The following is a 92,745-nucleotide window of genomic DNA, read 5'->3' on the forward strand; positions in this document are numbered from 1 at the left end:
GAGCGGGAAAAGGGATTTGAACCCTCGACCCTCGCCTTGGCAAGGCGATGCTCTACCGCTGAGCTATTCCCGCATCACGAACCGCGACGACGTCTCAACCTTCGGCGCCCGCACCTTCTCAGGTGAAAACAAAAGGCCCCCTGGTTTCCCAAGGGGCCTTCTTTTGGAGCGGGAAAAGGGATTTGAACCCTCGACCCTCGCCTTGGCAAGGCGATGCTCTACCGCTGAGCTATTCCCGCATCAGGCACCGCTTCAGCCGCGTCGCGTCAGCGCCGCGCCCGAAGTGAGGTGGGGTATACAGAGGCCTCCCAACGGCGTCAAACACTTTTCGCGATCGGCGCCTCGTCTCCCCGCTTCGCGAGCATGGCGAGGAAGGCCCGGAAGTAGACGACCGCGCTCCAGACGGAGAACGCGCCGGACAGGTAGACGAGCACCTTGCCCACGAGGTTGTAGTCCACGGGCGTGCTGAACGAACCGAGCGTCAGCGGGTGCACGTAGTGGACGCACAGGGAGATGATGCCCACGAGCTGGAGGGAGGTCTTCCACTTCCCCTCCTGGCCGGCGGCGATGACCATGCCCTCGCTGGCCGCGATGGTGCGCAGGCCGCTGACGATGAGCTCGCGGGCGAGCAGGACGATGACGACCCACGCCGCGATGCGTCCGAGCCGCACCATCATCACCAGGGCCGCCATGGCGATGAGCTTGTCGGCCAGGGGGTCCATGAACTTGCCGACCACGGTGATGAGGTTCCACTTGCGCGCCAGGTAGCCGTCGATGACGTCGGTGATGGCGGCGACGGCGAAGACGAGCCCCGCGAACAGGGAGCTGAGCGGGTCCCCGTCGTACATGAGCCAGACGAACGGGGGGATGAGGAAGATGCGCCCCAGCGTCAGCATGTTGGGCAGGTTCCAGAACTCCTGAACCAGCACGCTCGGCTTGCGCTCGGCGCGCCGGCGCGCCCGCTCCTCCCGCTTGCGCTGTTTGCGAATCGCTCGGTCGGTGGCCATGGCGCGCCTTCTAGCGGACCCCAAGGGCGATGAGGGCAAAACCTTCGCCCCCCAGTTCCACCGCCGTGCGCAGCGACTCGCCGGAGGCGGACTTGAGCAGCGGCACCACGCGAGGCGTCAGGTTGCCCTGCCACCCGACCAGGTGTGTCAGCGGCACCGTCACCGGCGCATCCAGGCGCACCGCCACCGAGCGCAGGGGCCCGGGCAGGCTCAGCAGCACCTGCCCCTGACCGCGCAGGTGGACCAGGTCCAGGTCCGGCGCGATGTCGGAGGGCACCCGGCCATTCTCGAACATCACCGGCTCCTCGAAGGCGAAGACGTTCTCGTCCCGGAAGTAGGCGGAGTCCTCGCCCAGGTCCACCGCCAGGAACGTGCGGCGCTCGGAGGGCTCCAGGTGGAGCACGCCCCGGCCCCGGGCGCGCACCATGCGCGAGGCGCCCTCACCGAAGGGCTTGTCCGTCGCCCGGCCCCGGAAGCGCTTCATCTCCGGCTGGAACGCGAGCTGCCCCTCGAGGGCCACCAGGCCGTCCAGCCGGGTGAGCAGCTCCGTCTCCACGGCGATGCGGAAGCGGCCCTCGCCGAGGGCGAAGGGACCACTCCCCCGCTCCGATTCGAGGGCCAGCGAGGGCGCCAGCACCGACAGGAGCGGCGCGGAGGAGGTCGCCTCACGCGTCGGAGCGGGCCGCGCGGCGACCTTGGTGAGCTGCAGCCGGGACAGCGGCACCGAGGAGGTCGCGGCGGAGGTCTCGTCCGAGGTGGGGCCCGTGCCCGCCGTGGCGGAGGAACCCGACGCGAAGGACGTGCTCGAGCCCGTCTGGAGGGACGCGCCCGCCGAGGCCGACGCCCCGTGGATGGGCGGCGAACCCACCGCGGCACCCTGGCTCGCCACGTTCGACGCGCCCGAAGCGGTGACGGCTCCGACCGAGGCGGACGCGCCCAAAGAACCGACCGCGCCAGTCGCACCCGGCACACCACCCGCCGAGGACGCTCCCAGCGAGCTACCGACCCCGGACGGGCCTGAACTCCCCGGTGAGCCACCCGCTGCGAACGCTCCCGAGGCGCCACCCGCTCCGGACGCTCCCGAGGAGGAGAGCGCGCCACCGGCCACCGAGGTTCCCGGCGCGCCAGTCGCTCCGGACGACCCCGACGCGGAGAGCGCCCCCCCCGACGTGCCGACAGGGCCAGCGGTCGTGAACGGACTCCCCGCCTCCTCGGGGGACTGCGACGCGGAGGACTCCGACTCACCACCACCGAGCGCGCTCGGCCCCTCGTCCTCGGCGAAGCGGATCTCCTCTTCCTCGGGCTCCGGGGACCGAGCCCGCACGGGGGCAGGACTCTCCACCCGCGCCGCGGGCGGCGGCACGGGCGCGGGCGTGGCGCGGGCGAAGTTCTCCCCGGCGATGGCGCGGGACATCTTCTCCGCCATCGCGTCGCTGCCCGCGAGCAGGAAGTGCTCACGCGCGCGGCCGTACTCTCCCATCTGCGCGAGCGCCAGGCCCAGGTAGTTCTGCGCCTTCTGGTGCTCGGGCGACAGGTCCGTGGCCGTCTCGAACTCGCGCACCGCGCGCTGCAGCGCGTTCGTCTTCAGGTACACCAGGCCCAGGTTGACCCGCAGCGTCGGGTCCACCGGGTTGTCGCGCACGAGCATCTCGTAGAGCTCGGCCGCCCTGTCGAACATGCCGAGCTTGAAGAAGCACAGCCCGAGCAGGTTCTGCGCCTTCTCGTTGCGAGGCTGGAGCTGGTGGGCACGCTCCAGGAAGCTCCTGGCCTCGATGACCTTGTTGGCCGCCAGCAGCTCTCCACCACGCTGGAGCTGTTGGAGGAACTCGTCGTCAGCGGGGCTCGTCTCCGGCCGCCCCTTCACGCGCGTCGTCATTCTGGGATGTGAGCTCGCGGGGTCCGCTCTCGGCGGGTCGCTCGCGCTCCTTGTAGTGGTAGTAGAGCTGGAGCACCTTGCGCACGTACCCCTGCGTCTCTTCGTACGGGGGCACCTTGCCGCCGTAGCGCTTCACCGCGTCCGGGCCCGCGTTGTACGCGGCAATCATCTTCACCATGTCGCCGTCGAACATGTTGGCGAGCACGCGCAGATAGCGCACCCCGCCCTCGATGTTGTCGCGCTCGTCGAAGATGTCCTTCACGTACATGTCCGACGCCGTGGCCGGCATCAACTGCATCAGTCCGCTCGCGCCCTTGTGGCTCAGCGCGTTCTTATTGAAGTTGCTCTCCGCGTGCATGATGGCGCGCACGAGCGCCGTCGGGATGCGGTAGCGCACCGCCGCCGCCGCGATGTGCGGGTCCAGGTCCGGCGGCGTGCGGGAGCGCCCCACCACCGGCCGGCTCTTCGCCGGCGCCTGGGTGAACGCCCCCTTCATCTTCTTCGCGCCCTTGGAGCCCGTCGGCGGCACGTTCGTGTAGACGATGGTCCCGTCCTTCTCCACGTACCGGTAGATGGACTCGGACGCGCCCGCCCAGGACGGGAGGCCCAGCACGGCACAGAGCATGAGCGCGGGAATGGCTCGCATATCGGCCCTCGAACCTTAGACACACGCCGGAAAGTCCTCAAGAAAACGCCTTGTTTCCAGCACTTACAGTCGTTAAGGCTGTTGGCCATGCCCCATCGGTTCGACTTTCTCGTCCTGGGAGGCGGCGTGGCGGGCCTCTCCTTCGCCCTCCAGGCGGCCCGGCATGGCACCGTGGCGGTGCTGACCAAGCGCGAGCGAGGCGAGAGCAACACGGCCTACGCCCAGGGTGGCATCGCCAGCGTGCTGGCCCCCACCGACTCCTTCGACGCCCACATCGAGGACACCCTCGTCGCGGGCGCGGGCCTGTGCCACCGGGACGCGGTGGAGGTCACCGTGCGCGAGGGCCCCGAGCGCGTGCGGGAGCTCGTCACGCTGGGCGCGGAGTTCAATCGGCAGACCTCCGGCGAGTTCGACCTGACGCGCGAGGGCGGCCACTCCGCACGGCGCATCATCCACTCGGGTGACATCACCGGGCGCGAGGTGCAGCGCGCGCTGCTCGCCAGGTGCGACGAGACGCCCAACATCACCTTCTTCGCCAACACGGCCGCCATCGACCTCATCCTGGACCGGCGCCAGCCCAGGCCCGGCGGCAGCCGCTGTCTGGGCGCGTACGCGCTCCTGGAGAACGGCGGCATCGAGCGGTTCCTCGCGAAGGTGACGGTGCTGGCCACCGGCGGCGCGGGCAAGGTGTACCTGTACACGTCCAACCCGGACGTGGCCACGGGGGACGGTGTCGCCATGGCGTACCGCGCGGGCGCGCAGGTGGCGAACATGGAGTTCTACCAGTTCCACCCCACCTGCCTCTTCCACCCGGAGGCCAAGAGCTTCCTCATCAGCGAGGCCCTGCGCGGCGAGGGCGGCAAGCTGCGACTCAAGGGCGGGCAGACGTTCATGGAGCGCTACCACCCACTGGGCGCGCTCGCCCCGCGCGACGTGGTGGCGCGCGCCATCGACGCGGAGATGAAGCGCACCGGCGACGAGTGTGTCTACCTGGACATGACGCACATGGGCCGGGCGTTCCTCACCGAGCGCTTCCCCAACATCTACGCCACCTGCAAGGCGTTCAACATCGACATGGCCGTGCAGCCCATCCCCGTCGTCCCCGCGGCCCACTACCAGTGCGGCGGCGTGGTGACGGACCTGCATGGGCGCACGTCGGTGCCGGGCCTGTACGCCATCGGTGAGGTGTCCTGCACGGGACTGCACGGCGCCAACCGGCTCGCGTCCAACTCGCTGCTGGAGGGGCTCGTGTTCGGGCAGCGCGCCGTGATGGTCGCGGCGGAGGAGCTGGCGTCGCTGCCCACCCCGCGCGAGGACCCGCCGGAGTGGGACCCGGGCAGCGCGGTGGAGTCCGACGAGAGCGTCGTCGTCAGCCACAACTGGGATGAGATCCGCCGGCTCATGTGGAACTACGTAGGCATCGTCCGGACGGACAAGCGGCTGATGCGCGCGCGACGCCGGCTGGAGCTGTTGCGCGAGGAGATTCGTGATTACTACTGGCGCTTCGAGGTGACCCGGGACGTCATCGAGCTGCGCAACATCGCCGATGTGGCCCTGCTCATCGTCGACTGCGCCAGCCGTCGCAAGGAGAGTCGGGGACTGCACTTCACCCTCGACTATCCGCATCCCGATGACCACCACTGGCTGCGAGACACCACCCTTTCCCGGGAGCTGTGAGGGACATGTCCTCAGGACCGCGACACATCCTCGACGCGCCAGGTGGCGGGACTGAGCCTCGCGGCGGAGGCCATCCGTTCGGCACGCCTCCCCCGCCCCAGGCCCCGCAGCCGCGCCCGTGGGTCTGCTACGCCATCATCGGGCTGTGCGTGGCGGTCTTCCTCCTGGAGGAAGCCGGACAGCTGCCGTCCTTCACCGCGCGGCAGCTCCCGCTGGGCGCGCTGTACGGCCCCGCGGTGCAGGAGGGCCAGTACTGGCGGCTGCTCGCGTGCGCGCTGGAGCACGGCGGCATCCTCCACCTCGTCTTCAACATGTCCGTCGTCGTGACGCTGGGCTTCACGCTGGAGCGCGGCATCGGCTCGCTGCGCTTCCTCGGCCTGTCGCTCGTGACGGCACTGGGCTCGTCCGTGTTCTCGCTGCTGTTCAACTTCGACACGCCCATGGTGGGCGCGTCCGGGATGATTCTGGGCTGGGCGGGCGCCATGCTGCCCATCGCCACGCGGCAGGGGCGCCGGGAGCTGGGCATCTGGCTGGTGCAGGTGGCGGTGCTCAGCCTGTTGCCCTTCGTGAGCTGGTCGGGCCACCTGGGCGGCTTCCTCTTCGGCCTGCCGTGCGGCATCGCCCTCCGGCAGGGCCGGCAGGTGTACGCGCTCGCGCTGCCCATCATCCTGTTCCTCTCGGCCCTGGTGGCGCTCTACGCGGCGCACCCCGAGCGGCGCGGAGCCTTCTGACATGTCCGTGCGCAGCGTCTGCGTCTTCTGCGGCTCCAGGCCGGGCACCCGCCCCGAGTACACCGAGGCCGCGCGAGAGATGGGCACGGAGCTGGGCCGCCGAGGGATGACGCTCGTCTACGGCGGCGCGAGCGTGGGCCTCATGGGCACCGTCGCCGCCGCCACGCTCGCCGCGGGCGGCCAGGTGGTGGGCGTGCTGCCCCACTTCATGGGCGCGCGGGAGATTGCCCACCTGGGCCTCACCGAGCTCATCCGCGTGGACTCCATGCACGAGCGCAAGGCCCTCATGGCCACGCGCGCGGACGCCTTCGTCGCCCTGCCCGGCGGCTTCGGCACCCTGGACGAGCTCTTCGAAATCGTGACGTGGGCGCAGCTGGGCCTGCACCAGAAGCCCATGGGCCTGCTCGACACGCGCGGCTTCTTCCAGCCGCTGGTGGCGCTGTCCAGGCACCTGGCCACCGAGGGCTTCGTCCCCGAATCCCAGGCCCTGCCCTTCGCGGTGGAGGCCTCACCGGCCGGGCTGCTGGAGCGGCTGCAGGCCGGCCCCACGCTCACCGTCACCGAGAAGTGGCTCAAGCGCCCCGAGCAGACCTGATGAGGCGCGAGCTGTCCTGCTACTGCGCGGAGACCTTCATCTCCGCCTGCCCCAGCGACGAGGCCAGTCGGAAGGTGACGTGCTCGGTGCCCGGCGGAATCACCGGCTGACCGCTGGCCATCACCGTGGGGAACTGCACCTCGTATCCCACCCAGAAGACGTTGGTGTACGGGTAGTAGGCGCGCATCTCCAAATCGGCGCGGCCCAGGCGGCGGATGCGCACGGGCGTCACCTCACCCGCGGGCGTCACCAGCGCCAGGCGCCAGATGGAGCGACGGAAGTCGAAGTCGAGGTAGCGGTAGTCGTTGACGTGCACGCCCAGGAAGAACTCGTGCACCTGGGACGACTCGGCGCGCTCCTCGGCGAGCAGCTCCGCCACCTTCGCCTCGGGCAGCACCTGGAAGGCCGCCTGCCGCTTCACGCGCGCCTCGCGGAAGGTCCACGTCTGCAGCGTCGCCCCCGCGAACAGGCGCGTGTCGAAGCCGTCGTAGATCTCCTGGTGGCCCGTGTACTTCGCGAGCAACGCCCGGTAACGCGACTCCGCGTTCTCGTCCTTCAGCGTGGGGGCCTGCTCGCCCACGGCGATGGGAGGCAGGGAGGAACAGCCGACCAGCGCTCCCAGCAGCGCTCCCGTCGCGAGCAGCTTCTTCAAGGGATGAAGTCCTTGCGGGTGAACAGCGTGGTGAGTCGGTGGCCCGCGGCCTCCACCGCCTCGCGCCCTCCCTCCAACCGGTCGACCAGGGCGAACGCCCCGAGCACCGTGAGCCCCTCGGCCTGGGCCCGCTCGATGGCCTTCAGCGTGGAGCCACCCGTCGTCACCACGTCCTCGACGATGGCCACCTTCGCGCCCGTGCCCAGCCCGCTCAGGCCTTCGATCCACTGGCCGGTGCCGTGGCCCTTGGGCTCCTTGCGGACGATGAACGCGGACAGCGGGTAGCTGGAGAGGTAGCCGGTGAGGCTCACCGCCGAGGCGAGCGGATCCGCGCCGAGCGTCAGCCCGCCCACGCCCACCGCCTCCGGGGCCTCGCGGCGGATGGCGTCCAGGAACAGCCGACCGATGAGGAAGTGCCCCTCGGCCAGCAGCGCCGTGCGCTTGCAGTCGATGTAGAAGTCCGACTCCTTGCCGGACGAGAGCACGACGCGGCGACGCTCGAAGGAGCGCTGCGTGAGCAGCTCCAGCAGCCGGGCCCGGTCTCGGGCGAGAGCATCCACCATCACGACAGGCCCTCCAGGTACGCCACCAGCTCCGACGAGTACCGCAACTGCATCAACAGCTCCGCCCGGCGTGACTCGTCCAGCGACGCGAACACGTCCGCCAGCAGCGAGAGGTCCTGGTTGATGGCGCCCAGCCGCTGCGACACGTCCGAGGCCAGCTCGTCGGCGTCGATCTCCTCCTCGACCCCTTCGGGCGCCAGCGACTCGTCCGTGGCGAGCGCCTTGGCGAGCATGTCCGCCACGGCCGCGCTCAACCGGCCCTCGGACTCCAGCTGGTCGCGCTTGGCCTCGAGGACCTCCGGCTCCACCGGCGTGGCGTGGATGGCCTCCGCCAGCGACATGAGGAGCGCGTCCTCGTCCGACAGGTCGGTGTGCACGCGCGCCTGCACCGCGTCGCGCTTGAGGAAGCGCAGCGCCGCCACGCGACGGAACCCGCACACCAGCTGGTAGCGGTCGTTGCCCCGGGGACGCACGTCCACCGGGAACAGCTGCCCCAGCCGCGCGATGTCCGTGGCCAGCCCGGACACGTCCCCCTCGGGCCGCAGCCGGTACGCCGACTCGTCCTCCAGGCGCTCCAGCGGCATCAACACCGTCACCACCCGCCCCGCGAGGCGCTCCTCGGGCGCGGCGAGCAGCTCGGACTCCTCGTCCTCCTCCGCTCCGGACGCCTCGGCCCCGCCCGGGGCCCCCTCAGAGGACGCTGCCTCGGACTCCTCGCCTGGCGCTCCGGTGAAGGACGACGCCGCGGACTCCTGGCCGGGCGCCCCATCGGTGGACGACGCCTCCGCGGACTCCTGGCGGGGAGCGCCCTCGGAGGTCGCGGGCTCCGACGACGCCGCGGACTCGCTGCTCGAGGCCTCCGACGGGGACTTCTCCTGGGACTCTTCCGACGAACCCACCGACGACTCCATGCTCCGCTCGGGCTCGCCCGTGCTGGGCGCGCCTTCGGCGGCGATTGCCTGGGACTCCGGTGAACCGCCTTCCGGCGCCGACGCACCCGCTTCGGGCGCGGGGGAATCGACCGGGGCGGACTCCCCGACGGCTCCCTCTATACGCGACGACTCTGACGGCGCGCCGTCCTGGCTCGCGCCATCGCTCCGCGCCGACATCGCCTCGGGCGCGGACGACGAGCCACCCTCCGGAGAACCCGGCATCCCTTCCTCTCCGTCAACCCTGTGCTCGGCGTCCATGGTGGCACCCCTGGTCTGCCCACTCCCGCGCCACCGACTCCGGCGGCGCGGGCTGTGTGCTCTAGCGGGTCTTCTTCTTCACCACGACCTTCTTCTTGGCGCCAGCACCCACCGAGAAGGGCGTTGGCGGCTCGGCAGAAGTCGTCTGCTCCACGGGCGGCGGCGTCGGACGCGTCTCGGCCCGGGGGGGCGGAGGCGGCGGCAGAGGCTTGCTCGAGGGGCGGGCCACCGTCGTGGGCGCCGCGGCGGGCGTCGTGGGACGGGCCGGGGGCGCCGGCGGACGCGCGGGAGGCGTCGGCGGGCGGGCGGGCGTCGTCGTGGTGCGCACGGGGGTCGCCGTCGTCGGCCGCGTCACGGCCGTGGGACGGGCCACCACGGGGCGCTCCGAAGGCAGACGGCCGGGCTCCACGTCACCCATGTCCACGCGGCCGCGGAAGCTGGCGCCGTCCACGATGATGACGCGCGGGGCGTGGATGTCGCCCACCATGCGGCCCTCGCGGGTCAGCTCCACGCTCTCCGTGGCGTTGATGTTGCCCACCACCACGCCGCTGACGATGGCGTTCTTCACCGCCACGTTCGCCTTCACCACACCCGAAGGCTCCACGATGAGGGTGCGGCTGAGCGTCAGCTCTCCCTCCACGCGGCCCCGGACGGTGAGGTCCTCGTCGCCCGTCAACCGGCCGCTGATGAGGATGGAAGGCCCCACCACGGTGTTGTTGACGGCGGTGCTACCGCTCAACTCCTTCGGGGTGGCCACGAATCAGCGCTCCTTCATGTCCATGTCGACGTTGCCCTTGAAGGAGGCACCATCGGCGATGAGGATGCGCGGCGCCTTGATGTCGCCCACCACGCGGCAGTCCGTCTTCAGCTCGACCTTGTCGCTGGCGACGATGTTGCCCGTCACCCGGCCGGCGATCTCCACGTTCTGCGTCTCGATGTCCGCCTCGACGACGCCGCTGCCCTCCACGTAGAGGCTCTCCTTGAGGGAGATCTTCCCCTTCACGGTGCCCTGGATGACCAGGTCCTCGTCTCCGGAAATCTCTCCGTCGATGACGATGCTCGAACCAATGACCGTATTCGCCATGAGTGTTGTCCGCCCTCTCGAAAGGTGTGTGCCGCGTCCGCCCGCGGCGTGAGCTTCAGATGTCGTCCGGCAGCCGGACGTCCATCTCGATGGAGCCGTTGAACACGGCGCCATCCTCGATGACGACGCGCGGCGCCTTGATGTCGCCAGCCACCTTCGCCGAGGCGTTGATGGCCACGCGGGTCGAGGCGTCGATGTTGCCGCTCGCCTCGCCGTTGATGGTCAACTCCTCGGCCCGGATGTCCGCCTGCACCTTCCCGGTGCTCTCGATGGTGAGGTGGTTCTTCAGGGCAATCTGCCCCTCCACCCGCCCCTCGATGACAAGGTCCCCACCACCCGTGAGGTTCCCCTTGATGACGATGCCCTTGCCGATGATGCCCGTTTCACCCGTTGCCATGCGGTGACCTCACCCAGAGCCCGCTCCTCCCGAGGAGCCGAGCGCCTTGATTATGTCAGAGATGCGCGGAGATCCAGCCGGAGATATCCCGGAACACCTCGGCGCGCCCCACCTCGTTGAGCGGCTCGTGCTTCATGCCGGGGTACTCCTTGAACTTCTTGTCCGCCGAGCCCGCCGTCTCGAAGAACACCCGCGCCGCCGCGGGCGCCGCCACCCCGTCCTCCGCGCCGCACAGCACGAACAGCGGGACTTGAATCTTCGGGGCGAGCAACATCGCCTCCGCCTGCGCCTTGGTGGATTCGATGAACCAGCGCGGCGTGGCGATGGACAGGTAGAGCGGATCCTCCCGGGTGGCGCGCTGGACCTCCGTGTCCCGGGTCAGGTCCTCCACCTTGAGCCCGGAGGCGATGCCCAGCCAGGGCACCAGCGCTCCCGCCGCCTTCGCGGCCAGCACCTTCACGGCGGGCGGGGTGATCGCCAGCTTGAAGTACGGGCCCGACAGCACCAGCCCGGAGAGGCCCTCCACCTTGCGGGCGCCCACCCAGTGCGCGGCCATCAGCCCGCCGTGGCTGTGGGCCAGGGCGAACGTCTTCGCGCCGCCGGCCGCCGCGCGCACGCGGTCCCAGAACACCTCCAGGTCGTCCACGTAGTGCGGCCACTTCTCCGCGTAGGCGCGGCGTCCCTCCGCGCGCCCGTGGCCGCGGTAGTCGAAGCCGTGCACCGCGAAGCCGTCCGCCACCAGCGCGTCCGTCACGTACTGGTAGCGGCCGAAGTGGTCTCCGTAGCCGTGCACCACCGCGACGTGCGCTCGCGGCTCCGCGTCCGGCAGGTGCGTCTTCCAGAAGAGCCGCGTCCCGTCCCGGCCGGTGAAGTAGCCCTCGTCATGGCGAGCCATAGGCCCAGCAACTTAGCGGCCCGCCGCACCCGTGGATAGCGCCTTGAGCTTGCGCTCCAGGGCCTCGCGCTGGCCCGGGGGCTCGGCGGACTCGGGGTCCAGCGACAACACCTCCAGCGCCCGGCGCCACGCCCCCGCCGCCTCCGGTCCCCGGGCGGCGCGCTGATAGGCGTCCCCCAGGTGCTCGAGGATGACGGGCTCGTCCGGCGCCAGCGTGGAGGCCCGCTCCAGCACCTCCACCGCGCGAGGGTAGTCCCCGCGGCGGAAGTAGACCCACCCCAGCGAGTCCAGGAACGCGCCGTTGTCGGGGCGCAGCTCCAGCGCGCGCAGCACCAGCCGCTCGGCCTCGTCCAGGTGACGTCCGCTCTGCGCCAGCAGGTAGCCCAGGAAGTTGAGCGCGGGCGCGTGGTCCGGCTCCACCTCCAGCACCGCGCGCATGCGCGCCTGCGCGCCCGCCATGTCCCCCTGCCGCTCGAAGGCCGCGCCCATCACGTACTGGAGGGCCGGGTCCTTCGGCATCCGAGCCAGGGCCTCGCGCAGCAGCACCAGCGCCTCCGCCCCCCTTCCCTGCCGCTGCAGCGTGGCGGCCAGCGCGTCGTAGAGCGCCGCGGACTGCTGGCGGGACAGCCCTTCCTTCAGCACGGACTCGGCGCGCGCGGGCGTGCCGCCCCGCTCCAGCGCCCGGGCGTACTGCGCGCGGACCTCCAGGTCATCGGGCGAGTCCTGGAGCGCGGCCCGCAGGAGCGCCAGGGCACGCGGGTGCTGGCCCGACAGCGACAGGCACTTCGCCAGGCGCACCCGCGCGTCGGGGTAGATGTCCGAGCCCTCCGGCACGGAGGCGAAGGCCTTGGCCGCCTCGGGGAAGCGCCGCAGGCGCTCGTGCACCAGGCCCACGTAGTAGGCCAGCCGGGGCTCGCCATCGCTGGCGCTCCGAGCGGTCTCCAGCACCTGCACGGCGGCGTCCGGCTCGCGCTCGGACAGGTAGCTGAAGGCCACCCGCACCGCCGTCTCCGGCTCCCCCGACAGCGACAGGAGCCGGTCGAAGTACGCCCGCGCCCGCACCGGAGAGCCCGCCTTGAGCGCCGAGCGTCCCGCGGCCAGGAGCACCTCCTGGCTGTCCGGCTCGCGCTCCAGCGCCTTCGCCAGCGTCTCCTCGGCCTTGCCTGGACGCCCCGTCTCCTCGTACAGCTTCGCCAGCGTGCCCAGCACCTCCACGTCCCCGGGGTCCCTCGTGGCCGCCTCGGAGAGCAGCCGCTCGGCGCGGGCCGTGTCGCCGCGCTCGGCCAGGGCCAGCCCCAGCCGCCGGTAACCGGAGGCCTCTCCCGGCAGCGCGCGGGACAGGGACTCCACCACCTTCACGGCCTCCCCCGGGGAGCCGGACTCCAGGTAGAGCTGGGCGAGGACCAGGTACGCCTCGGGCTCGCGCGGCTTGAGGGCCACGGCGCGGCGCAGGTGCAGGCGCGCGCGGGTGAAGCGGCCTGACTCCATGAGCACGCGGCCCAGGAGCACGTGCGCCGGGTAGTACGCCGAGGAGCGCTCCACCGCGCGGCGCAGCTCCCGCTCCGCCTTGTCCAGGTCTCCCAGCCGGGCGTACTCCTCCGCCAGCCGGGTGAGCAGCAGCGGGTGGCCGTCATCCGTGGCCAGCGCCAGCCGCAGCGCATCCACCGCCCCCCGGTGGTCTCCTGCGTGGTGGAGCAACCGGGCCCGCAGGTACTGGGTGTAGCTGGCGGACGAGGAGAAGGCCCCGTCGTCCGTGGCCGCCGCGTCCATCGCCTCCCGCATGGCCTCCCGGTCGACGCGGGGACGCCGCGACGCGGGCGCCGTCGCCAGGGCCTGGGGCCCGGACAAGGCGACGAGCAGGACGGCGACGAGGAGGCGGGAGGGGCTCACGCGAGGTGGAAGTCTAGCGCGGCCCCAGCCGCCTTGCAGGGTCTCAGGCCTCCTCGGGAGGCGGCGCGCCCAGCTTCTCGAGCAGCTTCTCCACCGGGTCGCTGTCCTGGCTCACGTCCGCCACCGCCGAGCGGTACTCGGTGTCCGTCGCCTTCTCCACGTCGGGCATCAGGCGGCTGATGACGGCGCGAGCGGCCTCCGCGTTGCACTCGGGCAGGACGACGACGAAGACCCCCGCGCCCAGGTGGGAGATGGCATCCGGGTGGCGCACCCGCTTGCGCATCACGTCCGCGATGTTGTTCGGGACGGGCTCCACGGGCCGGTCGGGCCGCAGCACCGCCAGGCTCAGGGCCCGGTGGTAGCGCCGGCTGCGGGCCAGCTCCTGCTCCAGCCGGAGCAGCAGCCCGCGCCGGTCATGCAGCCCCGTAGCCGGGTCGCTCCCGGTGCGGCGCTGGAGCGAGGGCTGGGAGCGCTCCCTCTCCTGCTGCTCGCGCTCACCCTGGCGCAGCTTGAGCGCGCGGTCCGTGCGGTTGAGCAGCTCCACCGCGTTGAACGGCTTGCTCATGTAGTCCACCGCGCCCAGGTTGAGCGAGCGGACCTTCTCCGCGACGCCCTGGTGCGCGGACAGCAGGATGACGGGGATGTGCGCCGTGTCGGAAGACGACTTGAGCGCCATGGCCGCGTCCAGGCCGTCCAGCTTGGGCAGGAACACGTCCATGACCACCAGGTCCGGCCGCTGCGCGCGCGCCCGGGCCAGGCCCTCCGCGCCGTCGCGCGCCACCTCCACGCGGTACTTCGAGCGCAGCACCTCCGACAGCACCGCGGCGATCTCGGGCTCGTCCTCCACCACCAGCACGCGCGGCTGCTCCGTCACCGACGACGTGGCGACCACGGGCCGGGGGTTGCGCGGCGCCTCCTGCGCGAGCGGCAGCGTGAAGACGAAGAGGCACCCGTGCTCGGGCGGGCTCTCCGCCCAGATTTCGCCGCCGTGCAGCTCCACGAACTCCTTGCAGATGGCGAGCCCCAGCCCCGTCCCCTTGCCGCCGTGACGGTACCGGTCGAACACCAGGTGCAGCTCGTCCTGGGGGATGCCCACGCCGTCGTCCTGCACGCACACCTTCGCCGCGTCACCGTCCGGACGGCCCAGCCGCCGCGTGGACACGACGACCTCGCCCGCGTCGCGCGCGTGGTGGATGGCGTTGGTGATGAGGTTCTGCAGCACCTCGTGCAGCTTCACCTCGTCGCCGATGAGCATCAGGCTGTCGGGGCAGTCCGCGCGCAGGGACACGCCCCGCTCGGCCGCCAATATCTCCAGCTCGTTGACCGCGTCACGGCACAGCTGCGCGACGTCCAGCACACGGGGCTCGATGGACAGCCGCGCCGCCTCGCCCTTGCCCTTCTCCAGCAGCGACTCGACCAGGCCGAGGATCTTCTTGCCCTGGCGGATCATCGCCTCCGCGGACTGCTTCTGCTGCGACTCCAGCGGCCCTTCCAGCAGCAGGCGGCCATGGCCCAGCAGCACCTGGAGCGGCGCGCGCAGGTCGTGGCTCACCACCGCGATGATCTCATCCTTCAGGCGGTTGAGCTCCTTGAGCCGGCGGTTCGCCTCGAGCAGCTCGTGGTAGCGCTCGACGTACGCCAGCTCCAGGTCCTCGCGCTTCTTCTTCACCGCGGTGTGCAGCCGCGCGTTGCGGATGGAGTTGGCCAGCACGCCGGCCACGGCCTGGGTGAACTCCTGCTCGTCGCGGCCGAAGGACGCGTCCATGCGCGACACGCGCAGGAACAGCGCGCCCAGCAGGTCGTCCTGGCAGATGAGCGGCTGCACCAGGATGGACTTCACGCCCAGGGGCACGATGGACGTGCGCACCTCCGCCATGAGCGGATCCCGCTGCGCCTCCTCGATGAGCACCGGCTCGCGCGTCTCCAGCGCGCGGCGCAGCTCCGGATAGCGCGCCACCTCGATGTCGAGCTGCACGAGGCTGGGGTCCTCCTGCGTCGCCACCACCTTGCCCGTGCGCGCGTGGCTGCCCTCCACCAGCACCACCGAGCAGCGGTCCGTCCCGGTGACGCGCCCCACCTTGTCCACCGCGATGCGGAGGATCTCCTCCAGCTCCAGCGAGCTGGTCGCCGCCTGGGTGATCTCCAGCAGCATCCCCATGCGCAGCCGGACGCGCTCCTCGCGGTCCTTCAGCCGCCCTGCCCTGAGCGCGGCCTCCAGCCGGGGCACCACCTCGTCCGCGCCGCGAATCCAGTCATCCACCGCCAGGCGCTTGAAGGCCTCCGCCGACCGGGACTTGCCCAGGTCCACCACCACGGGCAACCGCTGCAGCCGCTCCACCCGACGCAGGGACTCGAGCAGCTCCGCGGCGCGCTTGGCCGTCACCGACAGCAGCACGACCTCGGGTTGCAGCGAGTCCGCCAGCTCCGCCAGCCCGGTGTCCTTCTCGGCCGCCGCGCAGTGGTAGCCGCTGGCGGTCAGCCGCTCCATCAAGGCGTCGCCGGACTCCTTCCCGGCCACCACCAGCACGCGTCCCCGCTGATCCGCCTGCATCTCGACTCTCACAGTGAACCTCGCGCCGCGGCGGCCCTGTGCGGGCGCCACTGGGGAGGCTGCAAAAACCCGTTGAATGCGGAAGGGTTCATGGTTCGGTTTCCGAATCTTGCCGCCGTTCACGTCCGTGGGCCAGAGCGGCGCACGGCTGGTGGCGACCGGGACTGTGAGTGGAGATGCCCGGGCGCCACGCCCATCGTGGCTTCCCACACCCACGCCCCTGGAGCACTTCCACCCCATGTCCCCCACTCCGGGGGCAGAACGGGCGCGCGCCAACACCGCGCGGTGGGAATCCTTCCCACGCCCGCCATGACCTGGCGCCGCTCGTCCGGCCGGACTCCGTCCCTTCGAGCAGCCAACCACCCGTCATCGCAAGCTCCCACCCGTTCCCGTGTGCCCTGGAGTGGTGGAGGACCCGAGGTCCCCACCCACGGGAATCGCCGGGCTATCACGTCATGGGGCCCTGGAGGGCCGCAATCTTCGGGGGCGCGGGGGCCGGGCCGTTTTGCGGATGGGGGAGGATGCCGGGAATGGTGCGAGCGAGGTAGAGTGCGGTGCCATGCTCCACCCTCCCGTGACTCGGCGTGCATGGCGCACCGCCCTCGTACTCGTCTCCAGTCTGGCCATCGCCTGTGGCGACGACCCGCCACCGCCCACGCCGGATCCGCCGCAGGTGGCCCTGACGGTTCCCCAGGGCAACGTCGCGGGCACCAGCCTCAAGCTCATCGCGACCATCGCCGGCTGCGAGAAGGTCAACACGCTCAACCTCTACGACCGGACCACCTTCCTCAAGGCGTTCCCCTCGGGCGGTGGCACCACCAACTTCGAGCTCCTGGCGTCGGACATCCCGTACTCCAACCCGCTGGTGGGGCTCGCCGCGAGCCTGTCGCTCACGGCCGAGGTGGTGTGCGACGACGGCCGCAAGAACACGTCCCTGCCCCAGCCGGCCACCTTCTTCCCGGTGTCCCGCGCCAATGACGACCCGCAGGGCCTGCAGGTCTACGCCATGCCGCTGGCCATCGACGGCTCGGGCTCCACGGCGACGTTCCTGAGCTGCGCCAAGACGACCACGGGCGGCATCGAGACCATGTACCGGCACAACGCCTCGGGTGGCGCCGCCGGGACGCTGCAGGCCCCGACGCTCTGCAACGCGTCCACCGTCATCACGCCCCGCAACGCGCAGAGCGGCAAGCGCTGGGTCTACACGCCCGGGTACGGCGCGTTCGCCATCGACCGCGACTTCAAGATGACGGCGCGCACGCCGGTGGACCTGGAGGTCAACGACCTGGTCGTCTTCCCCAACGGCGACGCGTTGATCCGCTCCGTCCAGGGCCTCATCTACCGCATCACCCACGACACCCAGGACGGCCTGAAGATCGGCGTCACGCGCTGGGAGTACCAGCGGGAGATCTCCGTGGGAACCCCCGTCGGCCAGTTGTTGATCCGCGGGGATGGCCGCGTGCTCTTCGCCAGCCACATCGAGTACAGCGAGAACCGCGCGGACATCATCGTCGAGGAGTTGGACGGCGGCACGGACTCGGCGGGCGGGACGCTGCAAGCCACGCACATCATCCGGCAGCTCTTCACGTCGAACACCGCCACGCCGCGCCCGGTGGGGCAGTTCAGCAGCGACGGCAGCATCCTCTACCTGGGCTTCGCGCTGCCCGAGGACAAGTCGCAGGTCCTCGCCTGTGTCGCGAACCTGGAGGGCTGCGAGGGCAACGCGTCGAAGTGGGCCACGGGCGTGCTCACCGGAAAGGTGCAGCAGATCGCCACCTACGCCAACGGCAGCCGGGTGGCCGCGGCGACCACGCAGCGCGTGTGGCTGCTGGATTCGAACACCGGCACCATCCGCAACCGGGAGCTGCGCTCGGTGGACGCCAACGGCGCGCTCCACGTGAAGTACCTGCTGCCGGCGAACCCGACCTCGGACCTGTTCTTCCTGAACGCCCCCGCGGCCCAGGGTTCGACGGCGACGCTGCCGGTGGAGCTGGTGGGCGTGGACCAGACGCTGGGGAGCTCGGCCGAGGGCCGTGAGCTCTTCCGCTACCAGGTCTCCGTCTCCATGGGCGCGGCCTTCGACGACAGCGGCCGGCTCTGGATGCGCACCAACCAGAAGCTGCTCGAGCTGCAGACGTCGTCGCAGTACCGCAGCGCCCGGCCGTAGCCGAAGGCCACCGGGAAGGGCGAGCCCTCCGGCCGCCCTTCCCTCCGTGCCGCGTCAGGGCCGCTCGGCGACGAGCAGCGCCTCCACGTTGCCCGCCGGCCCTGGCACGGGCGAGTCCATGACGCCGCGAACGGTCAGCCCCTGCTCGCGCACGAAGGCCGTCACGGTGTCGATGGCGTCCTGCCGCGCGGCGGGGTCTCGCACCACGCCTCCCTTGCCGACGCGGTCCGGGCCCACCTCGAACTGGGGCTTCACCAGCGCGGCCAGGACACCGCCCGGCTCCAGGAAGGGCAGCACCGAGGGAAGCACCTGGGTGAGCGAGATGAAGCTGACGTCGATGACGACGACGCCCACCTTCTCCGGCAGGTCCTCCTCCGTCAGGTAGCGCGCGTTGACGCGCTCACGGGAGCGCACGCGCGGGTCCTTGCGGAGCTTCTCGTGGAGCTGGCCGTAGCCCACGTCGATGGCGTGCACCCGCACCGCGCCATGCTGGAGCAGGCAGTCGGTGAAGCCGCCCGTGCTCGCGCCGATGTCCGCGCCCACCTTGCCGCGGACATCCAGGCCGAAGTGGTCGATGGCGCCCTTGAGCTTGAGCCCACCGCGCGAGACGTACGGCAGCACCTCGCCCTTCAGGCGCAGCTCCGCCTCCACGGGGATGAGGGAGCCGGGCTTGTCCACGCGCTGGTCATCCACGACAACCTGGCCCGCGAGGATGAGCGCCTGGGCCTTGGTGCGCGACTCCGCCAGCCCCCGCTCCACCACCAGCACGTCCACCCGCTCCTTGCGAGGCTTCATCGTCATGTGCCCTCCAGGAGCGCCCGGCCCGCGCGTCGCAAGCCCTCCGCGTCCAGCCCCATCTCCGCGCGCTGCACCCGCGCATCGCCATGGGGGACGAATTCGTCCGGCATGCCCACGAGCCGCACGCGCTGGGACACGCCCTTGTCGGCGAGCAGCTCCAACACCGCGCTCCCCAGCCCTCCGCGCACCGTGCCCTCCTCCGCCACCACCAGCGGCCCCTGACGCGCGGCCTCCAGGAGCGCGCCCTCGTCCAGCGGCGACAGCTCCCGCGCGTCGAGCACGTTCCATCGCGGCTCGTGTCGCGCCGCCTCGAGCGCGGAGAGCGCCAACGGCCCGAGCGTCACCAACGTCAGCTCCGGCTGCGTCGCTCGCACGAGCCACCGGGCGCCCTGGACCGGCGCCTCGCCCACGTGCACCTCGGCAGGCAGCGCAGGCAGCGTGCCGCGAGGGAAGCGGAGCACGGAGGGCAGCGGCGAGGCGAGCGCGGTCTGCAGCATGGGCGCGAAGTCCTCGCCCACCACGGGGGACCATAGCTGGAGCCCGGGCAGCGGGCGCAGCGAGGACACGTCGTACGTGCCCTGGTGCGTGGCCCCATCCGCGCCGACGAGCCCCGCGCGGTCCACCGCGAAGACGACGGGCAGGCCCGGAAGACACACGTCGTGGATGATCTGGTCGTACGCGCGCTGGAGGAACGTGGAGTAGATGCAGCACACGGGGCGAGCCCCCGCGGCGGCGAGCCCCGCGCAGAACGTCACCGCGTGCTGCTCGGCGATGCCCACGTCGTGCACGCGGTCCGGGAAGCGGGCCTTGAGCGCATTGAGCGCCGAGCCCTCCAGCATCGCGGGCGTCACCGCGACGACGCGGGAGTCACGCGCCATCGCGTCCTCCAGCGCCGAGGCCAAGGCCTCGCTGTACGTGCGATGCCCTCCGCGCGAGCGCACCAGCTTGCCGTCGCGCCACTCGTAGGGCCCCATCGCGTGCCCACGCGTCTGGGCATCCGCCTCGGCCGGAGGGAACCCCTTCCCCTTGAGCGTCAGCGCGTGCACCACCACGGGGCGCATGGACGCACGCGCCTCGCGCAGCGCGTGTGTCAGCGCGCCCAGGTCGTGCCCATCCACGGGGCCCAGGTACGTGAAGCCCAGTCCCTGGAAGAAGTCCCGCGCGCCGCGCGTGCGCAGGAGCGAGGGAATGGCGCCCACGTTCGCGCTGATGGACATCTGGTTGTCGTTGAGCACCACCACGAGCGGCAGGTGGCTGCCTCCCGCGTTGTTGAGCCCCTCGAACGTCAAGCCGCCGGTGAGCCCTCCATCCCCGAGCACCGCCACCACGTGGCCCCGGTGCCCCAGCATCCTCCGCCCCTCGAGCACCCCCAGCGCCGCCGACACCGCGGTGCAGGAGTGTCCCGCGAGCAGCGCGTCATGCGGGCTCTCGCGCGGGTCCAGGAAGGGCGCCACGCCGCCGGCCTGCCGCAGCGTGTGCATCTGCGCCCGGCGCCCGGTGAGCAGCTTGTGCGCGTACGTCTGGTGCCCCACGTCGAAGAGAATCGCGTCCGTGGGCGAGTGGAAGACCCGGTGCAGCGCGACGATGAGCTCCACCGCGCCCAGCGAGGCGCCCAGGTGGCCACCCACGCGGCCGCAGATGGAGATGATCTCCTCCCGGAGCTCCGTGCACAGCTGCGGCAGCTCCGCTTCGGGAAGCGCCCGCAGGTCCGTCGGCGAGGCGATGCGGCTCAGGACCTCCGCCGTCAAAGCTTCCGCTCCACCACGTACCGCGCGAGCGCCGCCAGGGGCCCATCCTCACCCTCGAGCGGCCGCACCGCCTCCACCGCCAGCCGCACCTGCTCGTCGGCCAGACGGCGCGACTCCTCCAGGCCCACCACGGCCGGGAAGGTGAAGCGTCCCGCGTCGGCGTCCGCGCCCACGGGCTTGCCCAGCTGCTCCCGCGTCGACGTCACGTCCAGCACGTCGTCGGCGATCTGGAACGCCAGACCCACCGCGTCGCCGTACATCTGCGCGCGCACGAGCGCCTCCGCATCGCCTCCACCCGCGAGCACGCCCATGCGGCACGCCGCGCGGATGAGCGCGCCCGTCTTGAGCCGGTGCATGCGCACCAGGTAGTCCAGGTTCGCGGGTCGGTCCTCGGCGGTGTCCAGCACCTGGCCGCCCACCATGCCCGCGGCGCCCGACGCCACCGCCAGCTCGCGGCACAGCGCGCCCCGCACGGGCTCCGGCCCGTCGGCGAGCAGTCCGAAGGCATCCGTCAGCAGGCTGTCGCCCGCGAGGATGGCCATCGCCTCACCGTAGACCTTGTGGTTCGTCGGCCGGCCGCGACGGAAGTCGTCGTCGTCCATGGCCGGCAGGTCGTCATGCACCAGCGAGTACGTGTGCACGAACTCCAGCGAGCACGCCGCGTCCGCCGCCAGCGCCGACACGAGCGAGGCTTGCGCCACGGTGTCCGCGAAGGTGAGGCAGAGCACGGGCCGCAGCCGCTTGCCGCCCGCGAGCAGCGAGTAGCGCATGGACTCCACCAACCGGGGAGGAGCCCCCGAGGAGGCGAGCCGGTCCGCGCGCTCGAGCAACAGCGACTCCACCCGCGCCTGCTGGGTCCGCAGGAAGGCATCCAGGTCGAACTGAGCCATGAATCGATACTCCTCTGCTGGATGAGCGCTAGGGCGCGGCCGGGGTCACCAGCTCACGGATGCGTCGGACGAGCTTGTCCGTATCCAGCGGCTTGACGAAATAGTCCGCGGCGCCGACCTCGCGACCGCGCTTCTTGTCCTCCGAGTCCCCACGCCCGCTGATGAAGATGATGGGGATGTCCCGGAAGTGCTCGTTCTTCTTCACCGCCTTGCACAGCTCGAAGCCGTCGATCCAGGACATGTTCACGTCCAGGAGGATGGCCTGCGGCCGGCGCAGCTGCAGCGACGCGATGAGCCGCAGCCCGTTGGCCGCCAGCGTCACCTCGAAGCCCTCGTCCTCCAGGGCCGCCGCGAGCAGCTCCCGCGTGTCGCGGTCATCGTCGACGATGGTGATCTTCGGCTTCGACATGCCCGAGCGCGCGTCCCGCACGACCTAGAACGGGACGTCATCCTCGGGTGGAGGTCGCGGTGCGGGCGCCCGGGGGGCCGCCGCCTGCGCCGGAGGTCGGGCCGCCACCGACAGCGGCGCCACCACGTCGTTGCCATCCTCGTCCTGGAGGAGCTGCTCGATTCGCTGCTCCGCCTCGGTGAGCAGCTTCTCACCCCGACGTACCAGCCGGATGCCCTCCTCGAACGCCTTGAGCGAATCCTCCAGCGACAGGTTGCCGCTCTCCAGCCGGCCCACCGTCTCCTCGAGACGGCTCACGACGTCCCCGTACTGACCGGGAACCTCGGCCTCACCTGCCTTGTCCGCCTTGGACGCCTTGTCCGCCTTCGCCACAGCCTTCCACCTCCCCGTTCGGGGCGCGGGACTCTAGAGGGTGGCCCGTTAGCAGTCCACCGGCCCTTTTACCGATGTCACGGTGGCTTCGACTTCTTCACACCCGCCGAGTGTCCTCGCGCCATTCGCCGCGAGCTTGATGCCCAGCTTCTCCCCCACCTCGACATCCGCGACGGAGCGCACCACGCCCCCGTCGCGCTGACGGAACACCACCGAATAGCCGCGTGACATCACCTTCAACGGGCTCATCGCGTCCAGTCGTCCCTCCAGACGCTGGAAACGCCGCTGCGCGTCCGCCAGCGTCCCCTGCTGCAGCGCTCGCAGCCGTGCCTGGTGCGCGGCCAGACGGGCGCGCTCCTTCGCCACGAGCGCCACCGGCGAGGCCCGCTCCAGCCCCAACCGCGCCGCGGACAGCGAAGCCTGCCGCGTCGCCACGCCCGCGCGCGCCGCCTCCGCCAGCCGCATGGCCAGCTTCAACAGGTGCGCGCGCTGCTCGCCCAGCCGAGCCTGCGGGCGCGCGCGCTGCAGCCGCTCCGTCAGCGCGCGCAGCGAGTCCCGCCGCTCGCGCACCGCGGGCCGCAGCACCCGCATCATCGCCTCCACCTGCTCGGACAGGTGCAGCCGCTGGTGGTTGAGGGCCCGCCGCGGGTCCTCCAGGCGCGAGGCGAGCTGTCCCTGACGCTCGCGCAGCTCCAACACCCGGCGCTCCGTGGCCCGCCGCAGCCGCCCGGCCTGCGTCGCGAGCGACAGCTCCAGGTCCGCCAGCACCGGCGCCAGCCGCTCCGCCGCCGCGCTGGGCGTGGCCGCGCGCCAGTCCGCCACGAAGTCGGCGATGGTGAAGTCGATTTCGTGACCGATGGCGGACACCACCGGCACGGGCGAGGCGAAGATGGCGCGCGCCACCTCCTCCTCGTTGAACGTCCAGAGGTCCTCCACCGAACCTCCGCCGCGCGTCACCACGATGACGTCCACGTCGGAGCGGGAGAGCCGCGCGATCGCCCGCGCCACCTCGGGCGCGGAGCCCTCGCCCTGCACGCGCGCGTCCGCCAGCAGGACGCTCAGCCGGGGGTTGCGCGAGTGGAGCACGCGCAGGAAGTCCTGGAGCGCGGCGCCCGTGCGGCTCGTCACCACGCCGATGCGCCGGGGAAGGAAGGGCAACGGCCGGGGCGCCCGCACGCGGCGGTCGCCGATGAGGCCCTCCGCCGCGAGCCGCGCCTTGAGCTGCTCGAAGGCCAGCGCCAGCGCGCCCTCGCCCACCGGCTCCAGCCGCGTGACGATGAGGCTGTAGCGGCCCTGCGGCTCGTACAGGTCGACGCTGCCCTCGGCCAGCACCTCCATGCCGTCGCGCAGCGCGAAGCGCATCCGCCCCGCCATCGACGCCCAGACCTTCGCGTCGATGGAGGCGACGGTGTCCTTCAGCGAGAAGTACCAGTGGCCCCGCGCGTTCGCCCCGCGAAAGCCCGTCACCTCACCGCGCACGATGACGCGCGCGAAGCGGGACTCAATCGTCTGCTTGAGCTGCCGCGTGAGCTCTCCCACGGAGAGCACCGAGCGCTCGGGCTTCGGAGGCGCCGAGGGAGCGCCCTCCAACGGCCCCAACAGCCCGGTGCCGTCCGCGTCCACAGGAGGAGGCGGCGGCGCCTTGCGCGGCAGCGCCACCACCTTGGGCACGGCGGCCACGGCGGGCTCCACCGGCGCGAGCGTCCCGAACAAGTCCCCCTGGAATCCCGACGCGGCGGACGGCGGAACCTCGCCGCCCGCGCCCTTGCGCTTCTTCATCGCGAGAGCTTCTCGACCCAGGTCTTCGCCTTGTCGTGGTACTCGTCGTCCGGGGGCGTCATCGCCACCACGTCCTTGAACTTCGGCAGCGCGTCCTCGGGGTTGCCGTCCTTCATCGCGTAGGCCAGGAAGTACAGCTCCTTCGCCTTCGCCTTCAGCTCGCTGATGATGTTGGACGCGCCCGCGTGGCCCGGGTCCGCCTGCAGCGCGCGGCGCGCGTACTCCATGGCGCGCGCCCACTGGCCGGCGGCCTTCGCGCCCGTGGCGCTCTTGTAGAAGATGGTCGCCGCGCGGGTACCCGCGTTGCGCGCCATCTTGCTCGTGCGCCCGTCGGTGATGTCCTTGTCCAGCGCCATCAGCTTCGTCAGGCCCTTGGCGTCCAGGTCCTCCAGCCGCTTGTACAGGTTGCTGAACTCCGACATCTGCCCGAGCAGCTTCTTGCACTGCGGCGCCTTCGACATGCAGGCGTTGAGGATGGCCACCGCGCCGGACATGTCGCCGTCGACGAAGCGCTGCACCGCGGGCTCCCACGGCTTGGGCGCGGGTCCGACGATGACGGGCCTGGGCGCGTCACGCACGGCGATGGCCTGCACCGCCTGCTCGTTGATGAGCTTGGCGTCGCGGTGGTCCGGGTACGCCTTGAGCACGTCGTCGGTGATGAACTTGGCCTGGTCCAGCTGGTTGGTGTCCAGCGCCTTGCGCGCCTCCACGGAGCGCTTGTCGGCCAGGTCCTTCAGCTCGCGCTTGGCGGCGTTCACCTGCTCGTAGAGGAACTGGCTCTCGCCGGCCTTCGCGAGCGCGGCGGCGGCGTTGCCCAGCTCGTTCTTGATGATGGCGGCGCGCGCCTCCGTCAGCCGCTCCTGGATGGGAATCTCGCGCTGGGCGTGGTCGAGGTAGTCCTTCACGCCGGGGTAGTCGGGCGCCGCGGCGGCCAGCTCCTCGAGCTTGGCCTTGGCCTCCACCCACTTGCCCTCGCGCACCAAGTTCTTGGCGTCCTGGAAGACGGTGCTCAGCTCCTTGCGGACGGCCTCCTGCTGGCCCTTCTGCAGGAGCAGCTGCTCGTTCTGCTTCGCCACCTGCACGCGCGCGACCACGAGGCCACCGAGCAGCAGCACCACCACGCCGCCGCCAATGAGCATCATCTTCTTCTTCTTCGCCAGGACCTCCGGGTCAGGAGGCGCCATGGCCGACGAGCGCGCGCTGCGCACACGTCCACCCTCCACGCGCGGAGGCGGACGCGCGGGGACTCCGCCTCGGCCCGCGGCGCTCGAGGGACGGCTGCGCGACGGCGGCGCGGCCACCATCATGGTGGAGTTGGCCACGTCCTCGAAGCGCAGCTCCGTGTCGCCCAGGGTGATGATGTCCCCGGTGGCCAGGGGGGTCTCGTCGCCAATGGCCTCGCCGTTGACGAGCGTGCCGTTGCCGGACCCCAGATCACTCACCGTCCAGCCACCGCCCGACTTGCGCACCATGACGTGCTTGCGCGACACGGAGGTGTCCGGGATGCAGATGGGGTTGTCCGTGGCGCGGCCGATGACGTACTCGCCGTCCTCCAGGGAGAACTCCTCACCCGCCTTGGGTCCCGCGATGCAGACGAGCCGGGGCGACGCCGCCACGGGCGCGGGCCGAGCAGCGGCCGGAGACGACCTGCGGGTGGCGGGGCGAGCTCCGGTCCCGCCCGAGGGCGTCCCGGAAGGAGGCCTGCGACGAGCAGGAGGGGAACCGTTCGACATGACCAATCACCGACTTCCTGAGAAAGAGCACGAGAGCTACAGCTCGTGCTCGAACGCCTTTTCCTTGGCCAGATTGTGGCAGCGATGCTCTGTCGTAGGGAAGCGCCTGCTGACTTCCTGCAAAGCCGCCCGGGCCTTCTTCGCGCTGCGGAACTGCACACTGCGTTGGAATTCGAGCATGAGCTGGGCACATTGGTGGTCCAGCTCGGAGGAGACCTGGGAAAGCTGATACCGGACGTCCTCGTACAGCTCCGGCCGCGTGTCCAGGGCCTCCAGGGTAATCCAAGCGAAGCGGAACTGCTGCCAGGCCCGGAACAGGTTCTCCGCCCCCACCCCCTTCGAGTCGAAGAAACGCCGGCCCGTCGAGGCATATTCGCGCGCCTGCTCCAAAAGCTGCTCGGGCGGCAATTCCGGCACGGGGATGATTTCCAACCGCAGGTTCCACACCCGCCACGTCTCGTTGCCCGGGGGGTTGCGGACGTTGTCGAAGGCGAAGGTGTTGACGACGCCGCGCTTGAGGGCGCTGGCGGGGAGGATGTGCTCCAGCTCCCGCTCGGCGGTGGTGGTGGTATCCGGTGGCACCCAGCCCAGGTTCACCCCGTTGAGCACCAGGGCGACCTCCTCCTTGGACACGCCGCTGGCCTGGTAGTGCAGCAGGGCCACCGCGCGGGTGGGCGCGACGAACTGGAACTCGAAGGACTTCTGGTCCGGGTGCTCCCAGCGCACCCCCTCCCCCAGCCCGAACGAGTCCGTCACGGCCTCCAGGCCCAGGCTCGAGGGCTCCGCGCGAGCGCCGCCCAGGCCCACCCCTCCGGGCAGGAACACGGCGGCGAGCCCCACCGACACGCCCCCCAGCACCAGGAGCAGCACCGCGCCCGTCAGCAGCTTGCGGGGCAGGGACAGCCCGCGCCACCCGAGCACCAACTGCCCTCCCCGGCTCCGCGACAGCGCCCGTCGCTCGCGCGCACGGTCCGCGGCGGTGGCCCCGGGAGCGGACGCGCTCTTGGCGACGACGGGAGGGGGCGCGAGCGTCGGCGCGTCCTCCACGCCAGGGGCGAGCGCGGCGACGGGCTTCGCGAGCCGGACGATGGGCCGGGTGGAGTCCTCGTCCGCGGGACTCTCCAGCAGCCCCACCGCCGCGAGCGTGGGCAGCGCCAGCTCCGTGCGCTCCTCCGGGATGGACTCCTCCAGCAACCCCGGAGGCATGGCGGTGGCGATGGGCGGCGACACCGCGGCCAGGAGCACGTCGGTGCGCTCCTCCACCGGCGGCGCCAGGGGCACGCCCAGCAGGGCGGGTGAGAGGGTCAGCTGCACCTCGGTGCGCTCCTCGACGGGGAGCACCGGGGGCATGGCGGCGCGGGCGGGAGGGAGGACCTCGGTGTGCTCCTCGCGTGGGAGCACGGGGGGCGGCAGGGGCCGCGAGGTGAGGACCGGCACCATCACCACCGGCGCCAGGTTCAGCTCGGTGCGGTCCTCCTGCGGCGGCGCTGGAGGGGGCACCAACACCGGGGGCACCGGCGGCACGGAGGGGCGCTTCGAGGCGGTCGGCGCCGGCTCGGACAGGGACGCGAGCGACGGCAGGATGGGGAGCGGCGCCGCGGGGGCCACGAGCGGACGCTTGCCGCTGGGCGGGTTCGACGAGGACGGCGCCACGGGAGCGACGGCGGGGAGCTCTCCGGTGGGCAGGTACTCCTGGTCCGGCTGCTCCAGCACCACCGAGGGCTGCGGGGGCGCGCGGCGGATGGGCCGCGTGGCGTCCACGTCCCCATCCGGCGGCACCCACAGGAAGGTGAACTCCACCGGCCCCACGCCGATGCGGTCCCCGTCGCGCAGCAGCTGCTCGCCCTTCAGCAGGTTGCCGTTGAGCGCCGTGCCGTTGGAGCTGCCGTTGTCCTCGGCGTAGTACTGCCCGTCACGCAGGACGATGCGAGCGTGCTGCCGGGAGACGCCGTGGTCATGCAACACCACGTCGTTCTCCGAGGTGCGGCCGATCTTGACCTCGGCCTGCTCGAAGACGAGCTCGCGTCCTTCCTGGAGCCCCTTCGTGATGGAGAGGAGAATCGGCAGAGGACTTCCCCCTACGCGAGCTCACCGAAGAAGAACTGGAACACGATGGGTCCGAAGAGGACCATGAACACGGTCGGGAAGATGCAGGCGATGAGCGGGAAGAGCATCTTCACCGGCGCCTCGCCGGCCAGCTTCTCCGCGCGCTGCGTGCGGTCGATGCGCATCTGCGTGGACTGGATGCGCAGCACCTTGCCCAGGCTCGTACCCATCTTGTCCGCCTGGATGAGCGCCGTGACGAACGTCGTCAGCGACGGCAGGTCCACGCGCACAATCATGCTCTTGAGGGCCTCTTCACGCGTCTTGCCCATCTTCAGCTGCTTGAGCACCAGCTGCAGCTCCTCGCGCAGCGGGCCCGCCTTGCCCTTCTCCACCACCTTCGCCAGCGCCGCGGTGAAGTCCAGACCGGCCTCCACGGACAGCGTCAGGAGGTCCAGGTTGTAGGGCAGCGCGCGGCTGATGAGCAGGTGGCGCTTCTTCACCTGGTCGTTCAGCCACAGGAGCGGGTAGTACATGCCGAACAGCAGGAACAGCAGCGACCAGACCAGGTTCTGGCCCAGGCCGTTGAGCATGAACAGGCCCATCAGCAGGCCGACGACGGCGCTGACTTCCTGCAGCGCCATCATGTCCTCGGGCTTGTAGCCCTGGGGCTCACCGGCCTTGATGAGGTTGCGGCGCGACTTCGCCTCGTAGCTGGGCCAGATGAACCGGCGGTTCATGGCACCCAGCCGGCGGATGGCCACCGAGCCGAAGCCCTTCATGCCGCCCTGGGACTCGTCGCGCACCTCCGACAGGAAGCGCTCCAGGAGCACCTGGTACAGACCGATTCCGAGGAAGCCCACCGCGCCTGCGAAGAGCAGCGCCGAGCTTCCGACCAACACTTGCGTCAGGATATCCACCGGGCACCCCTCAAATGTCGATGTTGACGATGCGCCGGATGATGAGGATGCCCATCACTTCCATGATGGCGATCAGCACCACGAGGATCCACCCGAAGTAGTGGTTCATCATGGGCTCCATCAGGTCCGGCCGCATGTAGTTGAGCACCATGCCGAGCACGCCCGGCATGGCGGCGACGATCCACCCCTGCAGCTTGCCCTGCGAGGTGAGCGCGTCGATCTTGCCTTCCAGGCGGAAGCGCTCGCGAATCACCGTGGAGATGGTCTCGAACATCTCCGCCATGTTGCCGCCCAGCTGGCGCGCGATGTTGGTGGACACCACCACCAGCTCCAGGTCGTCGCTGCCCACCCGGCGGCCCATGTTGATGAGCGCCTCTTCCAGCGGCACGCCCAGCTTCACTTCCTTCACGAACAGGCCGAACTCCTGCGACAGCGGAGGCATCGCCTCGCGCGCCACGTGCTCGATGGCCTGCGGGAAGGTGAGGCCGGCCTTGAACGCGTTCGCCATCGCCTGCAGCGCGTCCACCAGCTGGACGTTGAACTTCTTGATGCGCCGCTTGCGGTAGTGCTTGACCATGATCATCGGCAGGAAGAAGCCGAAGACCGTGGCGATGACCGCCAGGATGGGGTTGAAGATGATGTAGGTGAGGATGCCCAGCAAGCACATGCTGGCGATGTTGAGGACCAACATCTGCCGCGCGTCGATGAACAGGAACATGTCGCTCAAGTCGTTCATCGACTTGGCGACGTAGCGCTCCTGGTACTGCTCGTACGCCTTCGAGAGGACGCTGAAGATCACCAGGCTGAAGAAGAAGACCGAGCCGGTGACGAGGAGGAGGACGATTCCTGCGAGCATGGGCGTGCTTCCCTGAGGACGAGGGCGCCGTGGCGCCGACTACTGGGCGCCCGCGGCCGCGGCCTTGTCGCCACTGCCCTTGATGATCTGGATGATCTCCCGGCGCTTGGCCTCCAGCACGCGGGTGCGCTCACCCGACAGGAGCGTGCTGATGGTCGCGCGGCCGCGCTCCTCGATGAGGTCCACGTCGTCCTCGTTGCGCAAGGACAGCGTCAGCGCGCCGAGCTCCGCCGCGAGCACGAGGATCTCCGCCTCTTCCGGCAGCACCATCAGCGACACGTTGTTGTAGTCGCGCTGGCCTTCCGGGATGAGGTTCACGTTGGTGGTGCCGGTGATCTTGCCGGTGGCCACCACGATGATGTTCTGCAGCAGCGTCACGCCGACGTTCTCGTCCGTCTGCGGGTCGCGGAACGTGCCGATGATGTCCACGTGGTCGTTCGGGCGGATCCAGCCACCGACGGAGGTGGTGTTCTTCGCCTCGATGGTCATCGCGCGCATCTTCTTCTGGACCTTCGAGGACAGGCGCTCGGCGGCCTTGGTCGTCTCGAACTGGCTCCACAGCAGCGGGTCACCCGCCTGCAGGGCCACCAGCACCTTCTGGTTCACCACGTACGACGCCGAGTCCGGACGGACCACCGACGAGGTGACGAACTGCTCGGGGACCGAGCGCTGGGAGATCATCTCGAAGGTGATGACCGTACCCTCGGGGACATCCTGAGCCGCCACGACGACGGGCACCAGGTTCCAACCGCGGCGGACATCCGCCTCCTTCTTCTTGATGGCGGAGTACGCGATGACGCCGGCCAGAAGGCCGAGCACGAGCGCGACGACGAGCGGAGTCTTGCCCTTCAGCATGGTTCAGGAACCTCCAAAACGGGGGGGCGCCGTTCGGCGGCGAAGGCGTTCGAGGGGTGTTGAATTCCAAAAAGGCGCACATCGGCGCCGACGGCGCGGGATGTTAGCCGTGCGATACAGCAGGTGTCAAAACCACCTCCCGCGACAGCACAGAATCCCGCGCCAACCCTGTCGAATCGCTGGGTTGCGTCAGCGGTTCCTGAGGCCGTTGATGGCGGCGAGGTCCTCGGCGGTCAGCCCGTTGTATTCGGTGATGCTGTAGAGCGCATCCTGGACCACGTCGGCGTCATCCTCGTTGGCGATGACCTTGTTCTCCAGGAGCTGCAGCAGCCTCACGATGTCGGGGTCCGTGGACACGGGGCCCAGCTCGAAGGTGCCCCCCTCCTCGGAGGGGCCACGCGCCTCGTTGAGGCAGTACATGTGGAGCGGGACCAGGAAGACCTCTTCCTCGCTGCCGCCATCCGTGCCCGCGTCGACGCCGCCGGGGCCCGTGCCCGTGGGGGGAACCGTGATGGGCTCACGGCCGATGAGCATGCCGTTCTGGATGCGGCTGGGCGCCGTGTTGAGCACCACCAGCCCCGGCTCGAACGTCACCTCGACGGGGCTACCCGTGGTGTTGCGCAGCGGCACGCAGACCAGCACCGCGGGCCCCGTTCCGATGGGCGCCACGCCGTTGCCGCAGTCCTTCGTGGCGTCGCTGGCGCCGTACGGCACCCCGGCGAGCTCCACGCCCGGAGGGAAGACGAACGTCTTGCCCACCGGCCGGCCCGGGTCCTCGCCGAAGCCGGGCCGCACCAGGTTCACGCCCGCGTCGAAGGTGAAGCCGCCATCCCCGCCGCCGCCACCGCCCCCGTCGTCGTCATCACTGCACGCCAGCACCCCTGCCCCGACACCCACCGCGACGACCATCCACTTCCAGGCCGCATGCGCCATGTCGCGCTCCTTGTCCTCGTCGTTGTGCGCAGGCGACTCCTCCGGCCACGAGCCACTGCGTCATGAGGTATCCCGAGACTCGCCGAGTCCCGGGTCCTCGGCAACACCGACGCGCAAGGAACGCGTCAGTGTCCAGCTGTGTGCGAAGGATGCGGCGATTCGAGGGGCGACGCCGAGGGCTGCTGCATGGGCGGAAGGTCCGGATTGTAGAGGCCGCGCAGAATCAATTCCCGCCCCCGCTCATCCAGCAGCATCGCGGGCTCGCCCTCCCGCAGGCCGACCATGCGCACGCTGAAGCCCACTCCGTCCGGCGTGACGTGGACCCACAGCGCTCCAGGCACCAGCGTGGCGGGACGGTCGTCATCCGACTCCAGCCACTCCAGCCGCATGGGCACGGCGCTCAACGCGCGCGTGCGCACGCGGTCGTTCACGGGCCCCGCCACCTCGAGGGCCGTGCTCCAGTCCCCACGCTCCGTGGGGACCTCTCCGTGCGCCTGGAGCTCCTGCACCATCGTCAGATGGACCCGGCGCCCCACGCGGAGGATGGACAGGTTGGCGGTCTCCTCGGCGCGAGCCTCGCGCAGGGGCCGCCCATCGCCCGCCGCCACCGCGCCCACCACGGCCACCAGCACCGCGCCCGACGCCCAGAGCGGCGCGGAGTGCCCGCGCACCAGCGCCCAGACCAGACGCAGCACCGCGAGCACCGCCACCACGGAGCCCCCGAGCAGCGTCCAGCGCGGCAGGGGGCCGACATGGAACGCGTGTCCGAGGACTCCGACGACGTGCCGCCATTCGGGGACGGAGACGTACAGCACGCCCCCCGCCATCGCGAGGAAGGCGGCCGCGTGCACCAGCCTCAGTCCCAAGGGGGACGGCGCCCCCACCGTGCTCCGGTCCGTCACGGGAACGGCAGGTTCAGCACGAAGTAAAACGAGTCGTAGTAGATCTGGTACGAGCGCATGAACAGGTCGATGACGTTCGACTGCACGTCATCCGTCCACCGGACCTTGACCGACCCGCCGATGATGAGCGCGACGACGAGGACCCAGTTGAGGATGGAGTATTCGACCATGGCCTGGCCGCGCTGGGAGGCGCGCCGGCGCTGCGTCTTGGGGATGCTCATGGGGAGGCTTCCTCCGGGGCCGCGTCCTGCGGCGCGTCCATGTCGGGCAGGTTGGGGAACACACGGTCCGCGTACTCCAGGCGGACCTTGGGGGCGGACGGAGGCGGCAGCACCATTCGCGGCTTGGCGTCGATACCGTACTCCGCCACCTCCATCGAATGGGCGATGCCTGGAATCTCCATCTTCGCCAGTTGCATCAACGGAATCTCGCGGGAAATCCACATCCGCTTGACGACGGTCTTCTTCACGACCAGTTCGATCTGCACGGCCGACACCGTCCCCGCCAGCGTCATCACCCGCATCTCCTTGCTGGAGCGTAGCACGGGCTTGAGCCCCGCGGGCAGCGGCTCCTTGTCCTCGTCCGGGTGCGGCAGCTTGTCGTCCTTGGCCTCCTGCCCCATCTTCTTCATGACGTGGTCCAGGGCCTCCTGCGAGTACTCCTGCGGACGGTCCGTGGGGCCGCCCACATAGAGCCGGGAGATGGCGTCGTACTGGATCTGCTCGCCCTCGCGCGCCACCAGCATGCGCATCTGCATCAGGGGCGACTTCATGGCCGGGTGCGTGCCCGCCTCCATCTCCACCCACACCGCGTCCCGGCCCTGCTTGTCCTTCTCCTCCCCCACCACCGCCATGCGCCAGTAGTAGATGCGCTGGCCACCCGCGCCGCCGTCGAAGCGGTAGGTCACCCAATCGCCCACGCGCGTGTTGCGCGCGCCGCGCGTCAGGTGGTTCATCACCTCGCGCGCCGCGGGGCTCTCCTCCGCGCGCGCCGACGCCGCCATCAGCACCACCGCCAGGACGGCCCACGTCGCCCTCATTTGCCCGTCCCCTTCGTCTTGGCCTTCTGCTCCTGCTCGTAGGCCTCGCGGCTCTTGCGGACCGCGTCGTCGTTGGGCACCGCGTCCGGACGGTCCGAGCCCACCCAGGTCTGGAGGACGGTCGACATGCCCTCGTCCACCTCGGAGATGGTCGTCATCACCTGCTCGCCCTTGCGCGCGTGCTCCATCGTCACCTGCGTGCCACCGCCCAGCTTCGTCACCGTGCTGCGCACCGGCGAGAACCCCTGGCGCTCCAGCTCCGCGTCCACGCGGCGCTGCACGTCGTTGAGGTCCCCCGTCACCAGGGACGTGCGGTTCTGCGAGCCGCCCGGGTCGTCGCGCGTGGCCAGGTCCTGGCTGTAGAGCGTGCCCTCCAGCTTGACCAGGCCCTGCGGCGGCGTCTTCGGCGGACGCGACCACAAATCGCGCAGCGCCGTGAAGCCCACCGTCTTGCCCGCGTGCATGCGCAGCACCACCCCGCGCTGCAGGCCCTCGCGCGTGAAGAGCGCGGAGACGACGGCCTCCTCCTCCATGTCGCCCTCCACCACGGTGGGGTAGCCCTCGTCGCGCCACTTCTGCGCGAAGTAGGCCACCACCTTCTTCATGGGGTCGGTCGTGGTGAAGTAGGCCAGGCGGTAGTACTCCCCGCCGATGACCAGGTCGTTGCCGATGCGGGTGTGGACGGTGCCCGGATACACGGGCACCTGCTGCTCGGCCGCGCGCGCCGGCCCGAAGGCCCCCAGCGCACAGCCGAGCACCAGCCCGAGGGCCGCGGCCCTACTCGCAGCGAATCTTGTTGTCCTGCTCATCCTTCTTCGTCGCCTCTTGGTTGGCGTCCGGGTCCGACGGGTCGTCGGCCATGGCCTTCTTGCAGCCCATGAAGTGCGGACCGCGGGCCATGAACAGCTTGATGTAGTTGCTGTCCCCGTACGTCATCTCATCGCGGAACGGCGCCGTGTCGAAGCAGTCCGGCCGGTCGTTGTCCAGCAGGTCGCGCATCGCGTGCAGACCGCTGCTCGCCGAGCTGTCGTACCCCGTCAGGCCGTTGCAGTTCCCCTTCTGCTGGGGATCGATACCGTAGTTGCGGGCGACGACATAGGTGCCGAAGAAGTTCGGCAGGAAGCTCCCCAGGAAGCTGAGCACGCTGCCGACGCTGCCATCCAGCGCCTGCGTCAGGCCCAGGAACTTCATCCGCCCCACCTGCACGTGCATGCCGTGCGGGTCGCTGCCCGAGCGGTGGTTGCCCGCTCGCCTGTCTCGCACCACCGCGTCGCCGCCGTCCGGCATGTTCCAGCCGTTGGCGTACATCGAGTAGCGCGAGCGCATGGGGATGCTCGCCAGGTCCTGCCCGCCGAAGGTGTCCGACTTGAAGAAGCCGCCCTGCCCCGACTCGTCCAGGTAGCTGCGCGGGATGATGACGTTGTCGAAGTTCATCGTGACTTCGGACTCGACCCATCCCTTGTTGTTGAAGCCCCACATGTTGAGCACCGAGCCGGCGCCCGAGTTGAGCATGCCAATCACCCCGGCGCCCAGCCCGCCACCCTCTCCCGTGCTGCCGGGACCGCCCAGCATCCCGGACTCGAGGAAGGGAATCTCCTTGTTGGTGATGGTGCCCTGCACGTTGCCGTAGCGGGCGATGAACGTGCCCACCGTGCCGTTGGGCTCCACCGAGTCCATGTCCTTGTAGCGCTCGACCAGCTCGGTGTGCGCCTCCTGACGTGCGTCCTCGAAGGCGTTGTCGTGGTTGCCCTTGGCGAAGTCAGACAGGGAGTAGCTGGTCATCTCCCAGACGGCGTAACGCGCCATCTCCTGGAGCTTCAGCTTCGCCCGGACCAACTCCGTCAGGTACATGCTGAACATCAGAATCATGACGAGGAGCGGCACGGAGAGCGCGAACTCGACCGTGGCGGCACCGCGCCGGAAACTCTTGCGGGACATGGGGGCTCTCATCGCGGTCCTCAGTGCGTCATGACCTTCGGGGCGAAGCCCTGGAGCGCGCCGGGCAGCGCGTCCAGCATGCTGCCGACGACCGGGAGCTGGTTGCGCCCCTGGTACACGGACGCCAGGCGAGGACGCCAGTATGGGTTGAAGAAGTTGGGCTGCTCGGTCCAGTTGCCCGGGCGGTGGTAGTAGCTCTGACCGCGCGAGATGACGTTGAGGCCCTCGGTGAGGCTGAGGAACTTCTTGCGGTTGTTGAGCATCTCCAGCCCCTCCGAGTCCGCGGTGAAGGAGAACTTCACCTTGCCGTCGTCGTTGAGGAGCGCGGGCGCGTTGGAGCCCGTGCCGTCCGCGTTCTCCTTGTTCACCACGTCCTCGGGAGACTTGTTCAGCGCCACCCAGGCCGACGGCTGGTTGAAGTCGAACTTGCGCTCGGCGATGGCGTTGTTCGCCGCGTTCGCCATCGGGTTGCAGGTGCTTCCCGAGTACTGACCGGGCTCGAAGTGCATGAACGGCGTCACGCCACCCCAGGGGTGGTTGCCGTCCTGGGCCGGACGCACGTTGGCCGTGTACACGTCCACCTTGAACCAGCAGACGACGAGCTGGAGGACGCAGACCTTCTCGCGGTGGATGCCCACCTCGCGCTCGGCGCCGCTGGGCGCGCGGTGGTTGCGCCACCCCTCGCTGTTCTGGGGGTAGTGGATGCGCCAGTGGACGCCGCCCTTGACGCTGCCGGTGTCCTTGTCGTTGAGCGCCCACACGCTGGGCTTCATGGTGTGACGGTACGGCAGCTTGATGCCGCCCTTGTCGTTGAGGCCCTTGCGGTTGTCACCGAAGCAGCGCGTGTACGGGTCCTTGTTGTTGCAGGACAGCGGGTTGTCCGCCTTGCCCACGCCCACGTCGACCTCGGCGGGGCCCAGCTTGAGCCAGTACAGGTCGTCCGCGCCCATGTTGTCACCCTGCGCCGTCATGCCCCACGGGCTCAGGTTGTCGTTCCAGTCGCGGATGTAGTTGCGCGAATCCATGATGCTCTTCGCGGTGGGGAACGTCGCGGACAGCATGCGCGTCTGCCCCATCTTCTTGAACTCCATCAGGCCCGGAGCGTTCACGCCGTTGTTGAGCATGTCGCGCAGGAAGCCGAGCGCGTCCGGCAGCGGGAGGATGTCACCCAGCTCGCGCGAGGTGGTGAAGCGCTCGGGGCAGATGCCACCCTCGTGGTCACACGCGTAGCGCGTGGCGTTGGTGATGCCGCCCATGGAGCGCTTGGCGCGGGCGATGTCGTCGTTGGCCTTGTACTTCGTCACGTCCAGCGCGCCGAACGGGTTCTTCCACGTGCCCGGGTTCAGGGGCTTGCCGCCCGCGTGCGAGTTGTGCGCCTGGCTGAAGAGACACTGGCTGTAGATGCCCGTCGCCAGCTGGCTGGCCAGCGAGTTGAGCTTGGTGTCGTTCGCGTCCAGCACGCCCTGCGTCGTCTGCGTCACGTGTGTCGACGCGGACATCATCACCGCCTGGGACATGAAGTACATGGCGCCGTTGAGCACCCGATGCGCTGGAATCAGGAACTTGCCCAACCACTTGTCGGGGTTGGCGGCCTTGAGGATGCGCTGGAACGGCTGCAGGAAGACCGTCTTGTACAAGGTCATGATCTTGTTCACGGCCTTGATGACCTGTCCCACGTACGGAATCACTTCGATGATGGGACACAAGACGATCCACAGCTTCTTGCGTTTGCCGGCGCACGGGTTGAGCGTCTTCATGAACCCGAACAGGTCCGTGAAGAACGCCTCGGCCGAGTAGATGACCGAGATGAGCGAGTGCCACATCATGGCCGACACGTAGTGGGACACCTGCGTGCGGTTGGCGTACGCGTAGAAGTTGAACGCGCGCGCCTCCATGGCGGCCATCGAGTAGGCGGCGGCGTCCGCGGTGTTCTGCAGGCGCACGCGCTCGTGCACGGTGTGGCCGATGTTCACCGTGGTCAGCACGGCGATGGACATCACCAGCACCATCAAGGCGGCCAGGATGAGGGCCTGGCCCTCCTGGCGCTGGAAGCTCTGTCGGAGGATTCGAGTGAACATGGTGCGTGCGTCCTCTTACAGGCCCCAGTCGGGGTTGAGGTGCATGATCCACTTCCGGTGGAAGTTGGACTGCATGCGCATGGTGTAGGTGGCCGTCAGCGGCATGAAGTAGCGCTTTCCGACGAGACTGGAGACGAACGGGATGCTGCCGGTGGCGAGCCCCCAGAGCACCCACATCTCGGCGGGGTACAGCGAGTTGTAGCCCTGCTCGTGGTCAATGCCCTTGGCCATCGCGGCCAGCGGCGTGAGGTTGCCGCCGTCGGACATCATGTTGGCCCGGGGCGCGAGCGTCGCGCGGTCGATGGCGCCGCGCAGGGCCACCTGGGCGTTGGACGCGTACCAGGACGTGAAGATGATCCAGTTCGCGAACGGGACCTTCATCTCATAGAAGTAGCGCAGGCGGATGGTGAGCCGCGTGGCCTTCCGGTAGACGAGCTCGGAGCTGTCCGGCTCCGGCAGGTTGAAGAACTTGCGGATGTTGCTCTCCAGCGAGGGGACTTCCGGGAAGCTGTCCGCGCCGTCGAAGTCCAGCTCCTGCCAGTTGTAGCCGCTGCGCAGCTTCCAGATGGTGTCGATGGGCGTGAAGTACGCCGGGTTGATGGTGTCCACGCGGATGAGGCCGAACAGGTTCGAGCCGTTCACCGTGCGAGGAACCACGCCGCCGCCGAAGTTCAGCGTGCGCATCGCGGAGTCGTAGATTTGATGGATGGCGAAGGTCTTCGCCAGGTTGCCGATGTCGTCGGTGCGCCCCAACGTCGGCAGCAGCGCGACGATGGCCGCGTCATGCATGCGCTCGTTGTTGCCGTTCCACACGACGCCGGCGCGCGCGGCCTGGTAGGCGGCGTACTCGGTCATCAGCTTCGCGTGCTGAATCAGCGTCAGCTGGATGATGCCCAGCGTCATGAAGACCGCGAGCGGCATGATCATCGCCGCTTCGACCGCCGCCTGCCCGGATTGACGGCCCGACGCCTTTCGCGGCCGCTCTTCCTGTTCCATTCCCATGGCGCCATTATCTCGATCAGCGCCTCCGGGACGCATCGGTCAAATGGACACCGCCGGACGGTTTCAGCCTCCCATTTATTGAAAAATCGCGCGGGCTTACGGCGCGGGTTGGGCAGGCTCGGCCGGGGTTTCGGCCGAGTCGGCCTCGCGGCTCAGGCGTCGCCGGGCCGCCTGCGCGGCGCTGGAACCCGGAGATTCCTGGATCACCTGACGACACGCGGCCAACCCCTCACGTCGGCGTCCCAGGGCGAGCTCGGCATCGCACAGCCGGTTGAGCAGACCCATGCGCTCCGTCCCGGAGGCCCCGGCGTTCAGGGCGAGGTTCAAGAGACCCGCCTCCCGGGCCCGGTCCCCTTCCCGGAACGCGGCTTCGGCCTTGAGGGACAGCTCACGGACGGAGGGGCCCCGGGCCTTGTCCTCCTTCGCGGCCTCGGGAGCCGTCGAGGCGGCCTTCGGGCTCTTGGGCCGCATCACCAGGGCATCCTCCTGCTGCTTCGTCGGCTTCGGGGCCGCCGGAGCCGTCCTGGAGGCGAGCGAACGTTCGATGGCGGAATCATCCTGGGGCGGTGCGGGCGGCGGCTGGGCGACGACGGCCTGGGGCAGCGACTCCGCGGCGGACTCCATCGCCGGGGCACCCTCGGCCTCCTCCCAAGCAGCAACGTCCGCTGACGACTTGTCGTCCAGGTCCGCGCTGGACTCCTTCTTCGCCGCGCTCGAACCTCCGAGCCGGAGCGGCTCCCGGCGCGCCACCTTCCCCTGCGGCGCCTCCAGCTCGTCGCTCACGGGAGCGCGCTTCTCCAGGGCCTTCGGCGCGGGCTTCGATGTGACGGGGAGCGAGGCCGTGGGCAACGAAGGGGCGCCCTTCGACTTGGACCTGGAAGCCTCGCGAGGGCCCACCGAGCCGATTCCACCCCCGCTGCCGTTCTGGTCCCAGTCCTCGGCGCGGCGGGCCACCTGGTTCTTCCGCTCGCCGAACTCGTCGCGCTGCCGGGTCTCGTGCATGAGCCGGTCCTCCGCCAGCTCGCCATCGACGACCGGCGCCGAGTCCGCGTACGCGGCGGCGGCCGGAGCGGGGGCCGGGGCCATGCCCGCGGTGGGCGGCGGAGGGGCGTCCACGGAGGTGGGCTCCGCCTTCTTCACCTGGGCCTCCCCCTGCCTCAGGTCGGGGCGGGTCAAGTCGGGAGAGACGGCCATGAACGAGACGATGCCCAGCGTACCCACCGACGCGAGCCCCACGACGGGCAAGAACCAGCGACGCCACCGGGACGGCTTGGGCTCGGGGCCCGCCGCGGCCCGGCGCGCGGACTGCTGCGCGTAGGCCAGCAGCGACTCCAGGCCCGCGTCCGGCGCGGGCTCCTCGGAGAGCTGCGACATGGTGACGCGCACGCCACGGATGTCGTCCAGGGCCTGGGTGCAGCGCACGCAGCCCTGCAGATGGGACTCCACCGCCTGGGCCTCCGTCGTGGAGAGCTCGCCGTAGGCGAAGTCGAGGAGCCGGTCCTCATGAGCATGGAGGTTCTGCGGCTTCATCCCACCACCGTCCTTCCATCCTCGACGAGGTCGCCATCCACGCCCAGCTCGGCCAACCGGCGACGCAGGCCGTCCAGCGCGTAGCGCATCCGGCTCTTCACCGTGTTCTCCGAAACGCCCGTCACGTCGGCGATGTCCTTGAACGGGATGCCGCTGTACTCACGCAGGATGAACACCTCGCGCTGCTCTTCCGGCAGCGCCGCCAGGGCGCGCTCCAACAGGGGCCGCAGCCGCGCGTTGTGCGCGCCGCGCTCGGGGCTGGCGCCACCATCCGGCAGCGCGTCCGCGAGCGCCCGGCCGTCCTCGCCGTCCGCACCATTCACCGGCGACTCCAGGGACGCGGCCTGGCGGTAGCTTTCTTTGCGCGCGCTGTCCACACAGAGGTTCCTCGCGATGGTGTAGACCCAGGTGGTGAATCGGGCCTTCGCCTGATACTCGCCGGCGCTGCGTACGACCTTCAGCCACGTCTCCTGCAGCACGTCCTCCGCCCGCGCGCGTTGCCCGACGAAGCGCAGGATGAAGTTGAACACCGGTGTCCGATGCCTTCGCACCAACGCCTCGAACGCACGAGCGTCCCCCGCCTGGAAGGCGAGCATCAGGCGCTCGTCTGAGGTCTCCGGTCCCAACTCTCCCCCATCGCTCGTGGAGCCACGCTCACTTCCGGCCCACCCTCAACCCGTGCCGTCATAACGGACGACGGCGCGCGAGGGTCTAATCCGGTCGTGGTCTCCGGTAAGTGGCCAGAATGACAGGCAGCGCGACCCCTGTCACCAGCGCCGCCTGGGCCAGGAGCACGCCAGGCAGGGGACGCTGGAGGTGGACGTGCAGCGAGCGTGCGAGCGCCAGGCCCAGCAGGACCCCCGTCGCGGTGCGCACCGCGTTGGAGCCCGCCGCGGGCCGGAAGCGGCCCACCGCCCAGTCCACCAGCGCGGGCAGCGTGAGCAGCAGCACGGCGGGCACGTCCCAGGACCAGCTCAGCGGCGCGCGCGCCACGAACAGCGCCACCAGCCCGGCCAGCATCACCGGGTAGGTCCCCAGACAGCGGGCGCAGAGCCTCAGCCCGCCGAAGAGGTACGTGCGGTTGTACTCATCCGGGTGATGGTGACTGAGCCAGAACACCGTCGGTCCCTCCGGGAGGTGGAGTGGGAGCAGCCCGCTGGGATGCGTCCTCCGCCAGGAAACACGCGGCGAAGTGCCCCGAGTCCAGGGGATACAGCGGAGGCGACTCACGTCGACAGCGCTCGATGGCGTGGGGACATCTCGGATGGAACGTGCAGCCAGGAGGCGGCGCGAGCGGAGAGGGCGGCTCGCCCGGTACCAACAGCCGCGTCCGGGTCCGCGACGGGTCCGGCACCGGCACCGCCGCGAGCAGCGCCTGCGTGTAGGGGTGGCGCGGTCGGCGATACAGCCTGTCCGAAGGGGCCAGCTCGACGACGCGCCCCAGGTACATCACCGCCACGCGCGTGGACACGTGCTCGACGATGTTCAGGTCGTGCGCGATGAACACATAGGTGAGCCCGCGCTCGCGCTGCAGGTCCACCAGCAGGTTCACGATTTGCGCCTGGATGGAGACATCCAGCGCGCTGATGGGCTCGTCGGCCACCACCAGGTCCGGGCGCAGCGCGATGGCCCGGGCGATGCCCAGCCGCTGTCGCTGCCCGCCGGAGAACTCGTGGGGCAGCCTCCCCAGCGCCTCGCGCGGCAGGCCCATCGCGTCGAGCAGCGCGAGCACCTCGCGCTCCTTCTCTCCCGGACCACGCGCCAGGCCGTGGATGTCGAAGGGCTCACCCAACAGCTCGCGCACCGTCATGCGCGGATTGAGCGAGGCATACGGGTCCTGGAAGACGAGCTGCATCCGGCGACGCAGCGGCCTCAGCCTGCGCTGGGACAAGCCGGTGAGCTCCTGCCCGTCGAAGCGGATGGAGCCCGCGGTGGGCTCCACCAGTCGCAACAGCGCGCGCCCCAGCGTGCTCTTCCCACAGCCGCTCTCCCCCACCAGGCCCAGCGTCTCGCCCCGGAAGACGTCCAGGCTGATGCCGTCCACCGCCTTCACCGCGCCGCGCACGCGCTGCAACACGCCCGCGCGCACGGGGAAGTGCACCTGGACATCCCTCGCCTGGAGGAGCGGCTCGACGGGGCTCATGGCGCGGGCACCGGATGATGACAGGCCGCGCGCTGCGAGCCGCGCTTGAGCTCGAGCACCGGCATCACGCGCGCGCACTCTTCGGTGGCCCGCTCACACCGCTCGCGGAAGGCGCAGCCGGAGGGCAGTCGCCCCAGCGCGGGCACCATGCCGGGGATGGCCCTCAGTCTCATCCTGGGAGCGCGAGCATTCGCGTCGAGTTCGCCGCCCAGCGCGGGCAGCGAGCGCAACAGCCCCGCGGTGTACGGATGGGCCGGATGGGCGAACAGCTCGCGCACCGGCGCGTGCTCCACCACCTTCCCCGCGTACATCACCACCACCGTGTCGCAGCTCTCCGCGACGACGCCCAGGTCGTGGGTGATGAGCATCACCGCCATGCCGCGCTCGGCCTGCAGGCGCTTGAGCAGGTCGAGAATCTGGGCCTGGATGGTGACGTCCAGCGCGGTGGTGGGCTCGTCCGCGATGAGCAGCGACGGGTCGCACGCCAGCGCCATCGCAATCATCACCCGCTGCCGCATGCCGCCGGAGAGCTGATGAGGCCACGCATCCACCCGCTCGCCGGGCGCAGGGATGCCCACCTGACGCAGCATCTCCACCGCGCGCTCGCGGGCCTGGGAGCGCGAGGCGCCCAGGTGCAGCCTCACGCCCTCCGAAATCTGCTCGCCCACCGTGAAGACGGGGTTGAGCGACGTCATCGGCTCCTGGAACACCATGGCCACGTGGCGTCCCCGCACGCGCCGCAGCTCCTCCTCCGGGAGCGTCAGCAGATCGCGCCCCTCGAAGAGCACCTCGCCGCCCGCCACCCGCACGGGCGGCTGGGGCGCGAGTCGCAGCACGGACAGCGCGGTGAGGCTCTTGCCGCAGCCGCTCTCACCCACCACGCCCAGCGTGCCGCCAGGAGGCAGCGCGAAGGACACACCGTCCACCGCGCGCACCGGGCCTTCCTCCCGCGACAGCTCCACGGTGAGGCCCCGGACGTCCAGCAGGGGCCCCTCCGCCGAGGGCGACGCGACGGAGGTCACTTCTTCGCCAGCTCCTCCAGGAACTCCACCTCCTGGATGAGCCCCTTGCGGATGAGCAGGCGGATGAGGCTGGCCACCATGCGCGCGGGCTTCACCTTCTCCGTGTCCAGCACCGCCTCGTCGCCCCGCGACATGCGCTCCAGGTCATCCAGGATGGCCAGGTCGTCGTCGGAGAAGTCCGGCGTGGGCGTGAGCGCCAGCGCGGGCTGCGAGCCCTTCGCCGCGCCACCGAACATCACCACCGGGACGCGCGGCTTGCCGTCGTCGGCCTCGAGCACGGGAGGCGGCGGAGGCCGGGGCGGCGGAGGCTTCACGCCGAGCAGGTCATCCAGCGAGTCGCCCCCGGCGCCGCCCAGGGCCTCGGCGGGCGGAGGCGGCGGCGTCCCGGGCCGACGGGCCGCGGGAGCGGCGGCGGGGGGTGGTCTCGCTGCGGGGGGCTTCGGCGTCTCCGGCATCTCCCACTCCAGTGGCGTTCCCGCGGCCACGGGGAGAGGACCTGCGCCCTCCTCCTCGTACAGCGGCTCCGCCTCGACGATGTCCAGCGGCTCTCCCCGCGCCCGGGCCAGCGCGGTGTCCAGGTCGTCCGACGCGACGACGAAGACCCGCACCTGCTTGCGGAGCTGGAAGCGCAGCTCATCCACCAACGTCAAATCCCCCGGGTCCTCCACGGCGACGTGGACGCGCTCGCTGCGGCCCTCCACCTCCATCCGGAAGAGGAGCACCCGGTGCTCGGCCTGGAAGTCCAACGACACCAGCGACGACACCGCTGGCGCGATCTCATCCGGCAGCTCGATGAAGGGCAGCCCGTGCTGCACGGCCAGCGCCCGGGCGACATGGATGGGCGCGCACGCCCCCTGCGCCACCAGCACCTCGCCCAGCCGCAGGCTCCCCGGAGCGCCCTTCTGCCCGAGCGCCACCCTCACCTGCTCCGCCGTCACCACGCCCGACTCGACGAGCAGCTCGCCAATCTTCTTGCGCATAAGGCAGAGCTACCGCTTGACCTTCGCGAGGTACTCATCGCGGGAGAAGACGTTCTTCTCGATGAGCAGCTCCACCATCGCCTTCAGGGCCGCCACCTCCTTGCGCTGCACCTCCTCCACGCTGCGCAGGAGGTCCGCCGGACTGCCACCTCCCGAGGACGCGCGAGGGGCCTCCGCGACCGGCGGTGCCGGGCGCGCGGCGGGAGCGGGCTTGGGCGCCGGAGCGGAGGCGACAGCGGCCGCCGCCGGGTCCAGGTCCTTGAGGTTCTTCACCACCGTGCGGCCCTGGGCGTCCACCACCTTGAAGTTGGTGTCCGCGTCCTCCAGCTCCATGTTCTGCTCGTACATGCGAGCAAACGCCCGGGCGATGGAGGTGCGGCCGGCGACGTTGGGGATGATGCGGCACTTCGTCACGGCGCGCAGCTCGTCGAGCATCCGCACGTTGAGCGGATCCGACATCGCCACCACCAGCGTCTTTCCCTCGTCGCGAAGCTGCAGCGGCAGCACGGAGAAGTCGCGCGCCGTCTGCGCCGGAATCTTCGCCTTCACGTGCGGCGCGACCACCTGCACCGCGTCCAGGTTGACCGCCGGCATGCCGAGCTGCTTTGACAGCGCCCGCACCAGGATGTCCTCGGAGACGAGGCTCATCCGCACCAGGATTTCACCGAGCTTGCCGCCCCACTTCGCCTGTTCGGCGAGCGCGGCCTTGAGCTGGCTCTCCTGGAGCACATTCGCCTTGATCAGCAATTCTCCAAGCTTGATCTGTGCCATGTCGTGGGGGCCACTCTACCCGAGTCCAGCCGTCGCGCTTCTTCTTCCGTGCCTGGCCGGTCAGGAACCCGGCGCCGGGGGTGCCGGCGACTCGGGGGGACCGACCGGCTGCTCACGCCCGGAGTCATCCACCTCGACGACCTTGGCCCCCTCCGGCGGGACCAGCTCGTAGAGCGTCAGGTCCGGCCGGGCGTTGAGCTTGATCTGCTGGTAGCGCACCTGGAGCTTCGTCTGTGCCTGCTTCGCCTCCAGCTCCACCTTGCCCGGGAAGATGAGCCCGCCCTGCTCCAGGAAGTCGTCGAACGCCAGGTCGTACCCCGGCACGCCCCGCACCTGGCTGCGCACCACGCGCAAGTACTTGGGGTGAACCTGTAGCACCTGGGTGGCCGCCCCCCGGTGGAGCGTGAGCACGTAGACGCCCTCCTTCGTGTCCAGCTCCAGCGTCTTGCGCTCGGGCGGGATGAGGGGCACCTGGCCCAGCAGGATGGCCACCAGCTCCTCCCCCGGCAGCACGACGGGGAGGAAGCGCGAGACGTTCTCCGGGCTCGCCGGTCCCTGGTACCAGGTATGCGTCTGGGCCTGGTACAGACCGAAGCGCGAGCCGTCCCCCACCAGGGAGGCGAGCGGACGGTTGAAGAAGTCGAACGTCTCCAGGTGCAGGAAGGCCGGCCGGGTGACGGCGAGGAACATGCCGATGGTGCCGCTCTGCTGGGGGGACTCGACGCGCAGCTTCGCGTCCCCCTCCAGCGTCACGACGTTCTCCTGGTTCGCCCGGACCCGTTCGTAGACGACCTCGGCATCGGTGAGCTGGCCCTCGGGGCCGAACTCGATGCGCTTGGGGCAACCCGAACAGAGCACTCCCAGGAAGATTGCGACGGCTGCGCGGTTCATATGTCCTAGTCTGGGCCATGGCGCCCTGCCGGGTCACCCACCAATGAGCCTGAACGACATCCTGCATTACCTCCGCCTGGGCGGAGTCACCCTGGCCCTGCTGCTGCTGGCCTCCGTTGCCGCGCTCGTCGTCGCCGTGGAGCGCATCATCGCCCTCTGGGGGGTGAGCGAGCGCTCGCGCCTGCTGGGCGAGGCGGTCAGCAAGCACCTGTTGCGAGGCGACGTGGCCGCGGCCCGCACCGCGGCCGAACGCTCCGACTCCGTGGCCGCCGACATCTTCCTGGCGGGCTTCGACCGCTGGGAGCGCAGCCGAGGCTCGGGCGGTGCGGGCGTGGAGGCCGCCGTGGAGCGCGAGCGCGCGCAGGTGGGCCTCAAGCTGCGGCGCAACCTGTGGATCCTCGCCACCATCGGTTCCATCACCCCCTTCGTGGGCCTGTTCGGCACCGTGGCGGGCATCATGCGCTCGTTCAAGGACCTGGGCCTGGACGTGGAGGCGGGCGGCACCGGCGGCAGCGCCGCGGTGATGACGGGCATCTCCGAGGCGCTCGTGGCCACCGCCGTCGGCATCCTCGTCGCCGTGCAGGCCATGGTCTTCTACAACTACTTCCAGGCCCGCCTGTCGCGCGTGCTGGTGGAGCTGCGGCTGATGGGCGACGAGTTCGCGGAGCTGCTCAAGGAGCGCGCCGCCGGGGGACCTCCTCCGGAGCCCCGCCCCGAGTCCCCGTCCGCGCCCCGCGCCGACTCGCAGCCGGCCTGACGCCCGGAGGGAACACACCATGGCCATGGGCAAGACACCGGGGTCCGACGACGGCGAGGAAGGCGTCTTCGCCGAGATCAACATCACCCCGCTCACCGACATCTTCCTCGTGCTGCTCATCATCTTCATGGTGACCAGCTCGGTCATCGTCCAGCAGGGCCCGGGAGGCGGCGCCAAGGCGGGCCTCAAGGTCAACCTGCCCAAGGGCGGCGCGGCCGACGTCACCGCGAAGACGACGGACCTGTCGGTGGCGGTGCTCGCCGACGGGCGCTTCGTGCTCGCCGGCAACGTCGTCACCCAGGAGGAGCTGCAGAAGTCCTTCGACGCGGCCAAGGTGAAGGACCCGGACACCGTCGTCATCGTCCAGGCCGACGAGGGCGTGCCCCACGGCACCGTCGTCCAGGTGATGGAGCTGGCGAAGAAGGCGGGCCTGGGTCAGCTCGCCATCGGCGTGCGCGAGGGCGACTGACGCGCCGTCCGGTGGGACACCGCTGAAAAGCATCGAGGCCACCTCGGGAAGCTCGGGCTCCCCAGGGTGGCCTCGCGTGTTTCAGGCGGGCGCCCCATTCACGTGGGGCGCCTCGACTTCAGGAGCGGGCCTTCCCCGCTCAGACGGACGCGAAGGCCGCGTCGGTGATCTCCATCGGGGACGTGTCCTCGAGGGCGATGAGGCGCGCGGCCTGCTCCACGTTGGGCAGCACGTTGCGCGCGTAGAACAGCGCGCTGTACTTCTTGCCGTCGTAGAAGGCGCGGTCCGGGTGGTCCGCGGACAGCTCCGCCTTGGCCTTCTCCGCGATGAGCGCCGCGTCCAGGAGCAGCCAGCCCACGGCGACCTCGGACATCATGTTGAGGAAGCGGTTGGCGGACAGCGGAATCAGCGGGAACTTGCCGCCGTCCTGCGACCAGCCGAACACCGTCATCGCGCTGGACATCAGCGCCTCCTGGGCGCTCGCCAGGATCTTCACGGCCTCGCCGTACACGGCGTGCTCACGATGGGCCTCGACGAAGGCGCCCACGTCACCCATGAACTGCTGGAAGTGCGCGCCGCCGGCCTGACCCAGCTTGCGGCCCACCAGGTCCATGGCCTGGATGTGGTTGGTGCCCTCGTAGATGGAGAAGATCTTCGAGTCGCGCGTGTACTGCTCCACCGGGTAGTCCTGGATGTAGCCGGCGCCGCCGTACACCTGGATGGCCTGCGAGCACAGGCGGAAGGACTGGTCGGAGCCGTAGGACTTCACCAGCGGGGTGAGCAGCTCCACCTGGCCCTTGTGGTAGGTGGCCGCCTCGTCGTCCTTGCCCGCCAGCTGCCGCGCCTTGTCCAGGTGGTGCGCCAGCTTGATGATGAGCGCGCGGATGCCCTCCACGTGGGCCTTGATGTCCAGCAGCATGCGGCGGACGTCCGGGTGCTCGATGATGGCCGCGCGCGCCGCGGTGGGGTCCTTCCACTTGGTGAAGTGGGAGCCCTGCTTGCGGTCCTTCGCGTAGTCCACCGCGTTGTAGTAGGCGGCGCTCGCCAGCGCGACGCCCTGGATGCCCACGGCGATGCGCGCGCCGTTCATCATCTTGAACATCTGGCTCATGCCGACGTGCTCGACGGTGCCGACGAGCTCGCCCAGACAGCCGTCGTTCTCACCGAAGTTCAGCACACAGGTCGCCGAGCCGTTGATGCCCATCTTGTGCTCGATGGAGCCCACCGACACGTCGTTGGACGCACCCGAGCTGCCGTCCTTGCCGATGCGCAGCTTGGGGACGATGAACAGCGACAGGCCCTTGGTGCCGGGCGCCGCGCCGTCGATGCGCGCGAGGACCAGGTGGATGACGTTCTCCGCCATGTCGTGGTCGCCGCCGGAGATGAAGATCTTCGTCCCCTTGATGTTGTACGTGCCGTCACCGTTGCGGCGCGCGGTGGACTTGGCCGCGCCCACGTCGGAGCCGGCGTGCGGCTCGGTGAGGCACATGGTGCCGCCCCACGTGCCGTTGAGCATGCGCTCCACGAACAGGTGCTGCTGCTCCTTCGTGCCGCACTCCGCGATGACCTCGGCCGCGCCGAAGGACAGGCCCGGGTACATGTTGAAGGCCGTGTTGGCGCCCGACAGCAGCTCCTCCACCGTCACCTGCAGCATCATCGGCGCGCCCTGGCCGCCGTGCTCGGGGCTGACCGCCACCGTCTTGAAGCCCTGCTCGTAGAGTTTCTTCCACGCGTCCTTGAAGCCCGTGGGCGTGTAGACGGAGCCGTTCTCCACCCGACAGCCCTCGCGGTCTCCCACGGAGTTGAGGGGCCCGAGCACCTCGCGCGCGAAGCGGTACGTCTCCGACAGCACCGCCTTCGCCTCGTCCGGGCCCCAGGCGTCGTACGGCGCCTGACCGGCCACCTGGCCGAAGCCGAACTGCTCGAACAACGTGAAGAAGATCTCTCGGAGGTCGGTCTTGTAGGTGTTGATGCCGGCGGACATGGCCACTCCTGCGTGACGGCTCGCTGCCCACCCTCCAGGGAGGGCCTCGGGTCAGCGGCGCGAAATTGAGACACAGGAAGTGTGGCGGCGACTGATTTTTGAGTCAACCCTGAATGACACCCTGCGTTGAGGGGCAACCCGTCTGCCCCCCACCGCAGGACTGCAAAGCGCTACTTCTTGACCTTCTTGGCCGAGGGAAGCGTCGCCGTCTTGGCGGCGGGCTTCTCCCGAGGCGCCGTCTTCTTGGAGGAGGCGCCGGCCGGACGCTCGTCCGAGTCCTCGTCGTCTCCTTCGTCGTCCTCGGAGGCGCCCGTCGCCTCGCTCACCCCGCCAGTGCTGCTGGGGGTGGGCACGGGGGCCGCGAGGCTCTCGCGGGGCACCTCGATGACGATGGGGCTCTGACCCGAGCGCTGACGGTTCTCGTCCTCGAGCGAATAGAAGAGCTGGATGTGCGCGCCGCCCTTCATCACCAGCTCACCGCGCTGGTTCTCCGCCCACAGGTCGATTTCGACGTAGTAGCGGCCGCCGGTGCCGTGGCGGTTGCTCACCCGGCCCTTGCAGACGACGGTGTCGCCCGGCCAGACCATCTTGTTGAAGCGCACGTTGTAGCGGCGCATCTGGCCGCCGCGGGCCCAGTCGCTGATGAGCTGGCCGAGCATGCCCATGACCAGCATGCCGGGGGCGTAGACGCTCGGCATGCCCACGCTCTTGGCGTAGAGCTCATCGACGTGGACCGGGTTGTAGTCCCCCGAGGCGCCCGCGTACCGGGACAGCTGGACGCGGTCGACGGGGGCCTTGGCCAGGGCCGGCAGCTCGTCCCCGACTCGGATGGACTCGAAGTAGAGCTTGCGCGCGGGCATCACGGGGTCTCCTTGGTGGCGCGGACCACGAGCGTCCGGCGGGCTCGGAACACCAGGTTGCCTTCCTCGTCGCGGCCTTCGTCCTCGATGACCGCGATGTCCATCTTCCCCGACGGGCCCTGGCGCTCGGAGACGTCCGCCACGCGCGTGGAGACGTAGATGCGGTCTCCGGCGAAGATGGGGCGCTCGTACTCGAAGCCCTGCTCCGCGTGGAGCAGGCTCTTGATGCCCACTCCCAGGAGCTCCCTCAGGTCCGCGGCCGAATGGAAGGACGCGGGGAAGGTGGGCGGCGCGATGATGGTGGGGTAACCGGAGGCCCGAGAGTACTCCTCGTCGTAGTAGATGGGGTTGTAGTCGCCGATGGCCTCCGCGAAGCGGCGGATGGCACCCTTCTCCACTTCGTTGAGCGTCGGCGGCGAGGCACGGCCGATCGCATTCTTGTCCAGCATTATCCCTCTCCTGACTAGCGTCCGGCCGGAAGCTCGAGCACCGTGAGGAGCCCAGCTTCGGCGGCCGTCAAGCGTGGCGCGGCATTCACCAGCGCGTTCGCGGTGGCCCGGTCGCCCGCCACTCCCCCCGGGATTTCCAGCACCAATCGAGGGTCCGCATCGATTTCGATGCGGTCCTTCGGGTCCTCTGCCCCCACGGCGATGGTCAGCTCCAGCCGCACCCGCTCCTGCCCGTCCTCCAACCCGACCACCGACTGGAACATGCCCGCCACCCGTCCCTTCTTCACTGCGAACGCTCCGCCCGAGATGTCCTCCTCGGCGAAGACGGGGGCTACCTCTTCCTCGTAGTCATCACAATCCAACCCCAGCCCCAATGCCGCGAGTGCCGCCGACTCCACCAGCCCCACGTGGCCGAGTTGCTCACCATCCACCAACTCGAAGAACTCCTCCTCGGTCAGCCCCGCGCCCACCTTGCGCTGCAGGGCCTCACGCCGGGTGCGCGCGTCCACCACCCGCGTGACGGTGGCGCGCCTGACGGGCCCACACACCTGACCGGCCGTAGCCACCAGCCGGTCCATGATGAAGCCCGGGTTGACGCCCGCGCCCAGCACCGCCACCTCGGCGCGCTGCGCGGCCTGGTCCAGCTTGTCCGCCAGCTCCGGGTGGTTGAGATAGGGGAAGGCCAGCTCCTCGCACGTGCTGACCACCGGCAGGCCCAGCTTGATGGCCTCCAGCAGCTGCTCCATCACCTGCGGCAGCCGCGAGCCCGTGGCGTGCAGCAGCACCACGCCCTTGCGCCGGCCCACCGCCTTCTCCAGAGAGTCCACCACCTTCACGCGCGGCGCGGGACCTCCCAGCACGTCACCCAAGGGGCGACCGACCAGGGAGGGATGGGTATCCACGGCCCCAATCAATTCCACTTCCGGGCTGGACAGGGATGCCTTGGCAATCTCCTGCCCGATGAATCCCAGCCCCATCACGACCACCGGCACCGGCCCTGCTGGGGCTCTAGCCATCGGAGATTGCTCCAGGATTCCAAGGGGTTAGCGCTGAAACGCAGCCTTGCCGCGCACCATAAATCACACCTTGGCGGGCAGGCAAGCATCACTTGGTTCCGCGCATCTTGCGCAATGCGAGAACCTTCAAGGATTTCCGGGGCTTGCGCGCGCAAACCGTCGGGGGGCCCTGTTTGGGTGCGCGACAAGGCTGTATAAAGAAAGACAGGCCCAAAATCCCCCGGAGACCCTCCAACATGGACCGCATCCTCGTGGTGGATGACGACGTGCTCATCCTCGCCGCGCTCTCCCGGATCCTCCAGACGGAAGGCTATGACGTCGTCACGCACAGCGACCCCGCGCTCGCCGCGCGCGAGGTGGGCTTCTGCGTGGTGCTGACGGACTTCATGATGCCGTACCTCAACGGCATCGAGCTGTTGGGCGCCCTGAGGGAGAAGAACCCGAGGGCGGTGCGGCTGATGCTCACGGCGGCGGCGGACTTCCGCGTCGCGTCCGAGGCGGTCAACCGCGGCGAGGTGTTCCGGCTGCTCGGCAAGCCGTGGTCGCTCAGCGAGCTGACGAGCAGCGTGCGCCAGGCCGTGGAGCACTACCGGCTGGTGGAGGCCAACGAGCGGCTGACGCGCGAGGTGGCGGAGAAGAACGCGGAGCTGGTGGCCATCAACCAGGACCTGGAGCGTCGGGTGGTGGAGCGCACCACGGGCCTGTTGGACGGGCTCATCAGCGCGCTGGACTACCGCGACACGGAGACGCAGTGGCACTCGCGTCGGGTGGCGCTGTACTCGCGTCGGCTGGCGGAGGAGGTGGGGCTGGTGGGCGCCGCGCTGGACGTGGTGGAGCAGGGAGCGCTGCTGCACGACATCGGCAAGATTGGCGTGCGCGACTCCATCCTGCTCAAGCCCGGGCCGCTGACGCCGGACGAATGGGTGGAGATGCGCAAGCACCCGGAGTTCGGCTACCGGATGATGGCGAAGATGCCCTACCTGCACGAGGCGGCGCTCATCGTCCTGCAGCACCAGGAGCGCTGGGACGGCAAGGGCTATCCCCAGGGGCTGTCCCGCGAGGACATCAGCATCGGCGCGCGCATCTTCTGCATCGCCGACACGGTGGACGCCATCACCTCCGACCGGCCCTACCGCAAGGGGCGGCCCATGAGCGTGGCGCGGGATGAGATCCGCCGCTGCGCGGGCACCCAGTTCGACCCGAACCTGGCGGATGCGTTCCTGCGCATCCCGGAGACGGAGTGGCAGCGCATCCGCCACCAGGTGGAGCAGCTCGAGGAGGAGGAGAACCAGCGCTGGCGCAGCCACCCGCTCGGGGTCCCCGCACCGCTCGCCCGCGCGAGCGGCGCCTGAGCGACGGCCGTCAGGGCGACAGCGTCACCGCGGTGACCTCGCGGATGACGTCGCCCTCCAGCAGCGCGTCCACCACGTCCATCCCCGAGGCCACCTCGCCGAAGGCCGTGTAGCGGCCATCCAGGTGCGGCTGGGGCGCGTGCGTGAAGAAGAACTGGCTGCCGCCCGTGTCCTTGCCGGACAGGGCCATGCCGAGCGTGCCGCGCGTGTACGGACGGCGCGTCATCTCGCAGCGGATGGAGTGCCCCGGCCCGCCCTCCCCGTCCCCGCGCGGGTCTCCGCCCTGCGCGACGAAGTCCGGCACCACGCGGTGGAAGGTGACGCCGTTGAAGTAGCCCTTGCGCGCGAGCGCGTACAGGTTGCCCGCCGTGAGGGGTGCCTCGTCCGCGTCGAGCCGCACGGTGATGTCGCCCTTGTCCGTGCGCAGCACCAGCCCCGCTCCCTTGGGCGCGGGCTCCGGGCGGAAGGCGTAGGCGGGGAGCTCCACGCGCTCGGAGCGCACGGGCTGGCCGGTGAGCTTCGTCAGCGACTCGGCGGCCACGCGGCGCACGTTGGCGTGAGGCAGCGACAGCCACTGCCGGAACCGGGGCTCCGCGGCCTGCCCCTGCAGGGCCACGAGCGCGCCCGCCACCGGGTCCGCGAGGTCCGGCTGGGACGGCACCCGCTCCGCCAGCGCCTCGAGCTCCGGAGGCATCGCGGGGGGCTTGAGCAGTCCCAACGTCGCGGCCGCGGCGCCGGCGACCACCAGGTCCTCGTCCTTCAGGAGCGCGCTCACCGCCGTCGCGCCGCGGAGCACGGGGCGCGCGGCCAGGACCTCCATCGCGGTGAGCCGCACGCGCGCGGCCGGGTGGCGCAGGTAGCCCACCGCGAAGTCCGCGGGCGTCTTCTTCGAGAAGAGCGCCACCTCGCGCAGGCCCAGCGCCAGCCGGCGCTCCTCGGGCACCTTGTCGAAGCCGCACGTACGCACGTCCGCCACCACGCCGCGCTGCCGGTCCAACGCCGCCGCCAGCCGACAGTCGAGCCAGCCCAGGTCCGCGCGCGCGAGGTCCGACGCCGCGCCCCGCTCCGCGTCCGCCAGCGCCAGCCGCAGCGCCACCAGCACCGGCGCGCCGAAGTCCGGCAGGCCCTGCTGCGCCAGCGCCAGCAACGGGTGGCCATCCGCCGAGCGCGCCAGCGTCTCCACCCGGGGCGTCGCGCTCGTGGGCACGGGCGTCTCCATGCCGCGCGCCACACGCTTCGCCCGAGGCGCAAGGCCCTCCAGCACGTCCAGCGGTACGCAGGGCCCGCCACACATCGCCGCGAGCTTCGCCAGCGAGCGCGCCGCCTCCGCCGCCACGCGCGGCACCGAGTCATCCAGCAGCCGCCCCAGCACCACCGCGTCCTCCGGACCGCCCACGTCGCCGAAGGCCTTCGCGCACAGGCCGCGCACGTCCGCGTCCTCGTCCGAAAGGCAGCGGCGCAGCGTCGGCAGCTCCTCGGCGCGCTTCGCCGTGGCGAGCAGGTACGCCGCGCCGTAGCGCGACTCCACCGGCACCCCGGCCGCGAGCAACGCCCGCGCGGGCGCCAGCGGGACGTCCTTCACCACCGCCGCGCCGCCCCGACGCGCCGCCACGCCGAGCACCAGCGCGGCCTTGCCCGCCGTCGCGACCTCCTTTGCCTGCAGGCGCTCCACCAGCCGCGCCAGCGCGTCCGGCGTCGCGAGCCGTCCGAGGGAGTCGAGCTGCGCGTCACGCGCGTCCACGTCCCGCTCCACCGCCTCGGCCTCGAGCAGCGGCGCCACCAGCCGCGCGCGCTCGGCGTCCGTCGGGGTCTCCCACGCCAGCGCCAGTTCCCCCACCGCGAAGGCGGCCTCACCGCGCACGCGGGGCTCCGGGTCCTTCAGCCCCCGAGCCACCACGTCCAGCGTGGCCAGGTCCTGGATGCGCGCCAGCGCGCGATAGGCCCGCGCCCGGATTCGCGCGTCCGGCGCGTCGTGGGCCAGCGCCGCGAGCTGCCCGTCACCGAGCGAGCGGCGGTCCTCCCAGTCCAGGATGCGCGCCATCACCTCCGGGTCCGGGGGCGCCTCGTCGGAGCCGCGGACACCGCGGTGACACCCGGAGAGCAGGACGACGAGGGCCAGGCAGACGTGGGGAAGTCGGACGGGGCTCAAGCGGCGCATGGGCTGGGGCCTAGGCCAATTCCCCGCGAAAATCCAGGGGTTAGGCCGCGTGCCGTTTGACACGTCCGCCCCGGCCCCGGAAGATGCGCCTTCGCATCTCTCAGCAGGAGCGCCGGTCCTGAACTGCCCTGGCTGCGGCTCGAAGGTAGCCGCCAACTCATCCATCTGTCCCGTCTGCGATTACATCATCGACGGCTCGTTCCTCTCCGCCGAGCCCCCCGCGGACAACGATGAGGACACGGGCGTCGGAGAAGCCCCCCGTCCACCTCCCGCCCGGAAGCCCGCCCCCGCGCGCCCCCGCCCCGCGAAGTCCGGCGCCCGGCCCGCTCCCACCGCCGCGGCGGGTGGGGACGCCACCAACGTGCGCAGCGTGGACGACATCGCCCGGAGCGCCTCGCAGCGCGCCAGCCGTCCCGCGCCCGCGCGCAGTGGCGGCACCGCCCCGCGTCGTGCCCCGGCGCCCGCGCCCGCCCCCGCCGCCACCGGGCCCGACCCGTGGGCCCGAGGCGCGCGCGACGAGGACGAGGAGAACAACAGCGCCATCGCCGACCCGGACGAGCTCATCCAGGACGCGAAGGACCTGCTGGGCGCGATGAGCGCCGGCGACAAGATTGCCTTCTACAGCGCGGGGCTCGTGGTCCTGTCGTGCTTCGTGCCGTGGAAGGAGACGGCGGCGGACGGTGACGCGCTGGGCTTGATGAGCCTGGGCTTCGGCGCCTTCCTGCTCGCGCTGCTGACGATGGGCGCCATCGGCGTGCGCGTGCGCGCCACCTTCCCCAAGCTCAACCCCGTGGTGCCGTGGATGGCGCAGCTGTTGACCACGTTCCTGTGCCTCATCTGGTGCATCGTGTTCATCAAGGTGTCCTCGGACACGGCGCTGGTGCCCAGCCCCGTGGGCAACTCGGAGATGATGAACTCGTCGCCCAGCTTCGGCGTCTTCATCGGCATCCTGGGCTCGGTGGGCGCGCTCATCGGCGCGTTCCTGGGACTCAAGGGCCGTCAGGACTGACGCCCCTTCCCGCCCGCGCGGCCCGGACGCCACGAAAGTGGTGCCGCGCCGCGCGCGGCCGTTCTACCGTCCAGCGCACCATGTCCGACGCCACGCCCCTGTCCCGCCTCACCGCCGCGCTCGGCGGCACCGTCTTCGGTCAGCCCCGCGTGCTCGCGGACCTGGTGACGGCCTTCCTGGCGCGAGGACACGTGCTGCTGGAGGGCGTGCCCGGCGTGGCCAAGACGCTCACCGCGCGCAGCATGGCGGGCGCGCTGGGGCTGCTCTTCACGCGCATCCAGTTCACCCCGGACCTGATGCCCGCGGACATCCTGGGCACCAACGTCTTCCAGCCGCAGGACAACGCCTTCCGGCTGGTGAAGGGCCCCATCTTCACGGAGGTCCTGGTGGCGGACGAAATCAACCGCACGCCGCCCAAGGCCCAGGCCGCGCTCCTGGAGGCCATGGAGGAGCGCCAGGTCACCATCGACGGCGTCACCCACGCGCTGCCGCCGCACTTCTTCGTCGTCGCCACGCAGAACCCGCTGGAGCTCGAGGGCACCTATCCCCTGCCCGAGGCGCAGCTGGACCGCTTCCTCATGCGCGTGCGCGTGGGCTACCCGGACTCGGACGCGGAGACGACCATGCTGCGCGCCTTCCACCAGCGCGAGGGCCGCGTGCCCTCCGTCGAGCGCGTGCTGGACGCCCCCACCCTGCTGGAGCTGCAGGCCCGCGCGGCCCGCGTCACCTGCGACGACTCCATCCTCCAGTACGTGGTCGCCGTGGTGCGCGACACGCGCGCCAACCCCCGCGTGCGACTGGGCGCGAGCCCCCGCGCGGCGCAGGCGCTGCTCGCCGCGGCCAAGGCCCGCGCGGCGCTGATGGGCAACGACTTCGTCACCCCCGATGACGTCAAGGGCGTGGCCGGCAGCGTCCTCAACCACCGCCTGCTGCTCAAGGCCGAGGCCGAGGTGGAGGGGCTCACCTCCGACGACGTGCTGAAGCAGACGCTCGAGCGGGTCCGGGTCCCCCGGTGAGCCTGGGCCGCCCGGTCCCCACGGGCCTCGCCGTGGCGCTGCTCGCCGTGGCGCTCGTCCCCGCCGCCCTCTCGGTGGCGAGCCCCACCTTCGGCTGGTTCGCGCTGGCCGTGGACGTGGCGGTGCTCGCGCTGTGCGCCGTGGACTTCCTGCGCGCGCCTCGCGAGGGCGACGTCACCGTCACACGCGTCGTCGAGCCCATCCTCTCCTCCGGCACGCGCAACCCCGTGCACCTGGCCCTCGCGCGCCATGACACGGGCACCTCGCCCCTGCGCGTGGAGGTGCGCGACGAGCCGCCCCTGGTCGTCGCGAGCCACCACCACCGACAGTCCGTCGTGCTGCCGCCCCGAGGCGCCCCCAGCGAGCCCGCCCCGAGGATGACGTACTTCGTCACCCCACCGTCTCGCGGAGACGCACGCTTCGGCGACGTGCACCTGCGACTGCCCGGCCCGCTCGGCCTGTGCGCGCGGCAGGTGCGCGTGAAGGCGGAGCAGGCGGTGAAGATCTATCCGGACCTCACCGCGCTCTCGCGCGAGGCGCTGAGCCTGGCGCGCACCTCGGACGCTCCCTCCGAGCGCACCCTGCGCCGCCGCGCCGCGGAGGGACGCGAGTTCGAGTCGCTGCGCGAATACCGCCCCGGCGACGACTACCGGCACATCGACTGGAAGGCCTCTGCCCGTCACGCCAACACCCTGGTGCGCACGTGGCAGCCCGAGCGCCACCAGCCCATGTTGCTGCTGCTGGACTGCGGCCGTCACATGGCCGGCAAGGTGCGCGGCCGGCGCAAGCTGGACCACGCGGTGGACGCGGCGCTGCGGCTGGCGCGCGTGGGCCTGGACGCCGGAGACGTGGTGGGGGTCATGTCCTTCGCCAGCGACGTGCTCACGTACCTGCCTCCTCGCAAGGGCCACGAGCACCTGCGCCTCATCACCGAGTCGCTCTACCGCGCCGAGGCCGCGCTCGAGGAGAGCGACTACGGCCGCGCCTACGACTTCGCCTTCGCCCGCCAGACGCGCCGCACGCTCGTGGTGCTCTTCACGGACCTGGTGGACCCGGACGCCTCCGCGGGCCTGCTCACCCGCACGCTCGCCTTGCGTCCTCGGCACCTGCCCGTGGTGGCCTCGCTGCTGGACGAGGACGTGCGCGACGCGGCCACCCGCGTGCCCGACGCGGCCCAGGACGCCTACGCGCGACAGGCCGCCACGCGGCTGGAAGCCGAGTTCCGCCGCACCGCCACCACGCTGCGCGACGCGGGGGCGTTGGTGGTGCGCGCGCCGGCCCAGGGCTTCGGCGCCGCCGCGCTCAACGTGTACCTGGACGTCAAGTCGCGCGGGCTGTTGTAGGCCTCGCGAATATGTCCAGCGGAAAGTTCGTGTGGCGTGCACATACGGTGCGCGCGCGCGTCGCTCGCGAAGAAGCATGCCAATCGCGCGGAGGCCGATTTTTCGGCCTCGGACACGACCCCCTTTACATGAGGGCCTTCGTCAACAAAATGGCGCGTCTCTCTCGCCCGCCGCATCGGCGGGCCCCCTGAAACAGCACGGATGGAGACGGTCTTGGCGGAGGTCGCGAGGGGATTGAGGTTGGAAGTCGAGGCGGATGCGGCGGCCATCGCCGCCCGGGCGGAGCCCACCGAGCCGGTCCAGTCGCTGACGCACTTCCACGAGCGCCTGCTGGCCGAGGAGCTGCTGGCGCGCAGTGGTGACACGCAGCAGCGCCTGGCGGGCGCGTTGTCGGAAGCGAAGGTGGACCTCAACCCGCATCAGGTCGAGGGCGCCATGTTCGCGCTCGACTCGCTGTCGCGCGGCGGCTGCATGCTGGGCGACGAGGTGGGCCTGGGGAAGACGATTGAAGCGGGGCTCGTCATCGCCCAGCTGATGGCCGAGGGGAAGACGCGCATCCTCATCCTCGCGCCGGCCACGCTGCGCGCACAGTGGAACAGCGAGCTGCGCGAGAAGTTCGACCTGGACAGCGTGCTCGTGGACGGTCGCACCGTGCGCGCCACCGGCAACTGCTTCGACCAGCCCTTCCCCGTCATCTGCTCGCACCCGTTCGCGGCCAACAAGGCGCACCTGACGTCGGAAATCCCGTGGGACCTCATCGTCATCGACGAGGCCCACCGCCTGCGCAACGCCCACCGCGCCAACAACAAGATGGGCCAGGCGCTCAAGGCGTCCCTGGCGGGCAAGCCCAAGCTGCTGCTCACCGCCACCCCGCTCCAGAACGACCTGATGGAGCTGTTCGGGCTGATGTCGCTGCTCGACGAGCAGATCCTCGGCCCCGAGCACGCCTTCCGCAGCCGCTACCGCGTGGACGAGGGCGGCGGCATGTCCGAGGCCGCCGCGTGCGAGCTCAAGGAGCGGCTGGCCCCCGTGGTGCAACGCACCCTGCGCCGGCAGGTGCGCGAGTACGTCCGGTACACCAACCGCCGCTCCATCGTGGAGGACTTCACGCCCTCGCCCGAGGAGCACGACCTCTACGAGAAGGTCAGCGAGTACCTGCAGCGCTCCGAGGCCGCGGCGATTGAACCCGGCAAGAAGACGCTCCTGACGCTGTGCTACCGCAAGCTGCTGGCGTCCTCCACGTACGCCATCGCGCCCACGCTGCGGCGGCTGTCGGACAACCTGGAGAAGCGCCTGCAGGCGGCGAAGCTGGGGCAGCAGGCCCTGGCGATGTTCGAGCCGGAGGAGGCCAAGCAGTACGTCGAGGAGGGCGAGGAGTGGTCGGATGATCCGGCCAAGGCGCCCAACATCCGCGTGCTGGAGCAGGAGGTCTGGGAGCTGCGGCAGTACGCGGACCTGGCGGACTCCATCAAGGTCAACGCCAAGGGCGAGGCCCTCAAGCGCGGCCTGGACCGCACCTTCGGGGTGATGCGCGCGCACGGCTGGCCGGAGAAGGCGCTCATCTTCACCGAGTCCAAGCGCACGCAGCAGTACCTGTTCAACCTGCTGTCGGACAACGGCTACCGGGGCAAGATTTCGCTCCTGTCCGGGGACATGGCCGGCACGCCCGAGGAGCGGCGCGCGCTGGTCGACGAGTTCCGCAACAAGACTCAGATCCTCATCTGCACCGAGGCCGGCGCCGAGGGCCTGAACCTCCAGTTCTGCAACCTGGTGGTGAACTACGATTTGCCCTGGAACCCGCAGCGGGTGGAGCAGCGCATCGGCCGCTGCCACCGGTACGGGCAGCAGCGGGACGTGCTGGTCATCAACTTCCTCAACCGCGCGAACGCGGCGGACGCGCGCCTGTTCGAGCTGTTGGAGAAGAAGCTCAACCTCTTCGACGGTGTCTTCGGCGCCTCCGACGAAATCCTGGGCGCGCTGGAGAGCGGCGTCGACTTCGAGCGCCGCATCCTCGACATCTACCAGGGCTGCCGGAAGGTGGAGGACATCAACGCCGCCTTCGACAAGCTGCGCGCGGAGATGGAGTCGCGCATCAGCAAGCGCATGACGGAGATGCGCTCGGTGGTGCTGGAGCGCTTCGACGGTGACGTGCGCCGCCGCCTGCGCGGCCAGGGCGAGCAGACCAAGGAGGCCCTCGCCAAGCGGCAGCAGGAGGCGCGCGCGCTCACCAGCTCCGTGCTGGGCAGCCGCACCTCCGGTCGGCTGGAGATCGCCAAGGCCGCCTACGCCGTCAAGGAGCGCAAGCAGGACGCGGTCAGCTACCTGCAGCTCGACGCCTCGGGGCTCCCGTCGCGACTGGCGCGGCTGGCCGGCAGCGAGGGATGGTGGTTCGTCTACAAGTTCGAGACGACGGGCCTCAAGCCCGAGGAGAAGCTGGTCCACCTGGTGCTGGTGAAGGACCGCGAGGGCAACTTCCGCGCCCTGCCCCTCCAGGACGGCGCGCACTTCGTGAAGCTGTCCGCCAAGGACGAGAAGCGCCGCCAGCCCGCGCCGGTGTCCGTGCAGCTGATGCAGGAGCAGGCGCTGGTGGCCGCGAAGGACGAAATCGTCCGCGCCGCCGAGCGCCGCAACGCGCTGGAGCTGGACAAGGCCAAGGAGCGCGCGGACCGCTACGTCGAGGACTGCCTCATGGAGTCCCGCGAGGGCGTGGAGGCGGCGCGCCAGCAGTGGATCGACGCGCGCAAGCAGGTCACCACGGTGGAGGACGTCGCGGAGCGCGCCAAGGCCCGGGCGAACTCGGACCGGATGGAGCGCGAGTACCGCCGCAAGCTGTCTTCGCTGCGCAACGAGGAGGAGAAGCGCTACGCCTCCAAGGACCGTCAGCTCGCCGAGCTCGCCCAGAAGGCGAAGGTGACGGAGAAGCGCGCGCTCATCGCCTCCGCCTACTTCTGGCTGTCCTGAGCCTCCAGCGGCTTGAGCCGCACCCAGGTCGCGCCCCAGCCTCCGTCGAACTCGGAGGCGGGGCGGAACGACTCCACCTCCTCCAGCTTCGGCAGCAGTGAATGCACCGTGCGACGCAGCGCGCCGGTGCCCCTGCCGTGGATGATGCGCACATCGAGCAGGCCCTTCTGGCGGCAGGCCCAGAGGTACTCGAGGATGAGGGGCTTCACCTCGCGAGGCTGAAAGAAATGCAGGTCGAGGGTGCCGTCGATGGGCAGCTCGACGACCTCGTCATCAGGGGGCGGGGGTTCCGGCCCCTCCGGTGGGAGCGAGGGCTCGTTTGCTGGCAGCGGGGGCAGGCGACGCGGGCTCATTCGTCCACTCTCCTGACTCGCGCTTCTTCTGCTCGGCTTCCAGCCGGCGTCGCTCCCGAGCGGCGCGGAACTGCTCCGACACGGACGTCAGCTCGTTCTTCAGGGCCGACAGGTGCCTGGAAACGTCCTCATCCTCGGCCACGCTGCGGTGTGCGTCCGCGCGCTTCTCCCGCGCGCCAGCGCCACCGGCTGTCGTCATCTGGACCATCAGTGCCGCGAGCAGGACGGACTTCATGCCTGATGAGGTAAGCAAGAGTCGTGCTCGGTGGCAAGCCCCCGTTCATGAGGCGACGCTTCGCTGGTCCCCCTCCTTGGTCGTACCTGTGACGATGCGCTCCGCCAGTTTGATGGCGGACAGTGGCGCGCTTCCCTCGGCCTTGTTGTTGATGGTGACGAAGACGGGGCGCTCGCGACGCAGGGCCGCCAGACACGCGCGCGCCAGCAAGTCGCGCGTGGGCACGTCCTCGTCCACCAGCCGGTTGAAGGGCGCGTAGCGGGCGCGAGCCTCCTCGTAGCCGAGGTTCGGCGGCAGCATCCACCGCACCACCAGCGCGCGGGCGTCGAGCGCGCGGGTGCGCCTGGCCTGGATGCCCATGGAGGGCATGTGGGCCCAGACCGCGAGCACGGGACAGGCGCCCACGTCCGCCAGGGCCTGCGCGAAGCCCTCCGTCAGCAGCTCCTCGTTGCGGACCTCCACCGCGTAGAGGGGCCCTTTGGGCAGCGCGGAGAGGAACGCGTGGAGGCGCTCCACGAAGCGCGCGGTGCCGCCGAGCCCCTGCGGGTCCTGCGGCGGGAACTGGAAGACGAGCGGGCCGCCCTTGTCGCCCAGGCCCTCGACGAAGGGGCGCACCACGTGCTCCTCGGCGTAGGCGGCGTGGAGGAAGCGCTCGTTGAGCTGGCCTCGATGCGCGCCGTAGCGCTCGTGCACGGGGAAGCGGGCCAGGGTGCAGACCTCGTGCGCCTTCACGAGGAAGCGGAAGTCGGCGGGCACCTGCTCGGCGTACTCGGCGAAGGCCTCGGCGGAGATGGGGCCGTAGAAGGTCCGGTCGATGCCGACGGTGCGCAGCACGGGGTGACGCGCGTACGCGGACAGGCCCTCGCGCGCGAGCTGCGACGCGGAGGCCTCGTGGTCGTAGACGAGGCCGGACCAGCCGGGGAACGTCCACGACGAGGTGCCCAGGAAGACGCCAGTGGGGAGCTGCTGACCGAGGGACGCGAGCGAGTCCTGTACCGGCGCGGGCTCCACCGGCTGGCTCCGACTCCGGGCACGCGCGGGGGCCTCGGCGGGCGCGCCGGTGAAGAGGTCGAGCTGGGAAGGTCCACGCTGAGGGGCCATCGGCGTCTCCTACGTCCTGCGTCCCGTGGCCCCGCGACGGCGGGCCGCACGTCCAGCGCACATAACGCCGGACTCCACGGGATTCAGGAGGTTGCCTCAGAACCTAGGGACTCCCCAAGGGGGATGTCCGTCCTACAGGCAGCCGAGCTCCATGGCCCGGAGCACCGCGCGCGTCCTGTCGCGGACGCCGAGCTTCGACAGGATGCTGGAGGTCTGGTTCTTGACGGTCCCCTCCGCCGTCCCGAGCGCCTGGGCAATCTCGCGGTTGCTCAGTCCCCGGGCGATGAGGCGGAGCACCTCGACCTCGCGGCGCGTGAGGCCCTCGGGCAGCTCCGCGTGCGGGAAGTCGCGGCCCAGGTCCACGAGTCCACGCGCGACACGCTCGGCGACTCCGGGCGGCAGCAGCGTCTCGCCAGCATGGACGCGGCGGATGGCGTCCGCGAGCTCCTCCAGCGAGACGTCCTTGAGCAGGAAGCCCTGCACGCCCGCGCGCAGCGCCTCGACGATGGCGGCGTCCTCGTCGAAGGTGGTGAGCAGCACCACGCGCCGGTTCACCGGCTCCTGGCGCAGGCGCCTGAGCGCCTCCAGGCCCGTCATGCGCGGCATGCGCACGTCCATCAGCACGACGTCCGGGTTCAGCTCGGCCACCTTGGCCAGCGCATCCTCACCGTCCACCGCCTCGCCCACGACACGGAGGTCTGGGGTCAGGTCCAGCAGGCTGCGCAGTCCCTGGCGCACCAGCGCGTGGTCATCCACCAGGACGAGACGAATCATCCGCGGGCCCTCGAGTCACAGGATGCCATTGGCTGCACGCGCTCTCGGATGAAGGGCTGTATGAGCGTTCGGGCTCGCGCGTCGCAGGCAGCCCTGGCTTCAGCTGCATTCTCCGCCCGGCCTCCGCGCGACGCTGTCACGCGTGCCATCTGCTGTGCGCGACTCAAAATGAAGCGACGCAAGAGCGCTCCGCCTCGCGCACCGGAGCCATCCAGGGATTCAGCAGTCATCCTCCGCATGCCCCTGTCACGACTCTTCATCGGATACGCGCGACTCACTGTCGAGCGAATCACGAGAGCTCCGTGCCGCGCGCCGCGGGCAACCATGCGTTCAGCTCCCATCCCTGCCCTTCCTCCGCGCGCCACTCCACGCGGCCGCCCAGTCGACTGAAGCGCTCGCGCATCCCCGTGAGCCCCGCGCCCGGAGTCGGAGCACGAGCGCCATGCCCATCATCCCGCGTGGAGACGCGGACCCCGCCGTCCTCCTCGGGCGCGATGCGCACCCAGAGCTGCGTCGCTCGCGCATGGCGCAGCGTGTTCGTGAGGACCTCCTGCACGCAGCGGATGAGCGAGTGGGTCGCCTCCGGCGAATCGAGCGCCAGAGTCTCCGGCACATCCAGATGCACGGTGAGCCCTGGAGTGCTTCGCGCGAGCTCGCGAAGCGTGGCGAGCAACGGCTCGGGTGACTCCCTCAACGCGGACACCGACTGCCGGACCTCCGAGAGCAGCGTGCGCGAGGCCTCGCGGGCACGACGCAGATGCTCGACCGAGGCCGGGTCCTTCACCGTGTGCACGGCGGCCTCCAGGTTCAGCGACAGCGCGGTGAGGTGATGTCCCAAGGAGTCGTGGAGCTCCCGCGCGATGCGCAGCCGCTCCCCTTCCCGCTCCCGCGCGGCGAGCAGCACCTGCGTGGCCTGGAGCTCCACGTTGAGCCGGGCCAGCTCGGCGCGGGCCTTGGCTTCACGGACCATGACGACGGCCGAGCCCAGCGTGAAGCCCTGGAAGCCGACGAAGATGAGCGTCTGGAGCAGCGCGCGCTCCAGCGGGTAGATGACGAGGAAGACGCCCAGCATCGCCACCGACTGCGCGAGGACCCAGACCATCGCGCGACGCTGGGACATCATCTCGGGAGCCTGTCCCGCGATGATGGCGAGCAGCGCGCCCTCCACGCCCGTGCCTCCCGTGGCGATGACGACGAGCGCCGCAACGGTCTGCACGGCCATCAGCACCGGACCGCCCTGCCCCCGTGAACGAGCACTTCGCCAGTACCCCACGCCGAACGCGAGGAACCCGAGGAACCACGCCAGCACGCGCGGCGAGGCGAGCACCGAGGGGCGCCGGAGAATCTCCTCCATGTAGGAGGAGCCGACCACGGCCCACGTCAGCAGCCCGGCCACGAGCAACAACCGGTGGACCGATGCCGACTTGCGCGTGTGGTGCCTCGAGGCCATGGAGGGGCAGCATAGGACCTCCCCTTCCGGGTGGACATGTGCCGGAAGTCACAGGGCGCCCGTGTGACTTCCCGCAGATGTGGGCCCCGGAGCGCTCCCGTACCTTGGCCTCGTCTCGCAGCACACGGGAGGCTCGCATGTCTTTCTATGCCCTGGCTCGCACGCTCCACATCACCGCGGGGGTCATCGGGTTCACCGCGCTCTGGCTGCCCCTGGTGGCCCGAAAGGGCGGCACGCTCCACAAACGCGTGGGTTGGGTCTACGTGGCGGCGATGGCCGCCGTGTCCCTCACCGGCTTCCTCCTGTCCGGCTGGCGGTTCCTGCACGACCCGGCACAGCGCTCCGCGGCCCTGTTCTTCATCTACATCAGCGTCCTGAGTGGCACGTCCGCGTCCATGGGCGTGCGAGTGCTGCGCACCCGCGCGAGGACGACTGCGAATCGCAATCCCTTTGACATCGGGATGTCGGCGCTGACGCTCGTGCTCGGCCTGTTCACGGCGGCGTGGGGGCTCGCGGTGAGCATGCCGTTGCTCTGGGGCTTCTCGTTCGTGGGCATCTTCCTGGGAGCGTCATCGCTCCGCTACTGGCTGCGCCCGCCCCAGACACGCATGCACTGGTGGTTCGAGCACATGGGCGCCATGGTGGGCTCGGGCATCGCGACGCTGACGGCGGTGCTCGTGGTCAACGCGCGACACCTGGGCATCAACGGCATGCAGCTCGCGGTGTTCCTCGGGCCCACCGTGGTGGGCGTCACCGGGCTCAAGCTGTGGGAGCGGTACTACCTGAAGAAGTTCGCGCCCAAGTCCCGCGCCAACGTCGCCACGGCGCCGGCTACACCTTGATGCGGATGGCCGAGGGCAGGAGCGTGAACGTCGCGGGCAGGCGGCCCGGCGTCTCGCCATCGACGTCGAGGAACACCTCCTGCTCGTCGACGGGCTCGGCATGCACGGACTGGCAGCGCAGCCGGCGCGTGCCCTTCCAGGTGACGTGGGAGCCGTTGTAGACGCCCTTCGACTTGAGCAGGAAGTCGCTCAGGCCATAGCCGGACCAGATGGTGACGTCGAAGGCGCCGTCGTGGGTGATGGCGTCGGGCGCGACGAACATGCCGCTGCCGAAGTAGCGGCCATTGGCCACGGCCACGGCGGTGACATCGAGCGTCTGCGCGGGCCCGCCGTCGGTGGACACCTTCACCTTGCGCTCGGTGTACTTCACCAGGCCCTTCAGCGTGCCCCAGACGAAGCTGAAGTTGCCGCCGAGCGCCTTGCTGCCGCTGTTCACCTCGCGGGCCACCACCGCGCTGACACCGAACGAGGCGATGTTCGCGAAGTAGCGCGTCGCGGGCTTGCCGTCGTTGTCGATGAAGTCGAGCCGGCCCACGTCGAACGGCTCCGTGGTGTCGGTGCGCAGGCGCTCCAGGGACGACTCCAGGTCCAGGCCCCAGCCGAAGGTGCGGCGGAAGTCGCCGCCGGTGCCACGGGGGATGAGGCCGAGGGCGGCGTTCGGGTTGATGGCCTTGCCGTCGCGGAAGAAGCCGTTCGTCACTTCGTTGAGGGTGCCGTCACCGCCCACGGCGACGATGCACTCGTAGCCCTGGTCGATGGCCTCCCGGGTGATGCGCGCGGCGTCCATCCCGCCCTGGGTGAAGCCATGCCCGAAGTCGCCGAGCACCCTTCCCACCTGCGCGGCAATCTCCACCCAGCGCTTTCCAGTCTGACCATTCGCGCTGCGCGGGTTGACCACGAGGAACGTCTTCATCGGCACCTACCCCTCCCTGTAACGCCCCTGTTTACGCGGTTGTGGCGCCGACCTCCACTTCGCGACACCCCTCCCCAGGTCGTCCAGGTCCCCGCGACCCCGCCCCTCGGCTGACGCAGCGCACAGGCCCCGGCCGTTTGAGGCACGACGATGCCGTCACTCCACGTCCACCTCCCGGGCGAGCGACACGTTCCAGTCAGACGGCAGGTCCGCGTCGCAGAAGGTGCAGACGAACCACCGCTCCTTCACCAGGGTGACTTCACCGCACGCAAGGCACCGCCGGAAGTCCATCGCCCCGGTGAAGCCGGTGGGCGAGTGGAGCCCCAAGGGCGCCAGGGCCCGGGCCACGACCGCCCAGCAGGTGACGTCCGGGCAGTAGCCGGTGGACAGGTTCGAGACCTCGGCGACGGAGGGCTGTCCTGCATCCAGCCGGAAGCGAAGCTCTCCGGCCGCGAGCACCTCTTCGCCGTCCGCGCATGCGACGTGCTCGGAGCGGCGCGGAGCCAGACGCAGGCGTCCGAGCAGGTCGACGACGTAGGTCGCTCCTTCGCTGAAGGCCTCCGGCTGAACGGAGAGCCAGGAACGGAGCGCCAACGCAGACGTCACGGGTGTCCCGGGAGTCCCGAGCGAGCGCTGTCGTATCTCCCGGGACCCCACATAGCTGTAGGCAAGCAATCGCATGCGGCGCGGACGGGCTGGCTGCCCGACACGGACAAGAAGCCACAAAAAACGCGAGGCGCAAGCCCAGACGCGTCTCACCGCAGCGCCAGCTCGGACTTCATCCGCGAATCGAGCAGTCGCTCGGACACAGTCCCGCTGCACGATTCAAACGCGCAGCGGGCCGTCGAGGACTGTCACCGCGGACTTCACCAACGGGCCCGAGAGGACCTTCGAGCAGTCCGAATCAAACGCACAGCGAGCCTTCGAGCACCGTCACCGCGACACCGCCGATGCGGGCCTGCTCGGGATGGCCCGCGCGACCGGAGACCTCGACCTCGATGCGCCCCGGCTTGCCGATGGCGTCGCCCTGTTCGATGCGCGCCCGGACCGTTCCACCCGAGGCCGGCAGTTCCAGCGCACCGTGCATCGCCAGGTACATCCCGAGCGGCCCCGCGGCCGAGCCCGTCACAGGATCCTCCGGCACCCCCAGCCCCGGCACGAAGTAGCGCGAGTGCGCCACGCTCCCCGCCTCACGCGTCTCGCGCGTGAAGACATACAGACCACGCAGCCCATGCGGCCGGAGCAACTCCGCCAGCGCCCCCGAGCGCGCCGCCAATACCCACACATCCTCGCGCCGACGGAACGGCACCATCAGCCGCTGTGCATTGCGCCGCACCGGGAGCGTCGCATCCACCATCTCCACCGTCCCGCCCACCAACGCGAGCACCTGTGACAGCGCAACCGGCGACTCCAGCCACGGGTTCTTGGGCGTCACGATCCACGCGCGGCTGCCACCCGACTCCAGCGCCTCCAGTTCCACGTCGAGCCCCCCCGCCGCGCACTCCAACCGCGTCGCCCCGGAGCGCGGCAACAGCCCTCGCTCGGCTAGCAGATGGAACGTCGCCACAGTCGCGTGGCCGCAGAAATCAATCTCCGCCTCCGGCGTGAAGTACCGCAGCTTCACTCCCTGCGCTCCGGGGCCCGCCAACACGAAGGCTGTCTCCGACGCGCCCACCGCCGCGGCGATGCGCTGCATGGCGTCTTCCCCCAACCCGGCCGCATCCAGGACCACTCCCGCGCGGTTGCCGACTCCCGGCGTCCGCGTGAAGGCATCGACAATGCTCACCTGCATGGTGTGCTCCTCCGCTGGCCACCTCACTCGATGGCCGAGGATTGTACCGAAACAATCGACCTCAAGAATCGACACAATCGATGCATTGCGCGGAGCCGCCCGTCAACCGTATGAATTGTCACCATGACAATCTGGACGCCCAACCTCCGCGACCGAGAGGGTCCGCTGTACCGGGTCATCGCGGATGCGCTCGGCGCGGACATCGAGGAGGGCCGCCTCGCTCCGGGGACACGCCTGCCAACCCACCGGGAGCTCGCTGAGAAGGTCGGCGTCACCGTGGGCACGGTGACTCGGGCCTACGCGGAGGCGGAGCGCCGAGGCCTCATCGGCGGAGAGGTGGGCCGAGGCACCTTCGTGCGCCACCGCGACACGCCCCGCCACCTGCCCTCCCCCGCACCGGATGAAGGGGATGACGCCCTGGTGGAGCTGGGCCTCAACTGGCCCGCCACACCAGCGAAGGACCCGGCCAGCGCCGCATTCGCGAAGACCCTGGACGCCGTGCATCGCTCGCCCCGCGTCGCGGAGCTGCTCGAGTACGCCCCGCACCTGGGCCATCTCGCGCACCGCGAGGCCGGCGCCGAGTGGATGTCCCGCTTCGACCTCGACGTGTCCCCCGCGCGCGTCATGGTGTGCTCCGGTGGCCAGCACGCGATGGAGGTGGCGCTCAATGTCCTCACACGCCCGGGCGACACGGTGCTCTGCGAGGCCCTCACCTATCCGGGCCTCAAGGTGCTCGCCAGCCGCCTCCACCTGCGTCTGCAGGGCGTGGCCATGGATGCGCAAGGACTTGTGCCCGAAGCCCTGGAGGCCGCGTGCCGGGGCGGCGCGAAGGTCCTCTTCTGTCTGCCCAATCTCCAGAACCCCACCGGCGCCGTCATGTCCGAGGAGCGCCGCCGCCGCATCGCCACCGTGGCCCGCAAGCACGGGCTCTCCGTCGTGGAGGACGACGCCTACGGCCTGCTGCTCGACAAGCGCCCACCCCCGCTCTGCGCGCTCCTGCCCGAGTCCGGCTGGTTCATCGCGGGTGTCTCCAAGCTGCTCGCCCCGGGCTTGCGCATCGGCTACCTGGCGGCGCCCGAGGGCCCTGGTACGGAGCGCCTCGCGGAAGAGGCCGCGCTCGCCTCACGCATGACACCCGCGCTCACGGCCGAGCTCGCCGCGAGATGGGTGAACGACGGCACCGCGGACGAGCTCGTCACCCGCCGTCGACGCGAGGCCCGGGAGCGACTGGAGCTGGCGAAGGAAATCCTGGGAGACAGGCTGCGGCGAACACCCGCGAACCACGTCACCTATCACCTGTGGCTCGAGCTGCCCGGCGGCTTCCGCGCGGAGCCCTTCACGTCGCAGGCCCGGCGGCGCGGAGTCTCCGTCACACCCGCCGAGGTCTTCAGCGTGGGGCCCGCCACCGCGCCGGCGGCGGTGCGCCTGTGCCTGGGAGCACCGCGCACCCGCGCCGCGCTGGAGAAGGGCCTCCAGCGATTGAAAGACACGCTGGAGGGAGGGCCGGAGCCCCTCGCCTCCATCGTCTGACGACTACTTCTGCGGCGGCGGCACCGGACGGACATGCAGCTCGCGCAGCTGCTTGTCGTCCACGTCGCCCGGCGCGCCCGTCATCAGGTCCGTGCCCGTCTTCGTCTTCGGGAACGGAATCACGTCGCGCAGCGACTCGGAGCCGGTGAGCAGGAAGGCGAGCCGGTCCATACCCAGCGCGATGCCACCGTGCGGGGGCGCGCCGTACTTGAGCGCGTCCAGCAGGAAGCCGAACTTCGCCTGCGCCTCCTCGTCACCGATGCCCAGCGCCTTGAAGACCTCCGCCTGCACCTTCGGGTCATGCAGACGGATGGAGCCGCCGCCAATCTCGAAGCCGTTGAGCACCACGTCGTAGCGGTGGCACTTCACCCGGCCCGGCTCCGTCAGAAGATATTGCACGTCGCCATCGTGCGGCCGCGTGAAGGCGTGGTGCGCCGCCACCCACGTGTTCGTCTCCTCGTCGTGCTCGAACAGCGGCGGGTTCACCACCCACAGGAACTTCCACTGGCCGCCGCTGCCGTACTCCGGAATCAGCCCCAGCTTCTTGGCGACATGCACGCGCAGGTTCGCCATCACCGTGTGGACCAGCGCCTCCTTGCCGAACTGGAACAGGATGAGGTCGCCCGTCTTCGCGCCCACCGCCTGGTTGATGGCCGCGCGCAGCGCCGGCGTGATCGTCTTGGACAGCGGCGACTGCGTCCACTCGCCACCCTCCGCCACCTTCGCGCGCGCCAGGCCCTTGGCGCCCGCCTGCTTGGCGAACTCCTCCAGCTTGTCGCTCTCCGCGCGGCTCATCGCCTTGTCCGCGGGGATGACCATCGCCTTGACGATGCCCTTGTTCTGCACCGCCTCGAACATCATCGGCACGCCGCCCGCCTCGCCGTGCTCGCGAATCAGGTCCGTCAGCACCGTGTGCTCCAGCCCGAAGCGCAGGTCCGGCTTGTCGTTGCCGTACTTCGACATGGACTCGTAGAAGTCCATGCGCATGAACGGCGTGGGCACGTCGATGCCCAGCACCTCGCCCCACAGCTTCTTGATGAGCCCCTCGATGATGGTGAAGATGTCGTCCTGGCTGACGAAGCTCATCTCCACGTCGATCTGCGTGAACTCCGGCTGCCGGTCCACGCGCAGGTCCTCGTCACGGAAGCACTTCACGATCTGGAAGTACCGGTCGAAGCCCGCCACCATGAAGAGCTGCTTGTAGAGCTGAGGGCTCTCCGCCAGCGCGTAGAACTTGCCCGCGTTCATCCGGCTGGGCACCAGGAAGTTGCGCGCGCCGCCGGGCGTGTACTTGCCCATGAACGGCGTCTCCAGCTCCAGGAAGCCCTGGTCCACCATGTACGCCCGCGTCAGCGCGTTCATCTGCGAGCGCGTGCGCAGCGACTTCTGCAGCGGCGCGCGGCGCAGGTCCAGGTAGCGGTGCGCCAGCCGCTTCTCCTCCGACGTGTCGATGGAGTCCTCGATCGGGAACGGCGTCGGCTCCGAGCGGTTGAAGATGGTCAGGTCGCTCGCCTGGACCTCGATTTCACCCGTCTTCATCTTCGGGTTCACGTTCTTGCCGCGCGACACCACCTTGCCGCGCACACCGATGCAGTACTCCAGCCGAAGGCTGCCCGCGAGGCCATGCGCCTCCGCGTGGTCCGGCTCGAACACCACCTGCGTCAAGCCGTCGCGATCCCTCAGGTCGATGAAGACCGCGCCACCATGGTCGCGTCGATTGTGCACCCAGCCGAAGAGGACGACCTCCTCGCCGACATTGCGCGCCGTGAGCTGGCCGCAGGTGTGGGTACGCTTGACCTCGGAGATGAACGGGACCGCCATAAAGACCGCCTGCGCTGTGCGTAGAGGGAAAAGGCGCGGCACCATAAAGAGCGTGGAAACGATGCGTCAAGGAGTCCGCGCCGGCCTGACAGCTCCCAGACGGTCGCCGCCTGACGCGCGTTCCTGACGGCCCCGGAAAGCCCTGCCCGCCCGACGTCGACCTGCCTGGAGAACCTCACGGCCCCCGCGTCCTCGTCCCCGCGGCCAGGATGCTCGGCCCCCTGCCCTGTCCGGCCGCGCGCCCACACCCCGCGTCTCCCTCACGCGCCGCTGGCACCCGGAGGGGAATACACGTTCCGCCCGGACCGGAGTAAAACGGCCCCATGCTCCGAACAGTCATCGCCACCACCGCCGTGCTCGGCCTGGCCGCCGGCTGTGCGCCCGACCCGAGCGCGCCGGTCAAGATTCGCGCCCTGGTGCTCTCCAGCAACGGGCAGTACATCCCCGAGGAGGTCGAGCTCAAGACGGTCTCCGACATCGTCGGTCTCAGCGGCAGCGTGGCCGACCTGCACGGCGGCGCGCGCATCGTCCTGGACCCCAACGACCCGGACCTCGACCGCGCCACCACCCCCGAGGCCTTCGTCAACGCCCTGCTCAAGGACGAGGGCCGCGACGTCACCGCCAGCTACATCACCCAGGGCGACGTCCTGTGGCCGGCGGACTTCCACACCTGGAACATGGTGACGACGTATTACAACCTCGAGCGCGCCTTCGATTACTTCCGCGAGGTCACGAACATCCCGGTCGCGGACTTCAAGACGCCCCCCAGGACGTACTACTTCCCCGAGTTCCGCACCCCCGCCACCGACAAGGACCCCCTGCGGGACAACGCCTTGTACTTCTCGGCGATGGACTCCTTCTTCATCCTGCCTTTCGACGAGCTGCAGCGCGCGCCGCTCGCCATCAACGCGGGCGTCACCACCCACGAGTACGCGCACCGCGTCTTCAACCAGAAGGCCTACGGCGGCAACCCCTTCCCGCAGGCCCTGGGCACGTGGTCCGACGGCGGCGGCCCCAGCCCGGGCGCCAACATCCTCAAGTCCATGGACGAGGGCCTGGCGGACCTGCACGCCTACGGCGCCACCTGCCGCTCCAAGAACGGCTGTGACACGCGCTTCCTCTCCACGTCCTTCGAGGGCCAGTACGGCGCCGTCGCCGACGAGCGCGACCTGGCCCGCTCGGACCGCTGCATCGACGAGAACCTGCGCGACACGCTGCTCAGCGCCAACCTGAACCAGTTCGAGAACTACTACCGCGTGGGCACCATCCTCGCGAGCGCCCTGTACCAGGCGGGCGAGGCCACCGGGCAGCGCGACATCCTGCTGCGCTCCATCGTCACGGCGTACAACGACGAGTCCACGACCACGCCGGGCATCCTGCAGCTCACCCGTCAGTACCTGTCGGACCAGACCAAGTTCACGCTCGCCGTGGCGGTGACTCCCATCATCACCCACATCACGGACCTGCGCCTGAAGGAGGCCGTCTGCAACGAGGTGATGGACCACCTGCAGATTCCCCGGGATCTGCTCGTCGGCACCACCAATCCCAACCTCTGCCCGCCCAGCGCCGCGGGCGGCACCACCTGCCCCCGCCTGAGCGAAGACTGATGAGAACCGCCACCGTGAAGACCTGGCTCACCCGCTGCCTGCTGGGCGGCCTGCTCGTCGCGCCCGCCGCCCACGCGCAGACCGATGACGACCCGTACGCCTATCCGGAGGACGAGCCGGGCCCCACCCAGGAGCAGCTCGACGAGGAGGAGGCCTACGAGCGCCGCCGCCGCAACGCGGACCAGGTGGAGGAGTTCCGCGACATCTCCGAGCAGGAGGGCGAGGACGGCGACTTCAAGCGGCTCGCCGGCATCGACGACCCCAACAAGGGCTTCGCCGCGGAGCTGCTCGCCGGCGCGCTGCTGCTCGACTCGTCGCGAGGCCGCTTCGCCGAGCCCGTGCTCGGCCTGGGCATCCGCGCGACCTGGGAGTACGGCCGCATCCTCGACATCGAGCCCTTGCGCGAGGCGCTCTGGGCGGACCTGCGCTGGACGTACGGCAGCCAGAGCGACGGCACCCGGTTCCTGAAGGGCCGCTCCAGCCAGCACTACTTCACCCTCGCCCCCGCCTACGAGTTCAAGTTCGGCAAGTCGGACTTCGGTGTCTTCGGGCAGGTGGGCGGCGGCATCGCCTACCAGGCCACGTCCATCACCATCGACACCGCCGAGACGAAGGTGAACGGAATCAAGCCCGTCATCCAGTACGGCCTGGGCCTGCGCGGACGTCCCCGCGTGTTCGGCGACAGCAACATGAGGCTGTCCCTGCGCCTGGAGGCCATGGGCTTCCGCCGGGGCTACCTCAACGACTTCTTCCTGGGCGGCAGCGCCGGCATCGCCTTCTGAAGAACACTTCCCGGCCGCGCTCGCTCCCACGCGGGCGCGGCCGAGTGGAAGTTTTTCCACCTCCTGCCCACCGTGCGTTCCCCCGCCCCTCGGCATTCCGAGGAGTTGGGGGTTGGCATATGCCCTGCTTGTGTCCACCGTCGGGTGTGGGCGTAGAGCCCTCAGGGCGGCGCGGGGAGGCGAGGCATGACAGGCGTGCAGGGACAGACGCAGGGCCAGGGCAAGCACTGGGATCCGGTGTGCGGCAAGCAGTTGGAGACGCCGGAGGGCCAGCCCTCCTCGGAGTACAAGAAGCGCCGGTACTTCTTCTGCTCGGAGCGGTGTCGCCACACCTTCGAGCGTCAGGCGGAGCGCTTCCGTCTCAACGAGCTGGCCCGCGTGGGCGCGCTGATGACGCCCGGCCGGGTGCGCTGGGGTCTTGCCTGAGGTGACACCCGCGGGCCCGCGCGTCACCCGCGAGGGCCCGCCTCACAAGCCAAGGGCTCAAGCGGCGACGCGCACGTCCTTGAGGCGCAGCGACAGCTTGCGCTGGCCCCGGAAGGTGTCGAAGCCGGCCTGGAAGGCCAGGTCCACCGGCCCCTCCACCAGCCGCACGCGGTCCGCCATGCCGAAGCCGATGGCGTCCAGCTCCGGCGCGTCCAGGAGGGCGAGCTTGAGGTGGCCGTGGCTGCCCGCGGACTTGGCCGGCAGCACGCGCGGACGGGCCACCTGGTGGCGCAGCACCAGCACGGGCTCCGGGTTGCCCTGACCGAAGGGCCCCAGCCGCTGGAGCGCCTCCACCGCCGTGGCGTCCAGCTCCCGGGGGCTCACCACCGCGTCCACGCGGCAGCGGGGGATGAGGTCCTCGGGGGACAGGCGCTGGAGGGCAATCTTCTCGAAGGCCTCGCGCAGCGCGGGCAGCTTGTCCGCGTCGATGGTGAGGCCCGCGGCGTGCTTGTGTCCGCCGAACCTGGTGAGCAGCTCCGAGCAGCCGCTGAGCGCGTCGAACAGGTGGAACGCCTCGATGCTGCGCGCCGAGCCCTTCCCCACCCCGTCCTTCACCCCCACCATGACGGTGGGCCGGTGGTAGCGCTCCACCACGCGCGAGGCGACGATGCCGATGACGCCCGGGTGCCAGCCCTCGTCGTAGAGCACGAAGCCGCGCGCGTCCTTGCGCTCCTCCGCCTGCGCCAGCGCCTGCGTGAGGATGGTGCTCTCGATGCCCTGGCGCTCCGCGTTGGCCCGGTCCAGGACCGACGCCAGCGCGCGCGCCGACCCGAGCGACTCCGAGCAGAGCAGCTGCAGGCCCAGCGACGCGTCATGCAGCCGACCCGCGGCGTTGATGCGAGGCCCCAGCCGGAAGCCCACCTGGCCCGCCGTGATCGGGGTGTCCGGGTCCATCCCCGCCACCTCCTTCAGCGCGCGCACGCCGGGACGACGCGCGGCGGTGAGCTCCTGCAGGCCGTGGGTGACGAGGATGCGGTTGGCGCCGGTGAGCGGCACCACGTCCGCCACCGTGGCCAGCGCCACCAGGTCCATCAGCGCCTTGAGGTTGGGCTCCTTGCGCGTGGCGAAGTAGCCGTCGTCGCGCAGCCGCTTGCGCAGCCCCATGCAGAAGTTGAAGGCCACGCCCGCCGCGCACAGCGCCTTGGTCGGGTACTCGCAGCCGGGCTGGTGCGGGTTGAGCACCGCCACCGCGGGGGGCAGCGTGGGCGGCACCGTGTGGTGGTCCACCACCACCACGTCCAGCCCCAGCTCCTTCGCGCGGGTGATTTCGGCCACGGACGTGATTCCGCAGTCCAGCGTCACCAGCACCCGCGTCCCGTCCCCGGCGATGCGCTCCACCGCGCCCAGGTTCAGGCCGTAGCCCTCATCCAGCCGGTGGGGGATGTACGTGGCGAGCTGCGACATGCCCAGCTCGCGCAGGAACAGGAACAGGAGCGACGTGGAGCACACCCCGTCCACGTCGTAGTCACCGTACAGCGTCACCTTCTCGCGCTTGTGCAGCGCGCGCACCAGCCGCTCCACGCCCGCTGCCATGCCCTTCATCCGGAAGGGGTCCGGCAGGTCCGCCAACCGGTCCGACAGGAACGCCGAGGCCGACTCCGGCGTCCGGTATCCCCGGTGCAGGAGCACCCTCGCCGCGAGCGGATGGAGCGACAGCTCCCCAGCGAGCGACCCCACCTCCTCCTCGACCACGTCTGGAAGCAACCACCGCACTCGCGAGCTCCCCTCCTCGGCGCACGGAACTCCTCCGTGGCCGGGACGAAATCTTGACACGCGAGACAGTACCTCAGACGTCTGACGAGGAAAGTCCAACCTGGGGCACGACATTTCCCTTCCTGCTCACGCGTTCAGGCATGCGCTTGCTCCTTTGCCTGCCGGTGGGAGGCGCGCCGTGCGCCCGGTGCACAGCTTGAGTGCACACCACCTGATAGGGAGGACGCATGTTTTCAAGGGGTATCCAGGTTGGCGCGCTGGCGCTCGCGATTCTCGCTGCGGGCACGGCCTCCGCGCAGGAGCGCAAAGCGGGCAAGCGCGGTGACGTCAACGTGTTCCTGAAGGGCGGCCTGGGCGACTACACGGGCAACCTGGGAGATCTGACGAGCACCGGTCCGTCGTGGGGTCTCTCACTCAACGTGCAGCCCACCACGTTCCTGGGGTTCGAGCTCGGCTACGAGGGCTCGCAGAACGGCATCAACGACGTGCGCATCCTCGACGACGGCCCGTCCATCGTCCGCCAGGGTGGCAGCGCGCTCGTGAAGCTCTCCCCGCCCATGCTCACCGCGGTGCGGCCCTTCGTCGGCGCGGGCTTCGGCCTGACGTACGTGGACGTGCGCGGCACCGGCGGCGGCTTCTACGACAACGACACCATGGAAGAGGTGCCGCTCGCCGCGGGCCTGGAGTTCAACAGCGGCGCGCTCACCGCGGGCCTCCGGGCCACCTACCGCCTGCTGATTGACGACGCGGGCTTCGCCAACGGCGCGGTGGAGGACTCCGACGGCGGCCTCTTCGACGCCTCCGTGACGCTGGGCGCGCGCTTCTAGCGCGACGTCCCGCACCAGAAACACCGAGGGCCCTGAACTTCCGAACCTCCGGAAGCGCAGGGCCCTCTTTCGTGTCACGCGGCCCCAGCAGGGCCCGCGCGGCCTCAGGCCGGCGCGGTGACGCGGGCTTCCTTCGCCGCGGCGCGCTCGTCCAGCCAGATGGTCACTGGGCTGGCGATGAACACGGACGAGTAGGTGCCCACCACGATGCCCACCAGCATGGCCATGGCGAAGTCGAAGATCTCACCCACGCCGAAGATGAGCAGACCGATGAGCGACAGCGCCGTGGTGCCGGCGGTGAGGATGGTGCGGCCCAGGGTGTCGTTGATGGCGATGTTGATGACCTCCGCGAACGGCTTGCCCTTGAACTTGGCCATGTCCTCGCGGATGCGGTCGTAGATGACGATGGTGTCGTTCACCGAGTAGCCGACGATGGTCAAGAGCGCGGCGATGGCCGTGAGGTTGAACTCGCGGCGGCTCACCAGGTAGTAGCCCGCCACCATGATGACGTCGTGGAGCATGGCCAGGAGCGCGCCGGGGCCGAACTTGAAGTCGAACCGGAACGCCACGTAGATGAGGATGGCCACCATGGAGTACAGCAGCGCCATGACGCCGCGGTTGCGCAGCTGCTTGCCCACCTGCGGACCGACGTAGTCCACGCGGCGCTGCTCGAAGTCCGGCTTGTCCAGGCCCGCGCTCAGCGCGCCGAACACCTTGTCCGCCATGCCGCTGGCGACGACCTGGTAGTCGACGCCCGTGCCACCCTGGTTCTCGCCCAGGACGCGGACCTCCTGCACGCCGGTGCCGGACTTCTCCACCGCCGCCTTGATGGCCTCCGCCGTCAGCGGCGTCGAGGAGCGGAAGTTGATGATGCCGTTGGCCAGGTCCGCGTAGACGTTCTTCACGCTTCCCAGGCCCTCGATGGCCGCCTTGGCCTTGTCCGCGTTCTCCTCGTTGAGCTGCGTGACGCCGCCCATGCGCAGGAGGAACGCGTTCTCGGAGGCGCTGCCGATGTTCTGCACGCTCACGTCGTGCAGGCCACCCTTCTCCGCGCGCTCACGCACCTCCGCCGCGGAGACGGGGTGGTCGAACTTCAGCTCGACCACCGTGCCACCCGCGAAGTCCACGCCGTAGTTGAACCCCACCGTGGCAATGCCCACCAGGATGGCGAGGTTGATGAGGGTGGAGATGAACACGGCCGGCTTGCGCTTGCCGATGAAGTCGATGTTGGTCTTGTTCTTGAGGATCTGCATGGCAGTTTCCCGGGCTCCCGCCGGTCAGACGGACACCGACTGCGCATTACGGCCGTGGACGAAGTAGGTCATCAGCACGCGCGTGACCATGATGGACGTGAACAGCGAGGCCAAGAGCCCGATGATCATCGTGGTGGCGAAGCCTCGCACCGGCCCCGTTCCCGTGAAGAACAGGATGAAGCCGGCGATGAGCGCCGTCACGTGCGCGTCGAAGATGGTCCAGAAGGCACGATCATACCCCTGGTCCACCGCCGCCTTCGCCGTCTTCCCGTGGGACAGCTCCTCGCGGATGCGCTCGTTGATGAGCACGTTGGCATCCACCGCGATGCCCAGCGTCAGCACGAACCCCGCGATGCCAGGCAGTGTCAGTGTCGCGTTGAAGAACGCCAACCCCGCCAGGATGAGCAGACCGTTGAGGATGAGGGCCACGTCCGCGATGAGCCCCGCCTTGCGGTAGTAGAGCGCCATGAAGAGCACCACCAGGCCCAGCCCCAGGACCACGGCCAGGCCGCCCTTCTTGATGAGCTCGTCACCCAGGCTCGCGCCCACCTGACGAATCTCGCCCACCGTCACCGGCGCGGGCAGCGCGCCCGCCTTGAGCACCAGCGCCAGCGTCTGCGCCTCGCCCAGCCACTCGTCGCGGGTGCGAGCACCCATGCGGCCCATGGTGATGCGCGCGCGGCCTCCGCCGATCTTCTCGTTGATGTTCGGCGCGGTGTGGACGTTGTCGTCCAGCACGATGGCCATCCGGCGGCCCACGCCCGCCTCGGTCAGCTTCTCGAACTCGCGCGCGCCGGCCGGGTCGAACGCGATGTTCACCTCCGGCTCGTTCATCTGGTTCACGGACGCGTCCGCGCCCGCCAGGCTCTCACCCGTGAGCGGGACGTTCTTGTCCAGCAGGTACGTGCGGTACGAGGAGCACTCGTTCTTCTTCAGCGGGTTCGCGATGCACTCGGTGACCACCTGGCGGTTCTCCGGAACCTTGTCCTTGGTGTACTCGAGCAGCGCCTCGCGCGAGGCGCTCTGCAGCTGCGCGAAGCCCCCCTCGTCCGTCACGGTGATGTCGCTGCCCGCGGGCGGCGGCGTCGTCTGGAGCATCTGCGCGAAGAACTGCGGGTTGGTGTCGTCCACCATCCGGAACTCGAGCTGCGCGGTGGTACCCACCAGCTCCTTGGCCTGCTCCGGGTTGCTGCGACCGGGCAGCGAAATCTGGATGGAGTCGGTGCCGAGCTTTCGCACGTCCACTTCGGCCACGCCCCACTTGTCGATGCGGCGGCGGATGACGAGCATCGCCTGGTCCACCGCTTCCTCACGGAAGCGGTTCACCTGCGTGTCGTCGGGCGACAGCACGAGCGTCGCGCCGTCGCGGCTGACCCGCTTGAAGTCGCCGAAGGTCGCCAGGACGTCCTTCTCGATGGCGTCCATCGTCGCCGGGTCCTTCGCCGTCAAGGTGAGCTGGAGCTTCTCCGGGTCCGTATCCGCCGTGACCTCGCCGAGCTTCTTGTCGGCGACGTACGTGGCGATCTGCTGGCCTCGGCGCTCGGTCCGCTTCTGGAGCGCCGTCTTGGTGTCCACGCGCATCACCATGTGGATGCCGCCCTGAAGGTCCAGGCCCAGGTTGAGCCGGTACTTCGCGGGGGGCGCCCACGCCGGCAGCTTCTCCTCGAGAAGCGCCAGGTTGTTGCGCTGGTCACGATCCATGACCACCAGCGTGTAATACGTCGGAATCAGGAACCAGAGGGTCCCCAGCGTCACCGCGACAATCAGTCCGAACTTCCACCACCAGCCGCGGTCCATTTTTACTTCTCCTCCTTCTTCTTCTCTTCGGTCGGCGCCCCCGCCTGCGCGCCCTCGGCCACCGTGCCCTTGGCACTGATGGACGTCTTCAGGATGCGAATGCGCACACCGCTCGCGACCTCCACCGTCACGGTCCGCTCGTCCACCTGGTGGATCTTCCCGAGCATGCCGCCCGCGGTGACCACCTCATCGCCCTTCTTGAGCGAAGTGAGCAGGTTGCGGTGCTCCTTCATCTGCTTCTGCTGTGGGCGGATCATCACGAAGTACATGATCGCGACCAATCCCACGAGCAGAGCCAGGGTGTTCAGCGGGCTCGTCCCGCCGCCCCCGGCCTGCGCCAGCATCAAAAAGCTCTCAGCCACAGACTGCCTCGTCGGTTGTGGAAGGCTTGGGATGGGGGACCCCCCACGCTAATCGAGGAACCCATCCTGAAAGGGGGCCCTCTTAGCAAGGGGTCCCCATGTGAGCAAGTGAACGCGGGAACCCCGACATCCCAACCGCCCGCTCAGCGGCCACGGGTCCGCTCGGCCTCCTGGGCCCGCGCCCGCTCGCGGAAGTCCCGGGCGAAGGCGGCGTAGCGGTCCTCCGCGATGGCCCGGCGCACCTGGGCCATCAACCCCAGGAAGTAATGGAGGTTGTGCAGGGTGTTCAGGCGCATGGCGAGGAGCTCCCCCGCCGCGAACAGGTGGCGCAGGTAGGCCCTGCTGAAGTTGCGGCAGGTGTAGCAGGAGCACTCAGGGTCCACCGGCCTGGGGTCCTTGGCGAACGCCGCGTTGCGGATGGTGAGCTTGCCCTCCGAGGTGAAGAGCAGGCCGTTGCGTGCACAACGCGTCGGCAGCACGCAATCGAACATGTCCACCCCGTGCTCCACGCACGTCACCAGGTCCACGGGGGTGCCCACGCCCATGAGGTAGCGGGGCTTGTCCCGGGGGAGCAGCGGCGCGGAGTAGGCCACGCCCGCGTGCATGGCCTCGGGGGCCTCGCCCACCGAGTAGCCGCCCAATGCGTAGCCGGGCAGGTCCACCGCGCACACCTCCTCGGCGTGGCGCTTGCGCAAATCCTCGTGCAGGCCGCCCTGGACGATGCCGAAGAGCGACGAGCGCCCCCGGGTCCACGCCTTCTCGCACCGGTGCAGCCAGCGGGTGGTGCGCGCCAGGGACTTCTCCAGGTAGGAGCGCTCGGCGGTGGAGGGCGGGCACTCGTCGAACGCCATGATGACGTCCGCGCCCAGCGTCTCCTGGATGTCGATGGAGCGCTCGGGCGTGAGGAAGTGACGCGCGCCGTCGAGGTGGGACTGGAAGGCGGCGCCCTCCTCGGTGATCTTCCGCTTCTCCGACAGGCTGAAGACCTGGAAGCCGCCGCTGTCGGTGAGCATGGGCCGGTTCCAGGAGACGAACTGGTGCAGGCCGCCCATCTCGCCCACCAGCGCCTCACCGGGGCGCAGCATCAGGTGGTACGTGTTGCCGAGGATGATCTGCGCGTCCATGGCGAGCAGGTCGTCCGGACCCACGCCCTTGACGCTGCCCACGGTGCCCACGGGCATGAAGATGGGCGTCTCGATGGGGCCGTGGGGCGTGTCGAGCCGTCCGCGGCGGGCCTTGGTGCCGGAGGCGTCCTCGTGGAGCAGCTCGAACTTCACCATGCCCGGCGCCACCCGCGTGTCGCCCTTCTCGCGCGGCGTGCCCGCGTCCTGCTCGTGCTGCTCACCCATGACACTCACTCCGACACCAGCATGGCGTCGCCGTAGCTGAAGAATCGATATCCCGCGCGCACCGCCTCTGAATACGCGGCGAGGGTGCGTTCCCGGCCCAACAAGGCGCTCACGAGCACCACCAGCGTGGAGCGCGGCAGGTGGAAGTTCGTCAACAGCGCGTCCACCTGGCGGAAGGTGAAGCCCGGACGGATGAAGAGCGTCGTCTCGCCGGGGCCCTCGCGCAGCTGGCCCGTCGCCGCGTCGGTGGCGGACTCCAGCGTGCGCACCACGGTGGTCCCCACGGCCACCACGCGCCGGCCTTCCGCCTTCGCCGCGTTCACCTCGCGCGCGGTGGACTCGGGCACGGTGTAGCGCTCGGGGTGCATGTGGTGCTTGTCCAGCTCCTCCTCGCGCACGGGGAGGAAGGTGCCGGGCCCCACGTCCAGCGTCACCAGGGCGCGGCGCACCCCGCGGGCCTCGAGCGCGGCCAGGGTGTCCTGGGTGAAGTGCAGGCCGGCGGTGGGCGCGGCCACGGCGCCGGAGGCCTTGGCGTACACCGTCTGGTAGCGCTCGGCGTCCGCGGCGTCGGGCTCGCGGGTGATGTAGGGCGGCAATGGCAGGCGGCCCGCGGCGTCGAGCAGCGAGGCCAGCGACGCACCGGGCGGCGCGTGGAAGCGCACGCGGTACTCCCCGCCCCCCAGGACCTCGAGCACCTCGGCCTCCAGGCCGCTGGCGAACGTGAGGCGCTGGCCGGGCTTGAGGCCCTTGGAGGCCTGGCCCAGGCAGAGCCAGTCGAGCGACTCGGGGGCACCACCGAGCGCGGCGGAGGTGAGCGTGGAGGCGGCCGGACGCACCACCAGCAGCTCCACGCGGCCTCCGGAGCCAGCCTTCTGGCCCAGCAGGCGGGCGGGGATGACGCGGGCGTCATTGAGGACGAGCAGGTCTCCGGCGCCGAGCAGCTCCAGCACGTCGGAGAACTGGCGGTGGCTCACGTCGCCCGAGGAGCGGCGCACGTGCATCAGCCGCGAGGCGTCGCGCTGGGGGAGCGGCGCCTGGGCAATCTGGGACTCGGGGAGCTCGAAGTCGTAGTCTGAGAGGCGGGACGACACGGGGTTGGCGCTTGTAGCAGCCCCCACGCCGCCACGGAAAGCGCGCCGACGCCGGGGGCCTCAGTAGAGCTGCTGCAGCTCGGCGCCGGGGTAGTAGTGGGTGAGGATTTCCAGGTACCCCCTGCCCTTGTCGGCGAGCGCCTTGGCGCCCCACTGGCAGAGCCCGGCCCCGTGGCCATAGCCGCGTCCGGAGAACTGGTAGCCCTGGTCGGTCCGTTCCACCTCGAAATCGAGGCTCTTGAGCCGGGTGTAGCCGAGCCTCCGCCGCAGCTCCACGCCGTCCACCGAGCTGCCGTCCCCCAGGGTGACGCGCGTGACGCGGCGGGTGGACGTGCGGGCGGTGATTTTCATGCCCTGGGCGGGCCGCTTGAGCGCCGCCTTGATTTCGGCATCCGACATGGAGGCGGACCAGCGGCTCGCGGGCAGCCGGCCGCACGGGCAGTCGACGGGCTGCAGGTAGGGCAAGTCCCGGTGGAGGGCATCCTGGCCGGACTCGGTGCGGCCGCCGCAGGAGGCGTGGAAGTAGGCCTCGATGGGCGCGAGCTCGTAGGTGAGCACCTGGCCGCGGGTGGCGTCCACGGCGGCGCGGGTGCGCGGGTCCTCGCGGTTGACGCCGCCGTACACCTGGTGGAGCACGCTGCTGCCCAGATGAAACGCGTTGCTGTAGGCATCCAGCTTCTTCTGCAACGCGTAGGTGCGAGCGGCCACGGCCTGGGCCTTGAGGGCCTCGGGCGGGAAGGACACGGGCATCTCGCTGCCGAGCACCGCGGCCAGGTAGTCCTCCAGGGGGATGACGTTGATGAGCTGCAGGCCCTCGCGCAGCGGGCGCACGACGACATCGCCGCGCACCTGGGTGTTGCCGGCCTTGATGGGCTGCTCCCCGGGAATCGTCCCCGCGTCCTCGGAGGTGCTCAATCCGGCGCGGAAGCGCACCGAGTCCCCGAGCACCGGCGCGCCGTTGACCTCGAGCTTGCCGGCCTTGCGTCGGACGATGGCGACCTCCGAGGGGATGGAGACGTAGGTGGCCTCCTCGCTGTCCGCGCCGAAGCCGAGGCCCTGTCCCCGGATGCGCACCTCGCTCCCCGTGTCCTCGATGGCGATGCGCAGGGTCTCCACGGCGAGCGAGCGAGGAGCGGCGAGCAGGAGCAGGAGGAGTGCAACAGGTCGCAACATGGCCTGGGAGTGTAGGAGGGTGGCCACGTGCCTCAAGAAAACGACCGGAGGATGGGCGAGGATGGCGCCCACGTGACACCTCCCGAGTCCTCCCCTTCCCGACCTCCCCCCCAGGCCTTCGTCCGGGCCCTGCGAGAGATGGAGCCCCGCTCCGCCGCCGTCCTCACCCGTCGGCTCGTGACGGGGGCGTCCCTGGGCGACTGCGCGCGCTTCTATGGCGTCACGGACGAGGCGCTGTCGGTGATGCTCCTTCGGGCGGCCGTGTCGTTGACGCGGAATGTCTTCCCCGGGGCCCGGGAGCCCGCGACGGCGGAGGAGGAATCCGCCTGGGCGAGGATGCTCGCGGCGGCGCTGGAGCGCGAGGCCGCCCCGGTTCCCGCGGGCCTGGTGCCCGTGGTGGAGGCGTGTCGCAGGCTGCGCGCACTGAGCGGCGACGTGACGGCGGGGCTCGAGGCCGCGACGCGGGAGGACCAGGCATCGCCCCAGCGGCGTCGTGAGGACTGGCTGCGCAGGCTCGCCGTCATGGCCCTGCTGGCGCTGACGGCCTATCTGTACCTGTCGCGTCCCGAGGAGCCCGCGCGTCGCCCCAGCACGGCGCCACAGCCCACGGCGCCGGACTCGGGACGCCCCTGAGCATTCGAGAGCACGGGGGCATCGCCCTGCACGTGCCGCCTCGCCCCTGGCCGCGTGGACGAACACACCAGGCACCTCGCGAAGCGGGGGCGCCATCCCGACCTGCGGCGTCCATGGGACGTCAGCCCAGCGCAGCGGTGCAGTGACTCCTCCGACGGGCCGCCTCGTGGGAGGCGCTGCCCCTGGCTTCGCCGACGCACCTGACAGTCCCACCGGAGCGCCTATCCGCCGCCGATGGACCGCCGCGCCTGGCATGGGACAACGGCCCAGCGCGGCGGCCACCGTTGCTGGGGGGGTCGCGCTTCGACAACTTCAGGCCGCTTCTCCACGGACCGAGCAAAGACTCCGCACCGTCGGGCGCGCGCAACAGACAGCGCCGGAGCGCCGGTCATCGGCCGACATTGGGAGCCTGGGGCGCTGGACGACGGGGCAACCCGGCGCGTAAGGGGAATCCATGAGTGCCCTCTCCTTCGCCCTGCCCCTGGTCGTCCTCACGTCCCTCCTGGCTGGCTGCGCGCGCAACGTGGACACGCGCGTCGCGGGAGATGACGACGCGGCCATCGATGGCGCCGCCGCGCGACTCGAGGAGTTGCGGGTGCGGACCGCGGAAGACGACCTGACGTGCGACCAGCGCTGCGCCGCGGCGACACAGACGTGCGAGGTCTCCGAGGAGCTCTGCGCCCTGGTGGACCGTCACGCGGACCGCGATGACCTGCCCCCGCGCTGCGCCGAGGGTCGGGAGCAGTGCTCCAGCGCCCGGGACGGCTGTACGAGCTGCCGCAATGGCTGAGCCCACCGGCGCGCGCCCGCCGGGGCTTCACGGGATTCGCCCCCGTCGCCACACTGTTCTCCAGCAGGAACGCAACCGGTGCACGCCGGTGGATGGCCGTGCTTAGATGCCCTTGTTTCCAACATCGAGGAGCCGCGTCATGTCCCGCCCCATCTCCATGCTCATCGCTGCCCTGCTCGTCGTTCCGGGCGGTGCTGGAGCGCAAGAAGGGGGCGAGATGACTCCCGAGAAGGTGGCGCAGATCCGCCGGGACGAAGCGGCGGCGATGAAGCAGGTGGATGAGGAGTTCGGCAACCGCAAGCCCTCGGAGATGAGCAACGAGGAGCGCGGACAGGCCAGCCGCAAGCAGGCCGCCGTCACCGCCGCGGTGATGGAGAAGCACGGCGTCAGCGCGAAGGAGTACGAGCGCTTCACCGCGAAGATGGGGCCGGAGGGCAACGAGCGCGCCAAGGTCGAGGCCCAGCGTCTGGAAGACCAGGCCAAGGCGGCCGCGGCCCGCCAGGCCGCCGCGGCGAAGGCCAGCGAGGAGAAGGAGGTCTCCGTCCAGAAGGGCTTCGACAACGAGAACCCCGTCGAGCTGGAGTCCTCCGGAGGCGATGGCCCCGAGGTCGAGATTGGCATCCCCGTCGAGGACGAGGCGGGCGGCGAGAACGGTGAAGGCGTGGAGACCGCCGAGGGCGAAGGTGGAGGCGCGGTGGGCGCCGATGCCGCCGCGTCGGCCGAGGACAACGTGCAGGTGGAGGTGATGGGCGACGGCGACGCGAAGCCGGCGAAGAAGGCCGTGCGCCGCGCCAGCTCCGAGTCGTCCAAGGCGAAGAAGAAGTTCGTCCGGAAGAAGAAGTCGAGGGACGACTGAGCGTCGTCCCACGGAGCCTGGGCCGAGGCCCGGGCTTCAGCCCTTCCGGTGGTAGCCGAACTGCTGGGCCCGCTCGCGCCACGTCTCGTCATACGGACAGGCGCAGTCGGTCTCCTCGGGCTCCGGATAGGCGTAACGCTCGCCCTTGAAGTTGCGGAACACCGTCTCGCGCTCGTTGCGCTCGACGACGTAGTCCGGCTGGAGCGTCACCTTGCCGCCGCCGCCCGGCAGGTCCACCGCGAGGTGCGGCACGGCGAGCCCCGTGGTGTGCCCCCGCAGCTGCTGGATGATCTCCAGCCCCTTGGCGATGGGCGTGCGCAGGTGCTCGCAGCCTTCCGCCACGTCCATCTGGTGCAGGTAGTACGGGCGCACGCGCGTGCGCAGCAGCAGGTGTGACAGCTCCTTGATGATGCGCGCGTCCGAGTTGAGCTGCCGCATCAACACGGCCTGGTTCTCCACGGGCACGCCGTGGTCCACCAGTCGCTCGCAGGCCTCGCGAGCCTCGGGCGTCACTTCCTTCGGGTGGTTGAAGTGGGTGACGACGAAGACGGGCGCGTAGCGGCGCAGCAGGCTCGCCAGGGAGTCGGTGACGCGCATGGGCAGCACCACGGGGACCCGGGTGCCGATGCGAATCATCTCCACGTGGGGAATCTCGCTCAACGGCGCGAGCAGCTCCTCCAGCCGCTGCTCGCTGAGCAGGAACGGGTCTCCGCCGGAGATGAGGACGTCGCGCACCTCGGGGTGACGGCGCACGTAGTCGATGCCCCGCCGCATCTGGTCCTTGGACAGCTCCGCCACGCCGCCCTGGGTGATGCGCCTGCGCGTGCAGTGACGGCAGTAGACCGAGCACGTATCCAGCGCCAGGAACAGCACCCGGTCCGGATACTTGTGGACGATGCACTCCTCCGGCCGCGTCTTGTCCTCGCCGAGCGGGTCCTCCAGCTCGCCGGGACGCACGCGAGCCTCGGCGCGCACGGGGATGGACTGCATGCGCACCGGGCAGAACGGATGCTCCGGGTCGATGAGCGACAGGTAGTACGGGCTGATGCCGATGCGGAACAGCGAGGCCGTCTCCTGGACGCCCGCGCGCTCATCGGCGGTCAGCGGCACGTAGCGCTCGAGCTGCTCCAGCCCGCGCACCGCATGCCGCTGATGCCAACGCCAGTCCGCCCACTCCGCGTCGGTGGCCTGGGGGAACAGGCGACGGCGCCCCTCGGAGCTCAACGAGGTCCGCTCGGAGCGAGGCTCCGGCGACGGGGGCACCACCCACGCGGAGGAATCCATCACGCCGCCTTCGTCTGTTCCCGCCACCAGGCCTGGCCCGCCTCGGGCAGCGAGTCGATGGGGTCGAAGTACTCGTACTTCCGGTTGAGGGCCTCGGGGTCGTTCGCCTCGATGCCCGTGCGGTAGTTCTTGGTCCAGTACGAGATGCCGCGCTCGCGGTCGTACTCGGCGATCTGATGGACCCAGCGCTTGCCGACGAAGGGCACGTCACAGACGATGCGCGGCGTGGCGAAGCCCGGCATGTAGCCCATGATGTCGTGCTGCAGCCGCTGCGCCTGGTCCACCGACAGCCGCCAGTGCTCGCTGTTGGGGATCATGTCGCACATGTAGAAGTAGTACGGCAGGATCTTCGCGTGGTCGAGCAGCGTGAAGCACAGCTCGAGCAGCGACTGCGCGCTGTCGTTCACCCCGCGCAGCAACACGCCCTGGTTGCGCACGTCGCGGAAGCCCATGTCCAACAGCTTTCGCACCGCCTTGCCCACCAGCGGCGTGAGCTGCGAGGCGTTGTTGACGTGCGTGTGCAGCGCCAGGTCCACGCCCCGCTCCACCGCCTTCTTCGCCAGCCGGTCCAGCCCCGCCAGCACCGAGTCCTGCAGGAAGTGCTGGGGAATGGCCATCAGGCCCTTGCTGGCCAGACGGATGTCCCGGATGTTCGGGATGTCCATCAGCGAGCTGACGAACGGCTCGAGCTGCTGGATGGGCAGGTTCGCGATGTCGCCGCCGGACACCACCACGTCGCGCACCGTCGGCGTGCGACGCAGGTACTCGAGCATCTGCTCGTAGCGATCTTTGGGGCCTATCGAGAATTTGTGTTTGCTGACCTGGGGCACGTCGTTGCCCACCAGGTCCATGCGGGTACAGTGTCCACAGTACTGGGGACACGTGGGCAGCATCTCCGCGAGCACCTTGGTCGGATAGCGGTGCGTCAGCCCCTCGACGACCCACATGTCCTGCTCGTGGAGGCTGTCGCGGCTGGCCTTCGGGTGGTTGGGCCAGTCCGTCAGGCGGTCCGCGAAGGCCGGCAGCATGTAGCGGCGCACGGGGTCCTTCCAGAGGTCCTGGAAGTCCATCGTGTTGAGCATCTGCGGGGGCACGAGGATGGACATCGTCGCGCGCTCGCGCTGATCCCGCTCCAGGCTCTCCGCCAGGTCATCCGGGAGCAGCGCGCCGAGCGTCGCCTTGAGCTCCTTCAGGTTCTTGACGGTGTGCTTGCGCTGCCAGACGGAGCTCTCCCACTCCGCCTGGGTAACGTCCTTGTACCCGGGGATGCGCTTCCAGTCGGGTTCGACGAACTCACGGCGGAGCGGATAGGAAAAAGGCTGCTGGGCAGGACCGGCCTCGGTCTTGCCCCGGATGGGCGTCGTGGTCATGGCGCATTCCCTCAGCGTGTGGCGTCGCGGGCCGGGCGTCATACCGCGCCCGGCACCGGTTCATTCAACAATTCGACGACGCGCAGCCTGCCCGACTCCTCACTCGATGGCGACGTTGACGAGCTTCTCCATCTTGCCTTCCGCGATGGAGACAACGAAAGGCTTGCTCGTCTTGCCATTGAGTTTGAAGGTGATCTTCCGCTTGCCCACCGGCAGGACCAGGGGGCTGCCGAGGGTCACCGGCGTCTGTCGGCCAGTCTTCTTTCCGTCGACGAAGATCTCCGCGCCCGCGGGCTTGGTGCTGCACGCCAGCGTCCCCGTGGCCTTGGACGCCGGAGGCGGCTTGGGCGGCTGCGGCCTCGGAGTCGGCGGCGGGTCGGCCTGCACCACGGGCTTGGGGGGCCGAGGAGCCTCCTCCTTCACGAGCTGGAACGGAACGGTCAGCTCGTCCCCCTCTCCCTTGGCGACGAACTTGCCCGAGTAGGGCTTGTAACCCGCGAGCTTCGCCGTGAACTGGTAGGTCTTGCCCACCTCCAGGTTGGCCATCCGCGCGTCGGGCGTGAGCCCCACCCGGCTGCCATTCACGGAGATCTCCGCGCCCTCGGTGCCCTCGAACACCGCCGCGAGCTTCTTGGGCGCGGGCGGCTCCACGGGAGCCGTGGGCGTGCTGGGAGGAGGCTCCACCTTCACCGTCTCCGTCGGCGAGTCGGTGCCCGGCTTCGCATCGCTCGGAGACTCCGTCCCAGGCTGGGCTGGAGGCGTGCCGGGCTGGCCCGGGTCCACGACCGTTCCCGGGTTGTTCTCCGGGGGCGTCGCCGGGCGCTCGGCCACCTCGACGGGCCTGGTCGGAGGAGGCTCGTCCTGAGGAGGCTCGACTGCATCGGGCACCAGGCTGAAGGACTCGGCGAGCGGCGTGCCCTCGACGACCTTCACGAACTTCCGCTCGGACTTGTGTCCCGGAGCGCTGGCGATGACCTCGTAGTCACCGGCGGGGAGGGCCAGGACGGTGTTCGGCTCGACGGCCTGGTTGTTCACCGTGACGGACGCGCCCACCTGGGGCGTCACGGAGAAGATGACCTGTTCTCCCCCCGAGCCGCTCATCACGAGCGCCAGGAGCAGAATCAACACGGCGACGATGCCCGCCGCGGAACCGAAGAGCACCGGCTTGGGCAGGTTCGCGAGCGTCTGCAGGAGCGGCGGCTGCCCCTTGCCGGAGCCCTTCGCCTTGGGCTTGGCCTTCGTGGGCTGAACGGGCTTGGCCTTCCCCTTCCCGCCCTTGTTCGCCACGGGCGCGGGCGCCTGGGAACCGGTGACCTCTTCGGGGTCCTGGTGGTCGTCGGCGTAGGCGCCGTCGTCGTGCTGACCGTAGCCGTCCTGGTGGTCGTAGCCCTCATCCTGGGGCGCATCGAAGGCGCCGGTGTCGTGGGGCTGCTGCGAGCCGCGCTGACCGCCGCGGCCCCCTCGCCCGTTCTGGGCGACGGTGATGTTGCCCGTCGTCTCCTCGGGCGGCTCGTCCTCCATCGGCCTCGAGCGCGAGGGCGGAGCCGTCGGCGCCGGGCCAATCATCGTCGCGCCGGAGTAGGCCTCGCCGTCCTCACTGGCGATGACCACCTGGGCCTTGGGCCCGCTCTTGCCCTTGCGCATCGAGGGCTCGGGCTCACGCGACGGATAGGCGGACGCGGTACCGCTGCCCTGGAGCGTGGGGTTCTCGGACCGTCCCGTGATGCTGTCGTCGACGAGCACGCTGCTCTCGGCGACGCGCGTCTCCGGCGACATGAAGGTCTGGGTCGAGTCGACGATCTGCGTCTTGTCGCCCGCGCCGACGCCCATCTCCTCCAGCTCCTCGGCGGAGGGAGGCGGGATGTAGCCAGGGGCTGGATGGCCCGGCGCCGTCGGGGCACGCCCCGCGGGAGAGCCGGTCACCACCACCGCCGGCGGAGGGCGCTGCTTGGTGCTGCGAACCTGCGCGGGAGGCGGGACGGTGATGCCCGAGGTCTCGATCTGGTCCGGGCGCTCGATGCCCGCGAACCGCTCCATCTTCTCCGCCTCGCGGAGCATGTCCTCGGCGAAGGCCTCCTTCATGTAGGAGGACAGATGCTTCGACGAGTAGATGGCATCCCCCGCGAGGAGGAAGCGCATCAGGTCCTCGGCGAGGTCGGAGCCCCACTGGTAGCGCTCCTCCGGCTCGCGGGCGAGCGCCTTGAGGACGACCTTCTCGAGCCCCGGGGGGATGTTCGGGTTGAACTCGCGCGGCAGCGGGACGTCCGCGTTGCGCACCTTCTCCAGGGTGGAGAAGTCCGACTCGCCGACGAAGAGCTTCTCGCCGGTGAGCATCTCGTAGAGCAGCACGCCGACGGCGAAGATGTCGCTGCGCCGGTCGATGGGCATGCCCCGGACCTGCTCCGGGCTCATGTAGCCGAACTTGCCCTTGAGGATGCCGGCCTGCGTCTTCTGCGAGCGGTTGGCCGCCTTGGCGATGCCGAAGTCGATGACCTTGACCTCGCCCTCGTACGAGATGAGGACGTTCTGCGGCGACACATCGCGGTGGATGATGTGGAGGTCCTGGCCGCGCGCGTCCTTCTTGCGGTGGGCGTAGTCCAGGCCGTCACACAACTTGGAGGCGATGAACACCGCCTGGGCGGTGGGCATGATCTCCTTGCGCCGCCGGTACCGCTCCAGGATGGTCCGCACGTCGCGACCCGCCACGTACTCCATGGCGATGAAGTAGGTGTCGTCGTGCTTCCCGAGCTCGTGGATGTGCACGATGTTGGCGTGGTTCAGCTGAACGCTGATCCGCGCCTCGTCGATGAACATCGTGATGAACTCTTCGTCCTCCGCCATCGTGGGGAGGATCTTCTTGATGGCGAGGATGCGCTCGAAGCCCTCGACGCCGAAGGCCTTCGCGATGAACACCTCGGCCATGCCGCCGACGTTGATGCGCTCGAGGAGCAGGTACTTCCCAAAAAGGGTCGGCTTCTTCATCTCGTGGAGCGGTCCGAGGCCGGGGTGAGCACCGCGGCAGGCGGAGCGCAGACCGGGCGGAGAAGTGGGACTCTAGTTCTGCACAGATAGCGAGTCAAACACCTCGGCAGCCCCAAAAGCCGAACGAATTCAGAAGGTTGAGGGGTTCAGAGGCCACTCGGAGGCAGCGTGGGGACCAGGCGCAGCGTCGTCTGTCGGACAGGACCTGATGCGCTCCCGGCAAACGCCCCACATCGGCCGCGCTGATCCCACCCCGCCCGGTGCTTGAACCGATGGCGCCGCGACGGCGACTCCCGCCGGATTCCTGCGGGAGAAACGGTGTCGGCCGAAGCCCTTCGACGCGCGCCGGGGCAGCGAAGCGGCGCGCGGAGTCGCTCAGGGAGCCGAGTGGCGCCATTGACGCGGTCGAGCTCGCCGGCCGTCCGCGCGATGACGAACAGGCGCGCAACGAGGGCTTCGTGTACGAAGGCATGGGGTCCGGCGCTGAGCAGGACAGCCACGCAGGCCGCGTTGGGCACGCCGCGCTTCCCCAGGCCTGCAGGTCCTTGGAGCGCTGAGGCGGGTGGTCCACGCGGAAAAAGAAAAGCCCCCGTCGCACGAGGCGACGAGGGCTTCTCAAAAAGAATCCGGCAGCGACCTACTCTCCCACGCG

82 protein-coding genes and 2 tRNA genes are annotated in these 92,745 nt (G+C 70.1%); 20 read left to right on the forward strand and 64 right to left on the reverse strand.

The features are described from left to right. Position 1: 1 nt before the first annotated feature. From K8640_RS38520 to K8640_RS38540, 5 genes are all read right to left on the reverse strand, one after another. A tRNA-Gly gene (locus K8640_RS38520) sits at positions 2-73 on the reverse strand. Positions 74-164: 91 nt separating this feature from the next. Next, positions 165-239, reverse strand: a tRNA-Gly gene (locus tag K8640_RS38525). A 78-nt stretch (positions 240-317) separates the two neighbouring features. Continuing rightward, the gene (gene pgsA / locus K8640_RS38530) at positions 318-1,007 is read right to left on the reverse strand and encodes a CDP-diacylglycerol--glycerol-3-phosphate 3-phosphatidyltransferase (RefSeq protein ID WP_141324607.1); all 690 of its coding nucleotides are present in this window, start codon (positions 1,005-1,007) and stop codon (positions 318-320) included. Positions 1,008-1,017: 10 nt separating this feature from the next. Continuing rightward, positions 1,018-2,883 (reverse strand): tetratricopeptide repeat protein, encoded by a 1,866-nt coding sequence (locus tag K8640_RS38535; RefSeq protein ID WP_223751658.1) that lies wholly within the window; start codon positions 2,881-2,883, stop codon positions 1,018-1,020. After that, a complete protein-coding gene (locus K8640_RS38540; RefSeq protein WP_223751659.1) occupies positions 2,840-3,529 on the reverse strand; it encodes a lytic transglycosylase domain-containing protein in 690 nt (229 codons plus the stop codon). The genes K8640_RS38535 and K8640_RS38540 overlap by 44 nt, the downstream gene beginning before the upstream one ends. An 87-nt stretch (positions 3,530-3,616) precedes the next feature. Between K8640_RS38540 and nadB the strand changes: the two genes are divergently transcribed. Genes nadB through K8640_RS38555 form a run of 3 tightly spaced genes read left to right on the forward strand, consistent with a single transcriptional unit; the run spans position 3,617 to position 6,532 of the window. Continuing rightward, the gene (gene nadB / locus K8640_RS38545; RefSeq protein ID WP_223751660.1) at positions 3,617-5,206 is read left to right on the forward strand and encodes an L-aspartate oxidase; all 1,590 of its coding nucleotides are present in this window, start codon (positions 3,617-3,619) and stop codon (positions 5,204-5,206) included. Between the two features lie 5 nt (positions 5,207-5,211). Beyond that, positions 5,212-5,937 (forward strand): rhomboid family intramembrane serine protease, encoded by a 726-nt coding sequence (locus tag K8640_RS38550; protein WP_223751661.1) that lies wholly within the window; start codon positions 5,212-5,214, stop codon positions 5,935-5,937. 1 nt (position 5,938) lies between these two features. Next, entirely contained in the window at positions 5,939-6,532 is a 594-nt protein-coding gene (locus tag K8640_RS38555) for a TIGR00730 family Rossman fold protein (RefSeq protein WP_223751662.1), read from the forward strand. Positions 6,533-6,551: 19 nt separating this feature from the next. Here K8640_RS38555 and K8640_RS38560 read toward each other — a convergent pair whose 3' ends face one another. The 9 genes from K8640_RS38560 to K8640_RS38600 form a co-directional block, all read right to left on the reverse strand. Further along, complete coding sequence (locus K8640_RS38560; protein ID WP_223751663.1) at positions 6,552-7,184, reverse strand: hypothetical protein; 633 nt, start codon at positions 7,182-7,184, stop codon at positions 6,552-6,554. Next, positions 7,181-7,747, reverse strand: a complete 567-nt coding sequence (gene pyrE / locus K8640_RS38565; RefSeq protein WP_074955483.1) for an orotate phosphoribosyltransferase — start codon at positions 7,745-7,747, stop codon at positions 7,181-7,183. The genes K8640_RS38560 and pyrE overlap by 4 nt, the downstream gene beginning before the upstream one ends. After that, entirely contained in the window at positions 7,747-8,646 is a 900-nt protein-coding gene (locus K8640_RS38570; RefSeq protein ID WP_223751664.1) for a ParB N-terminal domain-containing protein, read from the reverse strand. The genes pyrE and K8640_RS38570 overlap by 1 nt, the downstream gene beginning before the upstream one ends. Positions 8,647-8,998: 352 nt before the next feature. Then, on the reverse strand, positions 8,999-9,694 hold the full coding sequence (bacP, locus tag K8640_RS38575; protein WP_223751665.1) for a bactofilin BacP: 696 nt from the start codon (positions 9,692-9,694) through the stop codon (positions 8,999-9,001). Positions 9,695-9,697: 3 nt separating this feature from the next. Next, complete coding sequence (locus K8640_RS38580; protein ID WP_002636698.1) at positions 9,698-10,021, reverse strand: polymer-forming cytoskeletal protein; 324 nt, start codon at positions 10,019-10,021, stop codon at positions 9,698-9,700. A 55-nt stretch (positions 10,022-10,076) separates the two neighbouring features. After that, entirely contained in the window at positions 10,077-10,418 is a 342-nt protein-coding gene (gene bacN, locus K8640_RS38585) for a bactofilin BacN (protein ID WP_046714731.1), read from the reverse strand. A 55-nt stretch (positions 10,419-10,473) separates the two neighbouring features. Then, positions 10,474-11,313, reverse strand: a complete 840-nt coding sequence (locus tag K8640_RS38590) for an alpha/beta hydrolase (protein ID WP_223751666.1) — start codon at positions 11,311-11,313, stop codon at positions 10,474-10,476. Positions 11,314-11,325: 12 nt separating this feature from the next. Next, positions 11,326-13,203, reverse strand: a complete 1,878-nt coding sequence (locus K8640_RS38595) for a tetratricopeptide repeat protein (RefSeq protein ID WP_223751667.1) — start codon at positions 13,201-13,203, stop codon at positions 11,326-11,328. A gap of 43 nt (positions 13,204-13,246) precedes the next feature. Then, positions 13,247-15,754 carry an ATP-binding protein gene (locus tag K8640_RS38600; protein WP_141324769.1) on the reverse strand — a complete coding sequence of 836 codons (2,508 nt, stop codon included), beginning with the start codon at positions 15,752-15,754 and terminating at the stop codon, positions 13,247-13,249. 559 nt (positions 15,755-16,313) lie between these two features. On the opposite strand from K8640_RS38600, the gene K8640_RS38605 reads away from it, so the two are divergent. After that, the gene (locus K8640_RS38605; RefSeq protein ID WP_223751668.1) at positions 16,314-17,921 is read left to right on the forward strand and encodes a hypothetical protein; all 1,608 of its coding nucleotides are present in this window, start codon (positions 16,314-16,316) and stop codon (positions 17,919-17,921) included. A gap of 54 nt (positions 17,922-17,975) precedes the next feature. On the opposite strand, the gene K8640_RS38610 is transcribed toward K8640_RS38605, so the two are convergent. The 27 genes from K8640_RS38610 to K8640_RS38740 all read right to left on the reverse strand — a co-directional run bounded on the left by K8640_RS38610 (position 17,976) and on the right by K8640_RS38740 (position 45,553). Continuing rightward, on the reverse strand, positions 17,976-18,716 hold the full coding sequence (locus K8640_RS38610) for a TlyA family RNA methyltransferase (RefSeq protein ID WP_074955495.1): 741 nt from the start codon (positions 18,714-18,716) through the stop codon (positions 17,976-17,978). A 2-nt stretch (positions 18,717-18,718) separates the two neighbouring features. Further along, positions 18,719-20,467 carry a 1-deoxy-D-xylulose-5-phosphate synthase gene (locus K8640_RS38615; protein ID WP_223751669.1) on the reverse strand — a complete coding sequence of 583 codons (1,749 nt, stop codon included), beginning with the start codon at positions 20,465-20,467 and terminating at the stop codon, positions 18,719-18,721. Then, the gene (locus K8640_RS38620) at positions 20,464-21,357 is read right to left on the reverse strand and encodes a polyprenyl synthetase family protein (protein WP_223751670.1); all 894 of its coding nucleotides are present in this window, start codon (positions 21,355-21,357) and stop codon (positions 20,464-20,466) included. Before K8640_RS38620 ends, K8640_RS38615 begins: the two co-directional genes overlap by 4 nt. Positions 21,358-21,385: 28 nt before the next feature. Continuing rightward, entirely contained in the window at positions 21,386-21,766 is a 381-nt protein-coding gene (locus K8640_RS38625; RefSeq protein WP_223751671.1) for a PleD family two-component system response regulator, read from the reverse strand. Positions 21,767-21,790: 24 nt separating this feature from the next. Then, the gene (xseB, locus tag K8640_RS38630) at positions 21,791-22,138 is read right to left on the reverse strand and encodes an exodeoxyribonuclease VII small subunit (RefSeq protein ID WP_046714739.1); all 348 of its coding nucleotides are present in this window, start codon (positions 22,136-22,138) and stop codon (positions 21,791-21,793) included. Positions 22,139-22,186: 48 nt separating this feature from the next. Then, the gene (gene xseA / locus K8640_RS38635; protein WP_223751672.1) at positions 22,187-23,917 is read right to left on the reverse strand and encodes an exodeoxyribonuclease VII large subunit; all 1,731 of its coding nucleotides are present in this window, start codon (positions 23,915-23,917) and stop codon (positions 22,187-22,189) included. Further along, positions 23,914-25,650, reverse strand: coding sequence for an FHA domain-containing protein (locus K8640_RS38640; protein ID WP_223751673.1), 1,737 nt, complete (start codon positions 25,648-25,650; stop codon positions 23,914-23,916). The genes xseA and K8640_RS38640 overlap by 4 nt, the downstream gene beginning before the upstream one ends. A 36-nt stretch (positions 25,651-25,686) precedes the next feature. After that, positions 25,687-27,717: an FHA domain-containing protein gene (locus K8640_RS38645; RefSeq protein WP_255653821.1), complete on the reverse strand. Its 2,031-nt coding sequence runs from the start codon at positions 27,715-27,717 to the stop codon at positions 25,687-25,689. An 11-nt stretch (positions 27,718-27,728) separates the two neighbouring features. Then, positions 27,729-28,595, reverse strand: a complete 867-nt coding sequence (locus K8640_RS38650; RefSeq protein ID WP_223751674.1) for a type II secretion system F family protein — start codon at positions 28,593-28,595, stop codon at positions 27,729-27,731. A gap of 28 nt (positions 28,596-28,623) precedes the next feature. Beyond that, the gene (locus K8640_RS38655; protein ID WP_141324761.1) at positions 28,624-29,469 is read right to left on the reverse strand and encodes a type II secretion system F family protein; all 846 of its coding nucleotides are present in this window, start codon (positions 29,467-29,469) and stop codon (positions 28,624-28,626) included. A gap of 39 nt (positions 29,470-29,508) precedes the next feature. Continuing rightward, complete coding sequence (gene cpaB / locus K8640_RS38660; RefSeq protein ID WP_046714742.1) at positions 29,509-30,324, reverse strand: Flp pilus assembly protein CpaB; 816 nt, start codon at positions 30,322-30,324, stop codon at positions 29,509-29,511. A 189-nt stretch (positions 30,325-30,513) separates the two neighbouring features. Further along, positions 30,514-31,257: a hypothetical protein gene (locus K8640_RS38665; protein ID WP_223751675.1), complete on the reverse strand. Its 744-nt coding sequence runs from the start codon at positions 31,255-31,257 to the stop codon at positions 30,514-30,516. Between the two features lie 125 nt (positions 31,258-31,382). Further along, positions 31,383-32,123, reverse strand: coding sequence for a hypothetical protein (locus K8640_RS38670; protein WP_223751676.1), 741 nt, complete (start codon positions 32,121-32,123; stop codon positions 31,383-31,385). A gap of 32 nt (positions 32,124-32,155) precedes the next feature. Continuing rightward, entirely contained in the window at positions 32,156-32,380 is a 225-nt protein-coding gene (locus K8640_RS38675; RefSeq protein ID WP_046714745.1) for a hypothetical protein, read from the reverse strand. After that, entirely contained in the window at positions 32,377-33,198 is an 822-nt protein-coding gene (locus K8640_RS38680) for a hypothetical protein (RefSeq protein ID WP_141324758.1), read from the reverse strand. The genes K8640_RS38675 and K8640_RS38680 overlap by 4 nt, the downstream gene beginning before the upstream one ends. Further along, positions 33,195-34,007 (reverse strand): hypothetical protein, encoded by an 813-nt coding sequence (locus K8640_RS38685; protein ID WP_223751677.1) that lies wholly within the window; start codon positions 34,005-34,007, stop codon positions 33,195-33,197. The genes K8640_RS38680 and K8640_RS38685 overlap by 4 nt, the downstream gene beginning before the upstream one ends. Further along, positions 33,976-35,136 (reverse strand): TadE/TadG family type IV pilus assembly protein, encoded by a 1,161-nt coding sequence (locus K8640_RS38690; protein WP_223751678.1) that lies wholly within the window; start codon positions 35,134-35,136, stop codon positions 33,976-33,978. The genes K8640_RS38685 and K8640_RS38690 overlap by 32 nt, the downstream gene beginning before the upstream one ends. Positions 35,137-35,156: 20 nt before the next feature. After that, on the reverse strand, positions 35,157-37,214 hold the full coding sequence (locus tag K8640_RS38695; protein ID WP_223751679.1) for a TadE/TadG family type IV pilus assembly protein: 2,058 nt from the start codon (positions 37,212-37,214) through the stop codon (positions 35,157-35,159). 15 nt (positions 37,215-37,229) lie between these two features. After that, entirely contained in the window at positions 37,230-38,216 is a 987-nt protein-coding gene (locus K8640_RS38700) for a TadE/TadG family type IV pilus assembly protein (RefSeq protein WP_141324755.1), read from the reverse strand. A 96-nt stretch (positions 38,217-38,312) separates the two neighbouring features. Beyond that, complete coding sequence (locus K8640_RS38705; protein ID WP_223751680.1) at positions 38,313-39,746, reverse strand: zf-HC2 domain-containing protein; 1,434 nt, start codon at positions 39,744-39,746, stop codon at positions 38,313-38,315. Continuing rightward, the gene (locus tag K8640_RS38710; protein WP_223751681.1) at positions 39,743-40,372 is read right to left on the reverse strand and encodes an RNA polymerase sigma factor; all 630 of its coding nucleotides are present in this window, start codon (positions 40,370-40,372) and stop codon (positions 39,743-39,745) included. Before K8640_RS38710 ends, K8640_RS38705 begins: the two co-directional genes overlap by 4 nt. An 85-nt stretch (positions 40,373-40,457) precedes the next feature. Then, positions 40,458-40,865 (reverse strand): DUF2085 domain-containing protein, encoded by a 408-nt coding sequence (locus tag K8640_RS38715; protein WP_141324752.1) that lies wholly within the window; start codon positions 40,863-40,865, stop codon positions 40,458-40,460. Continuing rightward, a complete protein-coding gene (locus tag K8640_RS38720) occupies positions 40,834-41,889 on the reverse strand; it encodes an ABC transporter ATP-binding protein (protein ID WP_223751682.1) in 1,056 nt (351 codons plus the stop codon). The genes K8640_RS38715 and K8640_RS38720 overlap by 32 nt, the downstream gene beginning before the upstream one ends. Continuing rightward, complete coding sequence (locus tag K8640_RS38725; protein ID WP_223751683.1) at positions 41,886-42,911, reverse strand: ABC transporter ATP-binding protein; 1,026 nt, start codon at positions 42,909-42,911, stop codon at positions 41,886-41,888. The genes K8640_RS38720 and K8640_RS38725 overlap by 4 nt, the downstream gene beginning before the upstream one ends. Further along, positions 42,908-43,891, reverse strand: a complete 984-nt coding sequence (locus tag K8640_RS38730; protein ID WP_223751684.1) for a general secretion pathway protein GspE — start codon at positions 43,889-43,891, stop codon at positions 42,908-42,910. Before K8640_RS38730 ends, K8640_RS38725 begins: the two co-directional genes overlap by 4 nt. 9 nt (positions 43,892-43,900) lie before the next feature. Then, positions 43,901-44,662, reverse strand: a complete 762-nt coding sequence (locus tag K8640_RS38735) for a general secretion pathway protein GspE (RefSeq protein WP_141324748.1) — start codon at positions 44,660-44,662, stop codon at positions 43,901-43,903. 60 nt (positions 44,663-44,722) lie between these two features. Next, positions 44,723-45,553: a DUF4292 domain-containing protein gene (locus tag K8640_RS38740; protein ID WP_223751685.1), complete on the reverse strand. Its 831-nt coding sequence runs from the start codon at positions 45,551-45,553 to the stop codon at positions 44,723-44,725. Between the two features lie 43 nt (positions 45,554-45,596). On the opposite strand from K8640_RS38740, the gene K8640_RS38745 reads away from it, so the two are divergent. Together K8640_RS38745 and K8640_RS38750 are read left to right on the forward strand one after the other, a co-directional pair. Next, entirely contained in the window at positions 45,597-46,310 is a 714-nt protein-coding gene (locus K8640_RS38745; RefSeq protein WP_223751686.1) for a MotA/TolQ/ExbB proton channel family protein, read from the forward strand. A gap of 19 nt (positions 46,311-46,329) precedes the next feature. Next, entirely contained in the window at positions 46,330-46,779 is a 450-nt protein-coding gene (locus tag K8640_RS38750) for a biopolymer transporter ExbD (protein WP_223751687.1), read from the forward strand. Positions 46,780-46,918: 139 nt separating this feature from the next. Here the strand turns inward: K8640_RS38750 and K8640_RS38755 are convergent, their stop codons facing one another. The 4 genes from K8640_RS38755 to K8640_RS38770 all read right to left on the reverse strand — a co-directional run bounded on the left by K8640_RS38755 (position 46,919) and on the right by K8640_RS38770 (position 51,088). Then, complete coding sequence (locus K8640_RS38755; RefSeq protein ID WP_223751688.1) at positions 46,919-48,763, reverse strand: acyl-CoA dehydrogenase; 1,845 nt, start codon at positions 48,761-48,763, stop codon at positions 46,919-46,921. A 170-nt stretch (positions 48,764-48,933) separates the two neighbouring features. Continuing rightward, positions 48,934-49,623, reverse strand: coding sequence for a MaoC family dehydratase (locus K8640_RS38760; RefSeq protein ID WP_223751689.1), 690 nt, complete (start codon positions 49,621-49,623; stop codon positions 48,934-48,936). Beyond that, positions 49,623-50,072, reverse strand: a complete 450-nt coding sequence (locus K8640_RS38765; RefSeq protein WP_046714763.1) for a MaoC family dehydratase N-terminal domain-containing protein — start codon at positions 50,070-50,072, stop codon at positions 49,623-49,625. The genes K8640_RS38760 and K8640_RS38765 overlap by 1 nt, the downstream gene beginning before the upstream one ends. Positions 50,073-50,086: 14 nt before the next feature. Then, positions 50,087-51,088: a dihydrodipicolinate reductase gene (locus K8640_RS38770; RefSeq protein WP_223751690.1), complete on the reverse strand. Its 1,002-nt coding sequence runs from the start codon at positions 51,086-51,088 to the stop codon at positions 50,087-50,089. A gap of 236 nt (positions 51,089-51,324) precedes the next feature. Here K8640_RS38770 and K8640_RS38775 point away from each other — a divergent pair, with 236 nt between their 5' ends. Further along, a complete protein-coding gene (locus K8640_RS38775) occupies positions 51,325-52,440 on the forward strand; it encodes an HD domain-containing phosphohydrolase (protein WP_223751691.1) in 1,116 nt (371 codons plus the stop codon). Between the two features lie 10 nt (positions 52,441-52,450). Here the strand turns inward: K8640_RS38775 and K8640_RS38780 are convergent, their stop codons facing one another. Further along, the gene (locus K8640_RS38780; RefSeq protein ID WP_223751692.1) at positions 52,451-54,598 is read right to left on the reverse strand and encodes a peptidylprolyl isomerase; all 2,148 of its coding nucleotides are present in this window, start codon (positions 54,596-54,598) and stop codon (positions 52,451-52,453) included. A gap of 49 nt (positions 54,599-54,647) precedes the next feature. On the opposite strand from K8640_RS38780, the gene K8640_RS42735 reads away from it, so the two are divergent. From K8640_RS42735 to K8640_RS38805, 4 genes are all read left to right on the forward strand, one after another. After that, entirely contained in the window at positions 54,648-55,607 is a 960-nt protein-coding gene (locus K8640_RS42735; RefSeq protein ID WP_370640440.1) for a hypothetical protein, read from the forward strand. Positions 55,608-55,687: 80 nt separating this feature from the next. Continuing rightward, on the forward strand, positions 55,688-56,623 hold the full coding sequence (locus K8640_RS38795; protein WP_223751694.1) for a MoxR family ATPase: 936 nt from the start codon (positions 55,688-55,690) through the stop codon (positions 56,621-56,623). Beyond that, complete coding sequence (locus tag K8640_RS38800; RefSeq protein WP_223751695.1) at positions 56,620-57,966, forward strand: DUF58 domain-containing protein; 1,347 nt, start codon at positions 56,620-56,622, stop codon at positions 57,964-57,966. The genes K8640_RS38795 and K8640_RS38800 overlap by 4 nt, the downstream gene beginning before the upstream one ends. Before the next feature lie 201 nt (positions 57,967-58,167). Next, entirely contained in the window at positions 58,168-60,927 is a 2,760-nt protein-coding gene (locus tag K8640_RS38805) for an SNF2-related protein (RefSeq protein ID WP_141332169.1), read from the forward strand. Here K8640_RS38805 and K8640_RS38810 read toward each other — a convergent pair. From K8640_RS38810 to K8640_RS38825, 4 genes are all read right to left on the reverse strand, one after another. Continuing rightward, positions 60,909-61,280, reverse strand: a complete 372-nt coding sequence (locus K8640_RS38810; protein ID WP_223751696.1) for a Smr/MutS family protein — start codon at positions 61,278-61,280, stop codon at positions 60,909-60,911. The two genes, K8640_RS38805 and K8640_RS38810, sit on opposite strands and share 19 nt — an antisense overlap. 280 nt (positions 61,281-61,560) lie before the next feature. Beyond that, positions 61,561-62,616 (reverse strand): DUF72 domain-containing protein, encoded by a 1,056-nt coding sequence (locus tag K8640_RS38815; RefSeq protein ID WP_223751697.1) that lies wholly within the window; start codon positions 62,614-62,616, stop codon positions 61,561-61,563. 132 nt (positions 62,617-62,748) lie between these two features. Next, on the reverse strand, positions 62,749-63,390 hold the full coding sequence (locus K8640_RS38820; RefSeq protein WP_074955558.1) for a response regulator transcription factor: 642 nt from the start codon (positions 63,388-63,390) through the stop codon (positions 62,749-62,751). Between the two features lie 289 nt (positions 63,391-63,679). Beyond that, positions 63,680-64,840 carry a sensor histidine kinase gene (locus K8640_RS38825; protein ID WP_223751698.1) on the reverse strand — a complete coding sequence of 387 codons (1,161 nt, stop codon included), beginning with the start codon at positions 64,838-64,840 and terminating at the stop codon, positions 63,680-63,682. A 137-nt stretch (positions 64,841-64,977) separates the two neighbouring features. Here K8640_RS38825 and K8640_RS38830 point away from each other — a divergent pair, with 137 nt between their 5' ends. Then, the gene (locus tag K8640_RS38830; RefSeq protein ID WP_223751699.1) at positions 64,978-65,682 is read left to right on the forward strand and encodes a hypothetical protein; all 705 of its coding nucleotides are present in this window, start codon (positions 64,978-64,980) and stop codon (positions 65,680-65,682) included. On the opposite strand, the gene K8640_RS38835 is transcribed toward K8640_RS38830, so the two are convergent. The 3 genes from K8640_RS38835 to K8640_RS38845 form a co-directional block, all read right to left on the reverse strand. Then, positions 65,672-66,595 carry a diacylglycerol kinase family protein gene (locus K8640_RS38835; protein WP_223751700.1) on the reverse strand — a complete coding sequence of 308 codons (924 nt, stop codon included), beginning with the start codon at positions 66,593-66,595 and terminating at the stop codon, positions 65,672-65,674. The genes K8640_RS38830 and K8640_RS38835 overlap by 11 nt on opposite strands. Positions 66,596-66,751: 156 nt before the next feature. After that, positions 66,752-67,201 (reverse strand): hypothetical protein, encoded by a 450-nt coding sequence (locus tag K8640_RS38840; protein ID WP_223751701.1) that lies wholly within the window; start codon positions 67,199-67,201, stop codon positions 66,752-66,754. A gap of 298 nt (positions 67,202-67,499) precedes the next feature. Beyond that, positions 67,500-68,387 carry a PhzF family phenazine biosynthesis protein gene (locus K8640_RS38845; RefSeq protein ID WP_223751702.1) on the reverse strand — a complete coding sequence of 296 codons (888 nt, stop codon included), beginning with the start codon at positions 68,385-68,387 and terminating at the stop codon, positions 67,500-67,502. A gap of 123 nt (positions 68,388-68,510) precedes the next feature. On the opposite strand from K8640_RS38845, the gene K8640_RS38850 reads away from it, so the two are divergent. Then, the gene (locus K8640_RS38850) at positions 68,511-69,917 is read left to right on the forward strand and encodes a PLP-dependent aminotransferase family protein (RefSeq protein ID WP_223751703.1); all 1,407 of its coding nucleotides are present in this window, start codon (positions 68,511-68,513) and stop codon (positions 69,915-69,917) included. A 3-nt stretch (positions 69,918-69,920) separates the two neighbouring features. Here K8640_RS38850 and aspS read toward each other — a convergent pair whose 3' ends face one another. After that, positions 69,921-71,738, reverse strand: a complete 1,818-nt coding sequence (gene aspS / locus K8640_RS38855) for an aspartate--tRNA ligase (RefSeq protein ID WP_223751704.1) — start codon at positions 71,736-71,738, stop codon at positions 69,921-69,923. Between the two features lie 323 nt (positions 71,739-72,061). Here aspS and K8640_RS38860 point away from each other — a divergent pair, with 323 nt between their 5' ends. From K8640_RS38860 to K8640_RS38870, 3 genes are all read left to right on the forward strand, one after another. After that, positions 72,062-73,345, forward strand: coding sequence for a hypothetical protein (locus K8640_RS38860; protein ID WP_141327839.1), 1,284 nt, complete (start codon positions 72,062-72,064; stop codon positions 73,343-73,345). Next, positions 73,345-74,127, forward strand: a complete 783-nt coding sequence (locus K8640_RS38865) for a hypothetical protein (protein ID WP_141327837.1) — start codon at positions 73,345-73,347, stop codon at positions 74,125-74,127. The genes K8640_RS38860 and K8640_RS38865 overlap by 1 nt, the downstream gene beginning before the upstream one ends. A gap of 186 nt (positions 74,128-74,313) precedes the next feature. Beyond that, entirely contained in the window at positions 74,314-74,553 is a 240-nt protein-coding gene (locus K8640_RS38870; RefSeq protein WP_046714783.1) for a YHS domain-containing protein, read from the forward strand. 57 nt (positions 74,554-74,610) lie between these two features. On the opposite strand, the gene recJ is transcribed toward K8640_RS38870, so the two are convergent. Beyond that, positions 74,611-76,326 carry a single-stranded-DNA-specific exonuclease RecJ gene (gene recJ, locus K8640_RS38875; protein ID WP_223751705.1) on the reverse strand — a complete coding sequence of 572 codons (1,716 nt, stop codon included), beginning with the start codon at positions 76,324-76,326 and terminating at the stop codon, positions 74,611-74,613. A 227-nt stretch (positions 76,327-76,553) separates the two neighbouring features. Between recJ and K8640_RS38880 the strand changes: the two genes are divergently transcribed. Beyond that, positions 76,554-77,153: an outer membrane beta-barrel protein gene (locus K8640_RS38880; protein WP_223751706.1), complete on the forward strand. Its 600-nt coding sequence runs from the start codon at positions 76,554-76,556 to the stop codon at positions 77,151-77,153. 104 nt (positions 77,154-77,257) lie between these two features. On the opposite strand, the gene secF is transcribed toward K8640_RS38880, so the two are convergent. From secF to K8640_RS38910, 6 genes are all read right to left on the reverse strand, one after another. Then, positions 77,258-78,406 (reverse strand): protein translocase subunit SecF, encoded by a 1,149-nt coding sequence (secF, locus tag K8640_RS38885; RefSeq protein ID WP_141327831.1) that lies wholly within the window; start codon positions 78,404-78,406, stop codon positions 77,258-77,260. Positions 78,407-78,430: 24 nt separating this feature from the next. Continuing rightward, a complete protein-coding gene (secD, locus tag K8640_RS38890; RefSeq protein WP_141327829.1) occupies positions 78,431-80,203 on the reverse strand; it encodes a protein translocase subunit SecD in 1,773 nt (590 codons plus the stop codon). A 2-nt stretch (positions 80,204-80,205) separates the two neighbouring features. Further along, on the reverse strand, positions 80,206-80,565 hold the full coding sequence (gene yajC, locus K8640_RS38895; RefSeq protein WP_141327827.1) for a preprotein translocase subunit YajC: 360 nt from the start codon (positions 80,563-80,565) through the stop codon (positions 80,206-80,208). 143 nt (positions 80,566-80,708) lie between these two features. After that, positions 80,709-81,914 (reverse strand): tRNA guanosine(34) transglycosylase Tgt, encoded by a 1,206-nt coding sequence (gene tgt / locus K8640_RS38900; RefSeq protein ID WP_370640441.1) that lies wholly within the window; start codon positions 81,912-81,914, stop codon positions 80,709-80,711. Positions 81,915-81,919: 5 nt separating this feature from the next. Beyond that, positions 81,920-83,005 carry a tRNA preQ1(34) S-adenosylmethionine ribosyltransferase-isomerase QueA gene (gene queA / locus K8640_RS38905; protein WP_223751707.1) on the reverse strand — a complete coding sequence of 362 codons (1,086 nt, stop codon included), beginning with the start codon at positions 83,003-83,005 and terminating at the stop codon, positions 81,920-81,922. A 60-nt stretch (positions 83,006-83,065) separates the two neighbouring features. Then, a complete protein-coding gene (locus K8640_RS38910; RefSeq protein WP_223751708.1) occupies positions 83,066-84,178 on the reverse strand; it encodes a SpoIID/LytB domain-containing protein in 1,113 nt (370 codons plus the stop codon). Between the two features lie 27 nt (positions 84,179-84,205). Here K8640_RS38910 and K8640_RS38915 point away from each other — a divergent pair, with 27 nt between their 5' ends. The 3 genes from K8640_RS38915 to K8640_RS38925 all read left to right on the forward strand — a co-directional run bounded on the left by K8640_RS38915 (position 84,206) and on the right by K8640_RS38925 (position 86,457). After that, positions 84,206-84,811, forward strand: a complete 606-nt coding sequence (locus K8640_RS38915; protein WP_223751709.1) for a hypothetical protein — start codon at positions 84,206-84,208, stop codon at positions 84,809-84,811. Positions 84,812-85,265: 454 nt separating this feature from the next. Beyond that, on the forward strand, positions 85,266-85,601 hold the full coding sequence (locus tag K8640_RS38920) for a hypothetical protein (protein WP_223751710.1): 336 nt from the start codon (positions 85,266-85,268) through the stop codon (positions 85,599-85,601). A 139-nt stretch (positions 85,602-85,740) separates the two neighbouring features. Next, the gene (locus K8640_RS38925; RefSeq protein ID WP_223751711.1) at positions 85,741-86,457 is read left to right on the forward strand and encodes a hypothetical protein; all 717 of its coding nucleotides are present in this window, start codon (positions 85,741-85,743) and stop codon (positions 86,455-86,457) included. Between the two features lie 36 nt (positions 86,458-86,493). Here the strand turns inward: K8640_RS38925 and K8640_RS38930 are convergent, their stop codons facing one another. The 3 genes from K8640_RS38930 to K8640_RS38940 form a co-directional block, all read right to left on the reverse strand. Continuing rightward, the gene (locus K8640_RS38930) at positions 86,494-87,741 is read right to left on the reverse strand and encodes a KamA family radical SAM protein (RefSeq protein ID WP_223751715.1); all 1,248 of its coding nucleotides are present in this window, start codon (positions 87,739-87,741) and stop codon (positions 86,494-86,496) included. Continuing rightward, positions 87,741-89,111 carry a KamA family radical SAM protein gene (locus tag K8640_RS38935; RefSeq protein ID WP_141327821.1) on the reverse strand — a complete coding sequence of 457 codons (1,371 nt, stop codon included), beginning with the start codon at positions 89,109-89,111 and terminating at the stop codon, positions 87,741-87,743. The genes K8640_RS38930 and K8640_RS38935 overlap by 1 nt, the downstream gene beginning before the upstream one ends. A gap of 99 nt (positions 89,112-89,210) precedes the next feature. Continuing rightward, positions 89,211-92,093 carry a serine/threonine-protein kinase gene (locus tag K8640_RS38940; protein ID WP_223751712.1) on the reverse strand — a complete coding sequence of 961 codons (2,883 nt, stop codon included), beginning with the start codon at positions 92,091-92,093 and terminating at the stop codon, positions 89,211-89,213. Positions 92,094-92,745 lie beyond the last annotated feature (652 nt).

The organism is Myxococcus sp. XM-1-1-1 (genome assembly GCF_020037095.1).
Classification (GTDB): domain Bacteria; phylum Myxococcota; class Myxococcia; order Myxococcales; family Myxococcaceae; genus Myxococcus; species Myxococcus fulvus.

Coding starts and splice junctions, on each gene's coding strand:
- K8640_RS38680 (WP_141324758.1), bottom strand. CDS start 33,198: ATGAGGGCGACGTGGGCCGTCCTGGCGGTGGTGCTGATGGCGGCGTCG.
- K8640_RS38810 (WP_223751696.1), bottom strand. CDS start 61,280: ATGAGCCCGCGTCGCCTGCCCCCGCTGCCAGCAAACGAGCCCTCGCTC.
- K8640_RS38870 (WP_046714783.1), top strand. CDS start 74,314: ATGACAGGCGTGCAGGGACAGACGCAGGGCCAGGGCAAGCACTGGGAT.
- K8640_RS38590 (WP_223751666.1), bottom strand. CDS start 11,313: ATGGCTCGCCATGACGAGGGCTACTTCACCGGCCGGGACGGGACGCGG.
- pyrE (WP_074955483.1), bottom strand. CDS start 7,747: ATGGTGGATGCTCTCGCCCGAGACCGGGCCCGGCTGCTGGAGCTGCTC.
- K8640_RS38860 (WP_141327839.1), top strand. CDS start 72,062: ATGCTCCGAACAGTCATCGCCACCACCGCCGTGCTCGGCCTGGCCGCC.
- nadB (WP_223751660.1), top strand. CDS start 3,617: ATGCCCCATCGGTTCGACTTTCTCGTCCTGGGAGGCGGCGTGGCGGGC.
- K8640_RS38910 (WP_223751708.1), bottom strand. CDS start 84,178: ATGTTGCGACCTGTTGCACTCCTCCTGCTCCTGCTCGCCGCTCCTCGC.
- K8640_RS38720 (WP_223751682.1), bottom strand. CDS start 41,889: ATGAGCCCCGTCGAGCCGCTCCTCCAGGCGAGGGATGTCCAGGTGCAC.
- K8640_RS38820 (WP_074955558.1), bottom strand. CDS start 63,390: ATGATTCGTCTCGTCCTGGTGGATGACCACGCGCTGGTGCGCCAGGGA.
- K8640_RS38535 (WP_223751658.1), bottom strand. CDS start 2,883: ATGACGACGCGCGTGAAGGGGCGGCCGGAGACGAGCCCCGCTGACGAC.
- K8640_RS38940 (WP_223751712.1), bottom strand. CDS start 92,093: ATGAAGAAGCCGACCCTTTTTGGGAAGTACCTGCTCCTCGAGCGCATC.
- K8640_RS38540 (WP_223751659.1), bottom strand. CDS start 3,529: ATGCGAGCCATTCCCGCGCTCATGCTCTGTGCCGTGCTGGGCCTCCCG.
- K8640_RS38925 (WP_223751711.1), top strand. CDS start 85,741: ATGTCCCGCCCCATCTCCATGCTCATCGCTGCCCTGCTCGTCGTTCCG.
- K8640_RS38795 (WP_223751694.1), top strand. CDS start 55,688: ATGTCCGACGCCACGCCCCTGTCCCGCCTCACCGCCGCGCTCGGCGGC.
- K8640_RS38675 (WP_046714745.1), bottom strand. CDS start 32,380: ATGAGCATCCCCAAGACGCAGCGCCGGCGCGCCTCCCAGCGCGGCCAG.
- K8640_RS38610 (WP_074955495.1), bottom strand. CDS start 18,716: ATGAAGCCTCGCAAGGAGCGGGTGGACGTGCTGGTGGTGGAGCGGGGG.
- K8640_RS38620 (WP_223751670.1), bottom strand. CDS start 21,357: ATGGCTCAGTTCGACCTGGATGCCTTCCTGCGGACCCAGCAGGCGCGG.
- K8640_RS38580 (WP_002636698.1), bottom strand. CDS start 10,021: ATGGCGAATACGGTCATTGGTTCGAGCATCGTCATCGACGGAGAGATT.
- K8640_RS38765 (WP_046714763.1), bottom strand. CDS start 50,072: ATGCTGGACAAGAATGCGATCGGCCGTGCCTCGCCGCCGACGCTCAAC.
- xseA (WP_223751672.1), bottom strand. CDS start 23,917: ATGAAGAAGCGCAAGGGCGCGGGCGGCGAGGTTCCGCCGTCCGCCGCG.
- K8640_RS38605 (WP_223751668.1), top strand. CDS start 16,314: ATGCTCCACCCTCCCGTGACTCGGCGTGCATGGCGCACCGCCCTCGTA.
- K8640_RS38805 (WP_141332169.1), top strand. CDS start 58,168: ATGGAGACGGTCTTGGCGGAGGTCGCGAGGGGATTGAGGTTGGAAGTC.
- K8640_RS38685 (WP_223751677.1), bottom strand. CDS start 34,007: ATGAGCAGGACAACAAGATTCGCTGCGAGTAGGGCCGCGGCCCTCGGG.
- K8640_RS38745 (WP_223751686.1), top strand. CDS start 45,597: ATGAGCCTGAACGACATCCTGCATTACCTCCGCCTGGGCGGAGTCACC.
- K8640_RS38930 (WP_223751715.1), bottom strand. CDS start 87,741: ATGGATTCCTCCGCGTGGGTGGTGCCCCCGTCGCCGGAGCCTCGCTCC.
- K8640_RS38550 (WP_223751661.1), top strand. CDS start 5,212: ATGTCCTCAGGACCGCGACACATCCTCGACGCGCCAGGTGGCGGGACT.
- K8640_RS38740 (WP_223751685.1), bottom strand. CDS start 45,553: ATGAACCGCGCAGCCGTCGCAATCTTCCTGGGAGTGCTCTGTTCGGGT.
- K8640_RS38700 (WP_141324755.1), bottom strand. CDS start 38,216: ATGGGAATGGAACAGGAAGAGCGGCCGCGAAAGGCGTCGGGCCGTCAA.
- K8640_RS38770 (WP_223751690.1), bottom strand. CDS start 51,088: ATGGCTAGAGCCCCAGCAGGGCCGGTGCCGGTGGTCGTGATGGGGCTG.
- cpaB (WP_046714742.1), bottom strand. CDS start 30,324: ATGCTGAAGGGCAAGACTCCGCTCGTCGTCGCGCTCGTGCTCGGCCTT.
- K8640_RS38775 (WP_223751691.1), top strand. CDS start 51,325: ATGGACCGCATCCTCGTGGTGGATGACGACGTGCTCATCCTCGCCGCG.
- K8640_RS38655 (WP_141324761.1), bottom strand. CDS start 29,469: ATGCTCGCAGGAATCGTCCTCCTCCTCGTCACCGGCTCGGTCTTCTTC.
- K8640_RS38750 (WP_223751687.1), top strand. CDS start 46,330: ATGGCCATGGGCAAGACACCGGGGTCCGACGACGGCGAGGAAGGCGTC.
- K8640_RS38755 (WP_223751688.1), bottom strand. CDS start 48,763: ATGTCCGCCGGCATCAACACCTACAAGACCGACCTCCGAGAGATCTTC.
- K8640_RS38625 (WP_223751671.1), bottom strand. CDS start 21,766: ATGTCGAAGCCGAAGATCACCATCGTCGACGATGACCGCGACACGCGG.
- tgt (WP_370640441.1), bottom strand. CDS start 81,914: ATGGGTGAGCAGCACGAGCAGGACGCGGGCACGCCGCGCGAGAAGGGC.
- K8640_RS38835 (WP_223751700.1), bottom strand. CDS start 66,595: ATGAAGACGTTCCTCGTGGTCAACCCGCGCAGCGCGAATGGTCAGACT.
- K8640_RS38665 (WP_223751675.1), bottom strand. CDS start 31,257: ATGGCGCATGCGGCCTGGAAGTGGATGGTCGTCGCGGTGGGTGTCGGG.
- K8640_RS38825 (WP_223751698.1), bottom strand. CDS start 64,840: ATGGCCTCGAGGCACCACACGCGCAAGTCGGCATCGGTCCACCGGTTG.
- K8640_RS38695 (WP_223751679.1), bottom strand. CDS start 37,214: ATGTTCACTCGAATCCTCCGACAGAGCTTCCAGCGCCAGGAGGGCCAG.
- K8640_RS38920 (WP_223751710.1), top strand. CDS start 85,266: ATGAGTGCCCTCTCCTTCGCCCTGCCCCTGGTCGTCCTCACGTCCCTC.
- secD (WP_141327829.1), bottom strand. CDS start 80,203: ATGGACCGCGGCTGGTGGTGGAAGTTCGGACTGATTGTCGCGGTGACG.
- K8640_RS38730 (WP_223751684.1), bottom strand. CDS start 43,891: ATGCGCAAGAAGATTGGCGAGCTGCTCGTCGAGTCGGGCGTGGTGACG.
- K8640_RS38880 (WP_223751706.1), top strand. CDS start 76,554: ATGTTTTCAAGGGGTATCCAGGTTGGCGCGCTGGCGCTCGCGATTCTC.
- K8640_RS38830 (WP_223751699.1), top strand. CDS start 64,978: ATGTCTTTCTATGCCCTGGCTCGCACGCTCCACATCACCGCGGGGGTC.
- K8640_RS38845 (WP_223751702.1), bottom strand. CDS start 68,387: ATGCAGGTGAGCATTGTCGATGCCTTCACGCGGACGCCGGGAGTCGGC.
- K8640_RS38705 (WP_223751680.1), bottom strand. CDS start 39,746: ATGAAGCCGCAGAACCTCCATGCTCATGAGGACCGGCTCCTCGACTTC.
- K8640_RS38815 (WP_223751697.1), bottom strand. CDS start 62,616: ATGGCCCCTCAGCGTGGACCTTCCCAGCTCGACCTCTTCACCGGCGCG.
- pgsA (WP_141324607.1), bottom strand. CDS start 1,007: ATGGCCACCGACCGAGCGATTCGCAAACAGCGCAAGCGGGAGGAGCGG.
- aspS (WP_223751704.1), bottom strand. CDS start 71,738: ATGGCGGTCCCGTTCATCTCCGAGGTCAAGCGTACCCACACCTGCGGC.
- K8640_RS38780 (WP_223751692.1), bottom strand. CDS start 54,598: ATGCGCCGCTTGAGCCCCGTCCGACTTCCCCACGTCTGCCTGGCCCTC.
- K8640_RS38935 (WP_141327821.1), bottom strand. CDS start 89,111: ATGACCACGACGCCCATCCGGGGCAAGACCGAGGCCGGTCCTGCCCAG.
- K8640_RS38760 (WP_223751689.1), bottom strand. CDS start 49,623: ATGCCCGCGCGCAAGCTCTACTTCGAGTCCATCCGAGTCGGGGACGAG.
- K8640_RS38640 (WP_223751673.1), bottom strand. CDS start 25,650: ATGTCGAACGGTTCCCCTCCTGCTCGTCGCAGGCCTCCTTCCGGGACG.
- K8640_RS38555 (WP_223751662.1), top strand. CDS start 5,939: ATGTCCGTGCGCAGCGTCTGCGTCTTCTGCGGCTCCAGGCCGGGCACC.
- secF (WP_141327831.1), bottom strand. CDS start 78,406: ATGCAGATCCTCAAGAACAAGACCAACATCGACTTCATCGGCAAGCGC.
- K8640_RS38600 (WP_141324769.1), bottom strand. CDS start 15,754: ATGCAGGCGGATCAGCGGGGACGCGTGCTGGTGGTGGCCGGGAAGGAG.
- K8640_RS38735 (WP_141324748.1), bottom strand. CDS start 44,662: ATGGCACAGATCAAGCTTGGAGAATTGCTGATCAAGGCGAATGTGCTC.
- K8640_RS38865 (WP_141327837.1), top strand. CDS start 73,345: ATGAGAACCGCCACCGTGAAGACCTGGCTCACCCGCTGCCTGCTGGGC.
- K8640_RS38850 (WP_223751703.1), top strand. CDS start 68,511: ATGACAATCTGGACGCCCAACCTCCGCGACCGAGAGGGTCCGCTGTAC.
- K8640_RS38690 (WP_223751678.1), bottom strand. CDS start 35,136: ATGTCCCGCAAGAGTTTCCGGCGCGGTGCCGCCACGGTCGAGTTCGCG.
- bacN (WP_046714731.1), bottom strand. CDS start 10,418: ATGGCAACGGGTGAAACGGGCATCATCGGCAAGGGCATCGTCATCAAG.